We start from the raw sequence: 115,343 nt of genomic DNA, 5'->3' as shown, positions 1-115,343 counted from the left end.
AGCAGCGCCATGGCATGCTTGCCGATGGCCGTGCGCGGCTGGCGGATCGTCGTCAGCGACGGTGAGATGAAGGAAGCCTGCGGCACGTCGTCGAAGCCGGTCACGGAAAAATCGCGCGGAATATCGTAGCCGCGCGCGCCAAGCCCGATCATCACGCCAATCGCCGTCTGGTCGTTGACGCACATGAAGGCCGTCGGCAGCGTATCGCGCATGAAAAGCTGCTCGACTGCAAGACGCCCGCTTTCGATCGTGCCATCGCCCTCGAAGACGATGCGCAGGTCGGCCGGCACATGCGCCGCATCCAGACCCGCCTCATATCCTTCCCGGCGGCGGCTATAGGCAAGCCGCGTGCGGGAATCGCCGATGAACGCGATCTTGCGATGGCCTTCCGCCAGCAGCAGGTCCACCACCTTGCGCGCACCCTCGATATCGTCGACCCCGACATAGGGAATGCCGCCGTTGAAGACCGGCTCGAACACGCCGACGCTCGGCGGGAGCCGCGCCGTCATCGTCTGGTGGCCGAAAGGCAGGATGCCAGTGAACAGGATCAAGCCTGCCGCTTGGTTGGAATTCAAGAACTTCAGATATTCGAGGCCGCGCTGGGGCTCGTTCTGCGTATGGCCGATCAGCACCCCATAGCCATGGGACCGCGCCTCGTTTTCGAGGCCGACAAGAATATTGGAAAAATTGGGGTCGCCGATATCCGGCGCCACCACCAGGATCATGTTGGAGCGGCCGAGCCGCAGGCTGCGCGCCATGGCATTGGTCGTATAGCCGGTGATGGCGATCGCCTGACTGACCTTGAGACGCGTGGAATTGGCCACTTTCTCCGGCGTGTGGATCGCACGCGAGACGGTCGCGATCGAAACCTCGGCGATCCGGGCGACGTCTTCGATGGTTGCCGGCGTGGAATTCGACACTGCGCTCTGCCTTAGGTCTGCTTGCGGCGGGACACTACACAGACTTGCCGGGAGGTCAAATCCTGACAAGAGGAATTCTGCTCTGATGGGCGATGTAAACCTTTACATGGCCAATGTAAAGGTTTACATAACATCTCAAGCGGATGGGAGCCGCAGGGAGGACATCATGAATTCGCAGATCGTCGAAGACGGCGCAACCGTGCTGTCCGCGAGGAGAATCGCCAAGTCTTTCAATGGCGTGCAGGTTCTCTTCAGCGTCGATTTCGATTTGCGAGCCGGCGAGATCCACGCGCTGATGGGCGAAAACGGCGCCGGCAAGTCCACCCTCGTCAAAATCCTCTCCGGTTTCGAGCAACCGACCTCCGGCGAAATCCTGCTCGACGGCAAGCCGGTGAAGCTGCCGCCGAATGGCGCCGCCGAAGCGCTCGGCATCGTCATCATCCACCAGGAATTCAACCTCGCCGAACACCTGACGGTCACCGAAAGCCTGTTTCTGGGCCGCGAGGTCACCCGTTACGGCGTGCTCAACCGCAAGTTCATGCGAGCCGAGACCCGCCGGGTACTCGACCTGCTCGGCTCGCATGTCGATGAAAACGCCCTCATCAGCAGCCTTGCCATCGCCGACAAGCAGATGGTCGAGATCGCCAAGGCGATCAGCCGCGATGCCCGGATCATCTTCATGGACGAACCGACCGCGGTGCTGTCGCGCGAGGAAACCAATTATCTCTTCCGGCAGGTGCGCAAGCTGCGCGACAAAGGCACGAGCTTCGTGTTCGTATCCCACAAGCTCGATGAAGTCATGGAACTGACCGACCGCGTCACCGTGCTCCGCGACGGCCAGTGGATCAAGACGTCGCCGACCGCAATCCTCGACGGCGAGGCCATCGCCCAGTTGATGGTCGGCCGCGAACTGTCGAAACTCTTCCCGGCAAAAAGCGAACCCAACGTCGATGAAGAAATCACCCTCAGCGTCACCGGGCTTTCGACCGGCTACGTGCACGACGCGACCTTCGATATCCGCAAGGGCGAGATCCTCGGTTTTTCCGGCCTGATTGGCTCGGGCCGCACGGAACTGATGGAGGCGGTCGCCGGTTTGCGCCACCGCGCCAGCGGTGAGGTCGTGATCCACGGCCAGTCAGTCACGTCGGGCGACGCCCACGCCGTCAACCGCAGCGGCCTTGCCTATATGACCAAGGACCGCAAGTCGAAGGGCCTGCTGCTCAATTCGCGCATGACGGCGAACCTGACGCTGCAGTCTCTCGATAAGCACGGCAAGCTTGGATACCTCAGCCCCGCCAGCGAGGCGGCAGCGCTGGAAAAGGCCCGCCGCCGCTTCGATATCCGCGTGCGCGACGGCAATGTCGTCGCCGGCCGTATGTCCGGCGGCAACCAGCAGAAGCTACTGCTCGCCAAGGTCATGGAAACCGAACCCGACATCATCATCATCGACGAGCCGACGCGTGGCATCGATGTCGGCACCAAACAGCAAATCTACCATTTCATCTCGGCGCTGGCCCGCGACGGCCGCTCGATTATCGTCGTTTCTTCGGAAATGCCCGAGGTCATCGGCCTCTGCACCCGCGTCGCGGTCATGCGCGAGGGCCGCATCGTCGGCATGCTCGAAGGCGACGAAATCAACGAACAGGAAATCATGCGCTACGCCGCAGGATTGAAGAAAAAGGCAGCCGCCTGAAGAGGCCGGCGCTGAAACCATAAAAACCAGTTCCTTCAAGGAACGGCACGGGAGGCCGGTTTGGATATGAGTGCGAATGAAGAAGCGCGGGCGATCCGCCGCCGCAGCTGGCGTGATATCGACCTTCGGGCCGTGGCGCCGTTTGCGGCGCTGATCCTGCTGTTGATCGTCGGGGCGCTGGTCAATCCGAACTTCATCGGCATCACCAACCTCGCGAACGTCGCGACCCGCAGCGCCTTCATCGCGATCATCGCGGTGGGCGCCACCTTCGTCATCTCCTCCGGCGACCTCGATCTTTCCGTCGGTTCGATGGTGGCCTTCGTCGCCAGCCTGATGATCCTGTTCATGAACTCCGGCGTGATCGCCGACCCGGCCCTGATGCTGACGGCCGCGATCGCCTTCACCATCGTTGCCGGTGCGGCCTGCGGCCTCGCAAACGGCCTCATCACCACCGTCGGCAAGATCGAGCCCTTCATCGCCACGCTCGGCACCATGGGCATCTATCGCGGCCTCACCACCTGGCTGTCCCAGGGCGGCGCGATCACGTTGCGCGAACCGGCGCTGCAGGAAATGTATCGTCCGGCCTATTTCGGCTACATCCTCGGCGTGCCCGTGCCGATCGTCGTCATCCTCGCGGTGACAGCGGTTGCCGCCTTCATCCTCTATCGCACCCGCTATGGCCGCCACGTGGTCGCGGTCGGCTCCAACAGCGATGTCGCCCGCTATTCCGGCATTCCGGTCAACCGGGTTCGCACCATCGCCTTCGTCATTCAGGGCCTGTGTGTCGCCATCGCCGTGCTGCTCTATGTGCCGCGCCTCGGCTCGACATCGGCCACGACGGGCATTCTCTGGGAATTGCAGGCGATCACCGCCGTCGTCGTCGGCGGCACCGCGCTGAAGGGTGGCGCCGGCCGCGTCTGGGGCACGATCTGCGGCGCCTTCATCCTCGAACTCGTCGGCAACATCATGCTCTTGTCGAACTTCATCAGCGAATACCTGATCGGCGCCATCCAGGGTGCGATCATCATCATTGCGATGCTCGTCCAGCGTTCGCTGGTACGCAAATCGTAAAACACCGGGTCCTTGGGTCGCCCGGCCATGATTGCAGACCCGAAACACTAGGGAGAGAGAAACATGCGTAAAGGACTATTGGGCGTTGCGGCCGTCGCCATCATGGCGTTTGCCGGCGTGGCCCACGCGCAGGAGGAAAAGAAGGTTACGATCGGCGTTTCGATCCCGGCCGCAGACCATGGCTGGACCTCGGGGGTGGTGTTTCATGCCGAACGTGTCGCCAAGCTCTTGATGGAACAGCATCCGGGCCTCAACGTCATCGTCAAGACGTCGCCCGATCCGGCAAGCCAGGCCAACGCCGTGCAGGACCTTGAAACCCAGGGCATCGACGCGCTGGTGATCCTGCCGTCCGATCCGGACCCGCTGGTCAACGCCATCAAGGAAGTCAAGGGCAAGGGCACCTTCGTCGCCATCGTCGACCGTGCCCCGTCGGTCAACGACAACACGGTTCGCGACCTCTACGTCGCCGGCAACAACCCGGCGCTCGGCCAGACGGCCGGCGAATACATCAAGGCAACGACGCCGAACGCCGAAGTCGTCGTCATCCGCGGCCTGCCGATCCCGATCGATCAGCAGCGTCAGGACGGCTTCGACAAGGGTATCGAAGGCTCGGGCGTCAAGGTTCTCGACCGCCAGTTCGGCAACTGGAACCGCGACGACGCCTTCAAGGTCATGCAGGACTACCTGACCAAGTATCCGAAGATCGACGTGGTCTGGTGCCAGGACGACGACATGGCCGTCGGCGTGCTGCAGGCCATCGAACAGGCTGGCCGCAAGGACATCCAGTATGTCGTCGCCGGCGCAGGCTCCAAGGACATGATCAAGAAGGTCATGGACGGCGACAAGATGATCCCGGTCGACGTTCTCTATCCGCCGGCAATGGTTGGCACCGCGCTCGAAATGACCGTCGCCAACTTCTACGGCCAGGTCCCGGTTCGCGGCACCTACACGATCGACGCGACGCTGGTCACCAAGGACAACGCCAAGGACTTCTACTTCCCGGATTCGCCGTTCTGATCCGGATTTGAGGTTTTACTGCCCGCGGCGTTATGCTGCGGGCAGCTTTTGTTTCGACGGCAATTTCGAAAAATTTCCGGCCTTGACCGGATTGTTCCCAAATACAAACATGATAGCTTCCAGCCCTGCTGCAACGTTTCAGGTTTAGCATCCGCTATCGGATGTACGTACCGCAGGCGTTGATCAAGAAGAATTCCGGTCGATCAAGCGACCTTCGACGGAGGAGACGACAGATGAAGACCATCAAGGGCCCCGCGCTCTTTCTTGCCCAGTTCGCCGGCGATGCTGCCCCGTTCAATTCCTGGGATTCGATCACCAAATGGGCAGCCGATATCGGCTACAAGGGCGTTCAGGTTCCGAGCTGGGACAGCCGCCTGATCGACCTGAAGAAGGCTGCGACATCCAAGACCTATTGCGACGAATTCGCCGGCAAGGCACGCGAGAACGGCGTCGAGGTCACGGAGCTTTCGACGCACCTTCAGGGTCAGCTCGTCGCCGTACACCCCGCCTATGACGAGGCCTTCGACGGCTTTGCAGCCCCCGAAGTGCGCGGCAATCCGAAGGCCCGGCAGGAATGGGCGGTCGATCAGGTGAAGATGGCACTGACCGCTTCGAAGAACCTCGGCCTCGATGCGATGGCAAGCTTTTCCGGCGCGCTCGCCTGGCCCTTCGTCTACCCGTGGCCGCAGCGCCCGGCCGGTCTCGTCGAAGCCGCCTTCGACGAACTTGCCCGCCGCTGGAAGCCGATCCTCGATCATGCCGAGGATAACGGCGTCGATGTATGCTACGAAATCCACCCCGGCGAAGACCTGCATGACGGCATCACCTACGAGATGTTTCTGGAGCGCACCGGTAACCACGCCCGCGCCAACATGCTCTACGATCCCTCGCACTATGTGCTGCAGTGCCTCGACTATCTGGAAAACATCGACATCTACAAGGACCGGATCAAGATGTTCCACGTCAAGGACGCAGAGTTCAATCCGACCGGGCGTCAAGGCGTCTATGGCGGCTATCAGGGCTGGGTGAACCGCGCCGGCCGCTTCCGTTCGCTCGGCGACGGTCAGGTCGATTTCGGCGCGATCTTCTCGAAAATGGCGGCCAATGATTTTGCCGGCTGGGCCGTGGTCGAGTGGGAATGCGCCCTGAAGCACCCGGAAGACGGCGCCCGCGAAGGGGCTGAATTCGTCAAGCACCACATCATCCGCGTAACGGAAAAGGCCTTCGACGATTTCGCCGACGCCGGCACCGATGAGGATGCCAACCGGCGCATGCTGGGGCTTTGAGGGGTCGCCCCTCACCCTAGCCCTCTCCCCGTTCTGACGGGGAGAGGGGACGACAGAGTTTGCCGCTTGTCCCTTCTCCCCGTCAGAACGGGGAGAAGGTGGCCGATAGGCCGGATGAGGGGCTATCCACACATCGACAATCCAGGAGACACCACATGGCTATCGAAGGCACCACCACCGAAGGGCGCGAGAAGCGCATCCGGCTCGGCATGGTCGGCGGCGGTTCGGGCGCGTTCATCGGCGGCGTGCATCGCATGGCTGCCCGGCTCGACGATCAGTTCGAACTCGTTGCCGGCGCGCTTTCCTCGACCCCGGACAAGGCCAAGGCCTCCGGCCTCGAACTCGGGCTCGATCCGTCCCGCACCTATTCCGATTTCAAGGACATGGCGATCCGCGAAGCCAAGCTCAAAAACGGCATCGAAGCCGTGGCGATCGTCACGCCGAACCACGTCCACTATGAAGCCGCAAAAGAATTCCTGAAGCGTGGCATCCATGTCATCTGCGACAAGCCGCTGACTTCGACCCTCTCGGACGCACGCAAGCTGAAAAAGCTCGCCGACGAAAGCGACGCGCTCTTCGTGCTCACCCACAACTACACCGGCTATCCTATGGTCCGTCAGGCCCGTGAAATGATCGCCAATGGCGATCTCGGCGCCATCCGCCTCGTGCAGATGGAATATCCGCAGGATTGGCTGACCGAAAACATCGAGCAATCCGGCCAGAAGCAGGCCTCCTGGCGCACCGATCCGGCCCGCTCCGGCGCCGGCGGCTCGACCGGCGATATCGGCACCCATGCCTATAATCTCGGCGCCTTCGTTTCAGGCCTTGAACTGGAGAAGCTTTCCGCCGATCTCGACAGCTTCGTCGAAGGCCGCGCGCTCGATGACAACGCCCATGTGATGATGCGCTTCAAGGCCAAGGACGGTCAGCGCGCCAAGGGCATGCTCTGGTGCAGCCAGGTCGCACCGGGCCATGAAAACGGGCTGAAGGTCCGTGTTTACGGCACAAAGGGCGGGCTGGAATGGGTGCAGGCCGACCCAAATTATCTCTGGTACACGCCCTTCGGCGAACCCAAGCGCCTCATCACCCGCGGCGGAGCCGGCGCAGGGGCCGCCGCCGCCCGCGTTTCGCGCATCCCTTCCGGCCACCCGGAAGGCTATCTCGAAGGCTTCGCCAATATCTACAGCGAAGCGGCCCGCGCGATCCATGCCAAGCGCAAGGGCGAAAAGCTCGATCCGGCCGTAGTCTATCCCACGATCGACGACGGCCTGAAGGGCATGCTCTTCGTCGATGCCTGCGTGCAATCCTCCAAGCGCAACGGCGCCTGGGTGAAGGTCTGAGCGACATCCGGCCGGTGCCGTCAGGCATCGGCCGCTATCCCGTCAGGTGAAGATGCTGCCGAGACGGATGACGAGTTTCTTGTCGAACATGTGGCCGCGATCGAACATCCATGTCACCGCGTCCCGCGTCTTCCACGCCTTCTTATAGGCGCGGGCGCTTGTCAGCGCCTCGAACACGTCGCAGACGGTGGCAAGACGGATTTCCGGCGCAAGCTGCGCGGCTTTCAGGCCCTCCGGATAACCGCTGCCATCAAGCATCTCATGGTGATGCAGACAGATGTCGAGCGCCAGATCCGAGACATTGCCCAGATCCTTCAGTTGCTGATAACCGACTTCGGGATGGCTGCGGATCAACCGCTTCTCCTCCGGATCAAGGGCACCCGTCTTGTTCAGGATCGTGTTGGGAATGCCGAGCTTACCTACATCATGCAACAGTCCGGCAACGCCGAGTTCGTGCACGGTACTTTCGTCATAATGCAGCGTGCGGGCAAGCTGCATCATCAGCGCGCTGACGGCCAGCGAGTGGACGTAGGTTCCCTCATCCTTGGTCTTCAGGCGCGTCACTTTCAGGAAGACATCCGGCGAGGCGTCGATCCGGTCGGAGAGATCGTCGGCAACGGAGCCAAGCCGCTCAAGTTCCAGCGTTCCTTCCCGCACGGCCCCGAAGCTTTCGCGCAGTTGGACCGCAGCCCGCGCAACCGTTTCCGTCGCGCGTTTCCGCTCCTCGGCCATCGAAGCGATCCGAACGGCCGGGACCGTGCCCAGAGCTGCGTCAATGTCGATCGTGCTTTTCTTGATGTTGACAACGGCATAGGCGGCGGAGGTTGCCAGTATGGCCCGCACGGTCTCGTCGGATTGCACAAGGAAACGCCGGCCCGAAAATTCCGCGGTCGGGCATTCGACTGTTTCGATATACATGCCCTTTCGAACAAGCTGCTTCGGAATTCTCCGTACCACCCGCGCCTCCACGCCCGATGACACCACTTTAAATTCCAGCTCCCTAAAGTTTGCTTAAATCATAAAGTTTGAACGTGAAAGTTGCTGCCCGATAGACGACACCAGCACGGTCATCACACGGCAACGATTCTCGATCGGTTGCGCACGGCATGGCGATTGACATTTGCGGAAAGCGGTTTACTGCAACGTTGCAGATTTTCCGACCGTGCGCGGCCTCTTACCTGCCGCCCAAACCGAAGGGAACCATCGTGATCGATCCCAAAACCCTGGCCCAGCGTTTCCCCGGCGACTTCCTGTTCGGTGTTGCGACCGCCTCCTTCCAGATCGAAGGCGCCTCCAAGGCGGATGGCCGCAAACCCTCGATCTGGGATGCCTTCTCCAACATGCCCGGTCGTGTCCACAACCGCGACAACGGCGATATCGCCTGCGATCATTATAATCGCCTCGAAGAAGACCTCGACCTGATCCAGAGCCTCGGCGTGCAGGCCTATCGTTTCTCGATCGCCTGGCCGCGGATCGTGCCGGAGGGAACTGGCCCCATCAACGAAAAGGGCCTCGATTTCTACGACCGGCTCGTCGACGGCCTGAAGGCGCGCAACATCAAGGCCTTTGCCACGCTCTACCATTGGGACCTGCCGCTGGCGCTGATGGGCGATGGCGGCTGGACGTCGCGCTCGACTGCCCACGCCTTCCAGCGCTACACCAAGACCGTTATCAACCGGCTCGGCGACCGGCTCGACGCCGTCGCCACCTTCAACGAGCCCTGGTGCTCGGTCTGGCTCAGCCATCTTTACGGCATCCACGCGCCGGGCGAACGCAACATGGATGCAGCGCTCCATGCGATGCATTATACCAATCTCGCCCACGGCCTCGGCGTCGCCGCCGTGCGCGAGGAGCGGCCGAACCTTCCGGTCGGCATCGTCTTCAACCCGATGCACGTCTATGCCGGCAGCGACAGCACTGCCGACGCAGCCGCCGCCGAGCGCGCCTTCGACTTCCACAACGGCGTCTTCTTCGGCCCGATCTTCAAGGGTGAATACCCGGAACGCTTCCTCTCGGCGCTGGGCAGCCGCATGCCGAAGATTGAGACGGGCGACATGGCCGTCATCTCGCAGAAGCTCGACTGGTGGGGCGTCAATTACTATACGCCGATGCGCGTTTCCGACGATCCGACACCGGCTGCGGAATTCCCGGCCACCATTAGCGCGAAGCCGGTGAGCGACATCAAGACCGATATCGGCTGGGAAGTCTTCCCGCAGGCGCTGGGCGATCTGATCCGCGCCTTGAACGAGCGCTACAGCCTGCCGGATTGCTATATCACCGAAAATGGCGCCTGCTACAACATGGGCGTGGAAAACGGCGTCGTCGACGACCAGCCGCGCCTCGACTACATCTCCGAACACCTCGCCGTCACCGCCGAGCTCATCAGCCAGGGTTACCCGATGAAAGGCTATTTCGCCTGGAGCCTGATGGACAATTTCGAATGGGCGGAAGGCTACAGGATGCGTTTCGGCATCGTCCATGTCGATTACGACACCCAGGTCCGCACCATCAAGAAGAGCGGCCACTGGTACAGGGAACTGGCCGAACAGTTCCCCAAGGGCAATCATAAACCCGGCTAAGCCTGAATGGCCGGCGCGACCGCCGCCGGCCAACATCCCGCGAAAAATTTCTCCCGTCTTTTACCGTTACTTGGAAGAATTTCGCTGGATCGCCAGCAAAATTACGCGCATTAAAGAGCCATCCTCAAGCGCTGCACCCTCCCTTGCAGTGCGGATTTTCAGGACGGGGCGACCGGATGCCGGGCAACTGGTACAATTTGCGAATGTGTGAGTGCTGCAAGGGCTGATTGCCCCTTCCGCCCGCGTCTTTGCGCGTACCCCGTTTCATTGCCCCGAGAGTTTCCATGCCCATACTAGTTCCCGTTAATGTTTCTCTGCGGAGGAGCGCGCGATGACCGTGCCGCCTTCGTCGCCCATGGTCACCTTTACCGGCGTGTCCAAGCACTTTGCCGCCCGTGGCTCAAGTGCCGCCTTCACTGCGCTCGACGGCATCGATTATTCCGTCGCCAAGGGCTCGATCACCGGCATCATCGGCCGTTCCGGCGCAGGAAAATCGACCCTCATCCGCCTCGTCAACGGTCTGGAACAGGCCTCCAGCGGCAAGGTTCTGGTCGATGGCGTTGATGTCGGCGCACTGGACGAGGCGGGCCTTCGCACGCTTCGCCGCTCCATCGGCATGATCTTCCAGCACTTCAACCTGCTGTCGTCGCGCACCGTGTTCGACAATGTCGCGCTGCCGCTCGAAATCGCCGGCATCGGCCGGGGCGACATCGAAAAACGGGTACGGCCTTTGCTCGACCTCGTCGGCCTCACCGACAAGAAAGATCGCTATCCGGCGGAGCTTTCCGGCGGCCAGAAGCAGCGCATCGGCATCGCCCGCGCGCTCGCAACCGAGCCCAAGCTGCTGCTTTCCGACGAGGCCACCTCAGCGCTCGATCCCGAGACCACCCAGTCGATCCTCGATCTCCTGAAGACCATCAATGCCGATCTCGGCCTGACGGTGCTCTTGATCACCCACGAGATGGAAGTGGTTAAAGCCGTGACCTCCGACGTCGCCGTCATCGACCATGGCCGCATTGTCGAAAGCGGCCGCACCTTCGATGTCTTCACCCGCCCTGCCCATGAGACGACCCGCGTGCTGCTGTCAGGCCTGCCCGGCTCGAAGCTGCCGGAAACACTGGCCCGCAACCTGAAGCAGGCGCCGTCCGCCGGCGACCGCGCCGTCGTGCGGCTCACCTTCTTCGGCGCGACGGCGGAGCGCCCGCTCGTCTCGCAGCTGATCGGCAGCGTCGGCACCGAGGTCAATATCATCGCCGGCACCATCGACGAGATCGGCGGCGAACCCTATGGCTCGCTCGTCGTCGCCTATGCCGCGACGCCGGAAACCTCGGGCCGCGCCGAAAGCTTCTTTGCAGAAAACGGTCTGGTCACGGAGGTCCTCGGCTATGTCGCCTGATCTTTTCCTTCTCATCGGCAAGGCCACGCTCGACACGCTGCGCATGGTCGCCATCGCCGGCCTGATCGGCGCTCTGATCGGCCTGCCGATCGGTGTGTTCCTCGCAACCAGCGGCCGCGGTGAACTCTTCCCGGCTCCGAACGTCAACCGCATCGTCGGCCTCGTCATCAATGCCGCCCGCTCGACCCCCTTCATCATCCTGGTCGTGGCGATCATTCCCTTCACGCGGTTGCTGACGGGCACCTCGATCGGCACCAAGGCGGCGATCGTTCCGCTGACCATCGCCACAATCCCCTTCTTCGCCCGCCTCGTCGAAGCCGCGATCCGCGAAGTCGATAAGGGCCTGATCGAAGCCGCCCGCGCCATGGGCGCGACGCCGCTGCAGATCGTCTTCAAGGTTCTGCTCGCCGAAGCCCGCCCTGCCCTGACGCTCGCGCTCACCATGACCATCGTCAGCCTCATCGGTTATTCCGCCATGGTTGGCGCAGTCGGCGGCGGAGGCCTCGGCGATCTCGGCATCCGCTATGGTTACCAGCGCTTCCGGCCGGATGTGATGCTGATCGTTGTCATCGTGCTGATCGTGCTGGTGCAGCTGGTGCAGAGTGCCGGCGATGCGCTGGCCCGCCGGTTCGACCGCAAGTCCCGCAAATCCTGATCTTCCCCCCGGACCGGAGCCCATATCCCAATCCCTGGTCCACTTCACAAAGGAGTACCCCATGAAGAAACTCATCCTCGCCGCCTCGCTGGCGCTGGCGGTTGTCACCGGTGCGGCCCAGGCCGAAACGATCAAGGTCGGCGTCACGCCGGGCGAGCACGCGCAGATCATGGAAAAGGTCAAGGAAGTCGCCGCCAAGAAGGGCCTCGATATCGAAATCCTTGAATTCTCCGACTACGTCGTGCCGAACCAGGCGCTGGCGGACGGCGATATCAACGCCAACTCGTTCCAGCACCAGCCCTATCTTGACAACCAGATCGCCGATCGCGGTTTCGATCTCGTCAGCATCGGCAAGACCATCACCACGCCGATGGGCGTCTATTCCAAGAAGGTGAAGAACCTCGGCGAACTCGCCGATGGCGCCACCGTCGCCATTCCGAACGACCCGACCAATGGCGGCCGCGCGCTGCTCATTCTCGCCAAGCAGGGCCTGATCAAGGTCAATCCGGATGTCGGCCTGAAGGCGACGCCGGCCGACGTCACCGAAAACCCGAAGAACATCCAGTTCTCAGAGCTTGATGCCGCCCAGCTTCCCCGCTCGCTCGACGACGTCGACGCCGCCGTCATCAACACCAACTACGCCATGGAGGCCGGCCTGCACCCGAAGACCGACGCCATCGCCATCGAAGACGCCGAGTCTCCGTATGCCAACGTGATCGTCGTCAAGAGCGCCGACAAGGATGCCCCCTGGGCCAAGACGCTTGTCGAAGCCTATCACGACGACAGCATCAAGACCTTCATCAACGACGAGTTCAAGGGCGCGCTGATCCCTTCGTGGTAAGGGCTAACACCTCGCTTCAAACCTCTCCATCGTCATGCTCGGCCTCGAGCCGAGCATCCATCAGCCTCTCCGCTCGACGAGAGGCTGGAATATCCTCGGCTCAAGGCCGGATGACGGAGAGGGAGCAGCAGAATTTGTCAGCAACGAAAAAGCCGCGCGAAAAATTTCGCGCGGCTTTTTTGCTTGGGGGCGGACAAGTCTCAGTGGCCGCCGCCGCCGCCGCCGGGCGCCGCTTGCGGCTTCTTGATCAGCATGGCGCAGAAGATCAGCGCCGTGAACAGGCCCGTCAGGATCAGGAACACGTCGATGAACGACATGATCGTCGCCTGCTGCTGGACGATGCCGGCCATCTTCCGGATGGCGATGGTCGCGCCATCGAGCCCGTGCGAATTGAAGTTGTTCTCCATGTTGCGCAGGCGATCCAGCGCTTCCGGGTTGTTCCACTGCACATGCTCGGAAAGCCGGGCATAGTGCTCCTGCTGGCGCTGGGTGAGGATCGTGTTGATCGCCGCCAGCCCCACCGCGCCGCCGAGGTTGCGCGTCAGGTTGAAGAGGCCCGAAGCGCCGCGGATACGATCCGGCGTCAGCGTGCCGAGCGCCACGTTGTTGATCGGCACCATGCAGAGCATGAGGCCGACACCGCGCAGGATCTGCGGCACGAGCAGCTCGTAGAAATCCCAGTCCGCCGTCAGTTGGCTCATGATGTAGGTGCCGGAAGCGAAGCTCGCGAAACCGATCATCATCATGAAGCGCGGATCGAGCCTGGTCGACAGCTTGCCCGCGACAGGCGCCGTGCAGAACATCGCAAGGCCAGAGACGAACATCGTCTCGCCGATCATCAGCGAATCGTAGCCGCGGATACGACCGAGATAGAGCGGATAGAGATAGGTCAGACCGTAGAGGCCGATACCCATGACGAAGGAAAACAGCGAGCCGAAGGCGAAGTTGCGGTTCGAGAAGGCGCGCAAATCCACCACGGGGAAGTCGACCTTGAACGCCCGATAGAAGAAGATGACGGCCCCGACGGCTGACGCCACCGCGCCCATGACGATATGTTCGTCACTGAACCAGTCATTGGCATTGCCTTCCTCGAGCACATATTCCAGCGCGCCGAGGAACACGGCCATGGAGAGCAGGCCCCACCAGTCGAACTTCTTGAACAGGCTGTATTCCGGCTTGTCGAAGTCGATGAGTTTCCAGGTCACCACCGTCACGATGATGCCGGGGATAATGTTGACGAGGAACAGCCAGTGCCAGGAGAAGGCGTGGCTGAGATAGCCGCCGACCGTCGGGCCGATGGTCGGCGCCAGCGTCGCGACAAGGCCGATGATCGGCGAGACGACGCTGCGCTTGGAGGGCGGGAAGATCGTGAAGGCCGCCGCAAAGACCGACGGGATCATGCCGCCGCCGATGAAACCCTGCAGCGCGCGGTAGACGATCATCTGGTCGATATTGGTCGCGGTCGCAGCAAGGCCGCTGGCAATGGTGAAGCCGGCAGCCGAGACGGAAAACAGCACCCGCGTCGAGACGATGCGCGCCAGCGTTCCCGAAAGCGGAATCATGATGACTTCCGCGATCAGATAGGCCGTCTGCACCCAGGCGACTTCATCGGAGCCGGCGCTGAGGCCCGCCTGGATTTCCGCCAGCGAGGCCGAGACGATCTGGATGTCGAGGATCGACATGAACATGCCGAAGACCATGGCGAAGAAGGCGATGAGCCGCTTCGGGTCCATGCGGTCTGCGGCGGGCGCGGCGGAGGGCATCGCGCCGGCGGTTGCGGTTGCAGCCATTTGATCCGCGCTCCCAGCGCGAAAGCGGGCGTTTCATGGGAGAAAACAGCCCGGTGCTTCAAGAGATGGAAATATGCCGGCCTTTGCCGGCGACCATCCGAGCGACTTCCTTGAAGTCGGGCGGATCATGAAAAAGGGCGGCGCCGGAGCGCCGCCTCATTCCTTACTTGGCGACAGCCACATCGCCCTTCGGCGCGGTGCGGGTATCGACATCGACGACGACGCTCAAACCGGCGCGCAGACGGCCGCTGTCGAGAACCTCCTTCGGGAAGGAGATGCGAACCGGAACGCGCTGGATGACCTTGGTGAAGTTACCCGTGGCGTTTTCCGGCGGCAGCAGCGAGAACACCGAGCCGGAGGCCGGCGCAAGCGACTCGACCGTGCCGATGATCGGCTCCTCGTCGAAGGCATCGACATGGATGCGGACCTTCGAGCCCGGCACCATGTGCGCGATCTGCGTTTCCTTGAAATTCGCGTCGATATAGAGCTGCGTCACCGGAACGAGCGCTGCCAGCCGCTGGCCGCCGGAGACGAGATCGCCATCCTGAACTGCCAGATTGCCGACGATACCGTCATAGGGCGCCTTCAGCACGGTGAAGCCAAGGTCGCGCTCGGCCTTGTCGCGGGCAAGCTCAAGCGTCCGCACGGTGCTTTCGGCTTCGGCGCGCTGGGCCTGAAGCACGGTGATATTGGCCTTGGCCGCTTCGATATTGGCATCGCCGCCGATCAGATTGGCCTTGGCCTGCGCGAGTGCGATCTCGGCCGTATCCTTGGCGGCGACCGTACCGACATCCTTCGACTGAAGCTCGCTGGCACGGCGCTGGTTGATCTCGGCACCGCGCACGGCGGCTTCGAGTGCCGCCTTCGTCGCCTCGGCCTGGGCAAGGCTTGCCTTTGCGCCGGCGATCTGGGCGTCGAAGCGCTGAAGCGAGAGCTTTTCGGTGACGATCTGAGCTTCCGCCTGCTCGGCCGCCAGCTTGTAGTCGCCATTATCGATGGTGATCAGCGGATCGCCCGCCTTCACGCGCTGGTTGGCAACGACGTTGACCTTCTCGACATAGCCGGAGACCTTCGGCGAAATGGAGGCGATATCGCCTTCGATATAGGCATCGTCCGTGGAGATCAGGAAACGGCCATCCGTCCACCAGTCGTAGCCATACCAACCGCCACCGGCGAGCAAGGCGAGCCCGACGAGCGGCAGGAGGAAGGAGCGGCGCTTCGGCTTCTGCGGCGCGGTGGCGGGCGCAACGGCAGCCTCGGCCACGGGGGCGGCAGCATCCTTCGCCTCGGGAGCCGCGGTTTCGACCGCGCTGTCGGCCTTGAACTCCTCATCGACGGGACGAACGTGAGCGGCACCGGTTTTCTTGGATACGGACATATTGCGCGACCAGCCCTTGTGTGGGAAATTTCGAACCAAACCGTTCGGTTCGATTTGACATAGTGCGTTTCATCCCCCATATCAAGAGAAATCGAACCAATCGGTTCGAAAAATTAACATCACGACAATGCGACCGGATCGAGAGGAAATGACCGTGACCGACGCTGCCGAAGCCCAAGACGAGATGGCCGGCTGCCATCCTGCTGGCCGCAGGGTCGCCGGTGAAGATCCGGCCAAACGCGAGCAGATCATCGAAGGGGCCAAGCGCGTCTTCCTGCGCGGCGGCTTCGATTCGGTCTCGATGAACGACATCACCCGCGAGGCCGGTGTTTCGAAGGGCACGATCTACGTCTATTTCGAAAACAAGGAAGACCTGTTTGCAGCGATGATTCAGCAGGAGCGCAGCCGCGTCGTCGAGACGGTGCGCCACAAGCTGGACGAAAAAAAACCCTTGCGGCAGACCCTGATCGAATTCGGCGTGACACTGGCGACCCACATCACCGCCGAGCCGACGATCCGCGCCATGCGCATCGTGCTGGGCGTGACCGACCGAATGCCGCAGCTTGCCTGCGGCTTCTTCGGCGCCACGCCGGAAAACGGCCACACCGTGCTGCACGCCTTCCTGAAGCGGAAAGTGGCGGCCGGCGAACTTGCCATACCCGACCCGGACCTCGCCTCGCGCCAGTTCATCGAGATGGCCATGGCCGGCATGTTCAAGCAGCGCCTCTTCGGCGTGATGGCCGAACCGCCGACGGAGGCCATGCTCGACTATACCGTCTCCTCGGCAGCCGACGTCTTCCTGAAATCCTACCTGCCGGAACACGGTTGATTTCCCTTCCGCCGGAAGGCACAGTCTCGCCCGTGAGGAGATAATCCCGATGGAAGACCTTTCACCGCGCATCGTCGGCTCGCCGTCGATGCTGATGGCCGTAATTACGCGCGAATACGCCATGGGCGAGATCGACGGCATTCCCGCCCAATGGCAGGAGTTCAACCGTCTTTACGGCGCGCTGGAGGATACCGTCGGCGATGTCGCCTACGGCATTTGCACCCACGAGGACGGCAAGGACGGGCACTTCAACTACCACACGGCAATCGAGATCGCCGAACCCTCCTCCCTGCTTCCCGCCGGCTTCACCTTCCTCAGCCTGCCGGCCCGCGTCTATGCGGTCTTCACCCTTGATGGCCATGTTTCCGGCATCCCGCCGCTCGTCCAGCGCATCTTCACCGAATGGCTGCCCGCCTCAGGTTTCCGACACGGCGCCTTTCCGGACATGCTCGAACGCTATGACGAACGCTTCGATCCGAAAACCGGCACCGGCATCACCGAAATCTGGATTCCGATCGAGAGTTAACGGTATATCGAAGCCGCTCCGATACTCTTCCCGCTTGCAGGAAGAGCGATGCATCATACATAGGCCCTTCATGCGTATCCGCTAAACAGCGGCGCAACGATATTGATCCATCAAGGAAGGACCGGCACTGATGCCAGAAATGCTCCAGCTTCTCCAGGACCCCACAGCTTGGGTTGCGCTTGTCACTCTGGTCGTCATGGAGGTGGTTCTGGGGATCGACAACCTGATCTTCATCTCGATCCTCACCAACAAGCTGCCGCCGGAACACCGCGAACGCGCACGCAAGATCGGCATCAGCCTCGCGCTCGTCATGCGCCTTGCCCTGCTCGGCACCGTCGCCTGGATCGTCAAGCTGACGACGCCGGTCTTCGAACTCTTCGGCCACGGCTTCTCCTGGAAGGACATGATCCTGATCGGCGGCGGTCTCTTCCTCGTCTGGAAGGCGACCAAGGAAATCCACCACAATGTCGATCCCGCCGATCACGACGAGGATTTCATCGCCAGCTCCGCGACCACAACCTTTGCCGCCGCCATCGGCCAGATTCTACTGCTCGACCTCGTCTTCTCGGTCGACAGCATCATCACCGCCGTCGGCATGACGCCGCATCTGCCGATCATGGTCATCGCCGTCATCGCGGCCGTCACGGTGATGCTGGTCGCCGCCGGCCCGCTCGCCCGCTTCATCGAGCAGAACCCGACCATCGTCATGCTGGCGCTCGCCTTCCTGCTGATGATCGGCACGACGCTGATTGCCGAGGGCATGGGCCTGCATGTGCCGAAGGGCTACATTTACGCCGCCATGGCCTTCTCGGCGCTTGTCGAGGTGCTGAACATGCTGTCGCGCAACCGACGACAGAAGGCCAAGTCAGGCCACAAATAAAAAAGAAAAGCCCCAGGACCGCAAATCCTGGGGCTTTCTCATTTCGGACGTGAAGAGGATACGGGCCGGAGGGGTAAGAAGCTCGACTGCCGTTTCGTTGGCCACAGGGAGAAATCGGAAAAATCCCTGCGTTCTTCGGCACCCTCGGGTCCGATTGACACGGCCCGCATTCCTCTGGAGAGCTAACGGGCCGGAACCTCATATGGTTCCGGCTTTTTTCATTTTTCCGCGATGCCCTTCAGGTTTTCGAGACCGACGACAAAGTCCTTGCCGATCATCTCGTCCATGCTGAAGAACACGCCCATGACCTTGGCGATCAGCGGGCTCGGGCCATCCATCGCCCAAGTGACTGCTGTGCCGCTTGCGGCGGGCGAAAGCGTGAAGGTCGCGATATTGTGGGCCTCGAACGGCCGGCTGAAATCGAGCTTGATAACGACTTTTTCAGCCGAACTTTCCAGAATTTCCATGCGGCCGGCGCCAATATCCTTGTTGCCGTCCCAGGCATAGATAGCCCCCGGTCCGAGCGGGGAACCCGAGAAGCTGCGGCTCATCGCCGGATCGCGCTTTTCATAGGGCGACCAGGCTTGCCACTGATGGAAATCATTGATCAGCGGCACGATCTTCTCGGGCGGCGCCGCGATCGTTGCGCTGCGCTCGACATGGAACGTATCCGGCTTCGTCGAGGCGAAGATGACCAGCGCAATCGCCGCCAATACGATGACGGCGAGAATGATAAGAATGGTTTTCAGCATAAAAACTCCAAAAGATCAGACGAGTTGGGCAATAACGGCAGCCATTTTTTCGAGGCTCTGGCTCCAGCCTTCCTCCATGCCGCCATCGAGTTGCGGCACCAGTTCCCTGGTGATTTTCAGCACCTCGGTATGAAGCGTCATCTCGGTGCGGTCGCCGACCGCCCTGAGCGTCACCGTATTCAGGAGTTCGATCATCGGCGTGCCGGTCTCGTCGTCCCAGGTGGTGGTGAAGGCAAAGCGCTCGTTCTCGACCACCTCCTTGACTACGCCGTTCGACGGATTGCGCACTCCGTCCGCCCCTTCCATGTGCAAGCGGATGACGCCGCCGGGGCGCAAATCGACCTCGCAGACAGGTGTGGAATAGCCATGCGGCCCCCACCATTGCGCCAGGTGATAGGGATCGGTCCAGACCTTGTAGACCAAGGCAACCGGCGCATCGAAGGTGCGCTTCAAGACAAGGTTGGCCTTGGCGGCCGGCACGTATTCAGCTCTTGCGTCCATTGTCGTCTCCTTCCTGCAGTTTTCGAAGATAGAGATCGAGCCGGTCAAAACTCTGATCCCAGAATTGCCTGTAGTTATCGAGCCAGCCCTGCAGGTCCTTCAGCGGACCGGGCTCCAGCCGGCAGGGTCGCCACTGCGCCTCGCGGCCGCGGCTGATGAGCCCCGCCTTCTCCAGCACCTTCAGATGCTTCGAGATGGCCGGCAGGCTCATTTCGAACGGTGCCGCCAGTTCGTTGACCGAAGCCTCCCCTTTGGCCAGCCGGGCGAGGATCGCCCTGCGGGTCGGATCGGCAAGCGCCGAGAAGGTCGCGGTCAGCTGTTCCTCGCCCATCGCAATTAAACCATCAAGTTAATTAACTTATGAGTTAAGTACAGCGATCCCCATTCCCTGTCAAGCACACCCTGTCCAGTTTTTCTTGACGTCTCCTTATGAATATGGTCTCACGCCAGCCGAATGGATTTTCCCCACTTTTCCGCCTCTCGCGGCGCCATCCGGGGCATTTCCTCCCAGAAAAGCATGGCCTTCAGACCGGACCGAAGCACCTCCGGTGGAAGGCCGAACACGGGCCAGGATCATGACCGACAGACCAGTCCGGGTGCGCATCGCACCTTCCCCCACCGGCGAACCCCATATCGGCACCGCCTATATCGCGCTGTTCAACTACCTCTTTGCCAAGAAGCACGGCGGCGAGTTCATCCTGCGCATCGAGGATACCGACGCGACCCGCTCGACGCCGGAATTCGAGACGAAGGTGCTGGACGCGTTGAAATGGTGCGGGCTCGAATGGTCGGAAGGCCCGGACATCGGCGGCCCCTACGGCCCCTATCGCCAGAGCGACCGCAAGGACCTCTATTTGCCTTACGTCGAGAAGATCGTCGAAAACGGCCACGGCTTCCGCTGCTTCTGCACGCCCGAGCGCCTGACGGAGATGCGCGAAGCCCAGCGCGCCGCCGGCAAGCCGCCGAAATATGACGGTCTCTGCCTGACGCTGACGGCCGAGGAAGTCACGACCCGCATGGCGGCCGGAGAACCGACCGTCGTGCGCATGAAAATCCCGACCGAGGGCTCCTGCAAGTTCGTCGATGGCGTCTACGGCCCGGTCGAAATTCCGTGGGATGCCGTCGACATGCAGGTGCTGCTCAAGGCCGACGGCATGCCGACCTATCACATGGCAAACGTCGTCGACGACCATATGATGAAGATCACCCACGTCGCCCGCGGCGAGGAGTGGCTGGCATCGGTACCGAAGCACATCCTGATCTACCAGTATCTCGGGCTTAAGCCGCCGGTGTTCATGCACCTGTCGCTGATGCGCAATGCCGACAAATCGAAGCTGTCGAAGCGCAAGAACCCGACCTCGATCTCCTACTACTCCGCCCTCGGCTACCTGCCGGAAGCGGTGATGAACTTCCTCGGCCTGTTCTTCATCCAGATCGCCGAAGGCGAAGAGATGCTGACCATGGATCAGCTCGCCGAAAAGTTCGATCCGGAAAACCTGTCCAAGGCCGGTGCGATCTTCGATATCCAGAAGCTCGACTGGCTGAACGGCCGCTGGCTGCGCGAAGGCCTATCGGAAGAGGAATTCCGCGGCCGGGTGCTGGCCTGGGCGATGGAAAACGACCGCATCAACCAGGGCCTCAAGCTCTCGCAGTCGCGCATCACCAAGTTCGGCGATCTGCCTGATCTCGCCGGCTTCCTGTTCAAGTCCGACCTCGGACTCGATGCCGCGTCCTTCGCCAAGGTGAAATCCACGCCGGAAGAGCTGGTGGCGATCTTCAACGAGGTTCAGCCGTCGCTCGAAAAAATCCTCGAATGGAACGTCGAATCCATCGAAGCCGAACTGCGCGCCGTCGCCGACCGTCTGGAAAAGAAGCTGAAGGTGGTCGTCGCACCGCTGTTCATCGCCGTTTCCGGTTCGTCGCGGTCGCTGCCCCTGTTTGACTCGATGGCCATTCTCGGCCGCTCCGTCGTGCGCCAGCGCCTGAAGGTCGCCGGCCAGGTCGTCGCCTCCATGGCCGGCAGCGGAAAGTAAGGAAAGATCATGACCGAAAAGACCGAAACCGCCCTTTCCTCCGACGTGACCGAAGTCCGCGCGCAAAAGCTGAAGCTGCTGCGCGAACAGATCGGCGACGTCTATCCGGCGCATTTCCACCGCACGATCACCAATGGCGAACTCGCCGAGAAGTACGAGAGCCTTGAGCCGGACACCGAGACGCAGGATGTCGTCACCGTTGCCGGCCGCGTCTATTCCTCGCGCAATTCCGGCATGTTCATGGACATCCGCGATGCCTCGGGCAAGATCCAGATCTTCAGCCACAAGGACACGACCCCGGAAGAAGCCCGCGCCCTGCTACCCCTGATCGACATCGGCGATATCATCGGCGTGACCGGCGTCGTGCGCCGCACCAAGCGCGGCGAACTGACGATCAACGCACAGCAGATCACGATGCTGACGAAGTCGCTGCTGCCGATGCCGGAAAAGTGGCATGGCCTCTCCGACATCGAGCTGCGCTACCGCAAGCGTCACCTCGACATCATGACCAATGACGACTCGAAGCTGCGCTTCCAGCAGCGCTCGAAGATCGTCTCCGGCATCCGCCGCTTCATGGAAAACGACGGCTTCATGGAAGTCGAGACGCCGATGCTGCATTCGGTCTATGGCGGCGCGACCGCCGAGCCGTTCAAGACGCATCACAACACGCTGAAGCTCGATATGTACCTGCGCATCGCGCCGGAACTGTTCCTGAAGCGCACGCTGGTTTCGGGCCTCACCGACAAGGTGTTCGAGATCAACCGCAACTTCCGCAACGAAGGCGTCTCCACCCGGCACAATCCCGAATTCACGATGATGGAGTGCTACTGGGCCTATGCCGACTACGAGGACATCATGGACCTCGTCGAGCGGCTGTTCTCGGAACTCGCCATCAAGATTCACGGCTCGACCGAATTCGCCTTCGGCGACAAGGAAATCTCCTTCAAGGGGCCGTTCAAGCGCGTGCCGATGCCGGATGCGGTGAAGGAAGCAACGGGCATCGACTTCCTCGCCCTCAAGTCGGACGAGGAAGCCCGCGCTGCCGCCAAGGCTGCCGGCTTTGCCGTCGAGAAGGACTGGACCTGGGGCGAATGCCTCGCCTTCATCTTCGAAGAGAAGGTCGAGCCGACGCTGATCCAGCCGAGCCATGTCACCCATTTCCCGAAGGACATCTCGCCCTTTGCCAAGGAAGTGCCGGGCGAACCCCGCCTCGTCGAGCGTTTCGAGACCTATTGCAACACCTGGGAACTCGGCAACGCCTTCTCCGAACTCAACGACCCGGAAGAACAGCGCCGCCGCATGGTCGAGCAGCTGGAGCAGGCCCATGCCCGCGGCGAAAAGGACAAGCAGCTCGATGACGAGTTCCTCGACGCCATGGACCAGGGCATGCCGCCTGCCGGCGGCCTCGGCATCGGCGTCGATCGCCTGATCATGCTGCTGACCAACTCGCCGTCGATCCGCGACATCATTCTCTTCCCGGCGCGTCGCGCCAAGGCAGACTGATCCGCAGCGATGTTGGAATGATTTGAAGGAGCCTGCCGTCAGTGAACGGCGGGCTCCTTTTTCGTTTCGGCTTCTGCCGTCATGTCGTTTGGCTCGGCCTTCGGCTCGGCGGCTTGTGAATGCTCTTCGGGCTGAGCATGCGCATCCTTGGTTTCGGCTGGTGCCGCGGCTTCGCCATCGCCGAAAATCATCGCCTTGACGGAGGCAAACATGCCGGGCTTTTCGGCTTCCGCATGCTCTTCCGGCTTGGCGGCATGGTCTTCCGCCGGCGCGGCCTCACCATGGCCTGCAGCTTCCGGCTTTTCCTCGCCTGAGCCGAAGATCATACCGGTGATCGACGCCAGCATGCCCTCGCTCTTTTCACCGCTTGCGGCTTCGCCATGCCCCTCGGCAGCCGCTTCTTCACCATGACCTTCTGCCGGCTTTTCGCCGTGACCTTCTTCGCTTGCCTTGGCCTCGCCGCCATGGCCTTCGGCTTCCGCCGCTTCGCCGTGCCCCGACGCCTTCTCCGAAGCCGCCTCGCCATGCTCGCCGGCTTCGCTGCCCTCGGCACCTTCGACCGGCACCGGATCGGCACATTCGGTCTTCTCGACGATCGAGGTCAGCGTGTCCTTGATCTTGTCCTGTGAAAGACTGACATCCTGACCGTAATAGAGACCGACGGTATTGGCTTCGCTATCGCTGTAGCGCGCCGAGAAAAGATTGCTCATACCCGGCACGATCTTGGGATCGGGCGCAAACAGCACCTGCGCCCCGATCGCCGCCCCGCGCCAGTCGGCACGCTCCTTCGGTCCGGCCGTATCGAGCACCGCCACTTGGTAAAGATCGGCCTTTTCGGCATGCACCAGCAGGCCGGCGACGCGCAACGCCGTGCGCACCCGCTCCTCGCCACTGCCCTTCTCGACGGTGATGTATTTGCGAATCCAGCGCTGGCCGTTGCGGCGCATCTTCAGGGTTTCGACCGTGGTGCAGGCGAGACCGGAAACCGAGGGAGCCCGCTTCTCTTCATCCTTGCCCTGCACCATGAACAGCGCATAGGCGCCCGACGCGCCGGAAAGCAGCAGCACGCCGGCGACGGCGAACATCGCCTTGCGTGGAAGACGTATCTTCTTCAGGATCGATTTCACCGCTGCCGCCCCGTTGTCCGTTACCAAGCCCTTGAACGGACGGCATTCTAACGGCGTGACGTTTCGGAAGTTTAAACGACGGGCAGGACGAAGCCTGCCAAAACGACGTCGGGGCACCCGAAAGGATGCCCCAAAAATGTACGGAAACGGCTGAAACTACTGAACCAGCTGATAGCCGTTGCAGCTGGAAACCCGGCGCCAGCCGCTCATATCATCGGAATACAGCCGGCCGGAGCCATCGACATTCGGCATGCAGAAGCGCTGGTAGCGATAATTCTCGCGATTTTCGCCGCTGCCGCCATGGGTGATGCTGCCGCCGCCGGTGCGGCCGCCCTTGTCGCCGCGGCTCTGGGCGGCTGCGTCATGAAGGGAGAGGGTGCTTGCGGCAGCGACGACAAGCAGCAGGGAAACGGTCTTGCGCATGATATTCCTCCTGGATTTTTGACTGGGAGGGCCAACCCCTTCCCCTGAGATGACCATCTCAAAATCCGGGATACCGCGCTGTTTCGGATGGAACAGGGCCGACGCCCGGTGAAAATCATCGGAATATTCGCCCGACAAGGCTTGATCCCCGCCAAAATGGGGGCGAAGACAGGGCACGGAAAATCAGCCCGGCAGGGAGAGCATGGCACGCATCGCAATATCAGGCGCAGGCATCATCGGATGCGCCACCGCCGTTCACCTGATCGAACGGGGACATGACGTCACCGTGTTCGAAAAGGACCTTTCCGGCCTGCCCGCCTCCGTCGGCAATGCCGGCATCCTCGCCGTGCCGGAAATCGATCCGCTTGCCCGGCCCGACATGCTGTTTTCCGCGCCCAAATGGCTGGCCGATCCGCTCGGACCGCTGACCCTGCGCTGGCAGGACCTGCCGGCGCTCACCCCCTGGCTCCTGGCCTTCCTATTGGCCGCGCGACCGGGCCAGGTCGAGCGCTCCCGCGCCGCGATGCTGAGCCTGATGCGCGACGCACTTGAAGCCCATGAGAGGCTTGCCGCGACAGTCGGCATCTCCGGTCATATGAAGAAGAGCGGCGCACTGACGATCTTCGACAGCGAAAGCAAGCTCAACGACGCCTTCCCGCACGAAGAGAAGAATGCAGCGCTGCTCGGCCACGAGGTCGAAAAACTCGACCGCGCCGCCGCCCGCGCGCAGGTCCCGGCGCTGGAAGGCAATTTCGCCGGCGGCATCTTCTCCTCCGGTTACCAGACCTTCCTCGATCCGCTGGCGCTCTTGCGCGGCCTGCAGGCTTTCGTGCGCGAACGCGGTCATCTCGTCGAGGCGGAGGTCGCCCGCGTCAACCAGCAGGCCGCCAGCATCGAGATCGTCACCGCGGCGGGCGAGCGCCAGCAATTCGACAAGGCTGTCATCACCTCGGGTATCTGGTCGCGCGATCTCGTCCGTAGCCTCGGCCTCAGCGTTCTGCTCGAAACCGAGCGCGGCTACAACACCACCTTCGTCGATCCGACTGTAACGCTGGAGCTGCCCGTGTTCTTCTCCGAGCACGGCTTCGTCGCCACGCCGCTCAGGAACGCGCTGCGCATCGGCGGTGCCGTCGAGCTTGCTAAGCCGGATGCGCCGGCCAATTTCGCCCGCGCCGCCGCCATGCGCCAGAAAATGCGCCGTTATGTGCCGAGCCTGCCGGAAAGCGGCGGCACCGAATGGATGGGCCGACGTCCTTCGACACCGGATTCCATTCCGGTCATCAGCCTGCATCCGTCCGATCCCCGCATCGCCATGGCCTTCGGCCACGGCCATCTCGGTCTCACGCTGTCGGCCGTCACCGGCCGCAGCATCGCCAGCCTTCTCGAAGCCGGCGAGCAGGAGCATCTTAATCCCTTCAGCATCCGCCGCTTCCAGTAACGCTTTTTTGGAAAGAACATTCATGCACAAGGTCATTTTCGATACGGACCCCGGCGTCGACGACGCGATGGCACTCCTGTTTCTCCATCATCACCCGGATATCGACCTGATCGGCATCACCACCGTCTTCGGCAATGCCTCGATCGAGACGACGACGCGCAACGCCCTGTTTCTGAAGCAAGCCTGGAACATCGACGCCCCGGTCGCCAAGGGCGCCAACGAGACCTACGATCCGAGCCGCCCGCATGTGGGCTGGCCGACCTTCATCCACGGCGATGACGGCCTCGGCAATATCGGCGTGCCGCAAACCGTCGATCTGCCCTGCGATGTCAGGCCGGCTCATCGCTTCATCATCGAAACCGTGCGCGCCAATCCGGGTGAGGTGACGATCGTCGCCGTCGGCCGCATGACCAATCTTGCCGTTGCCTTGCGCGAAGACCCCGGCATTGCCGGCCTCGTCAAGGCCGTGGTCATCATGGGTGGCGCCTTCGATCGTCCCGGCAACATCACGCCCGCTGCCGAAGCCAACATCCATGGCGACCCGGAAGCGGCCGACGCCGTCATGACTGCCGCCTGGCCCGTCACGGTCATCGGCCTCGATGTCACGGTGCCGACCGTCATGACCCGCAACCTGCTCTCGGACATCGTCGCCGCCGGCGGCGCGCGGGCAAAGCTGCTGTCGGACATCTCGCAGTTCTACATCGATTTCTACGAAAACCATGTCGAGGACGGCATGGTGGTGCATGACAGCTGCGCCTGCGTCTATGTCGTGGCGCCCGAGCTTTTCCGCACCCGCAGCGGCGCGATTCGCGTCGTCTGCGGCGGCATCGCCGATGGCCAGACGATCCAGAAGCCGGACAGCCAGACCTTCCCGTCCGGCGACTGGGACAACCTGCCGAGCCAGGACGTCTGCATCGCCGTCGATTCCAAGGGCGTTCTCGATCTCGTCGCCAAGACGCTGTCGGCCTATCCGCACGCCTGATAAAAAATTCCTGACGTGACGCTGGCAGGAGCGATCCTGCCGGCTATCTTGCTTTCCATGAAACCGGAAGCGCTGCTCTATTCCACGCCCAGGGGCCTCTATTGCGAGAGGGGCGATTTCTATATCGATCCGGTGCAGCCGGTCGAACGGGCGCTGATCACCCACGGTCATGCCGACCATGCCCGCTCCGGCCACGCCAAGGTCCTCGCCACCCGCGAAACCCTCGACATCATGGCCATCCGCTACGGCGAGACGTTCTGCGGCGAGGCCCAAAGTATCGCCCTCGGCGAACGCCTGTCCATCAATGGTGTCACCGTCAGCTTCTACCCCGCCGGCCATGTGCTCGGCTCGGCCCAGATCCGCGTCGAAGCGGAGGGAACCCGCATCGTGGTCTCCGGCGACTACAAACGCCGCCGCGACCCGACCTGCGCCGGCTTCGAACCGGTACCCTGCGATGTTTTCATCACCGAAGCGACCTTCGGCCTGCCGGTCTTCCACCACCCCGACGACAAGGACGAGATCGCCAAGCTCCTGACCTCGCTCAGACAGTTTCCCGAGCGCACCCATCTCGTCGGCGCCTATGCGCTCGGCAAGGCCCAGCGCGTCATCGCCCTCCTGCGCGAAGCCGGTTATCACGAGCCGATCTTCATCCACGGTGCGCTCGCCAAACTCTGCACCTACTACCAGGAGTGCGGCATCCCGCTCGGAGACCTTCGCCCGGCGACGATAGAAGGCGGCGACCGCCAATCCTTCGCGGGGCAGATCGTCATCGGCCCGCCCGCGGCCTTTGCCGATCGCTGGGCGCGGCGCTTTCCCGATCCGCTCGCCATCTTCGCCTCCGGCTGGATGCTGGTGCGCCAGCGGGCCAAGCAACGCGGCGTCGAGCTGCCGATGATCATTTCCGACCATTGCGACTGGCCGGAACTCCTCGCTACCATCACCGAAATAGCCCCATCCCAGGTCTGGGTCACCCATGGCCGCGAGGAAGCACTGGTCCGCTGGTGCGAACTGCAGGGCATACCCGCCCGCCCGCTGCACCTCGTCGGCTATGAAGACGAGGGCGATTGACATGCACGCCTTCGCCGAACTGCTCGACCGCCTCGTGCTGACCCCGCAGCGCAACGCCAAGATCAAGCTGATGGCGGATTATTTCCGTTCCGCCCCCGATCCCGACCGCGGCTATGCCCTCGCCTCCCTCGCCGGCACCCTGACGCTCAGCACCGTCAAGCCCCAGCTTTTGAAACAGCTGGTGCTGGAACGTATGGACGAGGTGCTGTTCCAGTATTCCTACGATTATGTCGGCGACCTCGCCGAAACGATCTCGCTCGTCTGGGAGCCGGCAGGCGACGGGACGCTTGAACCGATCGACCTCTCACTCGGCGCAATCGTGCGAAAGCTGCAATCGGCAAGTCGTGCCGATGTGCATGGCGTGGTCCGCACCCTGCTCGACCAGCTCGACGGCTCCAGCCGTTTCGCCTTCCTGAAGCTGATCACCGGCGGCATGCGCATCGGCGTTTCGGCCCGGCTGGTGAAGCAGGCTCTGGCCGACATGGGTGGCGTCGATGTCGTCGAAATCGAAACCCTGTGGCATGGGCTGGAACCACCCTATCTCGATCTTTTCCGCTGGCTGGAAGGCAAGAGCGAGAAGCCAAGCCTCTCCATGCCCGCCGTCTTCCATTCGGTCATGCTGGCCACCCCGCTTGCCGAAAGCGATGTGGCCGCGCTCGACCCGGCTGATTTCGCCGCCGAATGGAAATGGGACGGCATCCGCGTGCAATTCGCCAATCTCGCCGGCACCCGCCGGCTCTATTCCCGGAGCGGCGACGATATCTCCGGCGCGTTCCCCGATATCCTCGACGCCGCCACCTTCGAAGGCATCATCGACGGCGAGCTACTGGTCGGCGGCACGATGCGCAGCAACCGCGCCACCCGCAGCTTTTCCGACCTGCAGCAGCGCCTGAACCGCAAGACCGTGACCCGCAAGATGCTGGAGGAGTATCCGGCCTTCATCCGCGGTTACGACCTGCTGTTTGCCGGCGAAGAGGATATTCGGGGCCGCAATTTCGTCGAACGGCGCGAACGGCTCGAAGCCGTGATCGACGCCTCACCCCCGGATCGCTTCGATCTCTCGCCGCTGGTGCCCTTCTCCAGCTGGGAAGAACTCGACAGTCTCCGGCGCGCGCCACCCGATCCCGTCATCGAAGGCATCATGCTGAAACGCCTCGATTCGCCCTATACCGCCGGCCGCATGAAAGGCCCGTGGTTCAAGTGGAAGCGCGATCCCTACAATGTCGATGCCGTGCTGATGTATGCCCAGCGCGGCCATGGCAAGCGGTCGAGCTACTATTCCGATTTCACCTTCGGCGTCTGGACGGACAAGGACGGCGCGGATGCGCTTGTCCCGGTCGGCAAGGCCTATTTCGGCTTCACCGATGCCGAGCTTGAAATCCTCGACCGCTACGTGCGCGAAAACACCATCGAGCGCTTCGGCCCGGTCCGATCGCTCCGAGCGGAGCCGGATCACGGTTTCGTCGTCGAGGTCGCCTTCGAAGGCATTAATTTCTCCACCCGCCACAAGTCCGGCGTCGCCATGCGCTTTCCGCGCATCGCCCGGCTGCGCCAAGACAAGCTGCCGCGCGAAGCCGACCGGCTGGAGACCCTGACGGCCATGATTGCGGCTCCCGAGCCCCCATAAGCGTCAGCACATATTGTTAAGATCAATCTGCGACCATCTTCGCTACACCGCCTACGCGGTTGAGGGGAATGGGTTGATCTGGTGATCTTGGAAAGTCTGAAAACATCGCGACGGTTCTTCCGGCCGAGCTACCTGCCCGCCCTGATTGCCGTCGTCATGGCGGTCGCAGCCGGGATTTTTGCCGAGGAACAGAACCGCGCCATCCACGCCGCCCGCCTGCGCGCCGCCGTCGTCGCCGAACTCACGCCCATTCGCTCCCGCCTCGAATCCAGTATCAACGGCGACATCCAGCTGGTGCGCGGCCTGATCGCGACGATCGCCACCGAACCCGGCATGACCCAGGACCGCTTCACCGGGCTGTCGCAAAATATCTTCAACGAACGCTCCAACCTGCGCAATATAGCCGCCGCCCCGGGCCTTGTCGTCTCCATGGTCTATCCGCTGAAGGGCAACGAAAAGGCGATCGGCCTCGACTACAACAGCAACCCGCAGCAGCGCGCCGCCGCCCTTCGCGCCCGCGACAGCGGCAAGCTGGTGTTGGCCGGACCGCTGGAGCTGGTGCAGGGTGGCCAGGGTCTGATCGGCCGTTTTCCGGTATTCAACGGCATCGCCGGGCCGCAGCAACGGTTCTGGGGCATCGTCTCGGCCGTCATCGATGTCGACAAGCTCTACAGGATCAGCGGCCTCGCCTCCGCCGCAGATATCGATGTCGCCATCGTCGGCAAGGATGGCCTCGGCGAAGACGGCGCGCTGTTTTACGGCGCACGCAACATTCCGAGCAGCGATCCGGTTCGCATGAGCGTGCTGCTCCCCGGCGGCTCGTGGGAGATCAGTGCCGTGCCGAAGGGGGGCTGGCCCGCTGATCCGCCCAATCTCTGGCAGATGCGGCTGCTGCTGGCGCTCGGCGGCCTGATCATCGTCGTGCCGATGATCATCACCGGCCGGCTGATGGAGGAGCGCCAGAACAACATCCTCGCCCTTGAGGAAAACAAGGATCGCCTGCAGGAACTCTCCCACCGCCTGAACATTGCCCTGGATACCTCCGAAATCGGCATCTGGGAACTCGACGTCGCCTCCGGCACCCTGCTCTGGGACGATCGTATGCGTGAACTGTACGGCTTCGAGGAAGATCGCGGCCCGGTTCTGGAGGACTGGCGCGACACGCTGCATCCGCTCGACGTGGAGCGCTCCGAACTGGAATTTGCCCTCGCCCTTGGCAAGCAGGTGCAATCCTACCGCGACCAGTTCCGTCTGCAATTGAAGGACGGCAAGATCCGCCATATCCGGGCTATCGGCTCCTGCTATATCGGCGCCGGCGGACGACGCAAGATCGTCGGCGTCAACTGGGATGTGACCGCCGATGTCGAGCGCAACGAAAGCCTGGAGGATGCCCGCCGTCAGGCCGAGGCCCACAGCGCGGAGCTGGAAGCCGCCCGCCACCGCATGGAATTCAACGCCCTGCACGATCCCCTGACCGGGCTGCCGAACCGCCGCTATCTCGACCAGACGCTCTCGACGGCGCAGGCCGACACCGGCCAGCGTCCGGCGCTTGCCCGCATCCTCCACATGGACCTCGATCGGTTCAAGGAAATCAACGACACGCTCGGCCACGCCGCCGGCGACGAAATTCTGCGCCATGCCGCGCATGTGCTGCGGGAAAACACCGGCGACGACGATTTCGTCGCCCGCATCGGCGGCGACGAGTTCGTCATCATCTCACGCACCGAGGACGACGACACCGATCTCGCCCGCCGCGTCATAGAGGCGATGAGCGTGCCGGTGATGTATCACGGCCAGAAATGCCGCATCGGCGTCAGCATCGGCATTGCCCGCCAGGCCTCCCAACGGGAGGAGCTGTCCCAGGTGCTCGTCAACGCCGATATCGCCCTTTATGAAGCCAAGCGCCGCGGCCGCGGTCGCTACGAGGTCTTCGCCCATTCGCTGAAGACGGCCGTGTTCAAGAGCAAGCAGACGGCGGACGAAATCCTGCGCGGCCTGGAGCAGAACGAGTTCATCGCCTATTTCCAGCCGCAGTTCTGTCCAAGAACCCTCGACATCATCGGTGTCGAAGCGCTCGCGCGCTGGGATCACCCGCAGAAGGGCGTACTCGCCCCGCATGCCTTCCTGAAGACCGCCGAGGAGATCAACGTGCTGGCCGAGATCGACCAGCGCATCCTCGAACAGGCCCTGTTCCACTCCCGCCGCTGGGATGCGAGCGGCATCGATATTCCCAAGGTCTCCGTCAATCTCTCCTACCATCGCCTGCACGACGAAAACCTGATCGACCGGCTGAACCAGCTTGCGATCCCGAAGGGCCGTCTGTCCTTCGAGCTTCTGGAATCGATCTCTTTCGACGAAAGCGATATGACAGTGCTTTCCAACATCGAGAAGATCAAAGGCCTCGGCATCGATATCGAGATCGACGATTTCGGCACCGGCTACGCCTCGATCGTCAGCCTGTTGAAGCTGACCCCGCGCCGCCTGAAGATCGACCGTCAGCTCATAATGCCGATCCTGACTTCGGCAAGCCAGCGCCAGCTCGTCGCCTCGATCATCGATATCGGCAGCTCGCTCGGCGTGGAGGTGATGGCGGAGGGCGTCGAAACGCTGGAACATGCGAAAATATTGCGCGAACTCGGCTGCCACGGCTTGCAGGGCTATGCCTTCGCACGTCCCATGAGCCCGACCGAACTTGCCAATTTCGCCCGCGAAAAACGGTGGCTGGCGGCCTGAGCGGAAAGTCCGGCCCGGCGCAAACCGTCGATTCGCTGTGGCGGAATGTCCCCACCCCTGTAGAAAAAGTCAGCGCATTTTGCCGCAGAAACAATTCGATACAGAACCGACGCACGGCCGATACGCGATGCCTTTATCGGTGCATTCCGACCGTCTTTAGCCGTTTTCGGCAGCGATTCCGGCATGTTGATGCCACCAAGGGCGTGGCACATTGGAAACACCCGACTGTGGAAATGCTGTTTTACGGCCTTGTTGGCAATTGCCCGCTCGCTTGCAGCGCGGAAAATGTCTAAAGACACAAAGTGAATCGTTTATTACTGGCGCAGACCGTGCCGGATGGGGAAACTGATGAAGACTCTCAAAGTGCTCCTTCCCTTGAGCCTCCTGTTGCTGTCCGGCTGCATGGTCGGACCTGATTACCAGAAGCCCGATGCAAGCCTTCCCGGCAAATTCTCCCAGGGCAATCAGGCCAGCACCGACGTAACCCTCAATCCCTGGTGGGAAGCCTTCCGCGACAACCGCTTGAACAGCCTCGTTACCCAGGGCATGAACGAAAACCTTGATGTCCAGCAGTCGCTGGAGCGTATCGTCGAGGCCCGCGCCAATGTCATCGTCGCCGCATCCGGCGGCCTGCCGCAGATCAATGCCGGCGGCGCTGCAACGGCGCAAGGCACGGATGGTTCTTACCTGCGCAGGACCAGCCTCGGCACAACTGACCACAACGAAACCAAGACGCTGAATGCCGGCGCCGACGTTTCCTGGCTGCTCGATTTCTTCGGCCAGTACCGCCGCGCCAAGGAAAGCGCCGAAGCATCGCTCGATGCCTCTTACGATGATGTCAACGTCGCGCGTCTGGCCTACCTGTCGGACCTGACGGCGTCGTACATCGAGGCCCGCTATAACCAGGAAGCGCTTGCCCTGCAGCGCAAGAACCTGGAATCGCGCCGCGAAACCCTGAAGCTGACCAACGATATCAAGGCTGCGGGTGCGGCCTCCAGCCTCGACGTCGTTCAGGCCGAAGGTCTGGTCAATACGACACTCGCAGAGCTTCCGGGCTACGAGGCTGGCTTCAACCAGGCCGCGAACCATATCGCCACCCTGCTCGGCCTGCCGGCGACCTCGATCACCGCGAGCCTGCAGAAGGGCACCGCCCAGCCGTGGCCGCGCTACAATACCAAGATCGGCATTCCTGCGGACCTCGTGCGCAACCGTCCTGACATCCGTCGCGCCGAACGGCTGTTGGCTGCCCAGACGGCTGCGATCGGCGTTGCCGAAGCGCAGCTCTATCCGAGCCTGACGCTCGGCGGCACCATCGACGTGACCCGCACGATCGCCGCCGCCGTCGGTAGCGCCGGCAGCTGGTCCTTCGGTCCCAGCCTCTCCATCCCGGTCTTCAGCGGCGGCCGCCTGAAGGCGAATGTCGATATCGCCAAGTCCGGTGCGCAGCAGCAATACCTCGCCTGGAAACAGACGGTTCTGAACGGCATCGAGGAAGTCGAAAACGCGCTCATCGCCCTGCAGAAGAACTACGAGACGGTCGCAGCCCTTCGCAAGGTCGTGAAGTCTTACGAAGAAGCGCTCAGCCTCGCCCGCGAAAGCTACAAGGGCGGCGCGACCTCGCTGCTCGACGTGCTCGATGCCGAACGCAACCTCGCAGCGTCCCGCGTGACGCTCGCTGCCAGCATCCGCAACCTCGCGAACAACTACGTAACGCTGAACGTCGCCATCGGCGGCGGCTCGGCAATCGAAACGCCGACCAGGGAAAGCGCGCCCCAAAAGGTCGCGGCAACCCAGTAAGCGCAATACCGAACAGAAAAGGCCGCCCGGCAGAAGCCGCGGCGGCCTTTTTGTTTTCAACGCTTTCTCGTTTTCGGATCAGGCAACCAGCAGCGGCAGCCGCACCGTCTGCAGCAGGCCACCCTGCGGACGGTTGACGATGGTGATCGAGCCGCCGTGTTTCTCGACGATCTCGCGGGCGATCGCCAGCCCGAGCCCCGCGCCCGGTATCAGCTTGCGCCGCGCCTGATCGACGCGGAAGAACGGTTCGAAGACCCGGTCGATCAGATCGACCGGAATGCCGGGACCATTGTCGCGGATCGTGATCGTCACGCCGGCATCGCCATCGGCAAAAAGTTTGGCCTCTCCGCCCTGCCCGTGGGTCGCGGCATTGACGGTGAGATTGCGCAGCGCCCGTTTCAGGGCGAAGGAAGAGCCCGAAACGGTGGCCCGCTCCATCGCCGCAAGCCGCATCGGCAGCCCCAGTTCGCCAAGCTCGGAGACGATCTCCTCCAGCAGCGTATCGAGCGGCACGGCCTCGCGCATCTGCAGCCCCGCTTCCTCCCGCACCAGGCAGATGGCGCTGTCGGCGATCTGGTCCAGTTCGTCGAGGTCCTTCAGCCAGGCATTGCGCTCGTCGGTCTCGGCGACGAATTCCGCGCGCAGGCGCATGCGGGTCATCGGCGTGCGCATGTCGTGCCCGGCCGCCGCGACGAGCCGCATGCGGCTTGCCATAGCCGCATTGAGCCGCGCCGCCAGCCGGTTGATCGTGCGCGCCGTGGTGCGCACCTCCATCGGTCCGGTCTCGGGCATGTCGGGGATGACGCCATCCGGCCGGATCTTGGCAATCGCCCCCTCCAGCACCCGGAGCGGCCGCATCATCACCGCGCTGGCATAGACGGCGACGATCACCACGCCGAGCGCGACCAGCGCCAGATAGGCGATCAGCGGCCAGAGCGGAAACGGCCCCAAATTGGGAAAGACCAGATAGGCCCAGCGCCCGTCCGGCAGCTTCACCGCAAGCTCCCGCGGCGCACCGGCGGAGCGCCGCAGCATCACCATCTCGGCAGAATAGCCGCCGTCGCGGGCGATATCCGCCACATTTTCGCTCCGGTCCCGGTCGATCAGTTCGGGCTTCGGGGCATCGCCGATCGGGATATGCAGCCGCTCAGCCGCGGACGGGTCCTTTGCCAGCAGCACCAGCGCGATCTCCGCCTTTTCCACCAGCGCCTGCTTGAAAACCGACTCGGACGGTTTCCGCACGAGTTGGATCGTCACGAAGGTTGCGATCACCAGCACCAGAAGCACGGCGACGACAAGCAGGATGGTAAAACGCGTGCGCAGCGACCACATGGCTTAAGCCCCGCGCTCGACGGGCACCGCCAGCTGATAGCCTTTGTTGCGCACCGTCTTCAGGAGGCTGAAGACATTGGCATCGCCGAGCTTGCGACGCAGCCGGCTGACGAGGATGTCGATGGAGCGGTCGAAGGGATCGGCCGTGCGCCCCTGCGTCAGGTCGAGCAGCGAATCGCGCGAGAGGATACGGCCCGGACGCTGCAGAAACACCATCAACAACTCGAATTCGCCGCCGGTCAATTCGATCGGCTGGCCGTCCGGCGCCGTCAGCGTCCGGCTTTCGATATCGGCGGTGTAGTTGGCGAAGATATAGCGGCGCTCCGCCACCGGGCGCGCCTCCTGACGCCCGCGCCGCAGCACGGCACGAATACGGGCGGCAAGCTCGCGCGGGTTGAACGGCTTGCCGAGGTAATCGTCCGCCCCGAACTCCAGCCCGATGATGCGGTCGACATCCTCCTTCAGCGCCGTCAGCAGGATCACCGAGAGATTGGGCATCCGGTCGCGCAGGGAGCGGCAGAGATCGAGACCCGATCCATCCGGCAGCATCACGTCAAGCACAAGGAGGTCGATCTTCAGCTCGGCAAGCTTCGCCTCGCATTCGGCTCGGCTGCCGGCCAGCGTCACGCGAAAGCCCTGGCCGTCGAGATACTTCCCGAGCAGACGGCGGATTTCCGGGTCGTCATCGACGACGAGAATATGGGAGAGCGTTTCCATGTCCCCTTTATATCATCGGCAGACAAAAACGCATCCGGCGCGCACACGGCCGGATAACAGTTCTGATGTCGGAATGTTTCTCGCCGGCCGATCCGCACATTTCGTTACAAAAAACGGCGGCACGGATGCCGTCACCGGGAGTTGAGGAACGAATTGCCGCAGATGGGGAGAAATATCGTCCCGGCGGGTTGGCAGGCCGGCCGAAAGCAGACATAAAACAGCATGCCTTCTTCGGGAAGCGTTCGCCCGGCCTCGATGCCGGCACGCCGAAAACGACCGAGCAGAAGATGCCGGAAGCGGTTCTGAACCGTGCGACTGCCTCCCGCCGGGAGCGAGCAGTCCGATCCGGCAAACAGGCAGGCTCCACTGCCGGCCCGGTTTCGTGTCATCGCCTCCCGCCCCGGCACCGCGCGGCTTGCCTTCCCGCAGGGGTTGCAGCCGTGTCCCGCAGTTCGAACGATCGAGGAAAGACCGATAGAGACCACGCAAACCTTGCTGCTGAGCCTCATCCTGGCCCCCTTCTTGGGAAGCCTGCTCGCGATTTCCATTCCGAGCGGCAAAGGCACGGTCGCAGCCTGGCTCGCAGGCGCCGTCGCCCTCTTCTGCCTGGCGATTTCGGCCGGCCTCTATCCCGTGATCTCCGGCGGCCATGTTCTGCGCTACGACCTTGCCTGGATGCCCGAGCTTGGCCTGAACTTCACGCTGCGCATGGATGGCTTTGCCTGGATGTTTTCAAGCCTGGTGACGGCGATCGGCCTGCTGGTCGTCGTCTACGCCCGCTATTACATGGCCGCCAGCGATCCTGTTCCGCGCTTCTTCTCGCTGTTTCTCGCCTTTATGGGCGCGATGCTCGGCGTCGTGCTCTCCGGCAACCTCATTCTGCTTGCCGTCTTCTGGGAGCTGACCAGCATCATCTCGTTCCTGCTGATCGGCTACTGGTATCACAATGCCGCCGCCCGCGACGGCGCGCGCATGGCACTGACCGTCACCGGCACCGGCGGGCTCTGCATGTTCGTCGGTCTTATGCTGATCGGCCATGTCGTCGGCAGCTACGATCTCGATACGGTGCTCAACTCCGGCAACGTCATCCGCGAACATCCGCTCTATACGACGATTCTCGTGTTGATCCTCATGGGCGCCTTGACGAAGAGTGCCCAGTTTCCCTTCCATTTCTGGCTGCCGCACGCCATGGCCGCGCCGACGCCGGTCTCGGCCTATCTGCATTCCGCAACGCTGGTGAAGGCCGGTGTCTTCCTCTTGATCCGCCTCTGGCCGGTGATGGCCGGCACCGATGCCTGGTTCTGGATCGTCGGGCTCGCGGGCTTGAGCACCCTTTTGCTCGGCGCCTATTTCGCCATCTTCCAGCAGGACCTGAAGGGTCTCCTCGCCTACTCCACCATCAGCCATCTCGGCCTGATCACGGTACTGCTCAGCCTCGGCAGCCCGCTTGCCGCGGTCGCCGCGATCTTCCACACCATGAACCACGCGACCTTCAAGGCCTCGCTGTTCATGGCGGCCGGCATCATCGACCACGAAACCGGCACCCGCGACATGCGGCGGCTCAGCGGCCTCTTCCGCTACATGCCGTTCACCGCAACACTTGCCATGGTCGCCAGCGCCTCGATGGCCGGCGTGCCGCTGCTCAACGGCTTCCTGTCGAAGGAAATGTTCTTCGCCGAGGCGATCGAGACCCACAAATACAATGCGCTGGACACGCTGACCCCCTATGTGGCGACGCTCGCCAGCATGTTTTCGGTCACCTATTCGCTGCGCTTCATCCACAGCGTCTTCTTCGGCCCGCCGGCGACGGATCTGCCGAAATCCCCGCACGAGCCGCCGCACTGGATGCGTGCGCCGATCGAATTCCTCGTGCTCGCCTGCCTCGTTGTCGGCATCGTGCCGGGCTATACCATCGGCCCCTTTCTGCATACGGCCGTACAATCCGTGCTCGGAGAGGCTACCCCGACCTACAGCCTCGCCGTCTGGCATGGCTGGAACCTACCGCTGTTCATGAGCCTTATCGCCCTTGTCGGCGGTGTCGTGCTGTTCCTGCTGATGAAGAATTACCTCGCCACCAGCGTCGAAGGCCCGCCGCTCTTCCGCCGGCTGGAAGGCCAGCGCATCTTCGAGCGCGTGCTCGTGACCCTGTCATGGAAATGGGCGCGCTGGATCGAGATGCGGGTCGGCACCCGCCGGCTGCAGCCGCAGATGCGTGTGCTTGTGTCCGTGGCGCTCGCCGCCGGCGCCCTGCCGCTGCTGCTCAACGGCTTTGCCCCGGCCGATATCGTCCTGCGCTCCATCGACCCTATCCTCGCTTTGCTCTGGCTGATCGGCATGATCTGCGCCATCGGCGCCGCCTACCAGGCGAAATTCCACCGGCTCGCCGCCCTTGTGCTGCTCGGCGGTGCGGGCCTGACCACCTGCCTCACCTTCGTCTGGCTGTCGGCCCCCGACCTCGCCGTCACCCAGCTGCTGGTCGAGATCGTCACCACCGTCCTCATCCTGCTTGGCCTGCGCTGGCTGCCGAAGCGCATCGAGCGCCACGACGATCACGACGTCATGACCATGCCGGTCAGGCTAAGACGTGTGCGCGACTTCCTGCTCGCCATCTTTTGCGGCGTCGGCATGATGCTCATTTCCTACACGGTCATGACCCGCTCGCTGCCCGAGACCATTTCCAGCTATTTCCTCGAGCGTGCCTATAGCGAAGGCGGCGGCACCAATGTCGTCAACGTCATCCTCGTCGATTTCCGTGGCTTCGATACGCTGGGAGAAATCGCCGTGCTCTGCATCGTGGCGCTGACCGTCTTTGCACTTCTCCTGCGCTTCCGTCCGGCCACGGAGAGCTTGGAGACGCCGCAACAGCAACAGGTGCAGAACGCCTTCGACGACAAGCACCCGGATCGCGCCAAGGGCGACAGCATCGCCGAATATCTCTTCGTTCCCTCCGTCATCATGCGCTGGATGTTCCCGGCCATCGGCCTCTTTGCCGCCTTCCTGTTCTTCCGCGGCCATGACCTGCCGGGCGGCGGTTTCGCGGCTGGCATCACCATGTCGATCGCCTTCATCCTGCAATATATGTCCGGTGGCACTCGCTGGGTGGAGGAGCGGCTGCGCATCCATCCGCTACGCTGGATGAGCATTGGCCTGATCGTCGCGACCGCCACCGGCCTCGGCTCCTGGCTGTTCGGCTATCCATTCCTGACATCCCATGCGCAATATGCCGATCTGCCGCTGATCGGAAAAATGCCGCTCGCCAGCGCCATCCTCTTCGATCTCGGCGTCTTCTCGCTGGTACTCGGCGCGACCGTGCTGATCCTGATCGCCCTTGCCCACCAGTCGCTGCGTGCACCGCGCGCACAGATGCGGGCCGCCCGTGCGGCCGCAAAGGAGAGCAACTGATGGAACTCGTGCTCTCCGTCGCTATCGGCGTGCTCACCGCATCGGGCGTCTGGCTGCTCTTCCGGCCACGGACCTATCAGGTCGTCATCGGCCTTTCGCTGCTGTCCTATGCCGTCAATCTCTTCATCTTCGGCATGGGACGCCTGCGCCTCAACGCCCCGCCCGTTCTCGAACAAGGCGGAACCGGCGGGTTGCTTACCCATACCGACCCCATTCCGCAGGCGCTGGTGTTGACGGCGATCGTCATCGGCTTTGCGATGACCGCCCTGTTTCTCGTCGTTCTTCTGGCCTCGCGCGGCCTGACGGGCACGGACCATGTCGATGGCCGGGAGTGATCCGATGAACTGGCTCTCCCATCTCATCATCCTGCCGATTCTCGTACCGCTCCTTACCGGCGCTGCGATCATTCCGATCGACGAACGCGAACGCACGATGAAGGGCATCATCGCCTTCTGCGCGACAGCGGTCGTCTTCATCATCTCCCTCATACTGATGCGCATGGCGGCGTCCTTCGACGACGCCCAGGCCGGCGCGGGCGTTTACCTGCTCGGCAACTGGCCGGCGCCCTTCGGCATCGTGCTGGTGCTCGACCGGCTTTCCGCACTGATGCTCGTGCTCACCGGCTTCCTCGCCCTTTCCGCCCAGGTTTTCGCCATGGCGCGCTGGCAAAAGGCGGGCTCGCACTTCCATTCGCTGTTCCAATTGATGCTGGCCGGTCTCAACGGCGCATTCCTCACCGGCGATCTCTTCAATCTCTTCGTCTTCTTCGAGATGATGCTGGCCGCCTCCTACGGCCTGCTGTTGCACGGCTCCGGCCCGCTGCGCGTCAAGGCGGGCCTGCATTATATCGCCGTCAACCTCGTGGCCTCCTCGCTCTTCCTGATCGGCGTCAGCCTGATCTATGGGGCGACCGGCACGCTCAACATGGCCGACCTTGCCCTGCGCATCGCAGTCGTCAGTGGCGAAAACCGCATGCTGATGGAGGCGGGCGCGGCCGTGCTCGGCATCGCCTTCCTCGTCAAGGCCGGCATGTGGCCGCTCGGCTTCTGGTTGCCCGGCGCCTATTCCGCCGCGACGCCGCCGGTCGCCGCGATCTTCGCCATCCTCACCAAGGTCGGCGTCTATATTCTCCTGCGCCTGTCGCTGCTGTTCTTCAGCGCCGATGCCGGGGCTTCCGCCGGCTTCGGGCAGACGGTGCTACTCTATGGCGGCATGGTCACCATCGCCTTCGGGGCGATCGGCGTACTCGCCTCCCAGGCCATGGGCCGGCTTGCCGGCTATTGTGTCATGGTCTCCTCCGGCACCATGCTCGCCGCCATCGGCATCGGCGGCATCGATGTCATCGGCGGCGCGCTGTTCTACCTGGTCAGCTCGACGCTGACGATCTGCGCCTTCTTCCTGCTGATCGAGCTTGTCGAGCGCGCCCGCGATGCCGGCGCCGACGTTCTCGCCGTCACCATGGAAGCCTATGGCGATGCCGACGAGGATGAGGAGGAAAAGGAAGAGGGCGTCGCCGTGCCCGGCACGCTCGCCGTGCTCGGCCTCTGCTTCTGCATCTGCGCGATGCTGCTCTCCGGCCTGCCGCCGCTTTCCGGCTTCCTCGCCAAGTTCGCGATCCTGCACGGCCTGTTCGACCCGGAAGCGGGCGCAAGCACCGCCGCCACCGGCGCGCAATGGACCTATGTGGCGCTGCTGATCCTCTCCGGCCTCGCCGCCATGATCGCCATGAACCGCATCGGCATCCGTACCTTCTGGAACTCGATCGAAGGCACCATCCCGCGTGTCTACCTGATCGAGATCATGCCCGTGCTGGTCTTGCTCTCCGCCTGCCTGTTCCTCAGCTTTCAGGCCGGCCCGACCATGCGCTTCATGGACGCGACGGCGGAATTTCTTTCGAAGCCGCAGAATTATACCGGCCGCGTGATGTCGGCCCCGCAGATCGGCAAGGAGTAAGCCTATGCGCGTCTGGCTTCCCTATCCACTCCTGTTCCTCGGCCTGCTCATCGTCTGGCTGCTCATCAATCAGTCGCTGTCGCCGGGCCAGATCGTTCTCGGCGCGATCCTTTCGGCGCTGCTCGTCTGGATCATGGGCAACCTGCAGCCGCACAAATCGACGCTGCGCCGTGCCGGTCTGTTGTTGCCTCTTGCCGGCCACATTGCCGTCGACGTCTTCCGCTCCAATCTGGCCGTCATGAAGGTGATCCTCAAAGCCGGCCGCCATCCCGCCAATTCCGGCTTCCTGACGATGAAGATCGAACTGGAGGACGAGAACGCGCTCGCCATGCTCGCCTGCATCCTGACGGCGACGCCGGGCACCGCCTGGCTGGAACACGACCGGCAGACCAAGCTTCTGACGCTCCACGTGCTCGACCTCGAAAACGAGCAATACTGGATCGACCTGATCACAAGGCGCTACGTGACGCCGCTGAAGGAGATTTTCGGATGAGCGAACTGCTGATCATCTGGGCGATCCTCGTCTCGCAGATCCTCCTGTCGCTCGCCATGGGCTGCGCACTCTACCGCATGGCGCGCGGCCCCCGCGCACAGGATCGCATCCTCGGCCTCGACGCGCTTTACATCATCGCCATGCTGCTGCTCGTCACCTTCGGCATCCGCACGGCCAACACCATCTATTTCGAGTCGGCGCTGATCATCGCCCTTCTCGGCTTCGTCTCGTCCATCGCTTTTGCCAAATTCCTGATGCGCGGCGAGGTGATCGAATGAGCCATGTCACTGATCTGCCCATCTGGGCGGCCGCGCTCGTCTGCCTGCTGCTGCTCGCTGGCTCGGCGATGACCCTGATCGGCGCGCTCGGCCTGTTGAAGCTCGACAGCTTCTACAGCCGCCTGCACGCCCCGACGCTTGCCGCAAGCGGCGGCGTGCTGCTCATCAGCCTCGCCTCGATGATCTGCTTTGCCGTGCTGCAGAGCCGCTGGATTTTCCACGAAGTCCTGATCGTATCCTTCGTGGTGCTCACCACGCCCGTTACCCTGATGATGCTGGGCCAGTCGGCGCTCTACCGCGACCGTTTCGAGGGCGAGCACGACGTCCCCTCGAAACCGAGCGGTGAGCCGGTCGATCCCGACCTCGACAACGGCGCTGACGTTTAAAACCCGTCGCGCCCCCTGAATCGCCGCTGATAGGCGGGGTCGTAAAGCGAGCTTTCCCGGAAATCGCTGGATGCCAGCGAATGTCCGACGAAGATCAGGGCCGTCCGTTCGATCGGATCGGCTGCGACCTTGGCCGCGATATCGCTGAGCGTGCCGCGCAGGATGCGCTCATCCGGCCATGACGCCTTGACGACGATCGCCACCGGGCAATCCGCCCCATAAAGCGGCGTCAGTTCCTCAACCACCTGATCCAGCGCATGGATCGCCAGATGAATGGCCAGCGTCGCCCCCGTCGCACCGAAACCGGCAAGCGTCTCGGCATTCGGCATCGGCGAGGCGCGGCCGGAGACGCGGGTCAGCACGAGGCTCTGGGCGACGGCCGGAATGGTCAGTTCCCGTCCAAGTGCACTGGCCGCCGCAGCGAAGGACGGCACGCCGGGCGTCATCGTATAGTCGATGCCACGCGCCTCCAGCCGCCTAATCTGCTCCGCTACTGCGCTCCAGACCGAGAGATCGCCCGAATGCAGCCGCGCCACATCCTCGCCGGCCTCAGCCGCACGCACATATTCCGCCTCGATCTCATCCAGCGACATCGGCGCGGTATCGATAATGCGCGCCCCTTCCGGGCAATATTGCAGCAGTTCCGGCGAAACGATCGAGCCCGCATAGAGGCAGACCGGGCAGCGCGCGATGAGATCGCGTCCGCGCACCGTTATGAGATCTGCCGCGCCTGGACCGGCGCCGATGAAGTGCACTGTCATGATCGTTCCTCTCCGCCGGGGCGGTCCTTATCTCAAACGGGCTTCACCCAAGTCCATTGCGTCACCGGCATCGCCGGCTTCCACCCCGTCATGCTGCCGACAGGGCTAGCGCGGGCAATTTCGATGCGGGTCAGGCTGCCACCCAGCTTAGACTGACAGGCAAGCAGCAGCACCTCCATCTCCGTCGTGACGGCATTGGCAACCAGCCGCCCGCCGAGACGAAGGGCGGAAAGTGCCGCTTCCATCACCCCGTCCTCACTACCCCCACCACCGATGAAGATCGCGTCCGGCATCGGCAAACCTTCGAGCGCTGCTGGCGCCGCGCCCTCGACGACCCGCAAATCCGGCACGCCAAAACGGGCCGCATTGCGCGAAATCCGCGCTGCCCTTTCCGGCGAAGCCTCAATGGCAATCGCCCGCATCGCCGGATCGCAGAGCATCCATTCGATCGAGATCGAACCCGATCCGCCGCCGATATCCCACAGCAACTCTCCCCGGCGCGGCGCCAGCGCCGATAGCGTCACCGCCCGAATTTCGCGCTTGGTGATCTGCCCGTCATGCTCGAAGAGCCCGTCATCCAGCCCCGATGCCAAGGTCAACACCCGTGCATCCTGATCCGCCTGAATCTCGATTGCGCAGACGTTCAGAGGATCGATGCCGCTGATCGCAAAAGCGGAAGCCACAACGCTCGTCACCCGCTCCCGCTCGCCGCCCAGCGCCTCCAGCACCGTCAGCCGCGAAGCGCCAAAACCCTCTTCCGTCAAAAGCTGCGCCAGAGCCTCAGGCCCCTTCTCATCCGAGGTCAGCGCAATCACCAGCGATCCCGGCTGCAGATGCGGGCGGATGAGATCGAGCGGCCGTCCATGCAGCGAAACGGTCACCACATCCTGCAATGCCCAGCCCATGCGCGATGCGGCAAGGCTGAAAGCGGAGGGCGCCGGAATGACCCGCATCTCCTCCTGGCCGATCCGCCGGCCAAGCGTAACCCCGACACCGAAAAAGAAGGGATCTCCAGAAGCAAGCACCACGACCGGCGTGCCGCGCAGTGCAGCAACCTCCTCCACCGACCGCTCGAACGGGCTTAGCCAGAAACGGCTCTCGCCGGCAATCGCCGCTTCTGCCAAAGCAATATGCCGCTTGCCGCCGAAGACGACGACCGCCGATGCAATCGCCCGCTTGGCCTCGTCGCCGAGACCGGCTAGACCATCCTCGCCGATGCCGATAATCGTCAACCAACGCCCGTCCGAGGATGTCGTTTCAGCCATGCGCAAGCCCCATATTCTGATCCTTGGCGGCACAACGGAATCCCGCCGTCTGGCCGGGAAACTGGCCGAAAGAGGCGACCTCGACATCACCCTGTCGCTCGCCGGCCGCACAGAAACACCGATGGCGCAGCCCGTCCCCGTCCGCAGCGGCGGCTTCGGCGGCCCGGAAGGGCTGGCTGCCTATCTCCGCAACCACGCCATCGACCTGATGATTGACGCCACCCATCCATTCGCCGCCCGCATCTCGGCCAATGCCGCCGAAGCCTCCGGCCTTACCGGCACGCCGCTCGTCGCGCTTCGCCGCCCCGCCTGGGAGCGCCAGCAGGGCGACCGCTGGACCAGCGTCGCCACCATGACCGAAGCCGCAGCCGCTCTTGGCGAAACGCCGAAGCGCGTCTTCCTCGCCATCGGCCGGCAGGAAGCCTTTCATTTCGAATGCGCCCCGCAGCACCATTATCTCGTGCGCAGCGTCGATCCGGTCACCCCGCCGCTCGCCGTGCCGGATGTCCGCTACATCCTCTCCGCCGGCCCCTTCGCCGAAGCGGACGAATACAGTCTGCTCACCGAAAACCGTATCGACATCATCGTCGCCAAAAACAGCGGCGGCGATGCCACCCATGGCAAGATCGCCGCTGCGCGCCGTCTCGGCCTGCCGGTGATCATGGTCGAGCGCCGGCCGACGCCCGATGTGCAGGCGGTCGGGACCGTGGCGGAAGCGCTCTTGGCCGTCGATCACATCCTCTCCCCGGCGATGAAACGCGGCGTATAGACCAGCGGCGACTGGCTAGGACGCTCGATCACCCGCGTCTCCGGCGAGCCGATGATGACGCAAGTCGCCATATCGGCCTTCGCGGCATCCGCATCCCCAAGCGGCATGATCTGCATGCGCTCATCAGGCCGCCCCGCAGCACGCCCGAAAATCACCGGCGTCTCGGCCGGAAGAACCTCCCGCAACAGGACAAAAGCCTCCCCGAGCTGCCACGGCCGCGCTTTGCTGATCGGGTTATAGAGCGCAATCACCATGCCGGCCTCGGCCATCAGCCGCAGGCGTCGGGTGATGACATCCCAGGGCTTCAGATTGTCGGACAGCGAGATCGCGCAGAAATCATGCCCGAGCGGCGCGCCGACGCGGGCTGCCACCGCCAGCATCGCCGTCACCCCCGGCAAGATGGTGAGATCGATCGCCCGCCATTCGTCCGGCCCGGCATCGATTGCCTCGCAGACAGCCGCCGCCATGGCGAACACACCAGGATCGCCACCGGAAACGACGCAGACCTTGCGGCCCGACGCCGCCAGTTCCAGCGCCGCGCGGGCGCGGTCCAGTTCCTCGCGATTGTCGGAAGCGATGTGGTTCTGATCAGGCCTGAGCGACAGCCGGTCGAGATAGGGGCCGTAACCCAGAAAATCGTCGGACGCTTCCACCACTGCCCGCGTTTCCGGGGTCATCTGCTGCGCGCCGCCCGGCCCGGTGCCGATGACGTAAAGCTTGCCGCTCATGGCTTGTCCTTCCAGCCGGGCACCAGCACCAGCGAGAAATACGGCGCCTCGTCATTCTCCTTTTCGGCAAGCCGCGTCAGCGCCGAATTCGCCATCGTGCCGCGCTCGACATAAAGCGCCTGCTCCAGCCGCCCGGCCTTGGCAAGGGCGCGGCGAATCTTCGGCAGGTTGCGACCGACCTTCATGATCACGGCCGCTTCGGTATCGACAAGCCTGCGGCCAAGCTCGGCTTCCGCCATCGTGCCGGGCAGGACGGACAAAACGTCATCTCCCTGCACGATCGGCACGCCCGCCAGCGACCAGCAGCCGGACATCGCGGTGATGCCCGGAATGACCTCGGCCTTAAACCGCCCGGCAAGCCGCACATGCAGGTGCATGTAGGAGCCGTAAAACAACGGATCGCCTTCGCTCAGCACCGCAACCGTGCGCCCGGCGTCCAGATGCTCCGCAACCGCCCGCGCCGAAGCGTCATAGAAGGCAGTGATGCTGGATTTGTAATCGTCGTGATCCTTGTCGATCTCGACCGTCACCGGATAGTAGAGCGGCAATTCGACGATGCCGGGTTTCACCAGCCCGTCGACGATCGCCCGCCCGTTGCCGCGCCGGCCTTCCTTGGCGAAATAGGCGAGCACATCGGCGCGCTCCAGCGCCTTCACCGCCTTCACGGTCAAGAGTTCCGGATCGCCCGGACCCGTCCCGACCCCGATCAGCCGCCCCGCCGCGCTCACAGGCCCGGCCTCGCGAGCGAATTCAGCGCCGCCGCCGTCATGGCGCTGCCGCCAAGGCGTCCGCGGACGATGGCATAGGGCACGCCATAGGAATTTTCCGCCAGTGCATCCTTGGATTCAGCCGCCCCGACGAAGCCGACCGGCATGCCGATGATCGCAGCAGGCTTCGGCGCGCCATCGCGCAGAAGCTCCAGAAGATAGAACAGCGCCGTCGGCGCATTGCCGATCGCCACGACCGAACCGGCAAGCTTCGGCAGCCAGAGCTTCATCGCTGCTGCCGAACGGGTATTGCCGATGTCGCGCGCGATCTCCGGCACTTCCGGTTCGCGCAGCGTGCAGATCACTTCGTTGTCGGCCGGAAGCCGGGCGCGCGTCACGCCCTGCGCCACCATGAAGGCATCGCAGAAGATCGGAGCACCGGCCTTCAACGCATCGCGCGCCGCGTCGACAAAGCCTTCAGAAAACTCGAAATGCCGGGCCGCGTCCACCAGGCCGCAGGCATGCACCATGCGCACCGCCAGATCGGCTTCGTCTTCGGAGAAGCGCGAAAGATCGGCCTCGCTGCGAATGATGGCAAAGGAACGTTCGTAGATGGCGTTCCCATCCCGGATATAATCGTATTCAGGCATCTCTATTCCTGTTGGACCGCGGCGATAATACGGGTCGCGCCGAGCCGTGTTAGGCAGGCGCGCGCCGATTCGCCAGCGTGTTTCTCGTTCCGCACCAACGCATCGAGATGCGAAAGCGCGGGCGCGAGCTTATCCTCGCCGATGTAGACGCTTGGGACGGCGGAAGCAGCCCCATTTACGACAAGCCCATAGCCTGTTGGCGCACCGGCAAGCGTCAACGCCGCAGCGGCCGGATGGGCGCATCCCTTGGCGCAGCCGGAGACGTGAACCGCAAGCGACCCGTCAAGTAACGCGGGCGCATGGGCCATCAGCTGTCGCGCCGTCCCCTTGGTATCGATCATGGAGGAAGCACAGGCTCCCCGACCGGCGCAAACGGCGATATGATGGCTCTTGTCATCCGGGTCCGGCCGCAGTCCCCATCGCGCCGCACAGTCGGAAAACGCCTCTGCATCCTTCAACGTCAGGCCCAGGACCAGCAGGGCATGGTCCGGCGCAAGCCGATACTCCACCGCACCAAGCGCCCTCGTCTCCTCGACGAAAGCAATCAGGCTTTCAGCCTCGATCTGTCCGAAGGCAAGCGCCGCGCCCAGCACGACGCGGCCGGAGCCGAGCCGATGCACCCCGGCGGGATGCCTTTGCGAAACAGCCGCCCCGCCTTCGTCTTTCAGTGCAACAGCAAGGTCACGCCCCCGCGCCATCGGCCCAAGCGCCGAGAGTTGCCGCAACAGGTCCATCACGACGCCGACCACCGCATCCGCCGGCAACAGCGTAACCACCGTCGCCGTCCGCGCATCCCCGGCCAGAGCCAGCCGCCACAAAACCTTTTCGTCCCGTACCTCCGCCATCAGCCGGATATCGGCGACAACACCGCCGAGACCGAGACAGCCGCCGCCATCGACAATGATCGAAAGCTTCGGCGCCAGAATGAGCGGCGGCAAGGCGGCCTCGACCGTGGATCGCAGTTCTGCCGCAAGCGGCAGCGGATTGCAGATTTCCGTGGGGTCGTATCCCACAAGCGGCGGGGTTTCGATCGCAAGCCCCTGCACAGGGACAATACCGGCCTCGGCAATCGCCTGCGCCAGGGGACCGACGGTATCGGGAGAAAGCCCCCTGATCTGCACATTGCCGCGTGCAGTAATGTCGAGAATGCCGTTGCCATGCCTCCGCGCCGCCCTGGCAAGCGCGATCATCTCATCCGGCGAAAGGCCGGGCGTGGCCGGCCGCAGGCGCACGAGCAGCCCGTCGCCCGTCTGCATCGGCCGCGACAGCGTCGGACAGGCCCCGCGACGGCGATCGGCGAGCACGATGGAGGCTGCACCGCCCGCCTGCGATCCCTCTTTTGCGCTCACTCTCTCCACGTCCATCCAGCTCCCGGCGGCGTCTTCAGCACCCATAAGGCCATCCTAGCCGACCGGCAAACCCGCCGCCATCCCGCAAAACGAAGCAAAAGGACGCAGACGATGCAGAGCCTATTCGTCGAAATCCGCGCCCGAGCGCATCAGGTAGATATCCATGATCCAGCCATGCCGCGCCCGCGCCTCGGCGCGGGTTCTGGCGATCTCGTCGCGCACCTGATGCAGCGGGCCGGAAAGGACGATCTCGTGCTCCGTGCCGAGATAAGCGCCCCAGTAAATCCAGACCTCGGGATCGTCGACCTTCAGGAAGGCCTGCTCGCCGTCGAGCATGATGACCTTGGTGCGGCCCTTCTTTATGACGCTTTCCAAAAGCCGCCGTCCGGTGGTGATCTCCACCGGTTTTCCAACCAGATTGAGCGGAATCCGATGCGCTGCCGTCAGTGCCTGCAGGCTGGTTATGCCGGGAACCACAGAAAAATCGAAAGAAATATGACCACGCGCTTTCACCCGCTCGATGATGCGGATCGTGCTGTCGTACAGCATCGGATCGCCCCAGACGAGAAAGGCCGCCTTGCCGTTTTCCGGCACCTCGTTTTCGAGCAATTCCTCATAGATTTCAGCGATCGTCGCATGCCAGTCGTCGACGCTGCGGTCATAGGTCCGGTCGCGGGTTTCACGCACAGGCACGTCGAATTCGACGACGCGGATTCCGTCGCGTGTCACGTAGCGATCGATGATATCGCGGCGTATATTAGCGAGGTCTGCCTTGTTCTCGCCTTTCTTAGGCAAGAAAAGCGCCTCCGCACAGTTCAACGCATTGATCGCCTGGATCGTAATATGTTCAGGATTGCCGGCACCGATGCCGACGATCAGAATGTGCCTCATGGAAATCTCCACCAACTCCATCGTTGTTTGGAGGATCAGCCGGAGAGATGCAAGCCACCCCGTAACCCGGTGACCACCGTATGGTCCGATGGGCGTAAGTGGAAATACCAAGTGATGATGGCCAGACAATTCGATTCCTGTTTTATTCAAAATAAAACATGGAAAAAACCAGACATCTCCACCGCGAGACCGGCCGGAACACGTTTGAACTATGGAAAAGCTTGATTTGCGGAAGGAAAGATAGGCAAATCAGCGAAAGCAGGGGCTGCAGAATTGCCGCCGGTCTACAATTGTCGTCGAAACCTGACGCCCTGTTTCAAGGGTAACAGGTGACGGAGCGGCAAGCTTCTACCAATAAACTCGCATTGAGTAAGGCAGGCCAACGGCCTCACAGCGACGAGCGGACGAATGACATTATCCCAGAACCAGCGCGCCTCCGAACCTGTACAGGCGCTTAGAAACTGCAAAACCGCCTTTATCGGCGTCGGCATCGCCAGCGCGCTGGTGAATGTGCTCTATCTCACCGGCTCCTTCTTCATGCTCGAGGTCTATGACCGCGTTCTGCCGAGCCGCAGCATCCCGACGCTGATCGCGCTTTGCATCCTCGCCCTCCTGCTCTACGCCTTCCAGGGGGCCTTCGAGATGATGCGCGGCCGCATGCTGGTGCGCATTGCCGGCGCCCTCGATGAGGCCATGAGCGCCCGCATCTACCGCGCCATCGTCCAGGCGCCGCTGAAGATCAGGACGCAGGGCGACGGCCTGCAGGCGCTGCGCGATTTCGATCAGGTGCGCGCCTTCCTCTCCGGCAGCGGCCCGGCCGCCTTCTTCGATCTGCCCTGGCTGCCGTTCTACATCCTGATCTGCTTCCTGTTCCATCCGATCATCGGCATCGTTTCGATCGTCGGCTCGCTGATCCTGATCGCGCTGACCTTCCTCACCAACCGCGGCACCCAGGCGCCCTCCAAGCGCGCCGCCGAAGCCGGCAACCTGCGCAACGCCTTCGCCCAGTCTTCGCAGCGCAATGCCGAAGTCATGCAGGCCATGGGCATGCTCGGCCGCATGTCGGTCAAGTGGGACGAACGCAACGCCACCTATCGCGAGGAAAACCGCATCACCTCGGATGTCGGCAACGGCTACGGCGCCGTCTCGAAGGTCTTCCGCATGGCGCTGCAGTCGGGCGTTCTGGCAACCGGCGCCGTGCTGGTCATCGAAGGCCTGGCCTCCCCCGGCATCATCATCGCCGGCTCGATCCTGACAGCCCGTGCGCTTGCTCCGGTCGAGCTTGCCATCGGCAACTGGCGCGGCTTCGTCGCCGCCCGCCAGAGCTGGGCCCGCCTCAACGAACTCCTGAAGGTCCTGCCCGAGCGCGACGCGCCGCTGGAACTGCCGGCTCCGCGCGAACGCCTGACGGCCGAAGGCCTGGCCGGCGGCCCGCCCGGCGCCCAGCGCCTGACGTTTGCGGATGTGAATTTCACCCTCCGCGCCGGCAGCGCGCTTGGCGTCATCGGCCCGAGCGCATCGGGAAAGTCGTCGCTTGCCCGCGCCCTGATCGGCATCTGGCCCGCTTTCCGTGGCTCGGCGCGTCTTGATGGCGCGGCGCTCGACCAGTGGGATAGCGACCGCCTCGGCCGCCATATCGGCTACCTGCCGCAGGATGTCGAGCTTTTCGCCGGCACCGTCGCGCAGAACATCGCCCGCTTCGAGGAAGACGCCTCGTCGGATGCCGTCGTCGCCGCTGCCCGCGCGGCCCGCGTCAACGACCTGATCCTCAAGTTGCCGAACGGCTACGAGACCGAAATCGGCGATGGCGGCGCCAATCTTTCCGCCGGCCAGCGCCAGCGCGTGGCTCTCGCCCGTGCGCTCTACGGAGAGCCCTTCCTCGTCGTTCTCGACGAGCCGAACTCGAACCTCGATGCCGAAGGCGAGCAGGCGCTGAGCGAAGCGATCGTCAGTGTCCGCCAGCGTGGCGGCATCGTCATCGTCATCGCCCACCGGCCGAGCGCGCTTGCCGCCGCCGACATGGTGCTGATGATGAGCGAAGGCCGCATGCAGGCCTTTGGTCCCAAGGAAGAAGTGCTGGCGAAGATCCTGCGCCAGGAGAACCGCACCCCGCAAGTGGCAGGGGCGGCGAACCTGAAGGTCGTCGGTGAAGGACAGGATAACGCACGTGACTGACATGCAGCAGAAACCCGTAAATTCCCGCCGCTCGCTCGCCCGTCACATGACGGCCGTGCTGGTCCTTTCCACCGCTCTCGTCGTCGGCATCGGCGGCTGGGCGGCAACGACGGAGCTTTCCAGCGCCATCGTTGCCGGCGGCACCGTCGTCGTCGAAAACAACGTCAAGAAGATCCAGCATCTGACGGGCGGCATCGTCGGCGAACTCCTGGTCAAGGAAGGCGACCGCGTCGAAGCCGGCCAGGTTCTGATCCGGCTCGACGGCACGACCGTCCGCGCAAACCTCTCGATCGTGCAGAACACGCTGGCGCAGCTCTATGCCCGCCGCGCCCGCCTGCTTGCCGAACAGACCGATGCGACGAGCTTCAAGATTCCTGAGGACCTGTCAAAGCTCACCACCGGCAATGCCGCCGACGTTCTGGAAGACGGCGAGCGCAAGCTCTTCGTCAGCCGTGTCAACGCCCTTGCCGGCATGAAGAGCCAGCTCGCCTCCCGCAAGGAACAGCTCGCCGACGAGACCGAGGGCCTGACCGTGCAGCTCGGCGCCATCGACGATGCGCTGAAGCTGATCGCCGAGGAACTGACCGGCCTTGAAAAGCTCTATAAGGACGGCCTCGTCTCGATGCAGCGCGTGACGACGCTGAAGCGCGAACGCGCCCAGCTCGAAGGCGACCGCGGCGCCCGCATCGCGGCCCGCGCTCAGGCCGCCGGCAAGTCGAGCGAAATCGACCTGCAGATCCTGCAGTTGGGTGAAGACCGCCGCACCGAGATTGCCAAGGACCTGACGGACGTCGAAGCCAAGATTTCCGAATACGAGGACCGGCAGGTCGCCGCCGTCGACCAGTTGAAGCGCCTCGACATCCGCGCACCGCTGGCCGGCCGCGTCTACCAGCTGGCGGTGCACACCGTGAACGGTGTCATCAACCCCGGCGAAGTGCTGATGCTGGTGGTGCCGGAGGCAGATAACCTGACGGTGGAAGCCAAGGTCGCGCCCCACGATATCGACCAGATCCGCGTCGGCCAGCCGACCGAACTGGTGTTCAGCGCCTTCAACCAGCGCACCACGCCCGTCGTCGACGGCGAGGTCGTGACGATCGCGCCGGACCTCGTGACCGACCAGCGTACCGGCGTCAGCTACTATCCGCTGCGCGTGCGCCCGAAGCCTGAAAGCCTGAAGAAACTCAAGGGCCTGACGCTCTATCCGGGCATGCCGGCCGAGGTCTTCATGAAGATCGCCGACCGGACGGTGATTTCCTACCTCGCCAAGCCGCTGACAGAGCAGATGCGGCGAACCTTCCGCGAGGATTGAGCCAGGGACGTCCCACAAGGTGGGAACCGTCCAGGTGCGCTCCGTCGTCCCCTCTCCCCGCCTGCGGGGAGAGGACTAGGGTGAGGGGCAAAGCCTCGATTGCCGAAAATGCCGAGGGTTCGCCCCCTCATCCGCCCTTCGGGCACCTTCTCCCCGCAGGCGGGGAGAAGGCACAACCCGCAAGCTCTTTCCATCCCCATCCAAAAATACCGGTAGCCTCCGCATCATCAGCGGGTTAGGACTGCCTATCATGTCCTCCAAGCGCACCGGCTATATCTTCGTCCTTCTGGCGATCACCATCTTCTCCATTCAGGATGCCATCTCGAAATATCTGGGCAGCATCTATCCGCCCGTCCTGATCACGATGATCCGCTACTGGGCCTTCGCGATCTTCGCGCTCGCCTTTGCCGCGCGCGCGCCGGGTGGGCTCAAGGCGGCCTTTCGCACCCGCCGGCCGGTGCTGCAGATTTTGCGGGGCGTTCTTCTTGCCGGACAGATCGTCGTCGTCATCACGTCCTTCGCCACGGTCGGCCTTGCCCATTCACAGGCGATCTTCGCCTCCGGCCCGATCTTCGTCGCGCTTTTGTCGATGCCGATCCTCGGCGAGCGGGTGGGCTGGCGGCGCTGGACGGCGATCGCCGTCGGGCTGCTTGGCGTTCTGCTGATCCTGAAGCCGGATGGCACCCATTTCGACCTGAACGTGCTGATCCCCATGGCCTCGGCGCTGGTTTTCGCCTTCTATGTCATCGCCACGCGGCTGGTCAGCCGCGACGACACCTCCGTCACCAGTTTCCTCTATACGGGCGTGGCCGGCATGGTGGCGATCAGCCTCGTCGGCCCCTTCTACTGGACGCCGCTTGCCCCGCACGACTGGTTCTGGATGGGCCTGCTCTGCATCACCGGCACGACCAGCCATTTCAGCCTGATCAAGGCCTATGAATATCTGGATGCCTCGGAAGTGCAGCCGCTGACCTATCTGCAGCTGGTCTATGCCTCGGCCATCGGCGTGACGATCTTCGGGGAAACCCTGAACCTCAATATGATCGTGGGCTCGGCGATCGTCGTCGCCGCCGGCATCTTCACCGTCTGGCGCGAGACCGTCGTCGCTCGGCGTAACGCCAGGGCCGCCGCCTCTGTCGCAGATCAGGGATTGTCCGGCAAGGCCCAGTCGATCGGCGCGTAGCCCTTGGAAACGAGGAAATCATTCGCCTGCGAAAAGGGCCGGCTGCCGAAAAAGCCGTTATGGGCTGAAAGCGGCGAAGGATGTGCCGAGCGCAGCACCAGATGCCGGTTGCGATCGACAAAGGCCGCCTTCTTCTGGGCGTAGGAGCCCCACAGGATAAACACCACCGGATGCGGCTGCTCGTTCACCGCGCGGATGATGGCATCGGTAAAGCGCTCCCAGCCCTTGCCCTGATGGGAGGCCGCCATCGAGCGCTCCACCGTCAAAACGCTGTTGAGCAGCAGCACGCCCTGCTGCGCCCAATGCTCCAGAAAACCATGGGGTGCCGGCTGGATGCCGAGATCCTCCCGAAGTTCCTTGAAGATATTGACGAGCGACGGCGGCACCCGCACGCCCGGCCGCACACTGAAGGACAGCCCGTGTGCCTGCCCCTCGCCATGGTAGGGGTCCTGCCCCAGGATCACCACACGCACCTTGTCGAGCGGGGTCAGGTCGAGTGCGCGAAAATATTCCGAGCCGCGCGGAAAGATCGCCTTGCCCAGCGCCCTCTGTTCCTGGAGGAAGGATTTCAGGCTGGCCATATAGGGCTGGGAAAACTCCCCGGCGAGCGCCGCCTTCCAGCTTTCCTCCAGCTTCACGCCCGTCTGCATGCCGTCACCCATCCTGAAAATCCGGTTCAAGTTTAGTGCCGACCCGCGCGGTGGCAAGCAGATTCCACACCACCCGGAAATATCCCTCTATTTGATGCGTGCCTAAATCAATTTTCGGATGCAGAAACCGTCATCTCAGGCAACAAATGTTGACTTCGCCGCTCACGGTTTAAAAACCGCATTGATTTTTCACGTCTTATTTCGCAGAAAATTTTAATCAATCCTTTACTAAAATATACCAATAGTTGCATAAGAAACATATCCTTTAGCAAGCCATCCGGCCGGAACTTACGGACGGACCCGAGACAGAACGACTGGCCGTCCCGGCCAGCGCATGCGCATGCCCCGTCCACACACCGGGGAAAACCACCGTGAATCGCTAGGAGGCGACGTATGAGCATGCACATTCCGGGATTTGGCGGCGATGCCCGCGCGATCCTCGCCGCAATGGACAAGTCGCAGGCCATCATCGAATTCGATCTTCAGGGAAACATCCTTACCGCCAACCAAAATTTCTGCGCTGCGCTCGGCTATTCGCTGGCGGAAATCAAGGGCAAGCACCACCGCATCTTCGTCGACCCGTCAGAGGTCGCAAGCCCGGAATACCGCGAATTCTGGGACAAGCTCGCCCGCGGCGAATTCCAGAGCCGGCAATATCGCCGGATCACCAAGAGCGGCGCCGATATCTGGATAGAGGCCTCCTACAACCCGGTCTTCCGCGGCGGCAAGCCCTATAAGGTGGTGAAGTTCGCGACCGACATCACCGCCATCAAACTGAAGGCGACTGAGGATGCCGGCAAGCTTACCGCCGTCTCCCGCTCGCAGGCGGTGATCGAATTTACGCCCGCCGGCGAAATCCTGACCGCCAACGAGAATTTCTGCGGCGCGCTCGGCTACCAGCTCTCCGAGATCAAGGGCCAGCATCATCGCATGTTCTGCGATCCGACCTATGCGGCGAGCGACGACTATCGCCAGTTCTGGCAGCGCCTCGCCCGCGGCGAATTCCTCGCCAACGAATTCGTGCGCTACGGCAAGGGCGGCAAGGAAATCTGGATTCAGGCGAGCTACAACCCGATCGTCGATACCAGCGGTAAAGTCGTGAAGGTGATGAAGATCGCGACCGACGTGACCGAACGCATGACCGCCGTCTCGGCGCTGGCCACCGCGATGAAGAGCCTTGCCGATGGCGATCTGGTGCAGGTTCTCGACAAGCCCTTCGTGCCCTCGATGGAAAAACTGCGCCACGATTTCAACGATGCCGTCGCAAGGCTCCGCGAAGCGATGCAATCGGTCGGCCACAACGCCCAGGCGATCGCCGCCGGCTCCGGCGAAATCCGCTCCGCCGCCGACGATCTTGCCAAGCGCACCGAACGGCAGGCCGCTTCGGTGGAGGAGACCGCCGCAGCGCTCGAACAGATCACCACCACCGTCGCCGACACCAGCCGCCGCGCCGAAGAGGCGGGACAGCTCGTCGCCGCCACCCGCGACAATGCCGAGCGCTCGGGCGCGGTGGTGCGCAGCGCCGTCGCCGCCATGAGCCAGATCGAGGATTCCTCCCGCGGCATCTCCAACATCATCGGCGTCATCGACGATATCGCCTTCCAGACCAACCTGCTCGCGCTGAACGCCGGTGTCGAAGCAGCCCGCGCCGGCGATGCCGGCAAGGGCTTCGCCGTCGTCGCCCAGGAAGTGCGCGAGCTTGCCCAGCGCTCGGCCACCGCCGCCAAGGAGATCAAGGCGCTGATCCATACTTCGGGCGAACACGTCAAGAGCGGGGTCGCGCTCGTCGGCGAAACCGGTAAGGCGCTGGAACTGATCGTCGCCCAGGTCGGGGACATCAACACCAACGTCTCGGCCATCGTCGGCGGCGCGCGCGAACAGGCGACCGGGCTTCAGGAAATCAACCACGCCGTCAACGCGATGGACCAGGATACGCAACAGAATGCGGCCATGGTCGAAGAACAGACGGCCGCCAGCCACTCGCTGGCACGGGAAGCCGAGGCGCTGTTTGCCATGCTCGGCCAGTTCAAGGTCGGTTCTGCGCCGGTCGCGGTGGAAAAAACCCGCGCCCGGCCCGTCCCCTCGCCGGCGCGGCGCATGGTGGCACAGGTCTCCCATGCCTTCCACGGCAATGCCGCAAGAGCCGAGGACAACTGGGAAGAATTCTGATCGCCCTCCCATCTCATCCACCGACACGGCGTCTCCCGGAGGCGCCGTTCGTCTTTTCGGGGGTCGCCGTTCGATTTTCCTGCCGCATGATGGCCTGTTCCTGCTATCGGATGTCGCGAAACGGATGGACGGACGGGCAGCGAGCACGATAGCTTCATGCACGATCCGACATCGGACAGACCCCGAATTTGAGAGACCTCGATGAAAAGCTATGTGCTGACCGTATCCTGCAAATCCACCCGCGGCATCGTTGCGGCCATCACCGGCTATCTTGCGGACAAGGGCTGTTACATCGTCGACAGCTCGCAGTTCGACGACCTGCAGACCGGCCTGTTCTTCATGCGCCTCACCTTCACCAGCCAGGAAGGTGCGACCATGGAAGAACTGCAGAAAGGCTTCACCCCGGTCGCCGATAAATTTGCGATGAACTGGGATCTGCTCGACAGCGAGCACCGCATGAAGGTGCTGCTGATGGTGTCGCGTTTCGGCCATTGCCTNACCCCGGTCGCCGATAAATTTGCGATGAACTGGGATCTGCTCGACAGCGAGCACCGCATGAAGGTGCTGCTGATGGTGTCGCGTTTCGGCCATTGCCTCAACGACCTGCTCTATCGCTGGAAGATCGGCGCGCTGCCGATCGAGATCGTCGGCGTCGTCTCCAACCATTTCGATTACCAGAAGGTCATCGTCAACCACGACATCCCCTTCCACCACATCAAGGTGACCAAGGAGAACAAACCTCAGGCCGAAGCCCGGCTGATGGAAGTGGTCGAGCAGTCCGGCGCCGAACTCATCGTGCTCGCCCGCTACATGCAGGTGCTGTCGGATGCCGTCTGCAAGAAGATGTCGGGCAAGATCATCAACATCCACCACTCCTTCCTGCCGTCGTTCAAGGGCGCCAATCCCTACAAGCAGGCCTTCGAGCGCGGCGTGAAGCTGATCGGCGCCACCGCCCACTACGTCACCGAGGATCTCGACGAAGGTCCGATCATCGAGCAGGACGTCGCCCGCATCACCCATGCCCAGTCGCCGGACGACTATGTCTCGATCGGCCGCGACGTCGAAAGCCAGGTGCTGGCCCGCGCCGTGCATGCCCATATCCACCAGCGGGTGTTCATGAACGGCAACAAGACCATCGTCTTCCCCGCGAGCCCCGGCTCCTACGCCTCCGAGCGCATGGGCTGATCCGAAACCGGCGCCCGCCAAGGCGCCGGCCCCCATGTCGCATCCGGTCGTGCAACACGATGAGAATGTCGTAGACAGGCTCTGATCGCGATCCGGCAGACTCTAAAATCCGGCCACGGTTTCAATCAGGCCAACCCTCAATCAGGCCAAACCTTCAATCAGGATTCCACGCAATGGCAGAGTTCCCGCAAAAGGCAAAGGTCGTCATCATCGGGCTGGGGGGCATTGTCGGCGCCTCGATCGCCCATCACCTGATCGAGCGCGGCTGGGACGACATTGTCGGCATCGACAAGTCGGGCATCCCGACCGATATCGGCTCGACGGCCCATGCCTCCGACTTCTGCTACACGACGAGCCACGACTATCTCTCGGTCTGGACCACCCAGTATTCAATCGATTTCTACGAGAAGATGGGCCACTACGCCCGCATCGGCGGCCTCGAAGTCGCCCGCACCGGCGACGACGCCTGGATGGAAGAGATCAAGCGCAAGCTCTCTTCCGCCAAGGCGTTCGGCACCCGCGCCCATTACGTCTCTCCGTCTGAAATCAAGGCCATGTTCCCGCTGATCGAGGAAGATCAGGTCATGGGCGGCATGTTCGATCCCGATGCCGGCCTCGTCATCCCGCGCTCGCAGACGGTTGCGGGCAAGCTGGTCGACGCTGCCGAAAAGTCGGGCAAGCTCAAGGTCTTCGGCAATACGCCGGCCCAGTCGCTGATAACGGAAGGCGGCCGCATCAAGGGCGTCGTCACCCATCGCGGCACGATCATGGCCGATCACGTCATCGTCTGCGCCGGCATCTGGGGTCGCCTGATCGCCGAAATGGTCGGCGAAGACCTGCCGGTCATGCCGGTCGATCACCCGCTGACGTTCTTCGGCCCGTATAACGAATTCGAAGGCACCGGCAAGGAAATCGGCTTCCCGCTGCTGCGCGACCAGGGCAACTCCGCCTATATGCGCGACACCGGCGATCCGAAGACCACCGAAGGCGGCCAGATCGAGTGGGGCTATTACGAGCAGACCAATCCGCGTCTCTGCCACCCGCGCGACATCCTCGAAAAGCATGAGGCGCGTCTGTCGCCGTCGCAACGCGACCTCGACATGGAGCAGATTCTCGAGCCGCTCGAAAAGGCGATGGAACTGACGCCGATCCTCGGCGAACTCGGCTATAACGAAGGCCATTCCTTCAACGGCCTGTTGCAGGTTTCCGCCGGCGGCGGCGCGTCCTGCGGCGAAAGCCAGAAGGTGCGCGGCCTGTGGTATTGCGTCGCCATCTGGGTCAAGGACGGCCCCGGCTACGGCAAGCTGATCGCCGACTGGATGACCGACGGCCGCACCGAGATCGACCACAACTCAATCGACTACGCCCGCTTCTACCCGCACCAGTTGGAAGAGAAGTTCATCGAAGGCCGCACCTTCGAGGCCGCCCAGAAGATCTACTTCCCCGCCGTGCACACCCGCGAACCCTATGCGACGGGCCGCAACGTCAAGCGCTCGCCCTTCTACGAGCGTGAACAGGAACTCGGCGGTTACTTCATGGAACTTGGCGGCTGGGAGCGTGCCCACGGCTACGCCGCCAACGAGCACCTGCTGGAAAAATACGGCGACCGCGTTCCGGTGCGCGAAAACGAATGGGACAGCCGCCACTTCTGGCGCGTTTCCAACGCCGAGCATCTGGCGATGAGCGAGGATTGCGGCATCGTCAACCTCTCGCACTTCCACATGGTCGACATCGAAGGCCCCGACCATGTCGAACTGCTCGAATGGCTCTGCGCCGCAAAGATCGGCGGCGACGGCAATATCGGCAAGGGCATCTACACCCACTTCCTCGATGACGAAGGCATGGTGCGCGCCGACTTCACCGTCTTCCGCATGACCGACCGCTGCCGCCTCGTCAACGGCGCCGATGCCGGCCCGCGAGACTTCCACTATATGAAGCGCGTGGCGCAAGATCGTGGCCTCGACGTCACCATCACCGACACGTCGGAAAAGTACATCACCATCGGCATCTGGGGTCCGAACGCCCGCGAGACGCTGAAAAAGGTGGTGGCCGATCCGGCCGGTCTCGACCAGGAAAACTTCGCCTTCGCCGCGATCAAGCAGATCGAAATCGCCGGCAAGAAGGTGACGGCCTTCCGCATCTCCTATGTCGGCGAGCAGGGCTGGGAACTGCACATGAAGTACGAGGACGGCCTTGCCGTCTGGGACGCGTTGCGCGCCACCGGCGTCATGGCCTTCGGCGTCGAGACCTATGCCAACTCCCGCCGCATGGAAAAGAGCCTGCGGCTGCAGAACGCCGACCTGCTCACCCAGTACAACCTCATCGAAGCCGATCTTGCCCGCCCGAAGGTGAAGGAAGCCGATTTCCGCGGCAAGGCCAAGCATCTGGAATACAAGGCGCGTGATCATCAGCCCGCCATGCTCTGCACGCTGGTCATGACCGAAAACACGGATAAAAACGGTGTGAAGCGTTACCCGGTCGGCACCCTGCCGGTCATGGACCCGGAGACCGGCGAAGTCCTGATCGACGACCTCGGCCGCCGCTCCTACACGACCTCGATCGCTTTCGGCCCGACCATCGGCAAGAACATCGCGCTCGCCTACCTGCCCCATGCCTATGCCCAGGAAGGCCGCAAGCTGAACGTCGAATATTTCGCGGAAACTTATCCGGTCGAGGTGGTCGGCATCGGCTACAAGCCGCTCTACGACCCGGAAAACCTGAAGCCCCGCAGCTGAGGGGCAAACAAAAAAACCATGCCGGGCGCTCCAAAAGGGCGCCCGTTTTTTTTGGAGTTTGTCAGGGAAAAGCGGGAACCGGTTTTCCCGAAAAGACAAACGAAAAGAGAAGGATCGAGCGTCTGTCCGGTTCGGAATGAACCTGACAGACGCGCGGATTGCTCAGCCGCCGGCTGCGTAATCGACAAGGGCATCGAAACCGTCAGGAAGATGGCATCTCCCTGCGCGCGGTTCGTGGCGGGCCGAGACCCGCAGTCCGCCGAGCTTCAGGTCAGCCGATCAGAGAAGACCGTCCTTGGCGTAGGTCACCGTCGCATTGCAAATGGTAACGGCAACCGAGACACCGGACAGGCCGGTATCGGGAACATTGGCAAGGTCGGTATCGAGGATAATGATATCGGCCAGGAAGCCCGGCGCGATCTTGCCCTTCTGGTCTTCCTTGAACTCCACCCAGGCGCCCGCCCGCGTATAAGCGTACAGCGCTTGATCGACGGTGACCGACTGGTCCTTGCCGCCCTCGCGCCAGGGTTTGCGGGTCACGGCCGCTTGTATGCTGGCCAGCGGCTCGAGCCGCGCAACCGGCCAGTCGGACGAAAACACCAGCGGCACGCCGGCTTCCAGCAGTTCGCGGGTACGGAAGGCGATATCCTCGCGTTCGACACCGATGCGCGGCAGATAGGTTTCCGCCGGGAAATCCATCGCCGCCGGCGGATGGGCCGGCTGCATCGAGGCGACGACCCCGAGTTCGCCGAAGCGCGGGAAATCGCTGTCCTGCAACAACTCGATGTGCTCGATGCGATGGCGGGAATCGCGCTTGCCATTGTTTTTGCGTGCATCCTCATAGGCATCCAGTACCTGCCGGACGGCGCCGTCGCCGATCGCGTGCACGGCGACCTGCAAGCCGAGCGCATCGGCAAGGCCGATCGCTTCGCTCAGTTCGCTACCGGGGAAAAGCGGCGTGCCGTTATGATCAGGCGCATCGGTATAGCCATCGACGAGCACGGCGGTTCCCGATTCCACGACACCATCGGCGAAGAGCTTGACGAAATCGCAGGTCAGGAAATCGCTCTGGAACTCTTCGCGCCAATCTGCAGCGTTGCGGATTTCCTCGACGGCGGTACCGGGCTTGAAGAGAAGGGGTACACGTACCCTGACCGGCAATTCGCCATTGGCGTGAAGCTCCCGGAGCATGTCGAGCTGATAGTAGTTGCCGTCCATGTTCTGGATGGAGGTAATGCCGTTTTCGGCGCAGTAGGCGAGGCCCTTGCGGATTGCCGCCATGTCTTCGGCGCGCTCTTCGGCGGTGATGCCGCTTTCCTCCGCGCTGGTGACCGCACCGAGGATATCCCGGCCGCCCGACGGCGAAAGCCCGTAGACGAGGTTCATGGCCGGCGCTTCCCGCAGCTCGCCCGTCGCAAGGCCATCCGCCCCCACCACGACCTCGCTGCCGGACCGCAACTCGGCACCCCGCTCGATACCGGCGAGCTTCAGCGCCGCCGTGTTCGCCCACGCGGTGTGATGGTCGGCCGAGGAGATGAACACCGGAAGATCCGGGCAGGCCGCGTCGAGGTCCTCGCGCGTCGGCATGCGTTCGTCGGAGATGAAATTGTAAAGCGCCGAATGCCCGACGATGAAGCCGAGGCCCGGATGCTGCGCCCGCCAGTCGGCAATGCGCGCCGCCAGGTCCTCGACGCCCTTGACGGTGGCGATCGACAGCTGCTGCAACGAGATGCTGCCGCCGAAAATGTGCAGATGCGCTTCGTTGAAGCCGGGCAGCACGGTCGCGCCCCTGGCATCGATCACTTTGGTTTCCGGTCCTTGCAGCTGCGCGCATTCCGCATCCGAGCCGACGCGGATGATGCGGTTGCCGAGCACCGCGATGCTCTGCGCGGCCGGGCGGGCCTCGTCCATGGTGCGGATGGCTCCGTTGCGGATGATCAGGTCGGCGATAACAGTCATGGGTTCCTCCCGGTTATGTCTGCGGTCGTTCGATGGAGTTCAGGCGGCCGAGGTGATGTGCTTTACACCCTGGTAGCTGGCAAGCCCCCAGGGGCCAAGCTCGCGGCCGATGCCGCTCGACTTGAACCCGCCCCAGGCGCTCTGCGGATAGACGATCTGCGGCGTGTTGATCCAGATATGACCGGCGTCCATCCCGTCGGCCAGACGCTCGGCCCGAGCAGGATCACCGGCGACAACACTGCCCGCCAGCCCGAAATCCGAAGCATTGGCAAGCGCGATCGCTTCGTCGTCGTTCCTGAAACGGCGGGTCGCCAGCACCGGCCCGAAGATTTCTTGCGTCCAGATCGGGCTTGCAACATCGACATCGCGATAGATCGTCGGGGCGACGAAATAGCCGGGACCGTCGAGTTTACGGCCGCCCGTCAGGCAATCGCAACCTTCGGCACGGGCCGCTGCAAAATAGCCATCCACCTTGCGCAGTTGCTCCAGGGTCGTCAGCGGCCCCATGTCGCACTGTTCGGCAAAGGGAGAGGCAACGGCCATGCCGCGCACCCGCTCCACCAGCGCCTCCAGCAGTTTCGCTTCGATGGCTTCATGCACGAGAAGCCTTGAGGTCGCCGAGCAGACCTGCCCGGCATTGAAGAGGATGCCGGCCGCCACGCATTCCGCCGCCAGATCGAGATCGGCATCTTCCGTGACGATGATCGCCGACTTGCCGCCAAGTTCGAGGGAGACCGGAAGGCCGCGCACGGCTGCCGAGGCCATGACCTTTGCCCCGGCCGCATTCGAGCCGGTAAAGGAGATTTTCCGCAGGGCCTCCGCCCCCGTCAGCGCCTTGCCGACAGCGGCCGCGCCGGTGACGATGTTGAGCACGCCGGCCGGCAGCCCGATCTCGCGGGCGATGTCGCCATAGAACAATTCGGCCAGCGGCGTCGCCTCGGAGGGTTTGAGGACCGCCGTACAGCCGGCCGCAAGCGCCGGCGCGATCTTCCACGCGCTGGTGACCAGCGGGAAATTCCACGGAACGATCAGCCCCACCGGCCCGATCGGCTCATGCCGCACGCGGCCCCGGTGATTGCCGCCGCCAAGGCTCGTTTCGATCTGTGCGCTGCGAGCACGCTCCTCGATGAGATCGGCATAATAATCGAAGGTCGCGACCGCATCGCCAAGATCGATCGAAGCTTCGATCCGCGGCTTGCCGCTGTTGATCATCTGCAGCGTTTCGAGTTCCGCCGCCCTGCTTTCCAGCCCGCGGGCAAAGCCGCGGAGATAACCGGCACGTTCCTCGGCAGACAGTTGCGCCCAGGGACCGAAGGCCCGCGCAGCGGCAACGGCCGCGCGCTCGACTTGCTCGTCGCTCGCGGTTCTAACCTTGGCAAAAGCTGCACCGGTCGAAGGATCGACCACGTCCAGCACCATGCTGCCCTGCCCGGTTTCCCAGACACCGTCGATGAAGGTGGTTTCGTCTCGATCGTAGTTCGTCATGGTCTCGCTTATCGGTTCAGGCCAAGGGACATCAGGACAGGGGGAAGCCGAGCTTACCCACGAATTTGAGCCACAGGTTGCGCCAGCCGCCCTTGCTGTCTGCGGTATCGAGCGCATACATCGTCATGCGCGCGCCAAAATAGCGGAAGGGTTCGGGCGGGATGGTGCCCGGCATGGTGCGGGCGAAATCGCATTCGAGTTCGGGGCGCGTGGCTCCGTTCAGCTTGGCGAGCCCGATATCGGCGCCGAAGCGGCTGGCGGAAACCCCGAAGCCGGAATAGCCGCCGGCATAGACCACCTTGCCGCCGTGATAGGTCTGGAAATGCACCGCCATGCGCGTCGTCAGCGCAATCGGCCCGCTCCAGGCATGGGTGAAGCCGACATCGTCGAGCTGCGGAAAGGTGTGGAAGAAGGCTTCCGCCAACCGCTTGTAAGGCGCGGGCGTGCGGTCAAGCCGCGGGTCACGCGGTCCGCCGTAGAAATAGCCGAGCCGGCCGCCGAACAGGATGCGGTTGTCCTTCGTCAGCCGCATGTAGTTGAGCTGGGTGCGGGTGTCGTAGACGCCCTGACGATTGCGCCAGCCGATGCGATCCATCTGCTCGTCGCTCAGCGGCTCCGTCATCAAAATACGGTCGCGCACCATCGCCACACGCTTCTTGATGTGATCGTGGCCGGCCGCAAAGGCATTGGTCGCGAGCAGCACCTTACGCGCCCGCACTTGGCCGTCGCGGGTCGCTGCGACAACGGTGCCACCTTCGTCGCTGATGCCGAGCAGCGGCGTATGTTCGTGAATGCGCACCCCGAGCGACAGTGCCGCCCGCTTCAGCCCCCAGGCAAGCCGTGCCGGATGCAGGGTGCCGCTATTCTTCTTTGCCCAGAGACTGCCTTCAAACAGCGGCGAGGCCAGCTGCCCGCGGGTCTCCTCGGCATTCATCAGCACCACGTCATGGCCATGGCGCTCGTGCAGTTCGTATTCCTCACGTAGCGTCGGCAGGTTCTCCTTGCCGACGGCGACCGTCAGCTCGCCGTTCCACTCCGCATCGCAATCGATGCCGTGCCGGTCGAGCGTGCCGAGGAAGCCGGCGATATTGGCCTGCCCCAAGGCTTCGAGCATGGCGATGTCCTTGGGAAACACCCTGACGGCATTGTGCAGGCCGTGCATCACCGACGTCGAGACGATGGCGCCGGGACGCCCGGAGGCGCCGCAGGCGATGTTTTCCGCCTCGATCAGCACCACGTTCTTCGATGGCTCCGCCTCCTTGGCAAGGATCGCCGCCCAGAGCCCGGTGAAACCGCCGCCGACGATCAGGAGGTCCGCTTCCGTGCGGCCGATGAGCGGCGCTTCGGGAGCCGGAGCATCCGGCCGTTCAAGCCAGAAGGGATAGAAGGTGACGTTCGCCAGGGCGCGATCGGCAAGCATGATTGTCTCACATCATGTTGGGGGGATGAGGGGCGGCCTTCCCGGCCGCCCTCCGAAATCAATCGTTGAAGAGCACGTAGATCTTGCGCAGGGTTTCCAGCACTTCGAAGCGGCCCTCGAAGCCCTTCGGCACGATGTAGCAATCGCCGGCGCCGAATTCCTCGACGCTGCCGTCGGCATTCGTCAGCGCCACCCGGCCCGAGATCACCACGCAGAATTCGCTGGATTCGGGATAGGCCAGGGTCTCTGCATAGGGCGTGCATTCCCAGGTGCCGACGAGGAACTTGCCCTTGCCGGCTTCATAGTGCATCGCGCCGGTTTCGCTCGGAGAACCGCTCAGCACGGCCTCCGACGGAACGACCGAGCAGGCTTCCATCGGCCCGTTGCTCAGGCCCTCGCGGGAAAGTCGGATGACTGCGCTCATTGTAATTCTCCTGTCTGAAGCGGTGGCGACATCTTCGCCGGTCGACAGGATGATAGGGGGCAGCCTTCGTCCTAAAAATCACGCTTTACATCGCGTTGGATTTGCCGCTTTCAATGAATGATGAAAATCTCAGGCGCCGATCTGCATCTTCTCTCCGTGTTCGATTCCGTCGTCCGCAACGGCGGGTTTTCGGCAGCGCAAGCCGAACTGGGCCTCAGCCAGCCGACCATTTCGAACCACATCACCGCCTTGGAAACACGGCTTGGGGTCATTCTGTGCCAGCGCGGCCGGCGCGGCTTCCAGCTCACCGACAAGGGCCGGCAGGTACATGAGATCGCCGTCGACCTGCTGCGGCGGATCGACCATCATTCGATGTCGCTGACGGCGCTCAAGGGCAGCCTCGTGGGCCAGTTGAAGATCGCCGTCGTCGATTGTGTCGCCTCCGATCCGGAATTCAGGCTGACCGAGGTGGTCCACAGGCTGAACGACGAGGCCCCCGGCATCCGCATCGAGATCGAGGTGGAAAAGCCCGGTGGCGTCCTGCGCCGGCTCGCCGAGGGAGAAATCCACGCCGGCATCGGCAGTTTCGACAACAAGATCAAGGGCCTGTCCTATATCAGCCTCTACGAGGAGCGCCATTCGGTCTATTGCGGCAAGGGTCACCCGCTGTTTTCGACACCCGCCGAAAGCATCACCCAGCAGGACATGGACAAATGCGTCTGGGTGCATCGCGGCTACTGGAGCCGCGAGCGCAAGAAAAGCCAGCAGGTCATCGAGGCCGACCGCATCGTCGACCAGATCGAGGCACAGCTGCTGTTCACGCTGAGCGGCGACTATATCGGCCTGCTGCCCGATCATGCCGCCGCCTCTTATCTCGCCTGCGGCAGGCTGCGGAAACTGCCGCCGCACGAGGACAATTTCGACTGCATGATGCAGCTCGTCTATCGCAGCGGCACCCACCCGAAAACATTCCAGGTTTTCCGCGAAATGCTCGTCGGCCTCTACCGGCCCCGCACGCCGGGACGTGGGTCCTCCACCCGGCTCTGACACCTGTCCCACAAGGCTTAGCCGCCGATACATTGGGTTTTATCAACGCAAGTTTCCGCACAATGGAATGTTAACAAGGCCTGCCTCCTTTCACACTTGGTGAAATACCATTTTGGGGAGGTCGCATGTCTTTCAACCAGCCTTTGGGCGGCAACGAGATGCCGCGTTTCGGTGGCCCGGCCACGATGATGCGGCTGCCGTCTGCGCCGTCGGCGGCAAATCTGGACGCCTGTTTCATCGGTATCCCCATGGATATCGGCACGTCGAACCGGCCGGGCACCCGGCTCGGGCCGCGCCAGATCCGTGACGAAAGCCGCATGATCCGGCCCTACAACATGGCGACGGGCGCAGCCCCCTTCGACGTGCTGCAGGTCGCCGATATCGGCGATGTGCCGATCAACACCTTCGACCTCAAGAAATCGGTCGACATCATCACCGAATATTATCGCGGCGTGCTGGCCCATGGCGCCATCCCGCTGACGCTCGGCGGCGATCACACCCTGACATGGCCGATCCTGCGCGCCATTAAGGAGCGACACGGCCCGGTCGCCCTCATCCATGTCGATGCCCATTCGGATACCAACGAGCATATGTTCGGCGAAGCCGTCGCCCATGGCTGCCCCTTCCGCCGCGCCTGGGAAGACGGCTGCCTGCAGAACGACAAGGTCTTCCAGATCGGCATCCGCGGCACCGGCTACAGCCCCGAGGATTTCAACTGGGGCCGCAAGCAGGGCTGGACCTGCATCCAGGCCGAGGAATGCTGGTGGAAATCGCTGACGCCGCTGATGGCCGACATCCGCAGCAAGCTCGGCGATGCGCCGGTCTATCTCACCTATGACATCGACAGCCTCGACCCGGCCTTCGCGCCCGGCACCGGCACGGTCGAGGTCGGTGGCCTCACGACCCATCAGGGTCTGGAGATCATCCGCGGCTGCGCCGGGCTGAACCTCGTCGGCTGCGACCTCGTGGAAGTGTCGCCGCCCTACGACCCCGCCGGCAATACCGCGGTGATCGCAGCAAATTTCCTCTACGAAATGCTCTGCGCCCTGCCCCGCGTCGCCGAGGCCGCCAAGAACACGAACGGGAAATAAGCCAGTGATCGAAGTAGACCGCATCCATGTCCGGTTCGGCGAAGGCCCCGGCGCCTTCATCGCCCTCAACGACGTCAGCGTGACGATCGGCGAAAGCGAGTTCTTCACGCTGCTTGGCCCCTCCGGCTGCGGCAAGACGACGCTTTTGCGCTCCATCGCCGGCTTCATCCATCCGAACGAAGGCGCGATCCGACTTGCCGGCCAGGACATCCTGTCGCTGCCGCCGTTCAAGCGGCCGGTCAACACCGTCTTCCAGAACTACGCCCTGTTCCCGCACATGACGGTTGCCGAAAATGTCGGCTTCGGCCTCGAAATGCTCGGCCGCCCGCGCGCCGAGGTCACCCGCACCGTCGAAGAGATGCTGGCGCTGGTCAAGATGACCGCCATGGCAAACCGCCGTCCGTCCGAGCTTTCCGGCGGCCAGCAGCAGCGCGTGGCGCTCGCCCGCGCCCTTGCGCCGAAGCCCAAGGTCCTGTTGCTCGACGAATCCCTGTCAGCCCTCGACCTGAAGCTACGCAAGGAAATGCAGATCGAACTGAAGCGCCTGCAGTCGGAAACCGGCATCACCTTCATCTTCGTCACCCACGATCAGGAAGAAGCCCTGACCATGAGCGACCGCATCGCGGTCATGAGCGCCGGCAAGATCCGCCAGATCGGCACCCCGCGGGAGATCTACGATCACCCCCGCGAACGCTTCGTGGCCGACTTCATCGGCGACACCAATTTCGTGCAGGCCAAGCTTTTCGCCGATGGCACCGTGGAACTGCCGGGCGGCGCCCGCATCCGCGCCAGCCTGCCGAAGGATGCAGTTCCCGCGAACCGCGCCGTCACGCTGGTCATCCGCCCCGAACAGACCGTGCTCGAACAGGCGCCGGAGCAGGCGCAGCTTTCGGGCGTGCTCGAAAACGTCGTCTATTGCGGCACCGATACCCACTATCACCTGACGCTTACCGATGGCGCCCGCTTCGTCGTTCGCCGCCAGAACAACCCGGCCCGTCCCGTGACCTTCGAGAAGGGCCAGCGCCTCGGCATCGGCTTCGATCCGCAGGCCGCCCAGGTTCTTGAGGGTTGATGCCATGGCCGCCACGCAACCCAACACCGATCTCGTGGCCGCCAACCGCCGCGAAACCCGCAATCGCTGGCTGCTGCTGCTTCCGGCGATCGTCATCCTGCTTGCCGCCGCCATCGGCCCGCTGATCGTCGTCGTCCTCTATTCCTTCCTGGTCGCCGGCGATTACGGCGGCGTCGTCTGGCACTTTTCCTGGGATGGCTGGCTCGGCGTCTTCACCACCAGCGATCCCTTCGACGGCACGCTGAGCCTCGCCGATGCCCATATCTCGATCCTCTGGCGATCGGTGAAACTCTCGGCTCTGACGACGCTGTTCTGCCTGATCCTCGGCTTTCCCACCGCCTATTTCATCGCCACGCGCCCCGTCAGCCAGCGCGACGGCTGGATGCTGCTGATCACCATCCCCTTCTGGACCAATCTCCTGATCCGCACCTTCGCGATCATGGGCCTCATCCGCAATGAAGGTCTCGTCAACGGTTTCCTCGAATGGCTTGGGATCATCGACCAGCCAATCCAGATGATGTTCACCGATTTCGCCATCCTGCTCGGCATGGTCTATGTCTACCTGCCGCTGATGGTGCTGCCGCTTTACGCCTCGATGGAGCGCTTGAACTTCTCGCTGATCGAAGCGGCCTACGATCTCTACGCCACGCCGTTCCGGGTGCTGCGCCGGGTCATCATTCCCGCCGTCAAGCCGGGCGTCGTTGCCGGATCCATCCTCGTCTTCGTACCCTCGCTCGGCGCCTATGTCATCCCGCGAATCCTCGGCGGCGGCACGCAGCTGATGCTCGGCAACCTGATCGAGCTGCAGTTCGGCCAGGCCCGCAACTGGCCGCTCGGGGCAGCCCTTTCGCTGACCCTGCTCGTCATGGTGACGGCCGCGCTCATCGTTTACGTCCGCGCCTCCGCAAATGAAGGAGAATAACGATGGCCAAGCCCAAGACATTCGATACCCGCCGGCAGGCCGGCTTCACCGCCATCGCCGCCTTCTGCTTCATCGTGCTCTATCTGCCGATCGTGCTTATGGTGATCTTCTCCTTCAACAGCGGCCTCGCGCTGACGAGCTGGGAAGGCTTTTCGCTCAGCTGGTACGTGACCGCCTGGCACAATGAAGTCGTCCAGGCCGCGACGATCCGCTCGGTGATCATCGCCACGGTCGCGACCGTCGTCTCGACGCTGGTGGCGGTTCTCGCCGCCCTCGTCATGGGGCGCGGCAAGCCTTTCCGCGGCCGTAGCGCCATGTTCGCACTGATCAACCAGCCACTGATGGTGCCGGAAATCGTCACCGCCGTCTCGCTTTTGGTCGTGTTTGCCTGGGTGAAAACGACAACCGGCTATTCCGGCCTCGGCTATCTTATCCTTGCCCATTCGGCCTTCTGCATTCCCTTCGCTTTCATGCCGGTCAGGGCGCGCCTGCAGGGCATGGACCAGACGCTGGAACAGGCCGCCGCCGATCTCTATGCCTCGTCCTGGCAGACCTTCCGTCGCGTCACCTTTCCGCTGCTTTGGCCAGGAGTGCTGGCCGGCGCGATGCTCGCCTTCGTCACCTCGCTCGACGACGTCGTCATCACCGAATTCGTCAAGAGCGCCGGGCAGGACACGCTGCCGACCTACATGCTGGGCCAGATGCGCCGCAACCTGACGCCGGAAACCAATGCCATCGCCACCGTGCTCCTGGTGTTTTCCGTAGTGCTGGTCGTCGCGTTCTTTTTCGTCAGCCGGGAAAACCACGCCAAGGCGCAACTCTAACGCAAGCTATTCATGAACCAAGGGAAGAGGAAACCATGAAACATCTTATCGCATCCGTCGCCGCCGTCTGCCTGCTGGCCGGCCCGGCCTTCGCAGACGGCAACCTCAACATCTACAACTGGGGCAACTACACACCCCCGGACATGATCAAGAAGTTCGAGGAAAAATATAACGTCAAGGTCACCGTCACCGACTACGACAGCAACGACACCGCGCTCGCCAAGGTGGAAGCCGGCGGCCATGGTTTCGATATCGTCGTCCCGGCCGGCATCTACGTGCCGATCTGGATCGAGAAGGGCCTGCTCCTGGAAGCCCGTCCCGACCAGATGGAAAACTTCAAGAACGTCGATGCCAAGTGGGCCAACCCGAACTTCGATCCCGGCCGCCACTACACCGTGCCGTGGCAGTGGGGAACGGTGGGCGTCTCAGTGAACCGGGATGTCTACAAGGGCGACATCAACACCTCGTCCATCCTGTTCAACCCGCCGGACGAGCTGAAGGGCAAGATCAACATCGTTCCGGAAATGAACGACGTGATGGCGCTCGCGGTTCATTATGTCGGTGGCGAGACCTGCACCAATGACATGACGGTTCTGAAGAAGGTGCGCGACCTCCTGGTCGCCGCCAAGCCGAACTGGGTATCGATGGATTACGGCACGGTCGAGCAACTGGCCCAGGGCGACATCGCCGCCGGCATGAACTGGAACGGTTCCTCGTTCCGCAGCCGCCTGATCAACCCGAAGCTCGAATACGGCTTCCCGCAGGAAGGTTTCCCGATCTTCATGGATAACGCCGCCATCCTCGCCGATGCCGCGAACGTCGATAACGCCAAGCTGTTCCTGAACTTCATCATGGACCCCGAAAACGCCGCGATGATCTCCGCCTATGCCCGCTACGGCAACGGCATCGCCGGCTCGGACAAGTTCATGCCGGAAGACATGAAGACCGCGCCGGAAGTCAATATTCCGCCGGAACTGGCAAAGGCCGGCTTCGCCATCGAAACCTGCTCGCCGGACGTGATGAAGATCTACACCCGGATCTGGACCGACCTGCAGAAGTAAGCAGCAATGACCAACCAAAAAAGCCAGGCAGCCCAAAAGCTGCCTGGCTTTTTCGTATCTGAAAGCGACGAACCGGTTACGAGATCAGGATCGCCCTGAAGTCGTTGACGTTCGTTCCGGTCGGGCCGGGACGGAACAGATCGCCGAGTGCCGAGAAGGCCGACCAGCTGTCATTGGCGCCGAGCAGCGCTGCCGCATCCTGCCCCATGGCCGAAAGCCGCGTCACGGTGCGCCCATCGGCGAAAGCGCCGGCATTGTCCTCGGAGCCGTCGATACCGTCGGTATCGGCCGCAAGCGCCGTGATGGTGCAGGCGCCGTCGATCGCCATCGAAAGCGACAGCAGGAATTCGCTGTTGCGCCCGCCGCGGCCCTTGCCGCGCAACGTCACTGTAGTCTCGCCGCCGGAAAGGATGACGACCGGCTTGCGGAACGGCCGGTTGCGCGAGGCAACCTCGCGGGCAATCGCCGCGTGGACGCGCCCAACCTCGGATGCTTCCCCCTCGATGGCATCCGACAGCACCACCGCACCGATGCCGGCGCGCTGCGCAAGCTCGGCAGCCGCATCCAGCGACACCGCAGCGGAGGCGACAAGCCGGACCTCGTTCCTGGCAAAGCGCGTGTCATCCGGCAACGGCGGCAGCGAGTCCTCCCCCGACAGCAGCGTTTTCACGGAGGCCGGCAGTTCCAGCCTATAACGTTCGATGATCTTCAGCGCATCGGCACGGGTCGAAGCATCCGGAATGGTCGGCCCGGAGGCGACCAGCGCCGGATCGTCGCCCGGAATATCCGAAACAACAAGCGAAACCACCTTGGCCGGATAGGCGGCAGCGGCAAGCCGCCCGCCCTTGATCTGCGAAATCTGCTTGCGCACGGCGTTCATCGCGCTGATCGGCGCGCCCGAGGCGAGCAGCACACGATTGACCTCGATTTCATCCTCCAGCGTCAACCCTTCCGCCGGCAGCGGCAACAGAGCCGAGCCGCCACCGCAGACCAGCGCGACGACGAGATCATCGGGTCCAAGGCCGCTTACGGCATCGAGCAGCCGGCGCGAGGCCTTCAGGCCGTTTTCGTCCGGCAGCGGATGAGATGCCTCCAACACCTCGATCCGCTCACAGGGCGCACCATAGCCGTAACGGGTCACGACGACGCCTTCGAGCGGCCCCTCCCAGAGCTTTTCAAAGGCTTGTGCCATCTGCGCGGCCCCCTTGCCGGCACCGATGACGACGGTACGTCCCTTCGGACGGCCCGGCAGGTTCGCCGCCAGCACCTTTGCCGGGTCGGCTGCCGCCACGGCTGCGTGAAACAGCGTTTCGAGAAAAGCCCGCGGATTGACGATCGACGGCATAGTCCCCTCCTTCATGAATAATTACCGGGCGGCCGTCCTCCTCCGACGACCGCCCGGCCCTCCTCAGGCAACCGTGTGGTTTGCCATGCGCTCCAGAGCCCGCACGAGGCCGGAGTGATCGAGGCCGGCATCGCCATTGGCGGCGCAGGCATTGAACAGTTCCTGGGTCGAAGCCGTGTTCGGCAGCGAAACCCCGATGGCCTTGGCGCCCTGCAGCGCGAGGTTCAGATCCTTCTGGTGCAGCGAGATGCGGAAACCCGGATCGAAGGTGCGCTTGACCATACGGTCGCCGTGCACTTCGAGAATGCGCGAGGAGGCAAAGCCGCCCATCAGCGCTTCGCGAACCCGTGCCGGATCGGCACCGGCCTTGGATGCGAAGACGAGCGCTTCGGCAACGGCTTCGATCGTCAGCGCGACGATGATCTGGTTGGCAACCTTGGTGACCTGGCCGTCGCCGCAATCGCCGACGAGCGTTATGTTCTTGCCCATCAGCTGGAACAGCGGCAGCGCCCGGTCGAAGCTTTCCTGCGAACCGCCGCACATGATCGACAGCGAGGCGTTCTTGGCGCCGACTTCACCGCCGGAGACCGGGGCGTCGACATATTCCGCGCCGGTCGCCCGGATCTTCTTGGCGAATTCCTTGGTCTCGATCGGCGAGATCGAGCTCATGTCGATGACCAGCTTGCCGGCCGAAAGGCCGAAGGAAACGCCGTTTTCGCCGAACAGGACGTCCTTCACTTCCGGGGTATCCGGCAGCATGAGGATGATCGTGTCGACGGTTTCGGCCAGCGCCTTCGGGCTGTCGACGATCTTCAGGCCGTTGTCGACCAGTTCCTGACGCGGTGCGATCGAAAATTTCGACGTGACGACGGTATGGCCGGCATCCTGAAGGTGACGCGCCATGGGCGTGCCCATGATGCCGAGGCCGATGAAACCGATAGTAGCCATGATCTTGTCTCCCAGACTTGAATTCGTTTGCTTGCTTTTATGCGTGGGTGCCGCTCAGCGGCCGACTTCGGCCAGCCAGCCGAGGCCTTCTTCCGTCGTGGTGCGCGGCTTGTATTCGCAACCGATCCAGCCAGCGTAGCCAAGCGCGTCGAGCGTCTTGAACACGAAGGGATAGGCGATCTCGCCGGTGCCCGGTTCGTTGCGGCCCGGATTGTCGGCCAGCTGCACATGGGCGATCTTTGCCTGGTGCTTCTTGAAGGTGCCGATCAGTTCGCCCTGCGTCCGCTGCTGGTGGTAGAGGTCGTACTGGATATAGAGGTTGTCGGAACCGACCTCAGTGATGATCGAAGCGGCCTGATCCGGGGTGTTGAGATAGAAGCCCGGAATATCGAAGTGGTTGATCGGCTCGATCAAAAGCTTGATGCCGTGCTTGCCGAGTTCGCTCGCTGCCAGCTTCAGGTTGGCGACGAAGGTCGAGCGCAGCACGCTGTCGGAAACGCCACTAGGTGCAATGCCCGACAGGATGTTGACCTGGGTGCAACCGAGCACCGTCGCATAGTCGATCGCCTTGGCAATGCCCTCTCGGAACTCGTCGACGCGATCCGGCAGGACCGCGATGCCGCGCTCTCCGCCAGCCCAGTTGCCGGCCGGCAGGTTGTGCAGCACCTGCTTCAGGCCGTGCTTGTCCAGCTCGGCCCTGATGGCCTTGGCATCGAAATCATAGGGGAAGAGGTATTCGACCCCTTCGAAACCGGCCTTGGCGGCCAGCGCGAAGCGCTCCATGAAGGGCACTTCGTTGAAAAGCATGGTGAGGTTGGCCGCAAACTTCGGCATGGTGCACTCCCTTTATTGAGCGGTTCCGGGAAACCGCGTCGGCAGTTTCCCGGATTGCCTGTCTTAGTCCAGCAGGGCCGCGAGCGTTGCCGTCGGGGCGTCTTCGCCGCGTTCCGCCAGTTCTTCGAACTCGACGACCGCGTTGATGTCGGCGCCCATGGCGATGTTGGTGACGCGCTCGAGGATGAACTCGATGACAACAGGAACCTGGTGTTCCTTCATCAGCTCCTGCGCCGTGTTGAAGGCTTCCTGGAACTCGTTGGCGCTGCGGACGCGGATGGCCTTGCAGCCGAGGCCTTCGGCGACCGCGACGTGATCGACGCCGTAGCCGGCTTCTGAGTCGCCGGTCGCATTGATGTTGTCGAAGGCCAGCGAGACTTCGAAGTCCATGTTGAAGCCGCGCTGCGCCTGGCGGATGAGGCCGAGATACGAGTTGTTCACGACCACGTGCAGGTAAGGCAGCTTGTGCTGGGCGCCGACGGCCAGTTCTTCGATCATGAACTGGAAGTCGTAGTCCCCCGACAGGGCGACGATCTTGCGATCCGGATCGGCGGCGCGAACGCCGAGCGCTGCCGGCAGCGTCCAGCCGAGCGGGCCGGCCTGGCCGCAGTTGATCCAGTTGCGCGGCTTGTAGACGTGCAGGAACTGCGCGCCGGCGATCTGGCTGAGGCCGATGGTCGAGACGTAGCAGGTGTCGCGGTCGAAGGCCTTGTTCATTTCCTCATAGACGCGCTGCGGCTTGAGCGGCATCTGGTCGAAGTGCGTCTTGCGCAGCATGGTGCGCTTGCGCTCCTGGCATTCCTTGGCCCAATCGGACCAGTCGCGCAGCTTGCCGGCTGCCTTCCATTCCGTCGCAACCTCGACGAAAACCTGCAGAGCAGCGCCGGCATCGGAAACGATGCCGAAATCCGGGGTGAAGACGCGGCCGATCTGGGTCGGCTCGATGTCGACGTGAACGAATTTGCGGCCTTCCGTATAGGTCGGGATGTTGCCGGTGTGGCGGTTTGCCCAGCGGTTGCCGATGCCGAAGACGAAGTCGGAGGCGAGCAGCGTCGCATTACCGTAGCGGTGCGAGGTCTGCAGGCCGCACATGCCGGCCATCAGCGGATGGTCGTCCGGGATCGTGCCCCAGCCCATAAGGGTCGGGATGACCGGAACGCCGATGATTTCAGCAAATTCGACCAGCAGGTCGGAGGCATCGGCATTGATGATGCCGCCGCCGGCGACGAGCAGCGGGCGCTCGGAGGCGTTAAGCATCGTCAGCGCCTTTTCGGCCTGGGCGCGGGTCGCGGCCGGCTTGTAGGGCGTCAGCGGCTCATAGGCGTCGATGTCGAATTCGATTTCGGCGAGCTGGACGTCGATCGGCAGATCGACCAGCACCGGACCGGGACGGCCCGAACGCATGGTGTGGAAGGCCTTCTGGAAGACGTAAGGAACGAGGCCCGGCTCCATGACCGTGACGGCCCACTTGGTGACCGGCGCAGCGATCTTGGCGATATCGACAGCCTGAAAATCTTCCTTGTCGAGACGGGCGCGCGGCGCCTGGCCGGTGATGCAGAGGATCGGGATCGAGTCGGCCTGGGCCGAGTAGAGGCCGGTGATCATGTCTGTACCGGCAGGACCCGAGGTGCCGATGCACAGGCCGATATTGCCGGCACGGGCGCGGGTATAACCCTCGGCCATGTGGCTTGCGCCCTCGACGTGGCGGGCCAGAACGTGGCGAACCGAACCACGCGCCTTCAGCGCCGAATAGAAAGGATTGATCGCAGCACCCGGTACGCCGAAGGCGCAATCGATGCCTTCCTTTTCCAGAACCAGTACCGCCGCATCGACTGCACGCATTTTAGCCATGGGATTTTCCTCCGTCTCTTGGAAGCGAAACTACTCCATTCCGTCTCACTTTCAATACAAAAATGGAAATCAATCTCATCATATGGAAATAAACATTTTCAACGAATCTGGAACAATCGACCGAGGACAGGTATGGCATCATCAGTGCGGAACGCGCGGCGCGGCCCGCGGGATCATCGAGGGAGCGTCATGGCAGAGCATCAGGAAAAGACGAGGGGCCGGCCGGGCCGCAAGGCAGGGGAAAATGCCGTGCCTTCCTCCGTGCAGGTGCTGGACCGCAGCCTGAAACTCCTCGAGCTGGTGGCGCAGGCGGATGGCGCGGTCCTGACCGACCTTGCCGACCAATCCGGCATGGCGCCCTCCACCGTGCACCGGCTTCTGACCTCGCTTGCCCAGCACGGGATGGTGTCCCACGATGCCGAGACCGGCGCATGGACCATCGGCGTCAAGGCCTTCGAGATCGGCACCGCTTATCTGAGGTTCCGCAAGCTCGGCACGATCAGCCGTCCCTTCCTGAAGAGCCTGATGGAAAGCTCCGGCGAGACCGCCAATATCGGCATCGAGGACCAGGGCGACGTCGTGTTCATCTCGCAATTCGAGAGCCACGCGCCGATGCGCGCCTTCTTCCGGCCGGGCCGGCGCGGCCCGATCCATGCGTCGGGCATCGGCAAGGCGATCCTCTCCACCTGGCAGGACAGCCGTATCGAGACAATGCTGAAGGGCCGCACGCTGCAGCATTTCACCGACAAGACCCGCGACAGCCTGCCGGCACTGCTGCAGGACATGGCCGATATTCGCGCCCGTGGCTTTTCGATCGATGACGAGGAGCACACGCTCGGCATGCGCTGCGTCGCGGCTCCCATTTTCGATGAGTATGGCGAAGCGGTCGCCGGCATCTCCGTCTCAGGCCCTGCCGTGCGCCTGCCCGACGCCAAGATCGACGCCCTCGGCCCGGCCGTGCGGGCGGCGGCGGAAGGCCTGACCAAGGCGATGGGCGGCCGGGTGAAGATGGATTGAGTTTCCCTTCTCCCCATCGGGGAGAAGGTGGACCGAAGGGCCGGATGAGGGGGTCTATCAACGGGCACAGAGCGCGCCGCATCACCCCCCTCTGTCAGCTCCTCTGACATCTCCCCCTCAAGGTGGGAGATCGGAAGCGAGAGCGGAAATCAGGCCGTTTCCAGCAACCGCGCCGTCGGCTGGCGCCGCTTGTCAGCCTTCGCCTTCATCGCCGTGCCGGCAACATAGACCTCGGCCACGCAACGGTCGTCACCCATCGTCTGCAGGATGAACAGTTCCTCGACCAGCGATTTCGCCGTCCGCATCCTGAGTTCCATCGAGGGCTTGGCGCTCGAATCGAGCACCACGATATCCGCATCGGCCCCCGCATGCAGCGAGCCGATTTTGTTGTCGAGCCCCAGCGCGCGGGCATTGCCGAGCGTCATGCGATAGAAAGACCCGAGCGGCGAAAGCCGCTGCCCCTGCAGATGCAGGACCTTGTAGGCTTCGTCCATGGTTTCGAGCATCGAGAAGCTCGTGCCCGCGCCGACATCCGTCGCCACCGACCAGCGCGCACCGAGCCGGTCGAACCGGTCACGGTCGAACAGGCCGGAGCCGAGGAAGAGGTTCGAGGTCGGGCAAAAGACGCCGACGGCGCCGGTTTCCGCCAGCACCGACACTTCCCGGTCGGAAAGATAGATGCAATGGCCGAGCAGCATCTTGTCGGTGAGCAGGCCATAACGGGCATAAATGTCGGTATAGTCCTTCGCGTCGGGATAGAGCGAGGTGGCAAAAGCGATCTCGTCGCGATTTTCCGACAGATGCGTCTGGACGTAGCAATCCGGATATTCGGCGACGAGTGCCCGCGAAACATCCATCTGCTCCGGTGTCGAGGTGATGGCGAAGCGCGGGCTGATCGCATAATGGGCGCGGCCGCGATTGTGCCACTTCTCGATGAGCTGCTTGGTCTCGTCATAGCCCTTTTGCGGCGTGTCGCGCAAAGCGTCGGGCGCGTTGCGGTCCATCATCACCTTGCCGCCTATCATGCGCATGCCGCGCTCTTCGGCCGCCGTGAAATAGGCATCGACGCTTTCGGGATGCACGGAGCAATAGGCGACCGCCGTCGTGGTGCCGTTGGAGATCAGCTCATCCATGAAGCGGCCGGCGATGAAGCCGGCATGCTGCGGATCGGCAAATTTCTGCTCTTCGACGAAAATATAGGTGTTCAGCCATTCGAGCAGCTGCGCGCCATAGGAGGCGATCGCCTGCGTCTGCGGGAAATGCAGATGCGTGTCGATCAGCCCCGGCAAGATGAGGTTCGGCCGGTGATCGGCAACCTCGACATCCGCGCGGGCCAGCGCGCTGATCTCGGCATGATCGCCGCTCGCCGCCACCTTGCCGGACCTCACCAGAACGGCGCCGTCCTCGAAATAGCGGTAGGCGGCGGTGTCGTCGAGGCTTTTCGGTTCGTCGACGAAGGCCAGAACCCGACCACGGATCAGAAGCTCGCTCATTCGCTCTTTGCTCCGCTGACCACCCCCTCATACCAGGCGACGAGCTGCTTGCGCTCGTCGTCGGAGATGGCGGTTACGTTTGCCGGCGGCATGGCGTGGCTGCGGCCCGCCTGCAGGTAGATTTCGCGGGCATGAGCGGCGATGTCGCCGTCCGTTTCGAAGACGACGCCCTTCGGCGGCACGACGATGCCCTCCCAGCCCGGCTCCTTGGCATGGCACATGGAACAGCGGCCAAGGATGGTGTCGCGCACCTTCGGAAAATCCTGCGCGACGACGAAGGGCTGCTGCGCGGCCGAGATCTTGTTGGCATCGGCGGTTTCGCCGGTGAGGATCTTCGGCACCGTGGAAAGCCACATGATGACGATGAACAAGAGCACGGTGGCGAGCCAAGTCCAGGTCGGGTTGCCGGTATTGGCATGGCGGGTGTTGAAGTAGTGGCGGATGGTGACGCCCATCAGGAACACCAGCGAGGCGATGATCCAGTTGTACTGGGTGCCGAAAGCCAGCGGATAGTGGTTCGACAGCATCAGGAAGATGACAGGCAGCGTCAGGTAGTTGTTGTGGGTCGAGCGCTGCTTGGCGATCTTGCCGTATTTCGGGTCGGGCGTGCGACCGGCGATGAGATCGGCGACGACGATGCGCTGGTTCGGCATGATGATGAAGAACACGTTGGCCGACATGATCGTTGCCGTGAAGGCGCCGAGATGCAGGAAGGCGGCGCGGCCGGTGAACACCTGCGTATAACCCCAGGCAACAGCGACCAGGATGAAATACAGGGCCACCATCAGCCGCGTATTGTCATCGCCGAAGGACGACTTGCAGATGAGGTTGTAGGCAATCCAGCCGAAGGCGAGCGAGCCGAGCGAGATGGCGATGGCCACCGGCTTGGAAACGTCGAGCACATGCGGATCGATCAGGAAGAGATCGGCGCCGGCATAGTAGACCAGACACAGCATGCCGAAGCCCGAAAGCCAGGTTACGTAGCTTTCCCATTTGAACCAGATCAGATGCTCCGGCATGTTGGAGGGTGCTACGAGGTATTTCTGGATGTGATAGAAACCGCCGCCATGAACCTGCCATTCCTCGCCATAGGCGCCCGGCGGCAGGCCGGGATGCTTCCTGAGGCCGAGATCGAGCGCGACGAAGTAGAACGACGAACCGATCCAGGCAATTGCGGTGATGACATGAAGCCAGCGGACGGCAAACGTCAGCCAGTCCCAGGCTATGGCATATTCGTACATACAGCTCTCTCCCCTGTCTTGCTGGCGACCGGATGCGGAACAGGGGGTAGCTCCCGTCTCCCCGTCGGAGAGAAGAGACCCACCCGTTCCCAAGCGATGGCCCTGCCTGTATGGAACGAGTTGTGGCATTTGCCGATTTCCACGAAAATCCCGCTTATTCCCTCAACACTCTCAAAAAAATCTATAAGATCGGCCCCGTAATCGCCGGCAGAATGATGGAAGAACAATGTCCTATCTCGATAACGTGCGTGTCTTCGTTCGGGTTGTGGAACTCGGAACCCTCTCGGCGGCAGGCCGCGACCAGCGCGTCACGCCCGCCGTTGCCAGCAATCGAATCAAGGAGCTGGAGCGGCATCTGGGCGTGCGGCTGTTCAACCGCACCACCCGCAAGCTGACGCCGACCGAGCATGGCCGGGTGTTCTACGAAGGTGCCGTCAAGATTCTCGAAGCGGTCAACGAGGCCGAAGGCGCGATCGCCGACCTCTCGCAAAATCCGAAGGGCGCACTGCGCATCACCGCTCCGCTCGGCATCGGGCGGCGCCTCATCGCCCCCGGCATCCCGGCCTTCCACGACAAATATCCCGATATCGAGGTGAGGCTGCGCCTCTCCGACCACAACATCGACATCCTCAGCGAAGGCGTCGATGTCGCCTTCAAGCTCGGCGTGCTCGAAGATTCCAATCTGCGTATGCGCGGCATCCTCAACTGCGAACGGGTCATCTGTGCCTCTCCCGACTATCTCGCCAAGCGCGGCACACCGACAACGGCCGACGCCCTGATCGACGACAAGCATGACTGTCTCCTGCTGCGTTATCCCGGCTCCAAGGAGTATTACTGGACGCTGCAGACCCCTGAGGGCCTGCGCAAGTTCGAGATCGGCGGCCCCTACGATTCCGACGATGGCGACGTGCTCACCCACTGGGCGCTGGAAGGCCGCGGCATCATCAACAAGCCGCTGTTCGAGGTGAAGAGCCACCTGAGGGACGGCACGCTGGTCGAGATTCTGAAGAACATGCCGCCCGCCAATGTTCAGCTCGCCGCGATCTACCCGCACAAGCGCTTCCAGGACCCCAAGGTCCGCCTAATGATCGACTTCATGGCCGAGCGCTGTCAGCGGCTGATCAGCAAGATGCTGGAAGACGCCCCACAGGAAGACCCGCAGGTCGCCGCGATCGCCTAAACATCCAGCCGCAGCACGCGCTTCTCGGCGCGATGCTGCATCGGCTCTACAAGCGCTGCGGTGAGGATTTCAGCCGCCGCCAGCGTCGCGATGACAGCCGGACGCTTGTCCTTAACCGTATCGCCCCCGATCGGGCAGACGAGGCCTGAAAACAGCTCCGGCTTGCCGACTTCGCGCGACAGCCAGTTGCGGAAGGTCGCCCGCTTGGTCTTCGAGCCGATCATGCCGACATAGGCTGCATCCTGCCGCAGCAGGGCTTCGGCAGCGATCAGGAAATCCAGCGCATGATCATGGGTCAGCACGACGAAGGCGCTGCCGGCCGGCGCGTCGCGCACGATCGCTTCGGGCATCGGCGTCAGGCAGGTCTCGATGCCCGCGACCGGGCAGGCGGAAAGTTCGTCCTCGCGGGTATCGACGAGAACGACGCGCAGCGGCGCCAGCGACAAGGCCGCCGCCAGCACCCGGCCGACATGGCCGGCGCCGAAGATATAGACGTGGCGACGCTCTGCAATTTCGGCGTCGCTGCGCATGATCAGCTGCATTGCTACCTCCTTGCTCACGCGGCTCAAGGAAAGCCCGACCCGGCCGCCGCAGCACTGGCCGATTTCCGGCCCGAGCGGTATGTCAAGCGTCTCCGTGTCGTGACCGACCCGGAGCCCGCGGCGGGCCTGGTCGATTGCCATATATTCGAGTTGGCCGCCGCCGATGGTGCCGAACAGCCGGTGACGGCCCACCAGCATCCAGGCATCCTCGTCGCGCGGGGTCGAGCCGGCAGTGCCGGTGACCGTCACGAGGATGCAATCCGGTTCCGCTTTCAGGAAATCACGCACATCTTCGTGGCCGGCCAGCAGCATCGTGTCTCCTCCTATTTGCCTGCGGCGCGCAGCCGCTCGATGGCCATCAGCACGCATTCCGGCGTCGCCGGTGCATCGAGCTGCGGGCAGATCTTGTGATCCGCCACGCTGGCGATGGCATCGGACAGCGCATGCAGCACGGCGAGACCGAGCGGCAGTGGCGGCTCGCCGACCGCCTTGGAGCGATGGACCGTCGGCTCGTAGGCCTCCGACCAGTCGGTGAGGTTGACGTTGAAGATTTTCGGGCGATCCGAGGCCAGCGGGATCTTGTAGGTCGAAGGCGCATGGGTGCGCAGTCGGCCCTTGCCGTCCCACCACAGTTCTTCCGTCGTCAGCCAGCCCATGCCCTGGATGAAGCCGCCCTCGATCTGGCCGATATCGGTGATCTTGTTCAGCGAGCGGCCGGCATCGTGAAGGATGTCGGTGCGCTCGACGACATATTCGCCGGTCAGCGTATCGACGGAGACTTCCGAGCAGGCCGCGCCGTAGGCGTAGTAGTAGAAGGCGTGGCCGCGACCCTTCGACCTGTCCCAGTGAATCTTCGGCGTCTTGTAGAAACCGGCCGCGGAAAGCTGGACGCGGGCCATATAGGCTTGGCGGACCAGTTCGTTGAACGAAATCTCCGCATTGCCGATGCGAACACGGTTCGGCAGGAACACGACCTGATCGCGCGGCACCTGATGGCTTTCGGCGGCGAAATCGATCAGCCGGTCCTTGATCTGGCGGGCGGCGTCCTGTGCGGCCATGCCGTTGAGATCCGCGCCCGAGGAGGCAGCGGTCGGCGAGGTGTTCGGCACCTTGGCCGTCGTCGTCGCGGTGATCTTCACCCGCTCCAGATCGATCTGGAACTCTTCCGCCACCACCTGCGCCACCTTCAGGTGCAGGCCCTGACCCATTTCCGTGCCGCCATGGTTCATGTGCACGGAACCATCCGTGTAGACATGCACCAGCGCGCCGGCCTGGTTGGATTCCGTCTTGGTGAAGGAGATGCCGAATTTCACCGGCGTCAGCGCGAGGCCCCGCTTGACGAAGCGGCTGCCCGCATTGAACTCGGCGATCGCCTTGCGGCGGCCGGCATAGTCCGCGCTCTCTTCCAGCTCGGCGACGATGCGCTGGATGATGCAGTCCTCGACCTTCTGGTGATAGGGGGTGAGGTTGCGCTCACCGTCCACACCCATGGCGTCGTAAAAATTCAGCTTGCGGATTTCGAGCGGGTCCTTGCCGACGGCAAAGGCCACCTCGTCGATGACACGTTCCGCACCCACCATGCCCTGCGGGCCACCGAAGCCGCGAAACGCGGTGTTCGATACCGTGTTGGTGTGCAGGAGCGCCGACTTGGCATGCACATGCGGGTAGAAATAGGCGTTGTCGCAGTGGAACAGCGCCCGGTCGCCCACCGGACCGGAGAGATCAGCCGAGAAACCGGCACGCAGCGCGAAGGTGTAGTCGATGCCGAGGATGCGGCCCTCGTCGTCGAAACCAACATCGTAATCGATGGCGAAATCGTGCCGCTTGCCGGTCGCGACCATATCCTCGTCGCGGTCGAGACGCACTTTCACGGCGCGGTTGAGCTTCTTGGCGGCGATGGCGGCCAGCGCGGCGCACTGGTTGGCCTGCGTTTCCTTGCCGCCGAAACCGCCGCCCATGCGACGCACTTCGACTGCGACCGCATGGCTCGGAACGCCGAGCGCATGCGCGATCATGTGCTGCGTCTCGCTCGGCCCCTGGGTCGAGCAATAGACGAGAACCTCGTCATCCTCGCCGGGCACTGCGAGCGACACCTGCCCCTCAAGATAGAAATGGTCCTGCCCGCCAAGCCGCATGCGGCCCTTCACCCGGCGCGGCGCGCTTTCAAGTGCTGCGGCCGCATCGCCGCGCTTCAGCGTCAGCGGTGGAAAGACCTGGGGGTGGGTTTTCTGATCGAGATCCCAGATATCGATATTGGCCGGCAGTTCCTCGTATTCGATCCTGGCAAGCCGCGCGGCGCGGCGGGCCTCCTCGCGCGTTTGCGCGATCACGCAGAAGATCGGCTGGCCGTGGAACTGGACCTTGCCCTCGGCCAGCACGGGATCGTCGTGCATGCCCGAGGGCGAGATGTCGTTGACGCCGGGAATATCTTCGTGGGTCAGCACGTCGACGACGCCGGGGGCGGCGCGAACCGCCGAGAGATCGACGGATTTCAGGATGCCGTGCGCGACGGTCGAGAGGCCGAGGCCAGCATGCAGCGTGCCGGCGGGCTCGGTGATATCGTCGATATAGACGGCGGTGCCGGCGACATGCTTGTGCGCCGAATCGTGACGCACGCTTTCATGGACGCCGCCGTCGATTTTTTCAGCCTTGAGATCGGGGGTGTGCTTGTTCATCGCCTCACGCAGCCTCGTATCTGGACACTTGCGCGGTTGCCGCGCCGGATGTCGTTTCCGTGTAGAACCGCAGCAGCAGATTTTTCGCCACCAGAGCGCGGTATTCGGCGGTGGCGCGCATGTCGGTCAGCGGGGTGTAGTCCTCCGCATATTTCTCCATGGCCGCCTCCACCGTCGCCTCGGTCCATTTCTGGCCGAGAAGCGCCTTTTCGACGGTAAGAGCGCGCTTCGGCGTCGCCGCCATGCCGCCATAGGCGATGGTGATGCCGGTAACGGTGCCGTCAGCGGCAAGCGCCAGACGGAAGGCGCCGAGCGTTGCCGTGATGTCCTCGTCGCGGCGCTTCGTCACCTTGTAGACGGCGAATTTTTCACCGGCCGCCGGTGCCGGCACATGCACGGCCTCGACGAATTCGCCCGGCTGGCGATCCTGCTTGCCATAGGCGATGAAGTAATCTTCGAGGCGGATGGTGCGCCGCTCGGTGCCCTTGCGCAACGTCAGCGTGGCATTGAGCGCGATCAGCGCCGGCGGCGTATCGCCGATCGGCGAGCCATTGGCGATGTTGCCGCCGATCGTGCCCATGTTGCGCACCTGCTGGCCGCCGATGCGCTCGATGAACGGCCCAAGCGCCGGCACAAGCTCGGAGAGCGTCTTCAACGCTTCCGTATAGGTGACGCCCGCACCGATCGTAACCGTGTCGCCCTCGATCGAAATGGATTTCAACCCGTCCAGCCCGGCGATGAAGACGACGGGCGAGATATCGCGCATATGCTTGGTGACCCAGAGGCCGACATCGGTGGAACCGGCGACAACGGTGGCGGCCGGCGAGGCCTCCAGCACGGCGGCGAAATCATCCACGTCAGCCGGCACAATGAGGCGGCTCTTGCCTTGCCCGATCTCGACGCGGGCACCGTCCTTCAGCGCCTTGAGGCGCGCGATCATCGCGTCGCGCTCGACGAGCAGCGGGTCCTTCTCCGTGCCGCCATAGCTGGAAATGGCCCGCGCCGCGCGCAGGATCGGCTCGTAACCGGTGCAGCGACAGAGATTGCCCTGCAGCGCGGTCTCGATCTGCTGGTCCGTCGGGTTCGGCGTCTGCATCCACAGCGCATAAAGCGAGATGACGAAGCCGGGCGTGCAGAAACCGCACTGCGAACCATGATAGTCGACCATTGCCTGCTGCACGGGATGCAGCTTGCCGTCGCGGGCGGCGACATGCTCGACCGTCACGACATGACAGCCGTCGAGCGAGCCCATGAAACGGATGCAGGCGTTAACGCCCTCATAGACGAGGCTGCCAGAGGGGGTGAGGCGTCCCACCAGCACCGTGCAGGCGCCACAGTCGCCTTCGGCGCAGCCTTCCTTTGTGCCCTTGAGCAATTTGGAAAGGCGCAGCCAGGCGAGCAGCGTCTGGTCGGGCGCGACGTCGCGCAGCGAGACGTCCTGGCCGTTGAGGATGAAGCGCAGTTCGGAACGGATTTTCGGGGCGGTCATCAGATCAGCTCCCGCGATAGGTGGAGTAGCTGAAGGGCGAGACCAGCAGCGGCACGTGATAATGCGCCGTCTCGTCGGCGATGCCGAAGCGCAGCGGAATGAGATCGAGGAAGGCGGGGCCGTCGCCCGTGTTGCCGAGATAGGCGCCGGCGTGGAACCGCAGCTCGTACACGCCCGACTTCATCGTGGCGCCGCTCAGGAGCGGTGCATCGCAGCGGCCGTCATGGTTGGTTTCCGTCGTCAGGATATGGTGGCTCTGATCGCCCTCGATCCGGTAGAGATCGATGCGCAGGCCGGCGGCGGGACGGCCAAGTGCCGTATCCAGCACGTGTGTCGTCAGACGGCCGGCATTTCCAGATTGAGATGACATAAGGCAAACCTCCCCGATTTTTGTCCGGCAACTATCCGCCAAGCCATTTCCCCTGAATAGCAAGCCTATTCTTCGAGACTTTCAAAATTTTCAGGAGGAATAGGGCGCGCCCTTTTCGCGTTAGAAACGCACATCTAGCAGTCGTTTGGAGGAGCGTTCATGAGATATGTGAGGGATATGCACGGCTACGGCGCGACGCCGCCGGATGTCACCTGGCCGCAAGGCGCCAGGATCGCCGTGCAGGTCGTCCTGAATTACGAGGAAGGCGGCGAAAACTGCGTGCTGCACGGCGATGTCGCCTCGGAAGCCTTCCTGTCCGAAATCGTCGGCGCCAGCGCCTGGACCGGCCAGCGCCACTGGAACATGGAATCGATCTATGAATACGGCGCCCGCGCCGGCTTCTGGCGGCTGCACCGCATGCTGACGGAGCGCGACATTCCCGTCACCGTCTATGGCGTCGCCACCGCGCTGCAGCGCTCCCCCGCCCAGGTCGCCACCATGCAGGATGCCGGCTGGGAAATCGCCTCGCACGGCCTGAAATGGGTCGAGCACAAGGACATGGACCGCGAGACCGAGCGCGCCGCGATCGAGGAAGCGATCCGCATTCACACCACCGTCACCGGCGAGCGCCCGCGCGGCTGGTATACCGGCCGCTGTTCGATCAACACCGTCGACCTGATCGCCGAGGAAGGCGGTTTCGACTATGTGTCCGACAGCTATGCCGACGACCTGCCCTACTGGTACGCCCATAAGGGCCGCCAGCAGCTGGTGATCCCCTATACGCTCGACACCAATGACATGCGTTTCGCCACCGCCCAGGGCTTCAACAGCGGCCAGCAGTTCTTCGATTACCTGAAGGACACCTTCGACGTGCTTTACGCCGAAGGCACCGACGGCCAGCCGAAGATGATGAACATCGGCCTGCACTGCCGCCTCGTCGGCCGCCCCGGCCGCGCCGCCGCCCTCGCCCGCTTCTTCGATTATGTGAAGAGCCACGAGAAGGTCTGGTTCGCGCGCCGCATCGACATCGCCGATCACTGGGCCGAGACCCATCCGCCCGTCGCCGTCGAAGACCGTCCGTCCGGCCTGTCCGAAGACGTCTTCGCCGAGCGCTTCGGCGGCGTCTTCGAGCATTCCGAATGGATCGCCCGCCGCGCCCATGCCCGCGAACTCGGCCCCGCCAACGACACGGCCGGCGGTCTGCATGCGGCGCTTAGGGCTGTCTTCCGCGAAGCCTCCGAAGAGGAGCGGCTCAGCGTGCTCGTCGCCCACCCGGATCTCGCCGGCAAGCTCGCCCAGGCCAAGCGCCTGACGGAAAGCTCTGCGAACGAGCAAGCCGGCGCCGGCCTTGATGCCTTGACCGATGCCGAACGCGACCGCTTTACGACCCTGAACAGCAGCTATGTCGAGAAATTCGGCTTCCCGTTCATCATCGCCGTAAAGGGCCTGAACAAGGACCAAATCCTCGCCGCCTTCGAAAGCCGCATCGCCAACAACCGGCAGACGGAATTCAATACGGCCTGCCGCCAGGTGGAGCGGATCGCCCTCTTGCGTCTCTCGGCCATGCTGCCGGCCTGAGACCGTCATACGGAGGGAGCGCCGCTCCCTTCCTTGTCTGAGGCAGCCGCCGGTTCATCGACACCGGGCCGGCTGCCTTTTCGTAACATCATCAACCTTGGAGGAGGAAACATGAAGACGATCGAAATCAAGCAGCTGACCCGCGAGGCGTTCGCGCCGTTCGGCGACGTCATCGAGATGGAAGGGGCGGCCAATTTTCCGATCAATGCCGGCAAATGCACCCGCTTTCACGATCTCGCCAAGATCGAGACGACGGGCGAAAAGGCCCGGCCGATGATCAGCCTGTTGCGCGGCGAGCCCTATCCGCTGCCGCTGACGCTCGGCATGGTCGAGCGCCATCCGCTCGGCAGCCAGGCCTTCATTCCGCTGAGCGACAATTCGTTCCTCGTCGTCGTCGCCGAAGAGACGGCTGACGGTCCGGGCGAGCCGCTGGCCTTCCGCACGGCTCCCGGCCAGGGCGTCAATATCGGCCGCAACGTCTGGCACGGCATCCTTACTCCGCTCGATGCCGTCTCCGACTTCGCCGTCGTCGACCGTGGCGGCGAAGGCGTGAACCTGGAAGAGCATTTCTACAAGGACCCCTTCCTCGTCGGCTGAGAGGTAAAGACACCGGTCCGGACAAGCCGGGCCGGCATTCCAAGTCAAACGAAAAGGGCCGCGTCGATGACGCGGCCCTTTTGCTTTGCGTGATAAGCTGTCGTCTTACTCGGTGAAGAAGGCGAAGCGGATGATGAACAGCGCCGCGACGATCGCCGTTGCCGGATGCAGGCTGCGCCACTTGCCGGTGCCGATCTTAAGCACGACATAGCTGATGAAGCCGAAGGCGAGACCGTTGGCGATCGAATAGGTGAAGGGCATGACCAGCGCGGTGAGCGCCGCCGGGGCCGCTTCCGTCAGGTCTTCCCATTCCACTTCCGTCAGTTCGCGCATCATCAGGCCTGCCACATAGAGCAGCGCCGGCGCCGTCGCATAGGTCGGAACCGAACCGGCAAGCGGCGAGATGAACAGAGCTGCCAGGAAGAAGGCGGCAATGACGAGTGCGGTCAGGCCCGTGCGGCCGCCGGCCTGCACGCCGGAGGCGCTTTCGACATAGGCCGTCGTGCTGGAGGTGCCCAGGAGCGAACCGGCGACGATCGCGGTGCTGTCGGCGAGAAGCGCCCGGCCGAGCCGGCTCTGCTGGCCTTCCTGGATGAGGTTGGCACGCTTGGCGACCCCGATCAGCGTGCCGGTGGCATCGAACACTTCGACGAGCACGAAGACGAGCACGACATGCAAGAGGCCGCCGTGGAGAGCGCCCATGATATCGAGCTGCAGGAAAGTCGGCAGGATCGACGGCGGCGCCGAAACGATGCCGCGGAACTCGCTGACGCCGGTGATCCACGACAGGACCGTCACAACGAGAATGCCGATCAGGATCGAGCCCTTGACCCGCAGCGCGTCGAGCACGGCGATGACGAAGAAACCGAGGATGGCGAGCAGCGGCCCGGTCTGCTTGAGATCGCCGAGCCCGACCAGCGTTGCCGGATTATCGACGACGATGCCGGCATTCTTGAGCGCGATGATGCCGAGGAAGAGACCGATACCGGCCGCGATGGCGCTGCGAAGCGAATGCGGTATGCCCGCGATCAGCCAGCTTCGCACCCCCGTCACCGTCAGGATCAGGAAGATACAGCCCGAGATGAAGACGGCGCCCAGCGCCTGCTGCCAGGTGAACCCCAGCGCTGCAACGACGCCGAAGGCGAAGAAGGCGTTGAGCCCCATGCCGGGCGCCATGCCGATCGGCCAGTTGGCGAGAAGCGCCATGATCAGCGTGCCGAGCGCTGCCGCAAGACAGGTCGCAACGAAGACCGCATCCCGATCCATGCCGGTGGTCGACAGGATATCGGGGTTGACGAAGATGATATAGGACATTGTGAGAAACGTCGTGATGCCCGCAACCACTTCGGTACGGACGGACGTTTTGTGCTCACTCAGCTTGAAAAGCCGCTCTAACATATTTCCCCTCCCATGGCGGACGTCTCCGACGCCGCCGGACGATAAGAGACCCCACGGCATTTCCTCCCACCGCGGGATCGTTCATTCCGGGGCGAAAGCGGCATCAGGTACCGCACCGCCCGGCTGGACGACGAACGATATTTCTATCATTGCCGTTCGCAGAATTACGATTGTGCGTTTTCCTGGGAGCCCGCGCTAGATCGGGATTGGCAGTGTCTCCAGGTAAAGACTTTCAAGTTTTTCGGAAGAATTTTCGCCGAGCGGCAGCTTTGCGCGGACGGGCTACGAAGTTGCATCGCAGGCCGGCGGCAAGGCCGCCGATCCTTGGCGGAGACCCGCCGACGACAGTAGAGCCCGGTTTTCCTGGAAATACAATGAAGCGTGTTTTTGTGTTGGCCGGAGCCCGCCAACTTCACGATACTGTTGACATGAACATCGAATTCTTCGCGGTCCATTGCTAAAATGCTATCAGTTTTATTTATATGATATTTCCACCAGGCCCCTCAAAGATAACGATCACGACAAAAGCTCCGATATTAAGCGATGACCCCGCAATTTCTTTCTCGCCAGGCCACTCTCGTGCCGCACATCAAAATAGCGATGTTTTGCGCCCTTGCCTCGGCGGCGGGAGCGACTGTGATCGTCTGGGTACTGGGCCTGCTCGTTCCTCAGCGCCCGCTTTGGATGGAATTGACGGCCGTGGGCGTAATCTCGACGGCTCTGGCATTTTGGCTGCAACTGGCGCTTTGCCTGCGCAAAGAGGCGCTTCGGGATACTGAAAAGGAACTTCGGCACGCACGCCTTCATGATCCCGTGACCGGCACGCTACGCGCCAACGAATTTGCGAATTCGGTCGAGCGTGCGATCGACCGCAGGCGCGTCAGCACCATGGAAAACCCCGACGGCGTCATGCTCGTTCTCAGGGTTGGCAATTTCGACGAGATCGGTCGTCATTATGGCCTGCAGTGGGCCGATACGCTTATTCAGTCGATTGTCCAGATCATATATTCGTCCGTGCGCTATGGCGATCTCGTCGCCCGGCTTGCCTCCGACGAACTCGGCATTTACCTGCCGGGCACGACGACCGAAAATGCCCGCGGCATCTGCGAACGCATCCGCACGCGGATAAAGGAGGCCACCTTCACGGCCGCGCAGGAGCGCCAGATCGTGGTGACCGTGCGGCTTGGCGGAACCCGCGTCAGTGACGAGGCAGACTTTCAGGCGCTCCGTGAGGCCGCAAACCGCGCCGCCCTCGGGGAGGACGAAACCGGTCCCTTCCTGTTCCGGGAGGTTTTCTCGTAAACACGAGACTCTGGGGTCCGCCGCGATTATTCGGACCTCTCTCCATCGCTGGTGACCGCTTCGGTTGCCGCAACGCCGGCCGGGCTCAAGGCCCCGCAACGCCAGACGCTGTAAACCGGCTGGGTATCCCAATCGTAATAGTAGGCCGCTTTCAGCCTGCCCTCGTCCATCACCTTCCCGAAACCGCAGCGCACGGTGCGGATCGCCCTTTCCCGCTCACGGTCGTCGACCGGGCAGGAAAGCGCGGTGTTGGCAATGCCCCATTCGGTTACCCAGCACGGTTTGCCTTCGCCTTCAGGCCGGCAAAAATCAAGGAGCCTCGTCACGTGGCGGGCGAGCGCTGCATCATCCCTGCTCCCAGGGTAGACATGAATACCATAGCCATCGACCAGCGCATCAAGCCCCCGCTTCCGCAGAAGTGACAGGAACTCACCGGCATCGAGCCGCTCCATGCCGCGTCGATCGGCCTCGCCAGTGCCGACATCGGACAGTCCGGCCGAAATCAGAGCTGCGTCGCGACTATGGGTCGTCGCCCGCAATTCCTCCCGCGTGATGCGAATGGCGTCGACATAGGCGTCGAGCCCTCGCCCCAGGGCCGCGCGATCGGCAACGTCCGCAACATTGCGCGGCGTCCGCCGCCCCGGCTTTTCATAAACCGCGAGATCACCGTTGTAGGCGCTGTAATTTATTTCGTTTCCGGGTTCGACGGCGTCGATACGAATGCCGATGCGGTCGATACGGGCAAGCGCCGAGCGCAGATGTACGCGGTACAGATCGAGGTCGAGATCCGAAAGCCGACGAACATCCCAGATGCGGCCGAACCCGGTACGCGGATGCGCGTTCGCGGGGTAGTAATCCTTGTTGCCGAGCTGGATTTCCAGGAGGATTTTCAGGCCCAGCCGATCCGCGATTTCGAGCGCGTCGATGCTCCTGTCCACCGGCCGCGACAGCGAAAGCCGGATATGGGTGATGCCGCTTGCCGCGATGTCACCGAGAACCCGCTCTTGATCGGCGCGGGAAAGCCAGGCCAGATTGACCCGGTTGATGCCGATGCGAGCGGCGGGGTCAGCGCCCGCCGGCGGCGTCCAGGCAAATGCCCAGAGCACCGCCAGCGAGCAGGCAAGGGTCGCGCGCCGCCGCACCCCCGCCGTCTTCCGCTCAGAGCCCGATCTGCCCCAGAGCATTGCGGAAATTCGCCTCGCAGGCGCTGTAACGGTCGATCACGGCCTGCGTGTCGATCTTGCCGAGGAAGTTGGCGAGATAGCTGCGTTTGTCCGCCTCCCTGTTCCAGGTCGCGGCCTCGATATAGGGAAAGCCGATGAACTCCAGCATCTCCCGCATGCGGTCGTCCACCGCGATCATGAGGGCGGGCGTGCCGGCCTGCATGCCGATGATGCAGCCGTGGAACCGGCGGCCGAAGCAGAGATCGCGCGCGGCCATCGCCCCGCGCCACTGGTTGGTATCGAAATAGACCAGCAGTTCATGCTGCCGCTGCCATTTTTCCGAATGCTTGTATTCCGTGCCGCCGGTGATGCGGGCGCTCGCCGGATCATAGACGATATCCTCGTCGCTGCCCGTCAGGGAGAGGTTGTAGGCCACCACTTCGTCCTGCAGGACGTAGCTTGCGACGCTGTCGGGTTTGAGCAGCGCGTGCACATCGACGATCGTGTCGGCCACGCTGCCGAGATATCCGCCGAAGGCGATCTTCTGGGCTTCCGCCAGTCCCGGATTGGCAAGCGCCGAAAGCGAGCGCTTCATGTCATCGGGCGAGAAATAGAGCGACGGGCAGCCCGTCGGCTTGACGAATTTCATGCCCTGCTCCCGCAGGAATTCGGCGGTGAAGTAGCCGCGCGTCAGGAAGAAGCTCTCCTTGTTCCGCAACACCTCCAGAAACTTCAGCGTGCCGGCCGGCAGTTGCTCCTTGAGGCCTTCCTTGCGCTGGATGCCGATGCCCATCACCACGATCGGCATCTTCAGCTTCTCGAAGATTTCCGCTTCGAGATCGGCGGAATAGCCGGGGCGCAGCAGGTTGGCGGAGGCGAAGACGCAGATGTCGAACGCGCGGTTCACCTGTTCGAAAAGCTCGTTCTTTTCCCTGTTGTTGGCGAGATGCCAGAACGGCAGGTAGGTGACGTCATGGCCGCGCAGGCTCGAAGCCGCCCCTTCGCCGATGAGGTAGTTGCCGGTATTGGCGATCCGCCTCACCTGCGAAATCAGGTCCTTCCGGGTCCTGGTCTCGTCGAAATAGGGCCGATGAATGACGGTCGTGCCGGAGACGTCGGCAATCGTCCGCTGCAGATAAGAGGGAATTCCCGTGAGCAAGATACGCATAACTATCCTCTGAACCGAAAATGATGGCGCTTGGGGCTGCTAGAGCCCGATGCCGATTTCACGAAGCGTGGTGCGGAAGGCGCGCTCGCGGTCGGAATACCGGTCGACAAGTTCGCTGGTGTTGATCCCTGCCAGATGGTCGGCGACGAACTCGGCGCGGTTCTCCGCCTTGTCGACTTCGTTGATATCGACGGCCGGCAGGCCGGTGAAGCCAAGCATCTCGCGCATGCGGTCGTCCACCGCCACCATCAGGCTCGGCACAGCCGCCTGCATGGCGATGATCGAGCCGTGGAAACGGCGGCCGAAATTGAAATCCATCGACGAGGCCCAGGCGCGCCACTGGTTGTTGTCGAAGAAGGTGCGGACCTCGAATCGCTGCTTCTCCCGCTCCGTGCCGGGATAGGCCAGATCGCCGATCATCAGGCCCGATGCGGAATCGTAGACGCGCCCCTCGTCATTGGGCTCCACCTTCATATCGAAGTGCAGGAACTCGTCCTGCACCACGTATTGCGGCACGGTGCCTTGCGGGGCCAGCGCATTGGCATCGAGGATCACATCCTGATTGCCGCCGAGATAACCGGAAAAGATGGTCCGCGCCTTGCCGATCTTGACGTCCGGCAGCTTCCTCATGGAGCGGCGCATGTTGTCCGGCATGAAATAGACGGAAGGGCAACCGGTCGGACGCACGAAGGAGAAGCCCTGATCCTTCAGGAAGCCGGCCGACTCGTAGCCGCGCGTCAGGAAGTAGTGCTCGCGCTCCTTGAGGACGGCCAGAAGCCGCTTCGTTCCCTCCGGCAGATTGTTCTCAAGGTCCTTGCGGTTCTGCAGGCCGATGCCCAGCATGACGATCGGCATGTTGAGACGGCTCAGGACATCGGCTTCAGCATCCGCCGAAAGCCCCTTGCGCAGGAGGTTCGCGCAGGTGAAGACGCAGATGTCGAAATTGGCGTTGAACTCGTCGAAGCCGCTGCCGCTCTTGCTCAGATTGTAGAGATGCCAGAAGGGAACCTGCTTCGCATGCGGCGCCAGCGCCCGCAGGGCACCCTCGCCGATAAGGTAGTTGCCGGTGTTGCTGATGTTGCGCAGCTCCTGCAGAAAATCCTCTTTCGTTTCCGGCTGCTTCTGCCGCTCGGCGTAGGAGACGGAGAGGCCGTGAGCGCCATTGGCAAGACGGGTGTAGTGACCGGGAATACCCGTCACGAGAATTCGCGGACGCATTCGACTAGACCTTTCTGTTTCAGAGAAGCGACCCGGCCATCAGCCGATGGCCGCGACCACGGGAGTTGCCGTCGCCGGCTCGCGGAAGACCGCGGCGCGCGACAGCGACGAGTTTTTCACGGAGCGATCGCTCCACGCGATGAAATCGGAGAAGGAGGAGGTCCACGACCGGTGTGCGGCCGTCCTGATGCAGCCCTCCATCAGCGGCGCCAGCTTCTCGCGATTGCGCGCGACCTGCGCGATGATGTCAGCCATCTCTCTGACCACCTGCGGATCGGACGCCGCGTGGATGAGGATGCCGTCCTCGCCGTCGGAAATCAGCTCGTCCACGGCACCGACGGCGGTTGCGATCGGCACGCAGCCAAGCTGCTGCGCCTCGGCGATCATCAGCGGCGCACCCTCCCAGCGTGAGGGCATGACGAGAACATCAGCCCAGCCCAGCGCCTTGATCAGGTCCTTGCTCGCAAAGACCGGCGGGCGCACGTCGACGCCTAGGTCCTTCAGCCGCTCGCTCCATGAAGCCGCGGAATCGGCAAGAATTTCCCCGCCGACGGCGCGGGCGTCGAAGGCGACGTTGGCAGCGCGGAGTTCCGAAAGCGCCGCCGCCAGCCGGTCGATACCCTTCTGCTGATCGAGCCGGCCCATATAGAGAAGTCGCAGCCGGTCATCCTTGCGCTCGATGCGCCGAACAGCCAGAACTTCCGCGAGTGCCTTGGGCGGCACGGAAAAACTCGCCCCGTTGGCGACGGCAAAGACTTTCTCGTGCGGGACGCCGTAGCTGTGCAGATAGATCTTCAGCTGTTCCGAGCAGGTCAGGAAGGCATCGTAGCAATGCTCGTGGGCAATCGCGGCGAAGGGCTGGCCGGCGGGCCTCTTGAACGGCGTGTTATCGACGACGTGAAGATAGCAGGCCGTGCGCGTGCCTTCGGCGCGCAGCCGCGCGATCAGCGGATGCACGGCCATCACGTGGTTGTTGATGACGAGGTCGAAGCCGGAAAGCTGCCCCTTCAGCGCCTCCCAGTCGACCGCATGCCCTTCGGCGATAAAGTCCTGCCCGAGGAAGGAACCCGAACCTCCCCAGGCCGGAATGCCCGCATCCCAGAAGTGAATGTAGTCGAAGCTGGAATCGAATTCGTCGATCACATCCATCCGCGACGTGCCGAGCACGAAGAGATGGGTTTCATACCCAGCCGCCTTGAGTTCTCGCGCGGCGGCATAGACGACCTTCTCGGCTCCGCCGAAGGAGGCGTTCGGCACCAGCAGCGCCACGGTCCGCTTGCCCGCGCTATGCCCGAGCGGCAGGACCGGCGATCCCCCGATTTCCTTGCGCAGCGCCTTGTGCAGATCGGTGTAAGGTACGAGCCGGGCCGGACGCCAGGTCCACCGCCGGCCGGCCGTCTCGCGCAGCGGGCTTGCGGCAATGGCGTTGATGCAATTGATCATCACCTGCTGCGGCGTGATGAGCGACCGGCGCTGTAGGCTTCTCGGGAACGGGAAACGCACTTTCAGGACGGCCGATGTCGGCCAGACCTGCTGGCTCGCGATCGAGGCGAACCAGTCCGCCGCATTGTTCTGGACCACGTCCTGAACCAGGCGGGTCGACAGGAAAACGAGATCGGCCGGACCGATTTTCTGGGCGCCCGGCCCATGAACGACCGGCTCGATCTTGCGCTGGCTGGCGTCGTTGGCAAGCTGGACGAAGACGACATTGCTGGTCTCGCTCATGCGCTCCAGATGGGCAAGCACGTTCGGCAGCATGCGCGACCGCCGCAGAAGGTCGAGCGCGGCACCGCTACCGGCGACCATGAACGGCGGAAAATGCTCGTTGTCCGGCTCGCCGATATTGCCCCAGAACGCCGGAACGATGTCGTCGAGACGCAGCATCGCCGGCGGCTTGGTGGGATCGGTGAAGAACGAGATCGCGGTATCTTCCGTTCGCGCAAACAGGTAGCGCGGGCATTCCTCATGCTCGAAATCCACCAGCATCGGGCGCTGGAACAACGGCATGTGGCGCTTGCGCAGGAAGCTGACCGACGTGGCGCGGTCGCGGTTCGCCTCCTTGAAGCGGCTCTCCGCCCTCAGCCTGTATTCGAAGACGGTATCGTGACAGGGGGTGCCGACAAAACCGTGCTCGATACAGGAGAGCCAGAATTCCCAATCCTCGAAGCCGTTCTGCCGGTCGTCGTTGAAGCGGACGCCGTCCTGAAAAACCGCGATCGAGATCATCGATCCCGTATCGCAGATATTGTCGGTGATGCAGTGGACCAGCCGCGAATAACGGTTGCCGTAGTGCGCACGCCAGCTGACCGAGAATGTATCGATATTGGTGTAGACCCAGCCGCACCCGCTCGCGACGAGCTGCCGGTAAAGCGTCTCGATGGTGCCGGGAAGGACACGGTTGTCGGCATCGAGGAAATAGACGGCTTTCGCCTCGGGAAAGCGCTCGAGCACGACGTCGATGGCGCGGTTGCGGGCGCCACCCGGCCCCGCGTTCTGGCCGAACACGACATGAACGCAAGGATGGGCCGCAGCGTAAAGCAGCAGTTGGTCGAACGTCTCATGCCGCGGATCGCCATCGACCGAGACGACGATGACCACCCGGCAACTGTCGAGCTTGGAGGCAAGCACCGACTCGATCGCTTCCAAAGCGAGCGCCGCATGGCCGTAGAGCGGCATGGCCACGGCGATCAGGTCCGCCGGCTCCCTGCTACCGGACATCGGCGGCCTCCGTCGATTGCTTGACCAGCCGGAAGCCGGACACCTTGAGCCAGGAGAAATCGACCGAATCCGTGACGGCGCGGCTGAGGATCATCAGATCCATCGGGCCGCGCACCGGCTCGTCCAGCTGGATATTGATGTTGATCGCCTGGGCGGAGCCGACCTCGCGCCATCCGCTGAAGAATGCCGACGGCTTGACCACGCCCTTACGCGCAAGCTCGGCCACTTCGGAGCGCGCATTCGAGTTCGCCGGCGCCAGCAGGAAGCTGACCGCGGCGGGCTGCCCTTGCGGATGATCGATGATGGCGTTTGCTGAAAAGGATATCGTTCCCGGCTCGACCGCGCGGGCGACCGCGCCTGCCGATATGCCTGTCGGCAGCGGGTGGCAGACGATGGCGTGCTCATGCTCGAGAAATCGCACCGTCTGGAATTCCGGGACGATGGGCGTCACGGAAACATCCGCGATCTGGCTCAGCGTATCGACCCCCAACCGGTAATCGACCGTATACTGGCCTTCGAGCAGGCTGCTCGGCCCGATCATGTTGGGCGTTGCGGCCGGCTTGACCCCCGGCAGTCCGGTGAACACCTTGAAGGCCAGCGGACGCAGGTCGAGGTCGGGATGCGCAAACTCCGACCGTGCCGAATAACGCTCGCCGGCGATCGGATAGCCGAGCGAAAGGCCGACGGCATCCGGCCCGGTCGCGGAAATCCGTAGCCGAAGCGTGCGCGCGCCTCCGCCACAAGCCCGCGGCAGCGAGAAGTAATTCCAGCTCGGCACGAGTTGCGCATAGGGTACCGCCCACTCGGCCACCCCCTCGCCGCTCTCGAGATAGCTCAAGGTCACGACAAGCTCGCCGCTGCTGCGGGGTACCGCGTGCAGATGAAGAGCGAACCCGGCCACGCCGAGGCTGGAGACCGGCAGCAACTGCTCGACGAAAGCGGTAGCCAGCAGCTGTCCGATCCCTTCGTCCTTTGGATCGGCATGGGGATCGTGGGAGAAAATCTCGGAAACCGGCTCCCAGTTTCGCGCCTGGAACGCGTCTTCGAGCGCCCGGTAGTTTTCCAGCAGCGCTTCGCGCTCCCGGCGCAGGATCGCAAGCTCCGAGGTGATGGAAGCGCTGTAGCGCGCAAGCCGTCCGATGCCGCCTTCGACCAGCGTCCGCAGAAGCGCGAAACTGTCCGATGTACCCGCCGGATCAAGCCGCTGGACGGAAATCGGCGGAACGGTCCCCAGCGAACCCAGAAGCTTCAGACGCTCCCGCAGATCGGCCTCGCCCTCATCGGAAAAGGCGACGGCGATCAATGGGAAGGCATTCTGCAATGTCGCGGAAGGATGCCCGTTCGCATCGAGGCAAAGCACCAGATGCTCGATATCGCTCCCCTCGAAACAGGACCAATCCAGGCTCGAAGCCGCGATCAGCTTTCTCGTCGCCAGCCGTTTCCCAATGCCGGAAGACATCAACTCTTGCACGCCCAACCTCTGAAGAATTATGTCGGAACAAAACAAATATGCCGAATAATCAAATATTTATTCGAACGATCCGGCGTTATTTACGCCAAAGCTAACAACTAACGCTGCAGCGCACAACGGTAAAATTCAACAATCTCAAATAAAAATATTTCATATATACTTCGAAAATCAAAGTAATACTTCATATGGCCGCGATTGGATTGCGTGCGAGCGGTCTTCCGATCATTCTTTCAATAAGATCCCGCTGACGATCGAGGCAATCCGCCAGCCGGAAACGCCTCTCGACCGTCCGGCGCGCCGCAGCGCGCATTGCGAAGTGGGCTTGCGGATTGGCGAGCACACCGAGAACGGCCTCTGCGAGCGCGTCCGTATCGAAGAACGGCACCAGCAGGCCGTTCCGGCCGGAACGGATGATTTCCCGGACCGGCGCGGTATCCGATCCGATGACCAGCGCGCCGCAGGCCATCGCCTCCAGCACCGACCAGGACAGGACGAACGGATAGGTCAGGTAGAGATGGGCTGACGAAATCTGGAAAAGCTGCCGCAAGACCGAATGCGGCACCGTGCCGGGAAAGACGATATTCTCTGGCGGGATATCCAGCGTTCGCAGGAGATGATCCTTCCACGCCCCGCCGCCAGGTGGCGGCACGCCATAGCTGACACCATTTCCACCGACGAAAACGAACAGGGCGTCCGGGCGATGGCGCACAACCTTGGCGGCAGCCGCCAAAACCTGTGGAAATCCGCGATAGGGTTCGAGGTCGCGCGCGGCAAAGGTGACGATGGGGGGACCGTTGCCACTGAGCATACGCCCGTCCGCAAGCGTGACCGAGGTTGTCGGGTCGGGCCGGAACCGGACGGTATCGACCCCCTCGTGACACACCGAAATGCGCTCCCTGACATCGGCGGGATAGAGACTTCTCTGCCATTCCGTGGAGCTGATGCCGGCCTCGATGGCCTCGAGCGACAGAAGCTGCGCGATGTTGCGCAGCCGCAACCTCTTGCGGGTCTCCAGATCCGGCTGATCGTCAGGCGAGAAGCCGATATCCGCCCCTTCCGACCGGTAGAAGAACTCGCAATATCCCAATGCAGGCACGTGCGGCAGCACGTCCTTCAGGAACATCATGCTTCCCCAGCCGATATGACCGATGACGGCATCGGGCACCAGCCCCTGCCGCGCCATGGCGTCGAACGTTTCGGCGACCCGGTGGCCGATCCGCACGTGGTGATCGGGTGCGCCCATGTGCCGGGCCATCTGCGGATCGGCGCGCGGACCCGGCTCCGCCCGATGCCGAACGACGCGCACGGAGGGTATCTTCTGGTCTATGGTCTCGGTGACGAGGCTGACCTCGTTTCCCATTTGGGCGAGCTGAGCGGCAAGGGCAGCGAACTGCCCGAACCCCCGCCGATGAACAAATGCCACGTGCATCGCGTCCAGCCCGCCGTTACCAGACCCAGGAACGGCTAGCCGCCATACCGCGACGCGCTCCCCCAGGCCAGTTCCAGCTGGTGAAGCGTCTGGAAGGCCGTCTCGAGCATCCGCTGCTCCTGATCGCCACGGTTCACGGCCCGCTCATAGGTCATCGCCGCGTCGCGAAGATTTGCCCGCAGCTGCCGCCCCTTCTCCGTCAGCTTGATGCGTGCGGACCGCTTGTCGCGCTGGGAGGCAACGCGATCGATGTAGTCGCCGTCGGCAAGCTGCTTCAGGTAGTAGGAAACGTTGGAGCCGACATAGTGCCCACGGTCCAGAAGTTCTGCGACCGAAAGCTCCGAATCGCCGATCGCCAGCAGGATCATCGCCTGCGCCGGCCCGATATCGTCCACGCGAAGCTTGGTCAGCTCCGCACGGATGAGGCCCGAAAACCGCCGGCTTGCCCGCTCCATGAGCCGCGCAAGCTCGAAATACGTAACCTGCTGGAGGTCCCCCAACTCCGCATCCTGAGGATGTCCGGGGTCTGCTTGCGCTATCTGACTCTTAAGAATCCTTAGATCGCTATTCTGTTCTACAGGCAAACCGAGCACATCATTTTCTTTCATTAAACTCTCCGTTTCGGGAATTACTTCAAAACTTGAAGTAATTTTCAAATATGCCCACTCCCCCTCAATTGCCATGAGCTTGCATAAGCCCGCCTTTATGTGCCAGATTGGCCGAAGCAATACTACGCTCCGGCTCAATTATAACCAAACCAGCCCTCCGACAGATCGATATAGCGTTAACTCGAGGCAAATCGCCATGCGTGATACCAGTCAAAACGAGACAAAAAGCAATGGCCAGATTTTAGGGGAAATGAGCCGCGACAATCCCGGATTGCTGATTTTACAAGCCAAGCGTGTCTTCCTGCTGGGACTGCTCTACGCGGCGGGGTTGAGCGTGTGTCTCAACCTGCTCCAGCTGACAATGCCCCTGTTCATGCTTCAGGTTCATGACAGGGTGCTGAACAGCCAGAGCATGGACACGCTCACGATGCTCACCATCCTGGCGATCGGCGCTCTGGTGGTGCTTGGCGTTCTCGAATTCATCCGCGCCCTCTCCTTCCAGGCGGTCGGCGGCGCAATGGTTCGTCGGCTGAATATGCCTGTGCTGACCGCCGCGGTGCAGGCCTCGGTCGATCAGGGCCTGTCGCGCGCCACCCAGTCGCTTCGCGATGTCGCGGAATTGCGTAGCTTCCTGACCTCATCGGCGGTGAGCGCGCCGCTCGACGCGGTCTGGTCGCCGATCTTCCTCGGTGCCCTTTTCCTGTTGCACCCGCTCTTCGGCCTCATCGGCGCCGTCTCGGCTGCGCTGCTGCTGTGCGGCGGACTGGTCACGGACATGCTGACGCGCCAGCTCACCAAGGAGGCAAACCAGACCAATATCGAGGCCGTCTCCAAGATCGGCGCATCGCTGCGGCATGCCGAAGCCATCGAGGCGATGGGCATGCTGCCGGCCCTGGCAAACCGGTGGCGCGGCCTGCAGATGCAGGCGCTGGCCTCCTTCGAGGCGAGCGGCGTCAGAAGCAAGGCGATGTCGTCCATCACCCGCAGCCTGCGCTATTCCATCCAGATCGCCACCCTGGCGGCCGGTGCGTATCTGGTGCTGAAGCAGGAAATCACCCCCGGCGCGATGATGGCGTCGAGCATTCTTGTCGGACGCCTGCTCATCCCCTTCGATTCGCTCATCGACAACTGGCGGCAATGGGTGCTGGCGATCGCCGGCTGGCGTCGCATCGAGACCATGCTCAAGGCAGACCTTGCGGTCCGCCAGACGATGTCCACGCCGCACTCTTCGGGCGACATCGTGGTCGACAAGCTCGTCTACGCGGCACCGGGGCTGGATGTGCCGATCATCAAGGGCATTTCCTTCTCGCTTTCTCCGGGCGAGGTTCTGGGCGTCATCGGCCCCTCGGCGGCCGGCAAATCCACCCTCGCACGCCTGCTGGTCGGCATCCTGCGTCCCACATCCGGCGGCGTCTTCCTCGATGGCAACAACACCTATCTCTGGGAACGCAGTTCCTTTGGCCAGGTGGTCGGGTACCTGCCGCAATCGGTCTCGCTGCTGGAAGGCACGATCCGGGAAAATATCGGGCGCATGGCGGACGGCGATCCGTACAAGGTGCTGGAGGCCGCGCGGCTCGCCGACATCCACGAGATGGTCGGGCGCCTGCCCCTTGGCTACGACACGCCCGTCGGCGACGGACACCTGACCCTGTCCGGGGGTCAGCGGCAGCGCATCGCCCTGGCGCGGTGCCTCTACGACCGGCCCCGCCTCATCGTGCTCGACGAGCCGAACGCAAATCTGGACGCGATCGGCGAACGCGCCCTCATCCGCGCGATCCAGCATGCGCGCGAAGACGGCGCGATCGTCATCATAATCGCCCACAGGCCAGCCATCATGCAGGTCGCCGACAAACTGCTCGTTCTCGAAAACGGCCGCATCACGCAGTTCGGACCGCGAACATCCGTGGTTCCCGCGCCGGTGGCAGGAGAGCGCGGAGTGGCCGCGGTATGACGGACATGAAGCCCCTCGCGGTCCGCCCCGATCTTTCGGAGCGTCGCCTCCAGCAGCACCGGCCGGCGCCGCCAAATTCCAGCCCACGGCATCCGGGACACGATCATATGGAGAGCCTTTTCCCGCTCCGCCGTCTCGTCATTGCCGGGCTTGCCACGATCCTCGTCTCCTTCGGTGGATTTTTCACCTGGGCCTTTTCGGTCGAGCTTAGCAGCGCGACGGTCGCCAACGGCACGGTCATCGTCGATTCCAAGCGCAAGACCATCAGCCATTTCGAAGGCGGCGTGATGAGCCGGCTGCTTGTTCAGGAGGGCGACAAGGTCTCCGCCGGGCAGCCCCTGATCGAGATGGAGGACACGCGGGCCCGGTCCAGCCTGCAGTCGCTGCAGATCCGCCGCATCGGCCTGATCGCGAAATTGGCCCGGCTGAAGGCCGAGCAGGCCGAAATGCAGAAAATCGACTTCCCCCGCGATTTCGGCGACGCGCAGGACGTTGCGGTCGACGACGCCGTGAAGGCTGAGACCGTCTTTTTCGAAAAACGGCGCGAAACTAAGGAGGGCCGCGTCGAGGTCCAGAAGAAGACCATTGAGGAATATGCCGAACAGGCGAAATCGCTCGACATCCAGATTCAGGCGGCCGACCAGCAGATCGAACTGATCAAGGAACAGCGCGCCGCAATCGCAACTCTGGTGCAGAAAGGTGCGGCACCGCGCACGCGGCTGATCGATATCGATGCCAGGCTGAGCGAGCTTGCGCGCGAACGGGGCGAACTCGTCGGCGGCCGGGCGCAGGCCGAAAAAGCCGGCGCCGGCGCGGAGCTTACCCTGATCGGCATCGAAAGCGAGTTCCAGTCGACCACTGCCGGCGAAATCACGACCGCGCGTGTCGAACTCCTGGATGTCGAGGAGCAGATCACCGCCTCGCAGGACGTGCTGCGACGTCTCGAAATCCGCTCGCCGCAGGACGGTATCGTCAGCGACATCCTGCTGCGCACCCCCGGCAGTGCGGTCACGCCCGGCCAGCCCCTGATCGAGATCGTCCCGGAAAACGAGCCGCTGCTGGTCGAGATGCGCGTCAATCCCCGCGACATCGACAGCATCGCCGTCGGCTCGCGGACCCAGGTCCGGTTGACGGCCTATAATCAACGCTCCCGCCTGCCGATGGAAGGCACGATCACCTATGTCGCCGCCGACCAGTCGGTCGACGAAAAGTCGAACAGCGCGTTTTTCGTGGCGCGCGCCAAGCTCGACGCGGCTTCGCTGAAAGCAAACCCCGATGTGCGCCTCTATCCCGGCATGCCCGCGGAGGTGCTGATCATCCACGCGCCGCGCCGTGCGATCGACTACCTCACCTCCCCCGTCCTGGAAAGCTTCAACCGCGCATTCCGAGAGGACTGAGATCGCTCATGCGGCACCGCAACATAAATTACTTCGATTCTTGAAGTTATTTTGAAGTAAAATCCAGGAATTTTACTTCATAAACATCAAAATTACCAAAATAAATCATCAATATGACTCATTTTGAGAAATATATTTCTCAAAATTAAACATAAGAGCGCAAGTTATGCTTGCGCTCTATTTTTTTGCAGTGCACATTCCAGGCGCGAAATCGTCGCACCCAGCGCCGACAACGCGAATATATCAATCCAAAGAGGAGAGGCAGATGGCCACATTGGAAGGCGGAGCATACGATGACGCCCTGTTCGGCTCCCGTTTCAACGATTTCATCCGTGCCCATGGGGGCGATGATTTCGTGAGCGGCGGCAACGGGCACGACCTCATATTCGGGGGCGACGGTGACGATCTGCTGTTCGGCGGAAAGGGAAACGATACCCTTTTCGGCGGCGAGGGCAACGACCTGCTGAACGGCGAAAACGGTGACGATACCCTCAACGGCGGTTGGGGCGACGACCTCCTGTACGGCGACAAGGGCAACGACATCCTGTTCGGCGGACACGGAAGCGACCTGCTCTCGGGCGGCAAGGGCAGCGACATCCTGTACGGCGGCGACGGTGGGGACATCCTCGACGGCGGCGCCGGCAACGACATCATGGCGGGCGGAGCCGGCCACGACATCTTCGTCTTCAATGGCGGCGGCGGGAATGACGTCATTCTCGACTTCACCGCGGGCGAAGACCTCTTGCAGATTTCCAAGCACATCAATGGCCTGGACGTGACGTCGCCGGACGATCTGGCCTCGCGCATCACCCAGGTCGGCGGCAACGTCGTCGTGGATCTCGGCCATGGCGACAAGCTCACATTGGTCAATGTCGATGCCCACGATATCCAAACCAATCCCGAGCACTACTTCACCGTTCACTGAACCTGAGCCTTGCACGCCCTGCTTCCTCCCGTGGGGCGTGCTCTTCCGATCCAGAGGGGCAACGCGTGACGTTCGACGAAAAGACAGGCGCCACGGGCGTTTTCAGGAACGCAAAGAGCTTCCGGCTCGGCACGGAACTGGCCGTCCTCGTCTGGGATCTCCCCGCAGCCCTTCCTTCCGGCACGAGATGCCTCCTGTCCATGGAGCCGTCGCCGGTACCCCTCGTCAGCATAATGCTGCCGCTCGACGACGGTGGGCATCGCATGTTCTGGGCGATGAAGCCCGAGAAGCAGCCGGCAACCGTCGATATCTGCACGGAGCACGGCGGCACCGCCGAAACCGTTGTACTGCAGCCGGCACGCTTGCTCGTCCCCCTCGATGTCGAAACCCTTTTCACTGATCTTGCGCCCGATGCCCGTATCAAGTTCATCGGCAGCCTGCTGACCGTCTGGCGAAGCGCCTTCCGCATCGCCGCCGACCCTCTGTTCAACATGGTGGTCGAAGACGCCCTTCACGCGCTCGTGCCCGAACCGCAGGCCGCCAGCATCGTCTGTCAGATTGCCCGCGGAAACCATCTCATCGAGACGGCGATCAATCCCGATCTGGGCGAGATCACCGCGATCTACGCGATCGGCTCGACGTCGATCACGCGCATCCCCGCACGGCACGTCCTCCGGCGCGGCGCGAAAAACGGCATGCAATCCTGCCATTTCATCGCGGAAGTCCCCTCCCCGCCGTTTCTCGTCGTGCTCCTCAGCAAAAACGGCCTCGCCATTCGCCAGCTTGCCGACGGCAGACCGCGCCATGCCAGCCTCCAGAGCTGGTGGGGTAAGAACCGCGAGGCGGTCGAACTGCGGGAGATGATCATCCGTCGGCTCGCCACCTTGCCGGAAGGCGCCGCCGCCTTGGCGATCGATCTTCAGACACGCGTGCCGCTCACCGCAAGCAAGGTTGCCAGGTCATCGATGCACCCGTCCGGGGAGGTCGATCTCGCTTTGGCGCTGGAAGGCGGTCTTCTGGCCGGCGGCTGGTTCCATGCGCCGTCATCGGCCTTCGCCGGCATCGATTACGTCAGGGAAGACGGCACCGCCGTCCCGCTCGACGGCAACAACTACAAATTCCCGGCATGGGCGCAGGGCAAGGACGAAAAGAGCAAGACCGACGTGACCGGCTTCGTTGCCTGGATTCCGTTCACGGAATCCCCCGGCCCGCTGCTGCAGCCCCGATTTCAGATGCGTCTTGCCTCGGGCGCAGCCAAGCCGCTGATCCCGAAACCGCAACCCTTCGAACCCTCGATCCAGCGAAACCACGTCCTGCGCGCCGTGCCGCCGCAGCATGCGACCGATGCCGCCTTCCGCACGATCCTCGCCCCCGCTTTGCAGGATATCGAACGCAGACTGGGCAAGACCATCGAGATCGACACCACCAAAGACTACAGCCTGCCCGAGACCGCGCCGCTCGTTTCCATCGTCGTGCCCCTCTACAAGGTCCTCGACTTCCTGCGGTTCCAGCTGTCGGGCATGGCCACCGATCCGTGGCTCGCGGCCAATTCCGAGATCATCTACGTCCTCGATTCCCCGGAAATCCAGGACGAGACGGAGCATCTGCTCGGCGGTCTCCACCTTCTGCACGGGTTGCCGATGAAGCTGGTGGTCATGAACCGCAACGGCGGCTACGCCCGCGCCTGCAATGCCGGGGCACGCTTTGCCCGCGGCTCGATCCTTGTCATGCTCAATTCGGATGTCGTGCCCTCTTCGCCCGGCTGGCTGCAAACCCTGTCGCGGCCGCTGTTGGAAGACAGAACGCTGGGCGCCATCGGCCCGAAACTTCTCTTCGAAGACGGCTCGCTGCAGCATGCCGGGTTGTATTTCGGCCGCGACCAGCGCGGCATCTGGTTGAACCACCATTTCCACAAGGGCATGCCCGGCGACTACAGGCCGGCGCAGCAGGTCCGCGACGTGCCCGGCGTCACCGGCGCCTGCCTCGTGTCCCGCCGGGAAACCTACGAGCGCGTCGGCGGCTTCACAGAAGACTACGTGATCGGCGACTACGAGGATAGCGACCTCTGCCTGAAGATTCGCCGCCTCGGGCTGCAGATCGCCTATGAGCCGGCGGCGTGCCTCTATCATCTCGAACGCCGCTCGATCCGCCGCAGTCAGGACTACATGCGCGGCGTCGCCAGCCAGTACAATTCATGGCTCCACACGCAGCGCTGGGAGGACGACATCCGCGACCTGATGGCAGACCGATCCTGCAAAAGCCCCGATCGCTCCACCATCCGGGAAAGGAGCGCTGCATGACGCAGGCGGCCCTCCTCCAGTCCCCCGCGCCGGCCCGGCTGATCGACGAAGACCGTGTCCGCTGGCTGACCCAATCCATCCGGCACAATCGTTTCCTACCGCAGCCGGACACAACAAGCGTCTTCGTCGGCGACGGCGATTTCCGCGCGATCGGCGCCGAGTTCCTCGGCCATTTCATCCGCATCGGCGGCCTGCGCGAAGACAGCCGCGTGCTCGACATCGGCTGCGGCATTGGTCGCATGGCCGTGCCGCTCACCCAGTATCTCGATCCCCAGACAAGCCGCTACGACGGCATCGATCCTGTCGAGGACGGCATCGGCTGGTGCCGGCGCACGATCACGCCCGCCTACCCCAATTTCACCTTTCAGCAACTCGATATCGCCCACGAACTGTACAACCCGAACGGCAAGATCAGCGGCAAGGCTTTGAAGCTTCCCTTCCCGGACCAGCATTTCGACTTCGTCATCATGACGTCCGTCGTCACCCATCTGCCCCCCGCGGAAGTCCTTGTCTATCTCGCCGAAGTCCGCAGGGTGCTTTCCCCCGGCGGCCGCCTGTTCATGACCGCATTCGTGGTCGACGCGATCGCGTCCGCCAACGAACATGGACGGCGCGACCCGCGCCTCACCTTCCAGCGCTATGGCGAAAGCCCGTGCTGGTTCGTCCCCAACCAGCCGCGCCTTGCCGCAATCGGCTTCGAAGACGGTTTTCTCGACAAGGCGCTCGAACGCGCCGGCCTCTCCGTCGCTCTGAAATCGCTCGGCCACTGGCGCGGCACCAAGGCCGCTCACCATCAGGATTTCATCGTGGCGAAGCGCCGGGGAAGCGGCCGATGAGCAAGCGCATTCTGGTGGCCGCCCACAACCATCCGTCCCTCCATCCGGGCGGCACCGAAATATTCGCGCACGACCTGTTCCGCGCCTACCAGCGCGAGGGCCACGAGGCCCTGTTTCTCGGCGCCACCAACCAGATCCATCGCGAGGCAAGACCCGGCACCAGCTTTCAGAGCATCGGCCCGGCAGGAGACGAAATCCTCCTGTGGTTCGGCCATTTCGACCGCTTCTTCATGAGCCAGATCGATCTCTACGGCATCGTGCCCGATATAACGGAACTGCTCCGCGACTTCCGGCCGGATGTGGTTCACCTTCACCACCTGCTGCTGCTGGGCGCCGAATTCCCGCACATCGTCCGCCGCACCCTGCCCGAGTGCCGGATCGTCATGACCCTGCATGACTACTACCCCATCTGCCATCACGACGGCCTGATGGTGCGCACCGGCAGCAGGGAACTGTGCCACCAGTCCAGCCCGGACCGCTGCCACGCCTGCTTCAAGGATATCCCGCTCGATCGCTTCACCCTGCGCGAACTCCACCTGAAGGCGCTGTTGCGCACGGTCGATCACTTCGTCTCACCCAGCGCCTTCCTGCGCGATCGCTTCGTGCGCTGGGGGCTGGACGCGGACAAGATCAGCGTCATTCCCAATGGCATCCCCAGCCGCAATGCCGGCGTCCGCAGAAAGCTGCTTGCGAACGGGAAGCCGGTCTTCGGATATTTCGGAAATCTCAATCCCTGGAAGGGGGTCACGGTGCTGCTCGAGGCCGCACGCCAGCTTCTGGCCGATGATCTCGATTTCGAGCTTCGCGTCCATGGCGGCGCACCCTTCCAGAGCGAGAAGTTTGTCGACGAGATCGATCGGCGCTTTGCCGAAACCTCGGCCTCCGTACAGGCCCGAGGCCCTTATCGGCGCGAGGACATCGCCGATCTGGTAGCCGCGGTCGATTGCACCATCGTTCCCTCCGTCTGGTGGGAAAATGCGCCGCTGGTCATTCAGGAAGCGCAGGCGCAAGACCGCCCGGTCATCGCCAGCAACATCGGCGGGATGGCCGAAATGGTCGAGCACGGCGTCAACGGCCTGACCGTTCCGCCCAACGATGCCCGCGCACTCGCCGCCGCGATGCGCAGCATCCTGGAAGAGCCGAACCTGCTGCGCCGCTTCTCGCAAAACGCCCGCAAGCCCGACGACATCGACACGACCGCCCGCCGCTACCTGAAGCGGATCGAGGCGACGCAGGTTCAGGCATAGGAGATCCCATGGCCAATCCCGCCGAACGACCGCCCGCGGAACGACCGGATGCCGCATCCGAACAGGATAACGCCAAGCCGATGAACGGCCGGGTGGATGCCATCGACATGGGCAGGATTTTCGGCTGGGCCTTCGACCCGATGGCGCCGGATCAGCGGCTGGTCATCCGCGTCCTGCTCGATGGCAAGGTGATCGCGGAGACCGTCGCCGACCGCAACCGCCCCGACCTCAGACGCAACGGCATCGGTGACGGCAAGCACGCCTTCGAAATCGCATTGCCCGAGCCCATCCATTCGCGCGCGAAGGATATCGTCGTCATGGCGCGAAGCGGCAGCGGTTCAGAGCAGGCCCTGCGTGTGCCCCAGCCGGACGAACAGGCGGCCGAAGCCCTGATCGCCGCGCCGCTTGCAAAAGTGCTCGACAAGCTCGACGTGCTGATGGCGGCGCAACGGCAGTTGCAGGTCTCCCAACGCTCCCTGCAGCGCCCCTCCGAAATCGATCCCGGCAAGACGGAAACCGCCAGCCTGACCGATGTCAGCCACGCCGTCGAAGGCCTCAGGGTGGATATCGGCCAGCGGCTGAACGATCTCGATGTCCACCTGATGCGGATGGATGGTGTCGTGGCCGGCATGGAGAAGAACCTGAATACGCTGCGCAAGCGTGCGAACGGCGAGTTGAAGCCGCTGCTGATGCTGCTTTTCGTTCTCGTGGGATTTGTCGCAGGCGCCAGCCTCGCGCTGATCGCCAGGGTCTGATCCAGGGAGGGTTGAGCGTGCTGGTTACCGAACAATCGCCGACGATCCCCACGGCAGGCAAGCACGGCGCAAACAGAGCGCTACGCTCCGGCAGGGTCATCGGCTGCCGCGTCGACGAGACGACCTTGCTGATTATCGGCCTCGGCCGTGTCCCGGCCGGCAACATAAGCGTTACGATCGGCGACGATCAGGCAGGCAAACGAAGCGCCTTTGTCTCGGAGTGGAGGCTGCCGGCACCCTCGCCGCAAGCCAAGCATGGCTTTGCAGCCCTCCTGCCCGCAGGAGACGCGGACACGCCCATAACCACGATACAGTTCGCAGAAGAGGAAGCGGGCTCGCAGTTCATTGTCGCGTCCCGGCTTGTCTCGGTGGGGGAAGCAGCCGCGCTTTTGGTCGAATCCGCAGGAACTCAGTCCGCTGCCATCGTCAACCGCGTCGTTGACAATCTAATGGCCGGCAATCTCAACCGCCGCAGGCTTCAAACGATCACCACGCTTTTGCAGGCCGCCCACGCCAGCGACGGTTTCGTCGAACTCATCGGCGAAACCCACGACGGCGTGACGCTGCTGCAAGGCTGGAACCGCGGCATGGCGCCCAGCACTTACCGGATGTGCGCCGTCGGAAGCACGGCACCTGTAGTCGCGGAGTGCGGCATCGCGGTCTTTCCCCGCGCCGAGGCGCCCGAGGGCGCTTCGGGCTTCATCGGCCTTCTCGATGCGGGTCAAGTGACCCACGCTCCCGACATCGAAGGCTTGGTCTTTCGGGGACGTGCCGGCTGGCGGCATATCGCGGTCCACCCCAAGAAGCGCATCGCCGGCCCGCTCGAAACGCCCGAACATATCCGGTCGGTCCTGCTGCGCACCAACGGCGCACCGGAGGTGCTGCTATCCCTGCGGACGGCCGCCAACAGCTTCGAAGGCAAGGAAACCGTTTCCGGCCTTCCGCATCCCGTCCGCATGGGAATAGACAATATATTCGAGGCCGACGGAGGAAACCTGCTCGCCTCCGGCTGGCTTTATGACCCCGAAGGCCATGTCGCCACCGTGAAACTGCGCCGACACAATGCCGCCGCGACCCTCGATGAATGCTGGACGCGCTTCCAGCGCCCTGATGTCACCGACAGTTTCAACGAGCAGCAGCCCACGACACCGGGCTTTTGGGGTGAACAGCACACCCACGGCTTCATCGCCCAGGCCCAATTGCCCGCCGACGACCCCGATGCCCGCCTCTACTTCGAATTGACGTTGCGCGATCTGCGCCGTGCCTTTTTGCCGGTAAGACCGGCGAGAACTTCCGCGCGTTCGGCAGCACTGCGCCAACTCGGCGCCATCGACCCCGCGAACTGCGCGCTCCCGGCAATCATCGATACCCAGATCGTCCCGTTCCTCGGGCGTTCAGGAAGATCGGCGCCGGTGATCGACACCGTGCTGGATGCCGGCCCCTTCGATGAGGAGAACAGCCCACCCATCGTCATCGGCGCCGGCGAGAGCGAGGAGGACATCGCCCCGCTCATGGCCCTGCTCGCGCTCGATCCCGAAACCCGGCATGCGCCAATCGTCATCGCCATGCCTGCGGACCGCTTTCGAAGACAGGCCACCCGCCTTATGGAACGCGCGCGGTTCTATCGCCTTTCGGTCAGGCTGGTTTCGGTCAAGGAACCGGGCGACGTCTACGACATGCTTGAAGCCGGCACCCTGTCACTCACTTGCGAAACGGTCGTCTCGCTCTCCGCTTCGCTGATCCCGCGCGGAAGAGGTTGGTACGGCAAACTCGTCACTGCGGCCGCGAGCCTGAAAGGCAGCATCATCTCTCCCGTTCTGGCTTACGAGGACCATTCCATCCGCTGGGCGGGAAGCTGGATCGAGGGCGACACCGGCGACCAACCCGTTGTCGGCCGCTATGCCGGATATCCGCTCAAGGCGATCACAGACATGAAGCTGACCCGTATCGCGGCCGCATCGCTCGAATGCTGCATCATGCCCCGCGATGCTCTGGCGCGCGTCGGTGGCTTTTCCGGCGGCTACCTGGGAGCACAGGAAAAAGGCCTGGATCTCGGCCTGCGTCTCAATCGATCAGGCATCGGCTCCTATTTGCTGCCGTCGGTACAGATGTGGGGCTGCGATGACGCCCGCGACGGTCATGGTCCGGCCATCGCAGCTCTCGTGGAAGAGATCGACCGAAAAATATTCAAAAGCCAGTGCTCGCCGGTCCTCGCCGTTGAAAAGCAGCCGGAAAAGAGGTCCGCATGAACGAGAAACTTCGTGTCCTTGTCGTCTCGCATGCGCACCCGACGCTCTCGCTCGGAGGGGCGGAAATCGCATCCCACAACCTGCATCGCGGCCTGAACGCGCTGCCCAACGTGGAATCCGTTTATCTCGCCCGTGTCGGCCATCCGGTCCCACGGCATGCCGCATCCGCCCTGATGAGCCTTCACCTTGCCGAAGATGAGTTGCTGTTTCACGCTGACGATTACGACCACCTGTTTTTGTCGAACGGCGACACGCAGGCGATCAGCCGGGACCTCTTGCGTTTCGCGCGTGATCTGAGGCCCCATGTCATTCACTTCCATCACGTCCTTGGCATTGGCCTCGAAGCGCTCTACGCTTTGAGGGAAGCATTTCCGCATGCGGCTATCCTCGTCACGTTCCATGAATACCTGTCGATCTGCCACAACCACGGGCAGATGGTGAAACGCCCTTCCGGTCAGCTCTGCGAAACGGCATCTCCCGTCGCCTGCCACGGCTGCTTTCCCGATATTCCGGTCTCCCGCTTCCTGAAACGGGAGCACTTTACCCGCGGCATGCTGGGCCTTGCCGACGCCTTCGTTTCCCCGAGCCGCTTTCTGGCGGAGCGCTACGCCGCATGGGGCATCGAAAAGGACAAGCTCTGCGTGATCGAAAACGGGATCGCCGTGGAAGCGGTCGCCCCCGCGCGCGCGTTGCAAGGTCTCACCCCCCACCGCAACCGCTTTGCCTATTTCGGCCAGATGACGCCGTTCAAGGGGGTCGATGTCCTGATCGACGCTATCTCGCGCATCCCGAAGGAGATATGGGGCGAAGACTCCTGCCTGATGATCTACGGCGGCAATCTCGAGCGCCAGCCGGTCGAATTCCAGGAACGGATGAAAAAGCTCATTTCGGACGCCGGCGACCGCGTCCGCTTCTACGGCGCTTACCAGAACGCGGACGTGCCGCGCCTGATGCGCTCGGTCGATTGGGTGATTCTGCCGTCCGTCTGGTGGGAAAACTCGCCTATGGTTATCCAGGAAGCCCTGCTCCATCGCAGGCCGATGATTTGCTCGGATATCGGCGGCCTGGCCGAGAAGGTGCGCGAGGGTGAGGACGGCCTGCATTTCCGCGCCGGCAGCAGCCAGGATCTCGCCGACCGTATCGTCGAGGCATTGGGCGACAGCCATATCTGGGACCGGCTGCGCGCCTCCATGCGCCAACCCGCCGACCATCTCGGCTGCGCGCGCGAACACGTCAAGCTCTACCGCGCCCTGTTGCGCAGAAAACTCGACGCTGCGACGACGGAAAGCCCCGCGCTTCTCGCGCATGCACTTTAACGACGAGAAGTCTCGCAGGGCTTATGGGTGGTTAGGAGTTATTGAACGCAAAAACCCCGCCTACGTTTCCGTGGCGGGGTTTTTGGTTGTAACTTTGGTTGCGGGGGCAGGATTTGAACCTGCGGCCTTCAGGTTATGAGCCTGACGAGCTACCG

Annotated in this window: 94 protein-coding genes and 1 pseudogene (1 of these 95 running past the window's edge); 54 read left to right on the top strand and 41 right to left on the bottom strand. The window is 63.1% G+C overall.

Going from position 1 to position 115,343, the window contains the following annotated elements; all coding sequences use genetic code 11:
* Nucleotides 1-920, bottom strand: partial view of a LacI family DNA-binding transcriptional regulator gene (locus ASC86_RS18645; RefSeq protein ID WP_056324611.1) — the 5' portion only. Its footprint begins 112 nt before the window's first position; 920 of the gene's 1,032 nt are visible here — the first part of the coding sequence; it begins with the start codon at nt 918-920; its stop codon lies off the left edge, out of view.
* 166 nt (nt 921-1,086) lie between these two features.
* Here ASC86_RS18645 and ASC86_RS18640 point away from each other — a divergent pair, with 166 nt between their 5' ends.
* From ASC86_RS18640 to ASC86_RS18620, 5 genes are all read left to right on the top strand, one after another.
* Nucleotides 1,087-2,613, top strand: coding sequence for a sugar ABC transporter ATP-binding protein (locus ASC86_RS18640; RefSeq protein ID WP_056324609.1), 1,527 nt, complete (start codon nt 1,087-1,089; stop codon nt 2,611-2,613).
* 66 nt (nt 2,614-2,679) lie between these two features.
* Nucleotides 2,680-3,684 carry an ABC transporter permease gene (locus ASC86_RS18635; protein ID WP_056324606.1) on the top strand — a complete coding sequence of 335 codons (1,005 nt, stop codon included), beginning with the start codon at nt 2,680-2,682 and terminating at the stop codon, nt 3,682-3,684.
* Nucleotides 3,685-3,747: 63 nt separating this feature from the next.
* Complete coding sequence (locus ASC86_RS18630) at nt 3,748-4,701, top strand: substrate-binding domain-containing protein (protein ID WP_056324603.1); 954 nt, start codon at nt 3,748-3,750, stop codon at nt 4,699-4,701.
* Nucleotides 4,702-4,934: 233 nt separating this feature from the next.
* Nucleotides 4,935-5,987 carry a sugar phosphate isomerase/epimerase gene (locus tag ASC86_RS18625; protein WP_056324600.1) on the top strand — a complete coding sequence of 351 codons (1,053 nt, stop codon included), beginning with the start codon at nt 4,935-4,937 and terminating at the stop codon, nt 5,985-5,987.
* Nucleotides 5,988-6,142: 155 nt separating this feature from the next.
* A complete protein-coding gene (locus tag ASC86_RS18620) occupies nt 6,143-7,327 on the top strand; it encodes a Gfo/Idh/MocA family oxidoreductase (RefSeq protein ID WP_056324598.1) in 1,185 nt (394 codons plus the stop codon).
* A gap of 42 nt (nt 7,328-7,369) precedes the next feature.
* Here the strand turns inward: ASC86_RS18620 and ASC86_RS18615 are convergent, their stop codons facing one another.
* Nucleotides 7,370-8,245 (bottom strand): HD-GYP domain-containing protein, encoded by an 876-nt coding sequence (locus tag ASC86_RS18615; protein WP_056324596.1) that lies wholly within the window; start codon nt 8,243-8,245, stop codon nt 7,370-7,372.
* A 284-nt stretch (nt 8,246-8,529) separates the two neighbouring features.
* Here ASC86_RS18615 and ASC86_RS18610 point away from each other — a divergent pair, with 284 nt between their 5' ends.
* From ASC86_RS18610 to ASC86_RS18595, 4 genes are all read left to right on the top strand, one after another.
* Complete coding sequence (locus ASC86_RS18610) at nt 8,530-9,906, top strand: GH1 family beta-glucosidase (protein WP_056325159.1); 1,377 nt, start codon at nt 8,530-8,532, stop codon at nt 9,904-9,906.
* A 331-nt stretch (nt 9,907-10,237) separates the two neighbouring features.
* Nucleotides 10,238-11,302: a methionine ABC transporter ATP-binding protein gene (locus tag ASC86_RS18605; RefSeq protein WP_056324592.1), complete on the top strand. Its 1,065-nt coding sequence runs from the start codon at nt 10,238-10,240 to the stop codon at nt 11,300-11,302.
* Nucleotides 11,292-11,957, top strand: coding sequence for a methionine ABC transporter permease (locus ASC86_RS18600; RefSeq protein WP_056324589.1), 666 nt, complete (start codon nt 11,292-11,294; stop codon nt 11,955-11,957). The genes ASC86_RS18605 and ASC86_RS18600 overlap by 11 nt, the downstream gene beginning before the upstream one ends.
* 61 nt (nt 11,958-12,018) lie before the next feature.
* Nucleotides 12,019-12,798 carry a MetQ/NlpA family ABC transporter substrate-binding protein gene (locus ASC86_RS18595; RefSeq protein WP_056324587.1) on the top strand — a complete coding sequence of 260 codons (780 nt, stop codon included), beginning with the start codon at nt 12,019-12,021 and terminating at the stop codon, nt 12,796-12,798.
* Between the two features lie 200 nt (nt 12,799-12,998).
* Here the strand turns inward: ASC86_RS18595 and ASC86_RS18590 are convergent, their stop codons facing one another.
* Together ASC86_RS18590 and ASC86_RS18585 are read right to left on the bottom strand one after the other, a co-directional pair.
* The gene (locus ASC86_RS18590) at nt 12,999-14,588 is read right to left on the bottom strand and encodes a DHA2 family efflux MFS transporter permease subunit (RefSeq protein WP_056324583.1); all 1,590 of its coding nucleotides are present in this window, start codon (nt 14,586-14,588) and stop codon (nt 12,999-13,001) included.
* Nucleotides 14,589-14,751: 163 nt separating this feature from the next.
* The gene (locus tag ASC86_RS18585) at nt 14,752-15,966 is read right to left on the bottom strand and encodes an HlyD family secretion protein (protein ID WP_056324581.1); all 1,215 of its coding nucleotides are present in this window, start codon (nt 15,964-15,966) and stop codon (nt 14,752-14,754) included.
* 154 nt (nt 15,967-16,120) lie between these two features.
* Here ASC86_RS18585 and ASC86_RS18580 point away from each other — a divergent pair, with 154 nt between their 5' ends.
* The 3 genes from ASC86_RS18580 to ASC86_RS18570 all read left to right on the top strand — a co-directional run bounded on the left by ASC86_RS18580 (nt 16,121) and on the right by ASC86_RS18570 (nt 18,201).
* Nucleotides 16,121-16,795, top strand: a complete 675-nt coding sequence (locus tag ASC86_RS18580; RefSeq protein WP_244477646.1) for a TetR/AcrR family transcriptional regulator — start codon at nt 16,121-16,123, stop codon at nt 16,793-16,795.
* Nucleotides 16,796-16,844: 49 nt separating this feature from the next.
* On the top strand, nt 16,845-17,321 hold the full coding sequence (locus tag ASC86_RS18575) for a GyrI-like domain-containing protein (RefSeq protein ID WP_056324575.1): 477 nt from the start codon (nt 16,845-16,847) through the stop codon (nt 17,319-17,321).
* A 130-nt stretch (nt 17,322-17,451) separates the two neighbouring features.
* On the top strand, nt 17,452-18,201 hold the full coding sequence (locus ASC86_RS18570; RefSeq protein WP_056324573.1) for a TerC family protein: 750 nt from the start codon (nt 17,452-17,454) through the stop codon (nt 18,199-18,201).
* A 218-nt stretch (nt 18,202-18,419) separates the two neighbouring features.
* Here ASC86_RS18570 and ASC86_RS18565 read toward each other — a convergent pair whose 3' ends face one another.
* Genes ASC86_RS18565 through ASC86_RS18555 form a run of 3 tightly spaced genes read right to left on the bottom strand, consistent with a single transcriptional unit; the run spans nt 18,420 to nt 19,785 of the window.
* Nucleotides 18,420-18,953: an SRPBCC family protein gene (locus tag ASC86_RS18565; protein WP_056324570.1), complete on the bottom strand. Its 534-nt coding sequence runs from the start codon at nt 18,951-18,953 to the stop codon at nt 18,420-18,422.
* 15 nt (nt 18,954-18,968) lie between these two features.
* Nucleotides 18,969-19,454: an SRPBCC domain-containing protein gene (locus tag ASC86_RS18560; protein WP_056324567.1), complete on the bottom strand. Its 486-nt coding sequence runs from the start codon at nt 19,452-19,454 to the stop codon at nt 18,969-18,971.
* Nucleotides 19,438-19,785, bottom strand: a complete 348-nt coding sequence (locus tag ASC86_RS18555) for a metalloregulator ArsR/SmtB family transcription factor (protein WP_056324564.1) — start codon at nt 19,783-19,785, stop codon at nt 19,438-19,440. Before ASC86_RS18555 ends, ASC86_RS18560 begins: the two co-directional genes overlap by 17 nt.
* A gap of 244 nt (nt 19,786-20,029) precedes the next feature.
* On the opposite strand from ASC86_RS18555, the gene gltX reads away from it, so the two are divergent.
* Together gltX and lysS are read left to right on the top strand one after the other, a co-directional pair.
* The gene (gene gltX / locus ASC86_RS18550; RefSeq protein WP_056324563.1) at nt 20,030-21,487 is read left to right on the top strand and encodes a glutamate--tRNA ligase; all 1,458 of its coding nucleotides are present in this window, start codon (nt 20,030-20,032) and stop codon (nt 21,485-21,487) included.
* 9 nt (nt 21,488-21,496) lie between these two features.
* Nucleotides 21,497-22,990, top strand: a complete 1,494-nt coding sequence (gene lysS, locus ASC86_RS18545; protein ID WP_056324560.1) for a lysine--tRNA ligase — start codon at nt 21,497-21,499, stop codon at nt 22,988-22,990.
* A gap of 38 nt (nt 22,991-23,028) precedes the next feature.
* On the opposite strand, the gene ASC86_RS18540 is transcribed toward lysS, so the two are convergent.
* Both ASC86_RS18540 and ASC86_RS18535 read right to left on the bottom strand, forming a co-directional pair.
* On the bottom strand, nt 23,029-24,117 hold the full coding sequence (locus ASC86_RS18540; protein WP_056324556.1) for a hypothetical protein: 1,089 nt from the start codon (nt 24,115-24,117) through the stop codon (nt 23,029-23,031).
* A 156-nt stretch (nt 24,118-24,273) separates the two neighbouring features.
* Nucleotides 24,274-24,540 carry a hypothetical protein gene (locus ASC86_RS18535; RefSeq protein WP_056324553.1) on the bottom strand — a complete coding sequence of 89 codons (267 nt, stop codon included), beginning with the start codon at nt 24,538-24,540 and terminating at the stop codon, nt 24,274-24,276.
* Between the two features lie 202 nt (nt 24,541-24,742).
* Between ASC86_RS18535 and ASC86_RS18530 the strand changes: the two genes are divergently transcribed.
* The 6 genes from ASC86_RS18530 to ASC86_RS18505 all read left to right on the top strand — a co-directional run bounded on the left by ASC86_RS18530 (nt 24,743) and on the right by ASC86_RS18505 (nt 34,185).
* Nucleotides 24,743-25,978, top strand: a complete 1,236-nt coding sequence (locus ASC86_RS18530) for an FAD-binding oxidoreductase (RefSeq protein WP_056324550.1) — start codon at nt 24,743-24,745, stop codon at nt 25,976-25,978.
* A gap of 22 nt (nt 25,979-26,000) precedes the next feature.
* Nucleotides 26,001-26,960, top strand: coding sequence for a nucleoside hydrolase (locus ASC86_RS18525; protein WP_056324547.1), 960 nt, complete (start codon nt 26,001-26,003; stop codon nt 26,958-26,960).
* Nucleotides 26,961-27,017: 57 nt separating this feature from the next.
* The gene (locus tag ASC86_RS18520; RefSeq protein WP_056325156.1) at nt 27,018-28,028 is read left to right on the top strand and encodes a ligase-associated DNA damage response exonuclease; all 1,011 of its coding nucleotides are present in this window, start codon (nt 27,018-27,020) and stop codon (nt 28,026-28,028) included.
* Between the two features lies 1 nt (nt 28,029).
* Entirely contained in the window at nt 28,030-29,655 is a 1,626-nt protein-coding gene (locus tag ASC86_RS18515) for a cisplatin damage response ATP-dependent DNA ligase (protein ID WP_056324544.1), read from the top strand.
* 156 nt (nt 29,656-29,811) lie between these two features.
* The gene (locus tag ASC86_RS18510; RefSeq protein ID WP_082510315.1) at nt 29,812-32,388 is read left to right on the top strand and encodes an EAL domain-containing protein; all 2,577 of its coding nucleotides are present in this window, start codon (nt 29,812-29,814) and stop codon (nt 32,386-32,388) included.
* Nucleotides 32,389-32,736: 348 nt separating this feature from the next.
* The gene (locus tag ASC86_RS18505) at nt 32,737-34,185 is read left to right on the top strand and encodes an efflux transporter outer membrane subunit (protein ID WP_056324538.1); all 1,449 of its coding nucleotides are present in this window, start codon (nt 32,737-32,739) and stop codon (nt 34,183-34,185) included.
* 78 nt (nt 34,186-34,263) lie between these two features.
* Here ASC86_RS18505 and ASC86_RS18500 read toward each other — a convergent pair whose 3' ends face one another.
* A complete protein-coding gene (locus tag ASC86_RS18500; protein ID WP_056324535.1) occupies nt 34,264-35,517 on the bottom strand; it encodes an ATP-binding protein in 1,254 nt (417 codons plus the stop codon).
* 3 nt (nt 35,518-35,520) lie between these two features.
* Nucleotides 35,521-36,234 carry a response regulator transcription factor gene (locus ASC86_RS18495; RefSeq protein WP_056324532.1) on the bottom strand — a complete coding sequence of 238 codons (714 nt, stop codon included), beginning with the start codon at nt 36,232-36,234 and terminating at the stop codon, nt 35,521-35,523.
* Between the two features lie 492 nt (nt 36,235-36,726).
* Here ASC86_RS18495 and ASC86_RS18490 point away from each other — a divergent pair, with 492 nt between their 5' ends.
* The 6 genes from ASC86_RS18490 to mnhG are packed head-to-tail and all read left to right on the top strand — an operon-like array spanning nt 36,727 to nt 42,746.
* Nucleotides 36,727-39,636, top strand: a complete 2,910-nt coding sequence (locus ASC86_RS18490) for a monovalent cation/H+ antiporter subunit A (protein ID WP_056324529.1) — start codon at nt 36,727-36,729, stop codon at nt 39,634-39,636.
* On the top strand, nt 39,636-39,971 hold the full coding sequence (locus ASC86_RS18485; protein ID WP_056324526.1) for a Na+/H+ antiporter subunit C: 336 nt from the start codon (nt 39,636-39,638) through the stop codon (nt 39,969-39,971). The genes ASC86_RS18490 and ASC86_RS18485 overlap by 1 nt, the downstream gene beginning before the upstream one ends.
* Entirely contained in the window at nt 39,952-41,589 is a 1,638-nt protein-coding gene (locus tag ASC86_RS18480) for a monovalent cation/H+ antiporter subunit D (RefSeq protein WP_056324523.1), read from the top strand. Before ASC86_RS18485 ends, ASC86_RS18480 begins: the two co-directional genes overlap by 20 nt.
* A gap of 4 nt (nt 41,590-41,593) precedes the next feature.
* Complete coding sequence (locus ASC86_RS18475; RefSeq protein ID WP_056324520.1) at nt 41,594-42,082, top strand: Na+/H+ antiporter subunit E; 489 nt, start codon at nt 41,594-41,596, stop codon at nt 42,080-42,082.
* Entirely contained in the window at nt 42,079-42,360 is a 282-nt protein-coding gene (locus ASC86_RS18470) for a K+/H+ antiporter subunit F (protein ID WP_056324515.1), read from the top strand. Before ASC86_RS18475 ends, ASC86_RS18470 begins: the two co-directional genes overlap by 4 nt.
* Nucleotides 42,357-42,746: a monovalent cation/H(+) antiporter subunit G gene (gene mnhG / locus ASC86_RS18465; RefSeq protein ID WP_056324512.1), complete on the top strand. Its 390-nt coding sequence runs from the start codon at nt 42,357-42,359 to the stop codon at nt 42,744-42,746. The genes ASC86_RS18470 and mnhG overlap by 4 nt, the downstream gene beginning before the upstream one ends.
* Here the strand turns inward: mnhG and cobM are convergent.
* Together cobM and ASC86_RS18455 are read right to left on the bottom strand one after the other, a co-directional pair.
* On the bottom strand, nt 42,743-43,507 hold the full coding sequence (gene cobM / locus ASC86_RS18460) for a precorrin-4 C(11)-methyltransferase (protein ID WP_056324509.1): 765 nt from the start codon (nt 43,505-43,507) through the stop codon (nt 42,743-42,745). The two genes, mnhG and cobM, sit on opposite strands and share 4 nt — an antisense overlap.
* A gap of 32 nt (nt 43,508-43,539) precedes the next feature.
* Nucleotides 43,540-44,772 carry a bifunctional cobalt-precorrin-7 (C(5))-methyltransferase/cobalt-precorrin-6B (C(15))-methyltransferase gene (locus tag ASC86_RS18455; protein WP_056324506.1) on the bottom strand — a complete coding sequence of 411 codons (1,233 nt, stop codon included), beginning with the start codon at nt 44,770-44,772 and terminating at the stop codon, nt 43,540-43,542.
* Here ASC86_RS18455 and ASC86_RS18450 point away from each other — a divergent pair.
* Nucleotides 44,771-45,541, top strand: a complete 771-nt coding sequence (locus ASC86_RS18450; RefSeq protein ID WP_056324503.1) for a cobalt-precorrin-6A reductase — start codon at nt 44,771-44,773, stop codon at nt 45,539-45,541. The two genes, ASC86_RS18455 and ASC86_RS18450, sit on opposite strands and share 2 nt — an antisense overlap.
* Here ASC86_RS18450 and ASC86_RS18445 read toward each other — a convergent pair.
* The 5 genes from ASC86_RS18445 to cobF form a co-directional block, all read right to left on the bottom strand.
* Nucleotides 45,505-46,269 (bottom strand): precorrin-3B C(17)-methyltransferase, encoded by a 765-nt coding sequence (locus ASC86_RS18445; protein ID WP_056324499.1) that lies wholly within the window; start codon nt 46,267-46,269, stop codon nt 45,505-45,507. The genes ASC86_RS18450 and ASC86_RS18445 overlap by 37 nt on opposite strands.
* Nucleotides 46,266-46,997 (bottom strand): precorrin-2 C(20)-methyltransferase, encoded by a 732-nt coding sequence (locus ASC86_RS18440; protein ID WP_056324496.1) that lies wholly within the window; start codon nt 46,995-46,997, stop codon nt 46,266-46,268. The genes ASC86_RS18445 and ASC86_RS18440 overlap by 4 nt, the downstream gene beginning before the upstream one ends.
* Entirely contained in the window at nt 46,994-47,626 is a 633-nt protein-coding gene (locus ASC86_RS18435; protein ID WP_056324493.1) for a precorrin-8X methylmutase, read from the bottom strand. Before ASC86_RS18435 ends, ASC86_RS18440 begins: the two co-directional genes overlap by 4 nt.
* 2 nt (nt 47,627-47,628) lie before the next feature.
* Complete coding sequence (cobG, locus tag ASC86_RS18430) at nt 47,629-49,020, bottom strand: precorrin-3B synthase (protein WP_280136988.1); 1,392 nt, start codon at nt 49,018-49,020, stop codon at nt 47,629-47,631.
* 75 nt (nt 49,021-49,095) lie between these two features.
* Entirely contained in the window at nt 49,096-49,866 is a 771-nt protein-coding gene (gene cobF / locus ASC86_RS18425) for a precorrin-6A synthase (deacetylating) (protein WP_056324490.1), read from the bottom strand.
* A gap of 408 nt (nt 49,867-50,274) precedes the next feature.
* Here cobF and ASC86_RS18420 point away from each other — a divergent pair, with 408 nt between their 5' ends.
* The 3 genes from ASC86_RS18420 to ASC86_RS18410 all read left to right on the top strand — a co-directional run bounded on the left by ASC86_RS18420 (nt 50,275) and on the right by ASC86_RS18410 (nt 54,533).
* Nucleotides 50,275-52,041: a type I secretion system permease/ATPase gene (locus ASC86_RS18420; protein WP_056324485.1), complete on the top strand. Its 1,767-nt coding sequence runs from the start codon at nt 50,275-50,277 to the stop codon at nt 52,039-52,041.
* A 1-nt stretch (nt 52,042) separates the two neighbouring features.
* On the top strand, nt 52,043-53,350 hold the full coding sequence (locus ASC86_RS18415) for an HlyD family type I secretion periplasmic adaptor subunit (protein WP_056324482.1): 1,308 nt from the start codon (nt 52,043-52,045) through the stop codon (nt 53,348-53,350).
* Nucleotides 53,351-53,600: 250 nt separating this feature from the next.
* Nucleotides 53,601-54,533 carry a DMT family transporter gene (locus tag ASC86_RS18410; RefSeq protein ID WP_056324479.1) on the top strand — a complete coding sequence of 311 codons (933 nt, stop codon included), beginning with the start codon at nt 53,601-53,603 and terminating at the stop codon, nt 54,531-54,533.
* On the opposite strand, the gene ung is transcribed toward ASC86_RS18410, so the two are convergent.
* Nucleotides 54,494-55,183, bottom strand: coding sequence for a uracil-DNA glycosylase (ung, locus tag ASC86_RS18405; protein ID WP_056325152.1), 690 nt, complete (start codon nt 55,181-55,183; stop codon nt 54,494-54,496). The genes ASC86_RS18410 and ung overlap by 40 nt on opposite strands.
* Nucleotides 55,184-55,582: 399 nt before the next feature.
* Here ung and ASC86_RS18400 point away from each other — a divergent pair, with 399 nt between their 5' ends.
* The 4 genes and pseudogenes from ASC86_RS18400 to ASC86_RS18390 all read left to right on the top strand — a co-directional run bounded on the left by ASC86_RS18400 (nt 55,583) and on the right by ASC86_RS18390 (nt 61,272).
* Nucleotides 55,583-57,352 (top strand): PAS domain-containing methyl-accepting chemotaxis protein, encoded by a 1,770-nt coding sequence (locus ASC86_RS18400; RefSeq protein ID WP_156387123.1) that lies wholly within the window; start codon nt 55,583-55,585, stop codon nt 57,350-57,352.
* Between the two features lie 201 nt (nt 57,353-57,553).
* Nucleotides 57,554-57,849 (top strand): annotated as a pseudogene (locus tag ASC86_RS26700) (ACT domain-containing protein); the annotation flags it as partial.
* A 1-nt stretch (nt 57,850) separates the two neighbouring features.
* On the top strand, nt 57,851-58,537 hold a 687-nt coding region (gene purU, locus ASC86_RS18395; protein WP_210173812.1), incomplete at its 5' end, for a formyltetrahydrofolate deformylase.
* 173 nt (nt 58,538-58,710) lie between these two features.
* Nucleotides 58,711-61,272 carry an FAD-dependent oxidoreductase gene (locus ASC86_RS18390; RefSeq protein ID WP_056324471.1) on the top strand — a complete coding sequence of 854 codons (2,562 nt, stop codon included), beginning with the start codon at nt 58,711-58,713 and terminating at the stop codon, nt 61,270-61,272.
* A 279-nt stretch (nt 61,273-61,551) separates the two neighbouring features.
* On the opposite strand, the gene ASC86_RS18385 is transcribed toward ASC86_RS18390, so the two are convergent.
* The 4 genes from ASC86_RS18385 to ASC86_RS18370 are packed head-to-tail and all read right to left on the bottom strand — an operon-like array spanning nt 61,552 to nt 66,560.
* Complete coding sequence (locus ASC86_RS18385) at nt 61,552-63,231, bottom strand: amidohydrolase (RefSeq protein ID WP_056324468.1); 1,680 nt, start codon at nt 63,229-63,231, stop codon at nt 61,552-61,554.
* Nucleotides 63,232-63,270: 39 nt separating this feature from the next.
* Complete coding sequence (locus ASC86_RS18380) at nt 63,271-64,716, bottom strand: aldehyde dehydrogenase family protein (protein WP_056324465.1); 1,446 nt, start codon at nt 64,714-64,716, stop codon at nt 63,271-63,273.
* A gap of 31 nt (nt 64,717-64,747) precedes the next feature.
* Nucleotides 64,748-66,136 carry an FAD-dependent oxidoreductase gene (locus ASC86_RS18375; RefSeq protein WP_056324462.1) on the bottom strand — a complete coding sequence of 463 codons (1,389 nt, stop codon included), beginning with the start codon at nt 66,134-66,136 and terminating at the stop codon, nt 64,748-64,750.
* Nucleotides 66,137-66,194: 58 nt separating this feature from the next.
* Nucleotides 66,195-66,560 (bottom strand): cupin domain-containing protein, encoded by a 366-nt coding sequence (locus tag ASC86_RS18370; RefSeq protein WP_056324460.1) that lies wholly within the window; start codon nt 66,558-66,560, stop codon nt 66,195-66,197.
* A 117-nt stretch (nt 66,561-66,677) separates the two neighbouring features.
* Between ASC86_RS18370 and ASC86_RS18365 the strand changes: the two genes are divergently transcribed.
* From ASC86_RS18365 to ASC86_RS18340, 6 genes are all read left to right on the top strand, one after another.
* Nucleotides 66,678-67,607 (top strand): LysR family transcriptional regulator, encoded by a 930-nt coding sequence (locus tag ASC86_RS18365; RefSeq protein ID WP_056324456.1) that lies wholly within the window; start codon nt 66,678-66,680, stop codon nt 67,605-67,607.
* A gap of 125 nt (nt 67,608-67,732) precedes the next feature.
* Nucleotides 67,733-68,698 carry an agmatinase gene (speB, locus tag ASC86_RS18360; protein WP_056324453.1) on the top strand — a complete coding sequence of 322 codons (966 nt, stop codon included), beginning with the start codon at nt 67,733-67,735 and terminating at the stop codon, nt 68,696-68,698.
* A 4-nt stretch (nt 68,699-68,702) separates the two neighbouring features.
* On the top strand, nt 68,703-69,770 hold the full coding sequence (locus ASC86_RS18355) for an ABC transporter ATP-binding protein (RefSeq protein ID WP_056324450.1): 1,068 nt from the start codon (nt 68,703-68,705) through the stop codon (nt 69,768-69,770).
* Nucleotides 69,771-69,774: 4 nt separating this feature from the next.
* On the top strand, nt 69,775-70,692 hold the full coding sequence (locus ASC86_RS18350; protein ID WP_056324447.1) for an ABC transporter permease: 918 nt from the start codon (nt 69,775-69,777) through the stop codon (nt 70,690-70,692).
* Between the two features lie 2 nt (nt 70,693-70,694).
* Complete coding sequence (locus ASC86_RS18345) at nt 70,695-71,516, top strand: ABC transporter permease (protein ID WP_056324444.1); 822 nt, start codon at nt 70,695-70,697, stop codon at nt 71,514-71,516.
* 35 nt (nt 71,517-71,551) lie between these two features.
* Nucleotides 71,552-72,577 (top strand): extracellular solute-binding protein, encoded by a 1,026-nt coding sequence (locus ASC86_RS18340; protein WP_056324440.1) that lies wholly within the window; start codon nt 71,552-71,554, stop codon nt 72,575-72,577.
* 76 nt (nt 72,578-72,653) lie between these two features.
* On the opposite strand, the gene ASC86_RS18335 is transcribed toward ASC86_RS18340, so the two are convergent.
* The 4 genes from ASC86_RS18335 to gcl all read right to left on the bottom strand — a co-directional run bounded on the left by ASC86_RS18335 (nt 72,654) and on the right by gcl (nt 77,555).
* Nucleotides 72,654-73,922: a glycerate kinase gene (locus ASC86_RS18335; protein ID WP_056324437.1), complete on the bottom strand. Its 1,269-nt coding sequence runs from the start codon at nt 73,920-73,922 to the stop codon at nt 72,654-72,656.
* A 63-nt stretch (nt 73,923-73,985) separates the two neighbouring features.
* On the bottom strand, nt 73,986-74,870 hold the full coding sequence (locus tag ASC86_RS18330; protein ID WP_056324434.1) for a 2-hydroxy-3-oxopropionate reductase: 885 nt from the start codon (nt 74,868-74,870) through the stop codon (nt 73,986-73,988).
* Nucleotides 74,871-74,924: 54 nt separating this feature from the next.
* Nucleotides 74,925-75,704, bottom strand: a complete 780-nt coding sequence (gene hyi / locus ASC86_RS18325) for a hydroxypyruvate isomerase (RefSeq protein ID WP_056324431.1) — start codon at nt 75,702-75,704, stop codon at nt 74,925-74,927.
* 63 nt (nt 75,705-75,767) lie between these two features.
* Complete coding sequence (gene gcl / locus ASC86_RS18320) at nt 75,768-77,555, bottom strand: glyoxylate carboligase (RefSeq protein ID WP_056324430.1); 1,788 nt, start codon at nt 77,553-77,555, stop codon at nt 75,768-75,770.
* A gap of 189 nt (nt 77,556-77,744) precedes the next feature.
* Between gcl and bhcR the strand changes: the two genes are divergently transcribed.
* Entirely contained in the window at nt 77,745-78,572 is an 828-nt protein-coding gene (gene bhcR, locus ASC86_RS18315) for an HTH-type transcriptional regulator BhcR (RefSeq protein ID WP_056324426.1), read from the top strand.
* Nucleotides 78,573-78,721: 149 nt separating this feature from the next.
* Here the strand turns inward: bhcR and guaD are convergent, their stop codons facing one another.
* A complete protein-coding gene (gene guaD / locus ASC86_RS18310; protein ID WP_056324423.1) occupies nt 78,722-80,065 on the bottom strand; it encodes a guanine deaminase in 1,344 nt (447 codons plus the stop codon).
* A complete protein-coding gene (locus ASC86_RS18305) occupies nt 80,062-81,306 on the bottom strand; it encodes a urate hydroxylase PuuD (RefSeq protein WP_056324420.1) in 1,245 nt (414 codons plus the stop codon). The genes guaD and ASC86_RS18305 overlap by 4 nt, the downstream gene beginning before the upstream one ends.
* 226 nt (nt 81,307-81,532) lie before the next feature.
* Here ASC86_RS18305 and ASC86_RS18300 point away from each other — a divergent pair, with 226 nt between their 5' ends.
* Nucleotides 81,533-82,486, top strand: coding sequence for a LysR family transcriptional regulator (locus ASC86_RS18300; RefSeq protein WP_056324417.1), 954 nt, complete (start codon nt 81,533-81,535; stop codon nt 82,484-82,486).
* On the opposite strand, the gene xdhC is transcribed toward ASC86_RS18300, so the two are convergent.
* From xdhC to uraH, 4 genes are read right to left on the bottom strand one after another with little or no spacing between them, the layout of a single operon-like run.
* Complete coding sequence (gene xdhC, locus ASC86_RS18295; protein ID WP_056324416.1) at nt 82,483-83,340, bottom strand: xanthine dehydrogenase accessory protein XdhC; 858 nt, start codon at nt 83,338-83,340, stop codon at nt 82,483-82,485. The genes ASC86_RS18300 and xdhC overlap by 4 nt on opposite strands.
* Nucleotides 83,341-83,351: 11 nt before the next feature.
* Nucleotides 83,352-85,703, bottom strand: a complete 2,352-nt coding sequence (gene xdhB / locus ASC86_RS18290) for a xanthine dehydrogenase molybdopterin binding subunit (protein ID WP_056324415.1) — start codon at nt 85,701-85,703, stop codon at nt 83,352-83,354.
* A gap of 4 nt (nt 85,704-85,707) precedes the next feature.
* Entirely contained in the window at nt 85,708-87,192 is a 1,485-nt protein-coding gene (gene xdhA / locus ASC86_RS18285) for a xanthine dehydrogenase small subunit (RefSeq protein ID WP_056324412.1), read from the bottom strand.
* 4 nt (nt 87,193-87,196) lie between these two features.
* Entirely contained in the window at nt 87,197-87,562 is a 366-nt protein-coding gene (uraH, locus tag ASC86_RS18280) for a hydroxyisourate hydrolase (protein ID WP_056324409.1), read from the bottom strand.
* 159 nt (nt 87,563-87,721) lie between these two features.
* Here uraH and puuE point away from each other — a divergent pair, with 159 nt between their 5' ends.
* Together puuE and ASC86_RS18270 are read left to right on the top strand one after the other, a co-directional pair.
* Entirely contained in the window at nt 87,722-89,140 is a 1,419-nt protein-coding gene (gene puuE, locus ASC86_RS18275; RefSeq protein WP_056324406.1) for an allantoinase PuuE, read from the top strand.
* A gap of 111 nt (nt 89,141-89,251) precedes the next feature.
* A complete protein-coding gene (locus ASC86_RS18270; RefSeq protein ID WP_056324403.1) occupies nt 89,252-89,737 on the top strand; it encodes an ureidoglycolate lyase in 486 nt (161 codons plus the stop codon).
* A 105-nt stretch (nt 89,738-89,842) separates the two neighbouring features.
* Here ASC86_RS18270 and ASC86_RS18265 read toward each other — a convergent pair whose 3' ends face one another.
* Entirely contained in the window at nt 89,843-91,135 is a 1,293-nt protein-coding gene (locus tag ASC86_RS18265) for an NCS2 family permease (protein WP_056324400.1), read from the bottom strand.
* 579 nt (nt 91,136-91,714) lie between these two features.
* Here ASC86_RS18265 and ASC86_RS18260 point away from each other — a divergent pair.
* Complete coding sequence (locus ASC86_RS18260) at nt 91,715-92,437, top strand: GGDEF domain-containing protein (protein WP_244477645.1); 723 nt, start codon at nt 91,715-91,717, stop codon at nt 92,435-92,437.
* 26 nt (nt 92,438-92,463) lie between these two features.
* Here ASC86_RS18260 and ASC86_RS18255 read toward each other — a convergent pair whose 3' ends face one another.
* The 7 genes from ASC86_RS18255 to ASC86_RS18225 form a co-directional block, all read right to left on the bottom strand.
* The gene (locus tag ASC86_RS18255; protein ID WP_156387111.1) at nt 92,464-93,621 is read right to left on the bottom strand and encodes a glycoside hydrolase; all 1,158 of its coding nucleotides are present in this window, start codon (nt 93,619-93,621) and stop codon (nt 92,464-92,466) included.
* Nucleotides 93,596-94,768: a polysaccharide pyruvyl transferase family protein gene (locus tag ASC86_RS18250; RefSeq protein WP_056324394.1), complete on the bottom strand. Its 1,173-nt coding sequence runs from the start codon at nt 94,766-94,768 to the stop codon at nt 93,596-93,598. Before ASC86_RS18250 ends, ASC86_RS18255 begins: the two co-directional genes overlap by 26 nt.
* 39 nt (nt 94,769-94,807) lie before the next feature.
* Nucleotides 94,808-95,986 carry a polysaccharide pyruvyl transferase family protein gene (locus ASC86_RS18245; protein WP_056324391.1) on the bottom strand — a complete coding sequence of 393 codons (1,179 nt, stop codon included), beginning with the start codon at nt 95,984-95,986 and terminating at the stop codon, nt 94,808-94,810.
* A gap of 39 nt (nt 95,987-96,025) precedes the next feature.
* On the bottom strand, nt 96,026-98,704 hold the full coding sequence (locus ASC86_RS18240; RefSeq protein ID WP_056324388.1) for a glycosyltransferase: 2,679 nt from the start codon (nt 98,702-98,704) through the stop codon (nt 96,026-96,028).
* A complete protein-coding gene (locus ASC86_RS18235; RefSeq protein WP_156387110.1) occupies nt 98,694-100,163 on the bottom strand; it encodes a DUF6212 domain-containing protein in 1,470 nt (489 codons plus the stop codon). Before ASC86_RS18235 ends, ASC86_RS18240 begins: the two co-directional genes overlap by 11 nt.
* Nucleotides 100,164-100,356: 193 nt before the next feature.
* Entirely contained in the window at nt 100,357-101,604 is a 1,248-nt protein-coding gene (locus ASC86_RS18230) for a glycosyltransferase family 4 protein (protein WP_056324385.1), read from the bottom strand.
* Nucleotides 101,605-101,639: 35 nt separating this feature from the next.
* Nucleotides 101,640-102,212, bottom strand: coding sequence for a MarR family transcriptional regulator (locus ASC86_RS18225; protein WP_082510292.1), 573 nt, complete (start codon nt 102,210-102,212; stop codon nt 101,640-101,642).
* 250 nt (nt 102,213-102,462) lie between these two features.
* Here ASC86_RS18225 and ASC86_RS18220 point away from each other — a divergent pair, with 250 nt between their 5' ends.
* The 9 genes from ASC86_RS18220 (at nt 102,463) to ASC86_RS18180 (ending at nt 115,188) form a co-directional block, all read left to right on the top strand.
* Nucleotides 102,463-104,163 (top strand): type I secretion system permease/ATPase, encoded by a 1,701-nt coding sequence (locus ASC86_RS18220; protein ID WP_244477644.1) that lies wholly within the window; start codon nt 102,463-102,465, stop codon nt 104,161-104,163.
* Nucleotides 104,160-105,560, top strand: a complete 1,401-nt coding sequence (locus ASC86_RS18215; protein WP_056324379.1) for an HlyD family type I secretion periplasmic adaptor subunit — start codon at nt 104,160-104,162, stop codon at nt 105,558-105,560. Before ASC86_RS18220 ends, ASC86_RS18215 begins: the two co-directional genes overlap by 4 nt.
* 265 nt (nt 105,561-105,825) lie before the next feature.
* A complete protein-coding gene (locus ASC86_RS18210) occupies nt 105,826-106,485 on the top strand; it encodes a calcium-binding protein (RefSeq protein WP_056324377.1) in 660 nt (219 codons plus the stop codon).
* Between the two features lie 65 nt (nt 106,486-106,550).
* Nucleotides 106,551-108,785, top strand: coding sequence for a glycosyltransferase family 2 protein (locus ASC86_RS18205; RefSeq protein ID WP_056324375.1), 2,235 nt, complete (start codon nt 106,551-106,553; stop codon nt 108,783-108,785).
* A complete protein-coding gene (locus ASC86_RS18200; RefSeq protein WP_056324373.1) occupies nt 108,782-109,621 on the top strand; it encodes a class I SAM-dependent methyltransferase in 840 nt (279 codons plus the stop codon). The genes ASC86_RS18205 and ASC86_RS18200 overlap by 4 nt, the downstream gene beginning before the upstream one ends.
* Complete coding sequence (locus ASC86_RS18195; RefSeq protein ID WP_056324370.1) at nt 109,618-110,868, top strand: glycosyltransferase family 4 protein; 1,251 nt, start codon at nt 109,618-109,620, stop codon at nt 110,866-110,868. The genes ASC86_RS18200 and ASC86_RS18195 overlap by 4 nt, the downstream gene beginning before the upstream one ends.
* 8 nt (nt 110,869-110,876) lie before the next feature.
* Entirely contained in the window at nt 110,877-111,623 is a 747-nt protein-coding gene (locus ASC86_RS18190; protein ID WP_056324367.1) for a hypothetical protein, read from the top strand.
* A gap of 17 nt (nt 111,624-111,640) precedes the next feature.
* Complete coding sequence (locus ASC86_RS18185; RefSeq protein ID WP_056324366.1) at nt 111,641-113,872, top strand: hypothetical protein; 2,232 nt, start codon at nt 111,641-111,643, stop codon at nt 113,870-113,872.
* A complete protein-coding gene (locus ASC86_RS18180) occupies nt 113,869-115,188 on the top strand; it encodes a glycosyltransferase family 4 protein (protein WP_056324362.1) in 1,320 nt (439 codons plus the stop codon). The genes ASC86_RS18185 and ASC86_RS18180 overlap by 4 nt, the downstream gene beginning before the upstream one ends.
* Nucleotides 115,189-115,343 lie beyond the last annotated feature (155 nt).

This window comes from Rhizobium sp. Root1212 (assembly GCF_001424985.1).
In the GTDB taxonomy this organism is placed as follows: domain Bacteria; phylum Pseudomonadota; class Alphaproteobacteria; order Rhizobiales; family Rhizobiaceae; genus Pararhizobium.
Note: the sequence above shows the minus strand (reverse complement) of the source record. Positions and strands in the feature narration are given on the sequence as shown.

What these genes read in the sequence shown, in the direction of transcription:
- ASC86_RS18620 (WP_056324598.1), top strand. Translation starts at nt 6,143, where the DNA reads ATGGCTATCGAAGGCACCACCACCGAAGGGCGCGAGAAGCGCATCCGG.
- ASC86_RS18230 (WP_056324385.1), bottom strand. Translation starts at nt 101,604, where the DNA reads ATGCACGTGGCATTTGTTCATCGGCGGGGGTTCGGGCAGTTCGCTGCC.
- ASC86_RS18370 (WP_056324460.1), bottom strand. Translation starts at nt 66,560, where the DNA reads ATGAGCGCAGTCATCCGACTTTCCCGCGAGGGCCTGAGCAACGGGCCG.
- ASC86_RS18585 (WP_056324581.1), bottom strand. Translation starts at nt 15,966, where the DNA reads ATGTCCGTATCCAAGAAAACCGGTGCCGCTCACGTTCGTCCCGTCGAT.
- ASC86_RS18255 (WP_156387111.1), bottom strand. Translation starts at nt 93,621, where the DNA reads ATGCTCTGGGGCAGATCGGGCTCTGAGCGGAAGACGGCGGGGGTGCGG.
- ASC86_RS18190 (WP_056324367.1), top strand. Translation starts at nt 110,877, where the DNA reads ATGGCCAATCCCGCCGAACGACCGCCCGCGGAACGACCGGATGCCGCA.
- ASC86_RS18530 (WP_056324550.1), top strand. Translation starts at nt 24,743, where the DNA reads ATGGCACGCATCGCAATATCAGGCGCAGGCATCATCGGATGCGCCACC.
- ASC86_RS18605 (WP_056324592.1), top strand. Translation starts at nt 10,238, where the DNA reads ATGACCGTGCCGCCTTCGTCGCCCATGGTCACCTTTACCGGCGTGTCC.
- ASC86_RS18235 (WP_156387110.1), bottom strand. Translation starts at nt 100,163, where the DNA reads ATGTCTTCCGGCATTGGGAAACGGCTGGCGACGAGAAAGCTGATCGCG.
- ASC86_RS18525 (WP_056324547.1), top strand. Translation starts at nt 26,001, where the DNA reads ATGCACAAGGTCATTTTCGATACGGACCCCGGCGTCGACGACGCGATG.
- ASC86_RS18450 (WP_056324503.1), top strand. Translation starts at nt 44,771, where the DNA reads ATGCGCAAGCCCCATATTCTGATCCTTGGCGGCACAACGGAATCCCGC.
- ASC86_RS18630 (WP_056324603.1), top strand. Translation starts at nt 3,748, where the DNA reads ATGCGTAAAGGACTATTGGGCGTTGCGGCCGTCGCCATCATGGCGTTT.
- bhcR (WP_056324426.1), top strand. Translation starts at nt 77,745, where the DNA reads ATGGCAGAGCATCAGGAAAAGACGAGGGGCCGGCCGGGCCGCAAGGCA.
- ASC86_RS18555 (WP_056324564.1), bottom strand. Translation starts at nt 19,785, where the DNA reads ATGGGCGAGGAACAGCTGACCGCGACCTTCTCGGCGCTTGCCGATCCG.
- ASC86_RS18245 (WP_056324391.1), bottom strand. Translation starts at nt 95,986, where the DNA reads ATGCGTCCGCGAATTCTCGTGACGGGTATTCCCGGTCACTACACCCGT.
- gcl (WP_056324430.1), bottom strand. Translation starts at nt 77,555, where the DNA reads ATGGCTAAAATGCGTGCAGTCGATGCGGCGGTACTGGTTCTGGAAAAG.
- ASC86_RS18365 (WP_056324456.1), top strand. Translation starts at nt 66,678, where the DNA reads ATGATGAAAATCTCAGGCGCCGATCTGCATCTTCTCTCCGTGTTCGAT.
- gltX (WP_056324563.1), top strand. Translation starts at nt 20,030, where the DNA reads ATGACCGACAGACCAGTCCGGGTGCGCATCGCACCTTCCCCCACCGGC.
- ung (WP_056325152.1), bottom strand. Translation starts at nt 55,183, where the DNA reads ATGCAGACGGGCGTGAAGCTGGAGGAAAGCTGGAAGGCGGCGCTCGCC.
- ASC86_RS18590 (WP_056324583.1), bottom strand. Translation starts at nt 14,588, where the DNA reads ATGGCTGCAACCGCAACCGCCGGCGCGATGCCCTCCGCCGCGCCCGCC.
- ASC86_RS18400 (WP_156387123.1), top strand. Translation starts at nt 55,583, where the DNA reads ATGCACATTCCGGGATTTGGCGGCGATGCCCGCGCGATCCTCGCCGCA.
- ASC86_RS18470 (WP_056324515.1), top strand. Translation starts at nt 42,079, where the DNA reads ATGAGCGAACTGCTGATCATCTGGGCGATCCTCGTCTCGCAGATCCTC.
- ASC86_RS18220 (WP_244477644.1), top strand. Translation starts at nt 102,463, where the DNA reads ATGAGCCGCGACAATCCCGGATTGCTGATTTTACAAGCCAAGCGTGTC.
- ASC86_RS18455 (WP_056324506.1), bottom strand. Translation starts at nt 44,772, where the DNA reads ATGGCTGAAACGACATCCTCGGACGGGCGTTGGTTGACGATTATCGGC.
- ASC86_RS18640 (WP_056324609.1), top strand. Translation starts at nt 1,087, where the DNA reads ATGAATTCGCAGATCGTCGAAGACGGCGCAACCGTGCTGTCCGCGAGG.
- cobM (WP_056324509.1), bottom strand. Translation starts at nt 43,507, where the DNA reads ATGACAGTGCACTTCATCGGCGCCGGTCCAGGCGCGGCAGATCTCATA.
- ASC86_RS18200 (WP_056324373.1), top strand. Translation starts at nt 108,782, where the DNA reads ATGACGCAGGCGGCCCTCCTCCAGTCCCCCGCGCCGGCCCGGCTGATC.
- ASC86_RS18595 (WP_056324587.1), top strand. Translation starts at nt 12,019, where the DNA reads ATGAAGAAACTCATCCTCGCCGCCTCGCTGGCGCTGGCGGTTGTCACC.
- ASC86_RS18565 (WP_056324570.1), bottom strand. Translation starts at nt 18,953, where the DNA reads ATGCTGAAAACCATTCTTATCATTCTCGCCGTCATCGTATTGGCGGCG.
- ASC86_RS18240 (WP_056324388.1), bottom strand. Translation starts at nt 98,704, where the DNA reads ATGTCCGGTAGCAGGGAGCCGGCGGACCTGATCGCCGTGGCCATGCCG.
- ASC86_RS18505 (WP_056324538.1), top strand. Translation starts at nt 32,737, where the DNA reads ATGAAGACTCTCAAAGTGCTCCTTCCCTTGAGCCTCCTGTTGCTGTCC.
- xdhB (WP_056324415.1), bottom strand. Translation starts at nt 85,703, where the DNA reads ATGAACAAGCACACCCCCGATCTCAAGGCTGAAAAAATCGACGGCGGC.
- ASC86_RS18180 (WP_056324362.1), top strand. Translation starts at nt 113,869, where the DNA reads ATGAACGAGAAACTTCGTGTCCTTGTCGTCTCGCATGCGCACCCGACG.
- xdhC (WP_056324416.1), bottom strand. Translation starts at nt 83,340, where the DNA reads ATGCTGCTGGCCGGCCACGAAGATGTGCGTGATTTCCTGAAAGCGGAA.
- cobG (WP_280136988.1), bottom strand. Translation starts at nt 49,020, where the DNA reads ATGGGTGCTGAAGACGCCGCCGGGAGCTGGATGGACGTGGAGAGAGTG.
- ASC86_RS18390 (WP_056324471.1), top strand. Translation starts at nt 58,711, where the DNA reads ATGGCAGAGTTCCCGCAAAAGGCAAAGGTCGTCATCATCGGGCTGGGG.
- ASC86_RS18410 (WP_056324479.1), top strand. Translation starts at nt 53,601, where the DNA reads ATGTCCTCCAAGCGCACCGGCTATATCTTCGTCCTTCTGGCGATCACC.
- ASC86_RS18600 (WP_056324589.1), top strand. Translation starts at nt 11,292, where the DNA reads ATGTCGCCTGATCTTTTCCTTCTCATCGGCAAGGCCACGCTCGACACG.
- xdhA (WP_056324412.1), bottom strand. Translation starts at nt 87,192, where the DNA reads ATGACCGCCCCGAAAATCCGTTCCGAACTGCGCTTCATCCTCAACGGC.
- ASC86_RS18570 (WP_056324573.1), top strand. Translation starts at nt 17,452, where the DNA reads ATGCCAGAAATGCTCCAGCTTCTCCAGGACCCCACAGCTTGGGTTGCG.
- ASC86_RS18615 (WP_056324596.1), bottom strand. Translation starts at nt 8,245, where the DNA reads ATGTATATCGAAACAGTCGAATGCCCGACCGCGGAATTTTCGGGCCGG.
- ASC86_RS18215 (WP_056324379.1), top strand. Translation starts at nt 104,160, where the DNA reads ATGACGGACATGAAGCCCCTCGCGGTCCGCCCCGATCTTTCGGAGCGT.
- ASC86_RS18625 (WP_056324600.1), top strand. Translation starts at nt 4,935, where the DNA reads ATGAAGACCATCAAGGGCCCCGCGCTCTTTCTTGCCCAGTTCGCCGGC.
- lysS (WP_056324560.1), top strand. Translation starts at nt 21,497, where the DNA reads ATGACCGAAAAGACCGAAACCGCCCTTTCCTCCGACGTGACCGAAGTC.
- ASC86_RS18560 (WP_056324567.1), bottom strand. Translation starts at nt 19,454, where the DNA reads ATGGACGCAAGAGCTGAATACGTGCCGGCCGCCAAGGCCAACCTTGTC.
- ASC86_RS18495 (WP_056324532.1), bottom strand. Translation starts at nt 36,234, where the DNA reads ATGGAAACGCTCTCCCATATTCTCGTCGTCGATGACGACCCGGAAATC.
- ASC86_RS18510 (WP_082510315.1), top strand. Translation starts at nt 29,812, where the DNA reads ATGGCGGTCGCAGCCGGGATTTTTGCCGAGGAACAGAACCGCGCCATC.
- ASC86_RS18635 (WP_056324606.1), top strand. Translation starts at nt 2,680, where the DNA reads ATGAGTGCGAATGAAGAAGCGCGGGCGATCCGCCGCCGCAGCTGGCGT.
- ASC86_RS18265 (WP_056324400.1), bottom strand. Translation starts at nt 91,135, where the DNA reads ATGTTAGAGCGGCTTTTCAAGCTGAGTGAGCACAAAACGTCCGTCCGT.
- ASC86_RS18415 (WP_056324482.1), top strand. Translation starts at nt 52,043, where the DNA reads ATGCAGCAGAAACCCGTAAATTCCCGCCGCTCGCTCGCCCGTCACATG.
- ASC86_RS18335 (WP_056324437.1), bottom strand. Translation starts at nt 73,922, where the DNA reads ATGCCGTCGATCGTCAATCCGCGGGCTTTTCTCGAAACGCTGTTTCAC.
- ASC86_RS18420 (WP_056324485.1), top strand. Translation starts at nt 50,275, where the DNA reads ATGACATTATCCCAGAACCAGCGCGCCTCCGAACCTGTACAGGCGCTT.
- ASC86_RS18225 (WP_082510292.1), bottom strand. Translation starts at nt 102,212, where the DNA reads ATGAAAGAAAATGATGTGCTCGGTTTGCCTGTAGAACAGAATAGCGAT.
- ASC86_RS18305 (WP_056324420.1), bottom strand. Translation starts at nt 81,306, where the DNA reads ATGTACGAATATGCCATAGCCTGGGACTGGCTGACGTTTGCCGTCCGC.
- ASC86_RS18515 (WP_056324544.1), top strand. Translation starts at nt 28,030, where the DNA reads ATGCACGCCTTCGCCGAACTGCTCGACCGCCTCGTGCTGACCCCGCAG.
- ASC86_RS18340 (WP_056324440.1), top strand. Translation starts at nt 71,552, where the DNA reads ATGAAACATCTTATCGCATCCGTCGCCGCCGTCTGCCTGCTGGCCGGC.
- uraH (WP_056324409.1), bottom strand. Translation starts at nt 87,562, where the DNA reads ATGTCATCTCAATCTGGAAATGCCGGCCGTCTGACGACACACGTGCTG.
- ASC86_RS18195 (WP_056324370.1), top strand. Translation starts at nt 109,618, where the DNA reads ATGAGCAAGCGCATTCTGGTGGCCGCCCACAACCATCCGTCCCTCCAT.
- ASC86_RS18535 (WP_056324553.1), bottom strand. Translation starts at nt 24,540, where the DNA reads ATGCGCAAGACCGTTTCCCTGCTGCTTGTCGTCGCTGCCGCAAGCACC.
- puuE (WP_056324406.1), top strand. Translation starts at nt 87,722, where the DNA reads ATGAGATATGTGAGGGATATGCACGGCTACGGCGCGACGCCGCCGGAT.
- ASC86_RS18210 (WP_056324377.1), top strand. Translation starts at nt 105,826, where the DNA reads ATGGCCACATTGGAAGGCGGAGCATACGATGACGCCCTGTTCGGCTCC.
- ASC86_RS18445 (WP_056324499.1), bottom strand. Translation starts at nt 46,269, where the DNA reads ATGAGCGGCAAGCTTTACGTCATCGGCACCGGGCCGGGCGGCGCGCAG.
- speB (WP_056324453.1), top strand. Translation starts at nt 67,733, where the DNA reads ATGTCTTTCAACCAGCCTTTGGGCGGCAACGAGATGCCGCGTTTCGGT.
- ASC86_RS18345 (WP_056324444.1), top strand. Translation starts at nt 70,695, where the DNA reads ATGGCCAAGCCCAAGACATTCGATACCCGCCGGCAGGCCGGCTTCACC.
- hyi (WP_056324431.1), bottom strand. Translation starts at nt 75,704, where the DNA reads ATGCCGAAGTTTGCGGCCAACCTCACCATGCTTTTCAACGAAGTGCCC.
- ASC86_RS18250 (WP_056324394.1), bottom strand. Translation starts at nt 94,768, where the DNA reads ATGCGTATCTTGCTCACGGGAATTCCCTCTTATCTGCAGCGGACGATT.
- ASC86_RS18330 (WP_056324434.1), bottom strand. Translation starts at nt 74,870, where the DNA reads ATGGCTACTATCGGTTTCATCGGCCTCGGCATCATGGGCACGCCCATG.
- ASC86_RS18385 (WP_056324468.1), bottom strand. Translation starts at nt 63,231, where the DNA reads ATGACTGTTATCGCCGACCTGATCATCCGCAACGGAGCCATCCGCACC.
- cobF (WP_056324490.1), bottom strand. Translation starts at nt 49,866, where the DNA reads ATGAGGCACATTCTGATCGTCGGCATCGGTGCCGGCAATCCTGAACAT.
- ASC86_RS18380 (WP_056324465.1), bottom strand. Translation starts at nt 64,716, where the DNA reads ATGACGAACTACGATCGAGACGAAACCACCTTCATCGACGGTGTCTGG.
- ASC86_RS18480 (WP_056324523.1), top strand. Translation starts at nt 39,952, where the DNA reads ATGTCGATGGCCGGGAGTGATCCGATGAACTGGCTCTCCCATCTCATC.
- ASC86_RS18375 (WP_056324462.1), bottom strand. Translation starts at nt 66,136, where the DNA reads ATGCTTGCCGATCGCGCCCTGGCGAACGTCACCTTCTATCCCTTCTGG.
- ASC86_RS18520 (WP_056325156.1), top strand. Translation starts at nt 27,018, where the DNA reads ATGAAACCGGAAGCGCTGCTCTATTCCACGCCCAGGGGCCTCTATTGC.
- ASC86_RS18575 (WP_056324575.1), top strand. Translation starts at nt 16,845, where the DNA reads ATGGAAGACCTTTCACCGCGCATCGTCGGCTCGCCGTCGATGCTGATG.
- guaD (WP_056324423.1), bottom strand. Translation starts at nt 80,065, where the DNA reads ATGAGCGAGCTTCTGATCCGTGGTCGGGTTCTGGCCTTCGTCGACGAA.
- ASC86_RS18300 (WP_056324417.1), top strand. Translation starts at nt 81,533, where the DNA reads ATGTCCTATCTCGATAACGTGCGTGTCTTCGTTCGGGTTGTGGAACTC.
- mnhG (WP_056324512.1), top strand. Translation starts at nt 42,357, where the DNA reads ATGAGCCATGTCACTGATCTGCCCATCTGGGCGGCCGCGCTCGTCTGC.
- ASC86_RS18350 (WP_056324447.1), top strand. Translation starts at nt 69,775, where the DNA reads ATGGCCGCCACGCAACCCAACACCGATCTCGTGGCCGCCAACCGCCGC.
- ASC86_RS18435 (WP_056324493.1), bottom strand. Translation starts at nt 47,626, where the DNA reads ATGCCTGAATACGATTATATCCGGGATGGGAACGCCATCTACGAACGT.
- ASC86_RS18485 (WP_056324526.1), top strand. Translation starts at nt 39,636, where the DNA reads ATGGAACTCGTGCTCTCCGTCGCTATCGGCGTGCTCACCGCATCGGGC.
- ASC86_RS18270 (WP_056324403.1), top strand. Translation starts at nt 89,252, where the DNA reads ATGAAGACGATCGAAATCAAGCAGCTGACCCGCGAGGCGTTCGCGCCG.
- ASC86_RS18475 (WP_056324520.1), top strand. Translation starts at nt 41,594, where the DNA reads ATGCGCGTCTGGCTTCCCTATCCACTCCTGTTCCTCGGCCTGCTCATC.
- ASC86_RS18500 (WP_056324535.1), bottom strand. Translation starts at nt 35,517, where the DNA reads ATGTGGTCGCTGCGCACGCGTTTTACCATCCTGCTTGTCGTCGCCGTG.